Origin of the sequence: Paenibacillus tarimensis, from assembly GCF_021532315.1 — a bacterium.
Classification (GTDB): domain Bacteria; phylum Bacillota; class Bacilli; order Paenibacillales; family Paenibacillaceae; genus Paenibacillus_I; species Paenibacillus_I tarimensis.
In genome coordinates, this window is sequence record NZ_JAKGAO010000028.1 from 1 (window position 1) to 89335 (window position 89335).

Annotated in this window: 96 protein-coding genes and 6 pseudogenes; 94 read left to right on the forward strand and 8 right to left on the reverse strand. The window is 46.7% G+C overall.

Annotated features, from left to right (window positions below):
- Nucleotides 1-65: 65 nt before the first annotated feature.
- The 21 genes and pseudogenes from L1N82_RS20495 (at nt 66) to L1N82_RS20595 (ending at nt 15067) form a co-directional block, all read left to right on the forward strand.
- Nucleotides 66-575 carry a GNAT family N-acetyltransferase gene (locus tag L1N82_RS20495; RefSeq protein WP_235289330.1) on the forward strand — a complete coding sequence of 170 codons (510 nt, stop codon included), beginning with the start codon at nt 66-68 and terminating at the stop codon, nt 573-575.
- Between the two features lie 115 nt (nt 576-690).
- On the forward strand, nt 691-1560 hold the full coding sequence (locus L1N82_RS20500; protein WP_235289331.1) for a GIY-YIG nuclease family protein: 870 nt from the start codon (nt 691-693) through the stop codon (nt 1558-1560).
- Between the two features lie 73 nt (nt 1561-1633).
- Nucleotides 1634-1993 (forward strand): hypothetical protein, encoded by a 360-nt coding sequence (locus L1N82_RS20505; protein ID WP_235289332.1) that lies wholly within the window; start codon nt 1634-1636, stop codon nt 1991-1993.
- A gap of 317 nt (nt 1994-2310) precedes the next feature.
- Nucleotides 2311-2739, forward strand: a complete 429-nt coding sequence (locus L1N82_RS20510) for a GNAT family N-acetyltransferase (protein ID WP_235289333.1) — start codon at nt 2311-2313, stop codon at nt 2737-2739.
- 259 nt (nt 2740-2998) lie between these two features.
- Nucleotides 2999-3421 carry a VOC family protein gene (locus L1N82_RS20515; protein WP_235289334.1) on the forward strand — a complete coding sequence of 141 codons (423 nt, stop codon included), beginning with the start codon at nt 2999-3001 and terminating at the stop codon, nt 3419-3421.
- Nucleotides 3422-4209: 788 nt separating this feature from the next.
- Nucleotides 4210-4662 (forward strand): GNAT family N-acetyltransferase, encoded by a 453-nt coding sequence (locus L1N82_RS20520; protein WP_235289335.1) that lies wholly within the window; start codon nt 4210-4212, stop codon nt 4660-4662.
- Nucleotides 4663-4836: 174 nt separating this feature from the next.
- Nucleotides 4837-5277 carry a GNAT family N-acetyltransferase gene (locus L1N82_RS20525; RefSeq protein WP_235289336.1) on the forward strand — a complete coding sequence of 147 codons (441 nt, stop codon included), beginning with the start codon at nt 4837-4839 and terminating at the stop codon, nt 5275-5277.
- Between the two features lie 175 nt (nt 5278-5452).
- Entirely contained in the window at nt 5453-5980 is a 528-nt protein-coding gene (locus L1N82_RS20530) for a GNAT family N-acetyltransferase (RefSeq protein ID WP_235289337.1), read from the forward strand.
- Between the two features lie 227 nt (nt 5981-6207).
- Nucleotides 6208-6939, forward strand: a complete 732-nt coding sequence (locus L1N82_RS20535) for a DUF1361 domain-containing protein (protein ID WP_235289338.1) — start codon at nt 6208-6210, stop codon at nt 6937-6939.
- Between the two features lie 408 nt (nt 6940-7347).
- Complete coding sequence (locus tag L1N82_RS20540; RefSeq protein WP_235289339.1) at nt 7348-7656, forward strand: hypothetical protein; 309 nt, start codon at nt 7348-7350, stop codon at nt 7654-7656.
- 82 nt (nt 7657-7738) lie between these two features.
- Nucleotides 7739-8125, forward strand: a complete 387-nt coding sequence (locus L1N82_RS20545) for a VOC family protein (protein WP_235289340.1) — start codon at nt 7739-7741, stop codon at nt 8123-8125.
- 346 nt (nt 8126-8471) lie between these two features.
- The gene (locus tag L1N82_RS20550; RefSeq protein ID WP_235289341.1) at nt 8472-8936 is read left to right on the forward strand and encodes a GNAT family N-acetyltransferase; all 465 of its coding nucleotides are present in this window, start codon (nt 8472-8474) and stop codon (nt 8934-8936) included.
- 29 nt (nt 8937-8965) lie between these two features.
- Nucleotides 8966-9313: an HIT domain-containing protein gene (locus L1N82_RS20555; RefSeq protein WP_235289342.1), complete on the forward strand. Its 348-nt coding sequence runs from the start codon at nt 8966-8968 to the stop codon at nt 9311-9313.
- Nucleotides 9314-9496: 183 nt separating this feature from the next.
- A complete protein-coding gene (locus L1N82_RS20560; RefSeq protein WP_235289343.1) occupies nt 9497-9952 on the forward strand; it encodes a GNAT family N-acetyltransferase in 456 nt (151 codons plus the stop codon).
- Entirely contained in the window at nt 9939-10364 is a 426-nt protein-coding gene (locus tag L1N82_RS20565) for an NUDIX hydrolase (RefSeq protein ID WP_235289344.1), read from the forward strand. Before L1N82_RS20560 ends, L1N82_RS20565 begins: the two co-directional genes overlap by 14 nt.
- A 78-nt stretch (nt 10365-10442) precedes the next feature.
- Nucleotides 10443-10958, forward strand: a complete 516-nt coding sequence (locus L1N82_RS20570; RefSeq protein ID WP_235289345.1) for a GNAT family N-acetyltransferase — start codon at nt 10443-10445, stop codon at nt 10956-10958.
- A 721-nt stretch (nt 10959-11679) separates the two neighbouring features.
- Nucleotides 11680-12219, forward strand: a complete 540-nt coding sequence (locus L1N82_RS20575; protein ID WP_235289346.1) for a stalk domain-containing protein — start codon at nt 11680-11682, stop codon at nt 12217-12219.
- 274 nt (nt 12220-12493) lie between these two features.
- Complete coding sequence (locus L1N82_RS20580) at nt 12494-13090, forward strand: YdcF family protein (RefSeq protein ID WP_235289347.1); 597 nt, start codon at nt 12494-12496, stop codon at nt 13088-13090.
- A gap of 709 nt (nt 13091-13799) precedes the next feature.
- Nucleotides 13800-14357, forward strand: coding sequence for an AAA family ATPase (locus tag L1N82_RS20585; protein WP_235289348.1), 558 nt, complete (start codon nt 13800-13802; stop codon nt 14355-14357).
- 50 nt (nt 14358-14407) lie between these two features.
- Nucleotides 14408-14551: pseudogene (locus tag L1N82_RS20590) on the forward strand (serine/threonine protein kinase); the annotation flags it as partial.
- A 156-nt stretch (nt 14552-14707) separates the two neighbouring features.
- Entirely contained in the window at nt 14708-15067 is a 360-nt protein-coding gene (locus L1N82_RS20595) for a hypothetical protein (RefSeq protein ID WP_235289349.1), read from the forward strand.
- Nucleotides 15068-15144: 77 nt separating this feature from the next.
- Here L1N82_RS20595 and L1N82_RS23630 read toward each other — a convergent pair.
- The 3 genes and pseudogenes from L1N82_RS23630 to L1N82_RS20605 all read right to left on the reverse strand — a co-directional run.
- Nucleotides 15145-15455, reverse strand: a pseudogene (locus tag L1N82_RS23630) (transposase); the annotation flags it as partial.
- 116 nt (nt 15456-15571) lie between these two features.
- Nucleotides 15572-16576, reverse strand: coding sequence for a DUF3231 family protein (locus tag L1N82_RS20600; protein WP_235289350.1), 1005 nt, complete (start codon nt 16574-16576; stop codon nt 15572-15574).
- Nucleotides 16576-17679, reverse strand: coding sequence for an NAD(P)/FAD-dependent oxidoreductase (locus tag L1N82_RS20605; RefSeq protein ID WP_235289351.1), 1104 nt, complete (start codon nt 17677-17679; stop codon nt 16576-16578). The genes L1N82_RS20600 and L1N82_RS20605 overlap by 1 nt, the downstream gene beginning before the upstream one ends.
- Before the next feature lie 368 nt (nt 17680-18047).
- Between L1N82_RS20605 and L1N82_RS20610 the strand changes: the two genes are divergently transcribed.
- The 6 genes from L1N82_RS20610 to L1N82_RS20635 all read left to right on the forward strand — a co-directional run bounded on the left by L1N82_RS20610 (nt 18048) and on the right by L1N82_RS20635 (nt 23477).
- Complete coding sequence (locus tag L1N82_RS20610; RefSeq protein ID WP_235289352.1) at nt 18048-18377, forward strand: hypothetical protein; 330 nt, start codon at nt 18048-18050, stop codon at nt 18375-18377.
- 442 nt (nt 18378-18819) lie between these two features.
- A complete protein-coding gene (locus L1N82_RS20615) occupies nt 18820-19797 on the forward strand; it encodes a hypothetical protein (RefSeq protein WP_235289353.1) in 978 nt (325 codons plus the stop codon).
- A 34-nt stretch (nt 19798-19831) separates the two neighbouring features.
- The gene (locus L1N82_RS20620; protein ID WP_235289354.1) at nt 19832-20554 is read left to right on the forward strand and encodes an ABC transporter ATP-binding protein; all 723 of its coding nucleotides are present in this window, start codon (nt 19832-19834) and stop codon (nt 20552-20554) included.
- Nucleotides 20554-21276 (forward strand): ABC transporter permease, encoded by a 723-nt coding sequence (locus tag L1N82_RS20625; protein ID WP_235289355.1) that lies wholly within the window; start codon nt 20554-20556, stop codon nt 21274-21276. The genes L1N82_RS20620 and L1N82_RS20625 overlap by 1 nt, the downstream gene beginning before the upstream one ends.
- 3 nt (nt 21277-21279) lie before the next feature.
- Entirely contained in the window at nt 21280-22746 is a 1467-nt protein-coding gene (locus L1N82_RS20630) for a sensor histidine kinase (RefSeq protein ID WP_235289356.1), read from the forward strand.
- 14 nt (nt 22747-22760) lie between these two features.
- Nucleotides 22761-23477, forward strand: a complete 717-nt coding sequence (locus tag L1N82_RS20635; protein ID WP_235289357.1) for a response regulator transcription factor — start codon at nt 22761-22763, stop codon at nt 23475-23477.
- A 68-nt stretch (nt 23478-23545) separates the two neighbouring features.
- On the opposite strand, the gene L1N82_RS20640 is transcribed toward L1N82_RS20635, so the two are convergent.
- Both L1N82_RS20640 and L1N82_RS23635 read right to left on the reverse strand, forming a co-directional pair.
- Nucleotides 23546-26581: an S-layer homology domain-containing protein gene (locus L1N82_RS20640; protein ID WP_235289358.1), complete on the reverse strand. Its 3036-nt coding sequence runs from the start codon at nt 26579-26581 to the stop codon at nt 23546-23548.
- Nucleotides 26582-26859: 278 nt separating this feature from the next.
- Nucleotides 26860-27232: pseudogene (locus L1N82_RS23635) on the reverse strand (hypothetical protein); the annotation flags it as partial.
- 285 nt (nt 27233-27517) lie between these two features.
- Between L1N82_RS23635 and L1N82_RS20650 the strand changes: the two are divergent.
- On the forward strand, nt 27518-28186 hold the full coding sequence (locus L1N82_RS20650; protein WP_235289360.1) for a hypothetical protein: 669 nt from the start codon (nt 27518-27520) through the stop codon (nt 28184-28186).
- Nucleotides 28187-28190: 4 nt separating this feature from the next.
- Here the strand turns inward: L1N82_RS20650 and L1N82_RS20655 are convergent, their stop codons facing one another.
- Both L1N82_RS20655 and L1N82_RS23330 read right to left on the reverse strand, forming a co-directional pair.
- Nucleotides 28191-28901 (reverse strand): helix-turn-helix domain-containing protein, encoded by a 711-nt coding sequence (locus L1N82_RS20655; protein WP_328284509.1) that lies wholly within the window; start codon nt 28899-28901, stop codon nt 28191-28193.
- Nucleotides 28902-29075, reverse strand: coding sequence for an AraC family transcriptional regulator (locus L1N82_RS23330; protein ID WP_328284506.1), 174 nt, complete (start codon nt 29073-29075; stop codon nt 28902-28904).
- A 379-nt stretch (nt 29076-29454) separates the two neighbouring features.
- Between L1N82_RS23330 and L1N82_RS20660 the strand changes: the two genes are divergently transcribed.
- From L1N82_RS20660 to L1N82_RS20690, 7 genes are all read left to right on the forward strand, one after another.
- Complete coding sequence (locus L1N82_RS20660; protein WP_235289362.1) at nt 29455-29898, forward strand: hypothetical protein; 444 nt, start codon at nt 29455-29457, stop codon at nt 29896-29898.
- A gap of 29 nt (nt 29899-29927) precedes the next feature.
- Entirely contained in the window at nt 29928-30626 is a 699-nt protein-coding gene (locus tag L1N82_RS20665; protein WP_235289363.1) for an MOSC domain-containing protein, read from the forward strand.
- On the forward strand, nt 30627-31109 hold the full coding sequence (locus L1N82_RS20670) for a hypothetical protein (protein WP_235289364.1): 483 nt from the start codon (nt 30627-30629) through the stop codon (nt 31107-31109). It abuts the gene before it with no gap.
- Between the two features lie 34 nt (nt 31110-31143).
- Entirely contained in the window at nt 31144-31821 is a 678-nt protein-coding gene (gene rpiA, locus L1N82_RS20675) for a ribose-5-phosphate isomerase RpiA (RefSeq protein ID WP_235289365.1), read from the forward strand.
- A 519-nt stretch (nt 31822-32340) separates the two neighbouring features.
- A complete protein-coding gene (locus tag L1N82_RS23335) occupies nt 32341-38523 on the forward strand; it encodes a DUF7601 domain-containing protein (RefSeq protein ID WP_268822083.1) in 6183 nt (2060 codons plus the stop codon).
- A gap of 21 nt (nt 38524-38544) precedes the next feature.
- Nucleotides 38545-39324 carry a class B sortase gene (gene srtB, locus L1N82_RS20685; RefSeq protein WP_235289366.1) on the forward strand — a complete coding sequence of 260 codons (780 nt, stop codon included), beginning with the start codon at nt 38545-38547 and terminating at the stop codon, nt 39322-39324.
- 189 nt (nt 39325-39513) lie between these two features.
- Nucleotides 39514-40650, forward strand: coding sequence for a response regulator (locus L1N82_RS20690; protein ID WP_235289367.1), 1137 nt, complete (start codon nt 39514-39516; stop codon nt 40648-40650).
- A gap of 18 nt (nt 40651-40668) precedes the next feature.
- On the opposite strand, the gene L1N82_RS20695 is transcribed toward L1N82_RS20690, so the two are convergent.
- Entirely contained in the window at nt 40669-44112 is a 3444-nt protein-coding gene (locus L1N82_RS20695; RefSeq protein WP_235289417.1) for an ATP-binding protein, read from the reverse strand.
- On the opposite strand from L1N82_RS20695, the gene L1N82_RS20700 reads away from it, so the two are divergent.
- The 59 genes and pseudogenes from L1N82_RS20700 (at nt 44008) to L1N82_RS20995 (ending at nt 89132) form a co-directional block, all read left to right on the forward strand.
- Nucleotides 44008-46020 (forward strand): bifunctional diguanylate cyclase/phosphodiesterase, encoded by a 2013-nt coding sequence (locus L1N82_RS20700; RefSeq protein ID WP_235289368.1) that lies wholly within the window; start codon nt 44008-44010, stop codon nt 46018-46020. The genes L1N82_RS20695 and L1N82_RS20700 overlap by 105 nt on opposite strands.
- 467 nt (nt 46021-46487) lie before the next feature.
- Nucleotides 46488-47036 (forward strand): GNAT family N-acetyltransferase, encoded by a 549-nt coding sequence (locus tag L1N82_RS20705; protein ID WP_235289369.1) that lies wholly within the window; start codon nt 46488-46490, stop codon nt 47034-47036.
- Between the two features lie 218 nt (nt 47037-47254).
- The gene (locus tag L1N82_RS20710; protein ID WP_235289370.1) at nt 47255-47737 is read left to right on the forward strand and encodes a COG1361 family protein; all 483 of its coding nucleotides are present in this window, start codon (nt 47255-47257) and stop codon (nt 47735-47737) included.
- An 86-nt stretch (nt 47738-47823) separates the two neighbouring features.
- The gene (locus L1N82_RS20715; protein WP_235289371.1) at nt 47824-48252 is read left to right on the forward strand and encodes a GNAT family N-acetyltransferase; all 429 of its coding nucleotides are present in this window, start codon (nt 47824-47826) and stop codon (nt 48250-48252) included.
- 28 nt (nt 48253-48280) lie between these two features.
- Nucleotides 48281-48493, forward strand: coding sequence for a hypothetical protein (locus tag L1N82_RS20720; RefSeq protein WP_235289372.1), 213 nt, complete (start codon nt 48281-48283; stop codon nt 48491-48493).
- Between the two features lie 51 nt (nt 48494-48544).
- Nucleotides 48545-49027 carry a DinB family protein gene (locus L1N82_RS20725; protein ID WP_235289373.1) on the forward strand — a complete coding sequence of 161 codons (483 nt, stop codon included), beginning with the start codon at nt 48545-48547 and terminating at the stop codon, nt 49025-49027.
- A gap of 516 nt (nt 49028-49543) precedes the next feature.
- Nucleotides 49544-49966: a VOC family protein gene (locus L1N82_RS20730; protein WP_235289374.1), complete on the forward strand. Its 423-nt coding sequence runs from the start codon at nt 49544-49546 to the stop codon at nt 49964-49966.
- 53 nt (nt 49967-50019) lie between these two features.
- Nucleotides 50020-50592, forward strand: a complete 573-nt coding sequence (locus L1N82_RS20735) for a cytidylate kinase family protein (protein ID WP_235289375.1) — start codon at nt 50020-50022, stop codon at nt 50590-50592.
- Between the two features lie 14 nt (nt 50593-50606).
- Nucleotides 50607-51398 carry a phosphotransferase family protein gene (locus L1N82_RS20740; protein ID WP_235289376.1) on the forward strand — a complete coding sequence of 264 codons (792 nt, stop codon included), beginning with the start codon at nt 50607-50609 and terminating at the stop codon, nt 51396-51398.
- 169 nt (nt 51399-51567) lie between these two features.
- Nucleotides 51568-52026 (forward strand): VOC family protein, encoded by a 459-nt coding sequence (locus L1N82_RS20745; protein WP_235289377.1) that lies wholly within the window; start codon nt 51568-51570, stop codon nt 52024-52026.
- Between the two features lie 24 nt (nt 52027-52050).
- Entirely contained in the window at nt 52051-52578 is a 528-nt protein-coding gene (locus L1N82_RS20750) for a hypothetical protein (protein ID WP_235289378.1), read from the forward strand.
- 26 nt (nt 52579-52604) lie between these two features.
- Nucleotides 52605-53159 (forward strand): histidine phosphatase family protein, encoded by a 555-nt coding sequence (locus L1N82_RS20755; RefSeq protein ID WP_235289379.1) that lies wholly within the window; start codon nt 52605-52607, stop codon nt 53157-53159.
- 237 nt (nt 53160-53396) lie between these two features.
- Nucleotides 53397-53846 (forward strand): pentapeptide repeat-containing protein, encoded by a 450-nt coding sequence (locus L1N82_RS20760; RefSeq protein WP_235289380.1) that lies wholly within the window; start codon nt 53397-53399, stop codon nt 53844-53846.
- 226 nt (nt 53847-54072) lie between these two features.
- Nucleotides 54073-54468 carry a RidA family protein gene (locus tag L1N82_RS20765; RefSeq protein WP_235289381.1) on the forward strand — a complete coding sequence of 132 codons (396 nt, stop codon included), beginning with the start codon at nt 54073-54075 and terminating at the stop codon, nt 54466-54468.
- A 75-nt stretch (nt 54469-54543) separates the two neighbouring features.
- Complete coding sequence (locus L1N82_RS20770) at nt 54544-54981, forward strand: hypothetical protein (protein WP_235289382.1); 438 nt, start codon at nt 54544-54546, stop codon at nt 54979-54981.
- A gap of 141 nt (nt 54982-55122) precedes the next feature.
- The gene (locus tag L1N82_RS20775) at nt 55123-55428 is read left to right on the forward strand and encodes a hypothetical protein (RefSeq protein WP_235289383.1); all 306 of its coding nucleotides are present in this window, start codon (nt 55123-55125) and stop codon (nt 55426-55428) included.
- An 86-nt stretch (nt 55429-55514) separates the two neighbouring features.
- A complete protein-coding gene (locus tag L1N82_RS20780; RefSeq protein ID WP_235289418.1) occupies nt 55515-55943 on the forward strand; it encodes a YfiT family bacillithiol transferase in 429 nt (142 codons plus the stop codon).
- 120 nt (nt 55944-56063) lie between these two features.
- A complete protein-coding gene (locus L1N82_RS20785; RefSeq protein ID WP_235289384.1) occupies nt 56064-56447 on the forward strand; it encodes a nuclear transport factor 2 family protein in 384 nt (127 codons plus the stop codon).
- Between the two features lie 333 nt (nt 56448-56780).
- The gene (locus L1N82_RS20795; RefSeq protein ID WP_235289422.1) at nt 56781-57041 is read left to right on the forward strand and encodes a hypothetical protein; all 261 of its coding nucleotides are present in this window, start codon (nt 56781-56783) and stop codon (nt 57039-57041) included.
- A 100-nt stretch (nt 57042-57141) separates the two neighbouring features.
- The gene (locus tag L1N82_RS20800) at nt 57142-57906 is read left to right on the forward strand and encodes an AAA family ATPase (RefSeq protein ID WP_407946796.1); all 765 of its coding nucleotides are present in this window, start codon (nt 57142-57144) and stop codon (nt 57904-57906) included.
- Between the two features lie 23 nt (nt 57907-57929).
- On the forward strand, nt 57930-58280 hold the full coding sequence (locus L1N82_RS20805) for a hypothetical protein (protein ID WP_235289385.1): 351 nt from the start codon (nt 57930-57932) through the stop codon (nt 58278-58280).
- A gap of 18 nt (nt 58281-58298) precedes the next feature.
- Nucleotides 58299-58679 carry a VOC family protein gene (locus L1N82_RS20810; RefSeq protein ID WP_235289386.1) on the forward strand — a complete coding sequence of 127 codons (381 nt, stop codon included), beginning with the start codon at nt 58299-58301 and terminating at the stop codon, nt 58677-58679.
- Complete coding sequence (locus L1N82_RS20815; RefSeq protein WP_235289387.1) at nt 58672-59268, forward strand: DUF4269 domain-containing protein; 597 nt, start codon at nt 58672-58674, stop codon at nt 59266-59268. Before L1N82_RS20810 ends, L1N82_RS20815 begins: the two co-directional genes overlap by 8 nt.
- A gap of 65 nt (nt 59269-59333) precedes the next feature.
- Nucleotides 59334-59861, forward strand: a complete 528-nt coding sequence (locus tag L1N82_RS20820) for a DinB family protein (protein ID WP_407946797.1) — start codon at nt 59334-59336, stop codon at nt 59859-59861.
- A gap of 15 nt (nt 59862-59876) precedes the next feature.
- Entirely contained in the window at nt 59877-60494 is a 618-nt protein-coding gene (locus L1N82_RS20825) for an NUDIX hydrolase (protein WP_235289389.1), read from the forward strand.
- Nucleotides 60495-60614: 120 nt separating this feature from the next.
- Nucleotides 60615-61082, forward strand: a complete 468-nt coding sequence (locus L1N82_RS20830) for a GNAT family N-acetyltransferase (RefSeq protein ID WP_235289390.1) — start codon at nt 60615-60617, stop codon at nt 61080-61082.
- Between the two features lie 63 nt (nt 61083-61145).
- Nucleotides 61146-61967 carry a GNAT family N-acetyltransferase gene (locus tag L1N82_RS20835; RefSeq protein WP_235289391.1) on the forward strand — a complete coding sequence of 274 codons (822 nt, stop codon included), beginning with the start codon at nt 61146-61148 and terminating at the stop codon, nt 61965-61967.
- A 151-nt stretch (nt 61968-62118) separates the two neighbouring features.
- Nucleotides 62119-62343 (forward strand): annotated as a pseudogene (locus L1N82_RS20840) (helix-turn-helix domain-containing protein); the annotation flags it as partial.
- A gap of 305 nt (nt 62344-62648) precedes the next feature.
- Nucleotides 62649-62987 (forward strand): AraC family transcriptional regulator, encoded by a 339-nt coding sequence (locus tag L1N82_RS20845; RefSeq protein WP_235289392.1) that lies wholly within the window; start codon nt 62649-62651, stop codon nt 62985-62987.
- A gap of 64 nt (nt 62988-63051) precedes the next feature.
- Nucleotides 63052-63945 (forward strand): DUF2268 domain-containing protein, encoded by an 894-nt coding sequence (locus L1N82_RS20850; RefSeq protein ID WP_235289393.1) that lies wholly within the window; start codon nt 63052-63054, stop codon nt 63943-63945.
- 42 nt (nt 63946-63987) lie between these two features.
- Nucleotides 63988-64968 carry a serine hydrolase domain-containing protein gene (locus L1N82_RS20855; RefSeq protein WP_235289394.1) on the forward strand — a complete coding sequence of 327 codons (981 nt, stop codon included), beginning with the start codon at nt 63988-63990 and terminating at the stop codon, nt 64966-64968.
- Between the two features lie 24 nt (nt 64969-64992).
- Nucleotides 64993-65928 (forward strand): phosphotransferase family protein, encoded by a 936-nt coding sequence (locus L1N82_RS20860; RefSeq protein WP_235289395.1) that lies wholly within the window; start codon nt 64993-64995, stop codon nt 65926-65928.
- Between the two features lie 52 nt (nt 65929-65980).
- Nucleotides 65981-66439 carry a GNAT family N-acetyltransferase gene (locus L1N82_RS20865; RefSeq protein WP_235289396.1) on the forward strand — a complete coding sequence of 153 codons (459 nt, stop codon included), beginning with the start codon at nt 65981-65983 and terminating at the stop codon, nt 66437-66439.
- Between the two features lie 154 nt (nt 66440-66593).
- Nucleotides 66594-67037 carry a GNAT family N-acetyltransferase gene (locus L1N82_RS20870; protein ID WP_235289397.1) on the forward strand — a complete coding sequence of 148 codons (444 nt, stop codon included), beginning with the start codon at nt 66594-66596 and terminating at the stop codon, nt 67035-67037.
- 105 nt (nt 67038-67142) lie between these two features.
- A complete protein-coding gene (locus tag L1N82_RS20875) occupies nt 67143-67646 on the forward strand; it encodes an NUDIX hydrolase (protein ID WP_235289398.1) in 504 nt (167 codons plus the stop codon).
- Nucleotides 67625-67822 (forward strand): annotated as a pseudogene (locus L1N82_RS20880) (VOC family protein); the annotation flags it as partial. The gene L1N82_RS20875 and the pseudogene L1N82_RS20880, both read left to right, overlap by 22 nt.
- Nucleotides 67822-68490, forward strand: a complete 669-nt coding sequence (locus L1N82_RS20885) for a nucleotidyltransferase domain-containing protein (RefSeq protein WP_235289399.1) — start codon at nt 67822-67824, stop codon at nt 68488-68490. The pseudogene L1N82_RS20880 and the gene L1N82_RS20885, both read left to right, overlap by 1 nt.
- A 118-nt stretch (nt 68491-68608) precedes the next feature.
- Entirely contained in the window at nt 68609-68800 is a 192-nt protein-coding gene (locus tag L1N82_RS20890) for a hypothetical protein (RefSeq protein ID WP_235289400.1), read from the forward strand.
- Between the two features lie 14 nt (nt 68801-68814).
- Nucleotides 68815-69282 (forward strand): DinB family protein, encoded by a 468-nt coding sequence (locus tag L1N82_RS20895; protein WP_235289401.1) that lies wholly within the window; start codon nt 68815-68817, stop codon nt 69280-69282.
- A 23-nt stretch (nt 69283-69305) separates the two neighbouring features.
- The gene (locus tag L1N82_RS20900; RefSeq protein WP_235289402.1) at nt 69306-69494 is read left to right on the forward strand and encodes a hypothetical protein; all 189 of its coding nucleotides are present in this window, start codon (nt 69306-69308) and stop codon (nt 69492-69494) included.
- A 5-nt stretch (nt 69495-69499) separates the two neighbouring features.
- The gene (locus L1N82_RS20905; protein ID WP_328284507.1) at nt 69500-70051 is read left to right on the forward strand and encodes an SRPBCC family protein; all 552 of its coding nucleotides are present in this window, start codon (nt 69500-69502) and stop codon (nt 70049-70051) included.
- 6 nt (nt 70052-70057) lie between these two features.
- Nucleotides 70058-70528 (forward strand): hypothetical protein, encoded by a 471-nt coding sequence (locus L1N82_RS20910; RefSeq protein ID WP_235289403.1) that lies wholly within the window; start codon nt 70058-70060, stop codon nt 70526-70528.
- Nucleotides 70529-70588: 60 nt separating this feature from the next.
- Nucleotides 70589-71317: a metallophosphoesterase family protein gene (locus L1N82_RS20915; RefSeq protein WP_235289404.1), complete on the forward strand. Its 729-nt coding sequence runs from the start codon at nt 70589-70591 to the stop codon at nt 71315-71317.
- Between the two features lie 153 nt (nt 71318-71470).
- Nucleotides 71471-72169 (forward strand): hypothetical protein, encoded by a 699-nt coding sequence (locus L1N82_RS20920; RefSeq protein WP_235289405.1) that lies wholly within the window; start codon nt 71471-71473, stop codon nt 72167-72169.
- 21 nt (nt 72170-72190) lie between these two features.
- Nucleotides 72191-72502, forward strand: a complete 312-nt coding sequence (locus L1N82_RS20925) for a hypothetical protein (RefSeq protein ID WP_235289406.1) — start codon at nt 72191-72193, stop codon at nt 72500-72502.
- 115 nt (nt 72503-72617) lie between these two features.
- Nucleotides 72618-72905, forward strand: coding sequence for a TIGR04104 family putative zinc finger protein (locus tag L1N82_RS20930; RefSeq protein WP_235289407.1), 288 nt, complete (start codon nt 72618-72620; stop codon nt 72903-72905).
- Nucleotides 72906-72999: 94 nt separating this feature from the next.
- Nucleotides 73000-73683 carry a hypothetical protein gene (locus L1N82_RS20935; protein WP_235289408.1) on the forward strand — a complete coding sequence of 228 codons (684 nt, stop codon included), beginning with the start codon at nt 73000-73002 and terminating at the stop codon, nt 73681-73683.
- Entirely contained in the window at nt 73680-74216 is a 537-nt protein-coding gene (locus L1N82_RS20940) for a tubby C-terminal domain-like protein (RefSeq protein WP_235289409.1), read from the forward strand. Before L1N82_RS20935 ends, L1N82_RS20940 begins: the two co-directional genes overlap by 4 nt.
- 46 nt (nt 74217-74262) lie before the next feature.
- The gene (locus tag L1N82_RS20945; protein ID WP_235289410.1) at nt 74263-74670 is read left to right on the forward strand and encodes a DUF2500 domain-containing protein; all 408 of its coding nucleotides are present in this window, start codon (nt 74263-74265) and stop codon (nt 74668-74670) included.
- Nucleotides 74671-74703: 33 nt separating this feature from the next.
- Nucleotides 74704-76164 (forward strand): amidase family protein, encoded by a 1461-nt coding sequence (locus L1N82_RS20950; RefSeq protein WP_235289411.1) that lies wholly within the window; start codon nt 74704-74706, stop codon nt 76162-76164.
- Between the two features lie 219 nt (nt 76165-76383).
- A pseudogene (locus L1N82_RS20955) lies at nt 76384-77226 on the forward strand (extracellular solute-binding protein).
- A gap of 5 nt (nt 77227-77231) precedes the next feature.
- The gene (locus L1N82_RS20960) at nt 77232-77528 is read left to right on the forward strand and encodes a hypothetical protein (protein WP_235289412.1); all 297 of its coding nucleotides are present in this window, start codon (nt 77232-77234) and stop codon (nt 77526-77528) included.
- An 82-nt stretch (nt 77529-77610) separates the two neighbouring features.
- Nucleotides 77611-77982 (forward strand): ABC transporter permease family protein, encoded by a 372-nt coding sequence (locus L1N82_RS23510; protein ID WP_328284508.1) that lies wholly within the window; start codon nt 77611-77613, stop codon nt 77980-77982.
- Nucleotides 77983-78080: 98 nt separating this feature from the next.
- Nucleotides 78081-79010: a ribokinase gene (gene rbsK, locus L1N82_RS20970; protein ID WP_235289413.1), complete on the forward strand. Its 930-nt coding sequence runs from the start codon at nt 78081-78083 to the stop codon at nt 79008-79010.
- Between the two features lie 36 nt (nt 79011-79046).
- On the forward strand, nt 79047-82133 hold the full coding sequence (locus L1N82_RS20975; protein WP_235289420.1) for a PAS domain-containing hybrid sensor histidine kinase/response regulator: 3087 nt from the start codon (nt 79047-79049) through the stop codon (nt 82131-82133).
- 189 nt (nt 82134-82322) lie between these two features.
- A complete protein-coding gene (locus L1N82_RS20980; protein WP_235289421.1) occupies nt 82323-83771 on the forward strand; it encodes a spore germination protein in 1449 nt (482 codons plus the stop codon).
- Nucleotides 83772-83787: 16 nt separating this feature from the next.
- Nucleotides 83788-84972, forward strand: coding sequence for a Ger(x)C family spore germination protein (locus L1N82_RS20985; protein ID WP_235289414.1), 1185 nt, complete (start codon nt 83788-83790; stop codon nt 84970-84972).
- Nucleotides 84973-85184: 212 nt separating this feature from the next.
- The gene (locus tag L1N82_RS20990; protein WP_268822084.1) at nt 85185-86267 is read left to right on the forward strand and encodes a GerAB/ArcD/ProY family transporter; all 1083 of its coding nucleotides are present in this window, start codon (nt 85185-85187) and stop codon (nt 86265-86267) included.
- A 312-nt stretch (nt 86268-86579) separates the two neighbouring features.
- Nucleotides 86580-89132, forward strand: a complete 2553-nt coding sequence (locus L1N82_RS20995) for a LamG-like jellyroll fold domain-containing protein (protein ID WP_235289416.1) — start codon at nt 86580-86582, stop codon at nt 89130-89132.
- Nucleotides 89133-89335: the final 203 nt, after the last annotated feature.

Genomic DNA, 89335 nt, shown 5'->3' on the forward strand with positions numbered 1-89335 from the left:
GTGAATACATGCACGTTATCGGAAACCCTTGCAATACCATAATATTATCGAGAGGAATTTTATAGATGTTTTATATCAAAGAAATAAAACAAGAAGACGTTGAATTGTATTGGAAGTTGAGGCTGGAAGCATTAAAGACGAATCCTGAAGCATTTGGAGCAACATACGAAGATTCCGTGAAAACTCCGATATCTGAAGTTGTAAAGAGAATACAAAACGAGAGTGACAATTATATACTGATGGCTTTTACAGAGAGAGACCAAGCTGCTGGAATGGTCGGATTTAGAAGAGAACAAGGAATAAAACTTAAACATAAAGGAATGATTTGGGGAGTCTATGTCTCACCGGAATATCGGGGCAAGGGGATTGCTAAAGAACTATTAAAGGAAGTAATTAATAGAGGAAAAGAAATAGAAGGCTTGAAACAAATAAATCTAGGTGCTGTAACTACAAACCAAGCGGCAATAGATCTTTATAAGAAACTAGGGTTTGAAACATATGGAATAGAGAAAAATGCTTTAGAATATAGAGATCAAGGATATGACGAGGAATTAATGACTTATTTTTATAAGTAGACTCGAAGAAGGCAGGGCATCCGATAACACAGTGTACCAGCTTCGGGGCATTCGTCGCTCGATCTGCTCGAGGCATTTCGAGGAAGAGGATTCAGGCGGACACAAGCTTTACATTATGGGAGAGAAATATAAGAGTTTAAAAACAGCCGAGCTTAGCAATTGGACAGGTAAAGCATATATTGGCCAGAGGAAACATGTTCAAATACTTCAAAGCATTGAAGAATTGGCTTCCCCAGGAATTTACATATTGATCTCTGAAATAGAAGATTCTTATCAAAAGAAGATTTACATTGGAGAAGCGGATGAAGTAAATAAACGAATAGCAGAACAGTTTAAGCAAAAAGATTGGTGGAATGATTTTGTAGTATTTATCAGTAAAGATGCTAATTTAACAAAGGCACATGTTAGATACCTTGAAAAAGAACTTTATGAAGTAGCTCTCAAAAATAAGACAACTATAGAGACCACTAACGGAATCACGCCACCAGGTTCAAAATTGCCTGTTTCTGAATGCGATGACATGAGTGATTTTAATGAGAACATTATCTTTGTGCTTAATAACTTAGGGATCATAGATTTTACAAAGACTCAAATGGACCCTCAAAACACAGATAACAGCAAAAAAGAAAGCGACGTTTTTTATATGAGTGTTCCTGGAGGTAAAGGTGAGAATGCTAAACAAGCAAAGCTTATGATAGTAGAAGGAACATATAGGCTATTAACAGGCTCGTACATTAGAAAAGATCATGTAAGTAGCTTTGCTAGTCATAATTATGCAAAGCTACGAAGGCAACTCGAGGAAGAAGGGTTTTTCGTAGCCTCAGAGAATGAGAGCTATTTTAAATTATGTAAGGATGTTGATTTTAAATCTCCTTCTGCAGCAGCAGCTATTGTCAGAAACAGTTCGATGAATGGCAGAAAAGAATGGAAACTGAGAAATGGATTAAGCTTAGATGAATTCGAGAATAGACAAGTAGGTTCCTGATGGTTGCTTTGTCAAAGAGGCGAGAGTAGCTGAGATACCTGTTAGGATGATGAACATAAAGGAAGAAAAATATATGACATTACCAGTAATTCAATTTGATTTATCGGGTGAATGGATTATTGAACGTAATATTTTTACTGAAGTAGATCCAGATTTGTTTGATCATGATGATTATGTGCACAAATGGGAGTTCAATGAAGACATTTTACAAATTATAAATCTGAAAAGAAGTAGAATTATCGATCTGGGATGGTATCCAGGATTTAACCATGAAGGACAATATTGCTTGATATTAGTTGTATACAGCGAGGATATGAAATTACAGGTTGAATCTTGGAATGAACCAATATTTAAATATTACACTAGAAACATAAATGAAGTTAGAAGACTGACTGAAGAATTAATACATAAAGTCGATCAAGGAATTATTTAAGGACAATAAAGAGAAGTATTGGATTTCAAAAATCAGGTGCTTCAATTAATAAGCTTCAGATAATTTTTAGAGATTTAGGATATTGAATTTGAATTGAGAAGACTTAGGCACCGCATAACACCACTAACACATCGGGGCATTCGCCGCTCGGTTCGCGAGAAGCAGTTCCAAGAGCAGCCGAGTCAGCGGACAACCCTGTACTGGTTAGGTCTGCGATCCGGCGACCCGATCCTATGCGGATCGTACAACAGCTTAAGCTGTGGGAGTTGGTGAATACAAGCATTACAAGAAAGCAGTTGGAGAGAAGGAGAGATATTATGATTCGTGAAGCGGAAGTCAATGATGCAAAAAAGCTTGAAAATTTGTATAAAGAGCTATTACCTAATAATCCTATGATAAGAGTGTCGGAGGATAGAATAAATGAAGTAAAGGAAAATCCGAATAGTTTCCTCTTTGTTTACGAATTGGAGGGTGATATTGTTGGGACGGCTCATTTACATCTTTGCATGGACGCTCTAGTGGAGTCCAGATCGTTTGGTGTTGTTGAAAGAGTGATCGTTAGAAGAGAGGAACAAGGAAAAGGGTACGGTTCTGAGTTAATGAGATTTATAGAAGGCATATGTAGGGAGAAGAATTGTATTAAGATTTTTCTTACGAGCGGCGCTTCAAGAATTGAAGCACATGGCTTTTACGATAAGTTAGGATATGATGGGGAGTCTAGTAAAGCATTCAAAAAGTATCTTTAAGCGCAAAAAACAGTTGTGGCCTTTTGGAAGAAGAGGCTGACTTCATATAACACAGCACCACGCATCGGGCCTATCGGCCCTCGATCAGCAGAGGCAATTGGCTGAGAAGTGGGATTAGGGAACAATCTGGGGTTCGTACATTATGTTAACCTTTATTTCCAAAGGTGTACCAGGTGTGTTTTTGTGTGAACAGATAGCGATAAATTCATGCATACGGCATGTTGGATGAGAACGGTAAGGAAAACTCTAGTTAATAGGAGTGGCTGCTTTGCATTTTATAAATGAAGTCGTACAGATTTATCTCCCGTGTACGAATATTAGAAGATCAGTTGAATGGTATGTTGATGTATTCGGTTACAAAGTTATTTGGGAACAAGAAGACTCCGCCAATCTTAAATTGCCTCAAGGGCCATTATTATTCTTAAAGAAAAGTGAAGTGCCTCAATCACTATTTTTTATAGCTGACAACCAGGAAACACCAGTGATTAGTTTTAAGACATCTAACTTTGAAGCATTTTACGATTCATTGAGATGGAAAGGGTTAAGCGTAACGGAAATTAATGAATATGGAACAGGAGAGAATGGACCCTATAGAGATTTTTATATTAAAGATCCGGATCACAACTTAATAGAAGTCAATGAATTTCCTGATTTAAAGCTGCCTCAATACAGAGGGTATTGAGACGAAAAGCTAATGATAGCAGCTAACACTGTATTGATTTGCACGTCGCTACTACGCCCTTTGGTCTTGCGAGCAGGGTTATTGAGGCCATTTATTAATCTAGTAAGCAGTAGGCGAGGATATTCAGGATACTTCCAGGATCCAGACAGGCACATTTGGGAAATTGTTTGAAATCCACAGTGGGAGATCAATGAGTAATAAGATAACGCCTTGGGTCGCTGTCGCACCCCAGCTAAGTCAAGTTCGAGAGGAATAAAATATGCATTTACGTATAAAAACCACAGAAGACTTCTTAAAACTATCTAAACTCGGACAGGTCAGTGTGGTTTTGGGCCTAGTCGCTTTAGTATTCGTATTTATATGTTATGTCCCGTACATTGACGAGAAAATGTCCTCGCATACATACGCCATAATCATGGCCCTTTGTACCGCTATCTTTATTTTATGTGGTAATGTTGCGGCATTCGATCAAAGGATTTTACAAAGTGGAAGAGATAACAAGAGAAAAAAAGTGATTATTGGGATAACTGTTCTTAGTATAAATTTCATTATTGTGACTGCTTTTGTAATTTATTTCATATACCGGATCAATAACGCTTCATGAAATAAGGCATATTCATCACAAAATATCGAATTTACGTATCGTACTGCTACTGATTCCCTCTGTCCCCATAGACTGGGGGGGCGAGCGAGTTAACGTGTCAAGCATGCACAGATCTATACAGTCTTAATCATGGTCAGTAATCATTTATCGTAAGAGTAATTTTCTAAGAGATGAGATGCAATAGATGATAGAAGGAAGAATCAGAGAGATTCATGTGAACGATTATCATAATATTTATATGTTAAATCAAGACTTTAACTCTAGTTTGAAGCTTTTTTCTGAAGGGAGGGTAAAAGAAAAAATTGAAATCATTTGTAGCCGAACTAAAGATATTATCTTTGTGTATGAACATAACGACGAGGTATTAGGATATATTCATGGAAGTCCTTATGAATTGCTGTTTTCCGACTCGCTAATAAATATATTAGGTTTTGTTGTAAAAGAAGAATACAGAAGTATGGGTATTGGCAGCAGGTTAATGGATCGTCTTGAAGAATGGGCCAGAGATAACGGATATGCTGGAATAAAGTTGTTATCCCATCCAAGCCGTAAGAGTGCCCACAGGTTTTATGAGAATCGTGGATATAAATTTACAAAGGACCAAATGAATTTTGTGAAGAACTGGACTAAAGAATGATAGCTCGAGAAAATTCAAGCAAAGCGTTGGCTTCTGATAACGGTGTTTACACGCTGGGGAGAGGATAGTGTTAAAGCAGTTGGGGGAGTTACACTATTTCAGCTGACGTGTAAACTTCATAATCCTAATCGTTCCAAGGACAAGTTGGATAAACATGAAAGAAGGCGTTTTATTATGAATATAAGATTCTATTTAGATAAGGATATATCAGGTTGTACGGAATTGTTTATAGATGTTTTTAATCAAGAACCATGGAACGATAATTGGTTAACCGACATTGCAGAGAAGTATTTATCTGATTATACGAATACTCCTGGGTTCATCGGAGTTGTTGCCGAAGAAGGTGCAGAAATTAGGGGGTTTATTTTTGGTGTCTGTAAGAGGTGGTGGAGCGGGGATGAGTTTTTTATTAATGAAATGTGTGTTAGTAAGAGAAGCCAAGGGAATGGACTGGGAACAGAATTATTGAACTATCTTGAACTTAACTTAGTGGGTACAGGCATTAAAAGAATAACGCTGCTTACGGACAAGGGAATTCCTGCGGAATACTTCTATAAAAAGAATGGTTTTCAGGAGATTGATAGATTGATGTTCATGTGCAAAAGCATCGGATAATTGTGAGATTATAAAGAAAGCACGACCATTCTCTAACACCGCAACTACGTTGGAAACTCTAAGAAATTCGTAGATTACTTCAAAGAAGAAGCTAATCTAATCGGTGGAGATACTATGGTATTTCGCTTAATCACGGGATCTATAGAGCCTGATGAACACGGGAGTGTATTAATGAATGATTATCTTTAGAGAGCTTACTATCGGCGATGCCGAGAAGCTGGTTGAGATCGACCGGTCGGAATATATTGATTTTATCTATGAGCTGCAGTACGGAGACGTTGTTAAAGTGCCTGCAGGACATCAGTGCCCGAATTGGGACAGGGACCAAGCTAGAGAGATGATTAACAGATACAAGCTTGAACTAGAACTCGGCGGCAAAGCCTTTGGAGCCTTTGATAAGGATATTCTGGTAGGGTTTGCGGTGCTTGGCCATAAGTTTAGGGGGAAAAAGAAAGATCAGCTGCAGGTTGATCTCATGTATGTGTCCAAGACATACAGAAGGCAAGGGATAGGGACACGATTAATGAATGATATCAGTCAAGAAGCCAGAAGACGAGGAGCAGCCCGTTTATATATTTCATCAACCGAAACGGAATCGGCAGTAAGTTTTTACAGAGGTAACGGCGGTGAATTAACTGAGGAAATAGACGAAGAATTATTTAGACTGGAACCCTTAGATATACATATGATAAAGAAGCTTTGAACTAGGACACTTCGAGGTGACTTATTATGAGTAAACACTATTCAATGGAAGATCATTTTGGCTGGCCAATTAAAGAAGAGCAGGCAAAGGGATTTGTTAAAAGGGTATTTCGCTGCTATAAGCATGCGGATTGTTCCTAGCGGCATTAAGTGGATGAGATGATTTGCCGTTCTATGAAAAAGAAATATAGAGCAGCCAATATATAAGCTCCAATAAAGGAGGCTGAAATGCAGGAATTCCTTAAACTTAATTATTCTAACAAAATCAAAGGACTTATCTTGCTAGGAATTGCTACTGTGATTTGTTTAATGAATGTTCATGGTATTCAGCAATTGGGCGAAAGACCGTATTTGTTTTTATATTGGGATATCTTCTTGGCGTGGGTACCTGTATTGCTTGCCATAATTCTAGATGCTGTATACCTGGTTTCAGTTAAGCTGGTTCGTATAATGTTGGTCAGTATAGTGAGCCTGATTTGGCTGTTATTCTTCCCCAATTCCCCTTATCTTGTAACCGAATTGCTGCACATCTTCATTCATTACAGCTACGATCCGACACAACGCTTTTGGGTAGATATGGAATTCTGGCAGCACTTATTTACCTTGTTTTTTGTTGCGCTTGTTGGCCTATTGTTAACTTGGTATTCTTTGAATTCAATTCAGATGCTAATCAGAAAATCTTACGGTAAAATTATGGGTTGGATCGCTGCTATGGCTATATTGGTGCTGAGCAGTTTCGGTGTTTACATTGGCCGGTTTGTTCGCTGGAACAGCTGGGATGTCTTAACAAGACCAGAGCATATCCTGCAAGAAACTTATATGATGCTGACGGATAGTACTCAGTTTAACCCTATCTTTGTGTTCTGCAAGTTTATGTTTATGATTATGGTCTTAAGCTACGTTCCGATGTATTGGTTGGCGAACAAGGAACAAAGCAAGGAGCCTCAAAGAAGACAATAACAGCATAGGAGACGTGTTCAGCAGGGTTGAAAAATCATGGGAATGGTCATTTGACCGGAACACGAAACGATATGACCCGCAATGGATAACAATACACTTCGGTGAAGTCCCAGCGGCCGACACCAGTGACGCAGATCGCTTGTTTTCCATATATCTTAAAGTTACCGGGGCTATCCTCGGGGCTGTTATCGTTGGAATTGGTATATATCAGTTAATTGGATAGCGAGGACATCTTGAAGATGTGAAATGTTGCGGGATAACTCGCAGCAGAGCTATCGTCGTAAACGTGTTAGATGTATAATCATGGAAGAAGCTCGGACGACACTCGCCCCAGCCTAGAGATAAGAGCTCTCTAAGGGTGGGGCATTTTGGCTTCAGACGGTAGGATTATGCGAAGGAGAACAGGAGGTGAAGATGAATAAAAGATCTGCAGGCATAGCACTGCTGTGTATAGCGGCGGCCATCATTGGATCTGGTTTGACATCTTGGAATCAGGAGTTGTTTGAAACCATGTTGGACACCGTGGGTAACGGTCCGCTGGTACTGAGTTGGATAGCCTTCATCATGGGTGTGATATATTTAGCCCTTGCAGAATTTGAGTCGCTAATCAAGAGAACTGCAAGAGAGATGAAGATAACTGGAATGCGAATAATTCAAAGCCCCAGTAGTAGGAACACGAATGCAGGAGAAGTTGTGCAGAGGTACCGATGGACATAGACAAGACCGAACCCGTCTAAAATTACATAATGGAAGAAAAGAAAATGATCTTTAATAGACTTGATTTGAGGAGGCCATTGAGATGAAGAATATCGTAGGTCATATTGATAGTGTTTATTTGCCTGTAGTTGACCGGGAAGAATCCATTAAATGGTACCAGGAGAAGCTTGGCTTTCATTGGACGGGTTATAGCTTTGATTTGGGTTATGGTCCGGAGATCATGCTGGTAACTGTAAATAATCCAGAAGACGTGAAGCTCACCTACAGAACGGATCATTGGGAAGGTGAGAACTATGACATGCATATACTCACTTACAGATCAGACAACATAGAAGAAACCTATGAAACCCTGAAAGAAAGAGGGGTAAGCGTCTCGGAAATCAAGTTATATGATGGCAACCGAAAGAACTTCCGATTTTACGATTTGAACGGTAATCGCTTTGATGTATGGTCGGGTTGGCTGGCATAAGGGATCGGTCATGCATGATACACACGGGAGTGTGAAAGGACTATATACCGTAAAATTAACCGGTTAAAGGGTGATCAGCATGCTGGGTGTATGGAAATTTATTATGTTGTTCATCGTTTTGTTTATTTTGTATGGCGTATTCGAGCTTGTTACTAGTTATATAAACGAGGGAAACATTAATTTTCAAGCTATAATATTAATAGTTGGCATGGTGTTGTCACTGTTAACTGCACGGTATAGATATCATAAGCTGCAAGAGAAGAAGAAAGTATAAAGACAGAGGCAACGTATAGACCTCTTCAAGATTGAGCATGGGAGTTACGTGCTTGAAGCTAATTCCAAATGAATGGAAGTCCAGCAGACTGACGATATTGTTGTGAAAGGGATGTCAACGATGCATGAGATCAGAGAAATGGTAGCCGAAGATTATCCTTCCTTAATCGAACTATGGAATAGAACAGAGGGGTTGGCTATTAGCGAGGCTGACTCTGAAGAAGCTATTGATTATTATCTGCGGCGGAATCCAGGCATGAGCTTCGTATGTATAGATGAGAATAGAATTATCGGGACCGTTATGTGCGGACATGACGGACGCCGGGGCTATCTTTACCATGTTGCTGTGGATCAGGATTTTCGGGGAAGGAAGCTTGCTCAAGAGCTGGTCAAGCGCAGTTTATCCAGGCTGAGCGAAGAAGGCATACATAGATGCCATATCTTGGTCATTGCCGATAACGAGATTGGCAAACACTTCTGGACCAAGACTGGCTGGAACAGAAGAGATGGGATTTTATTATATTCACATGAGACCTAGAGCGAAGCTAAGTCTGAAAGGGGCAGGTTATGATAGAGAACAGTTGCGTTTTTTGTAGAATCATTGATCGGCAAGAGCCAGCTCAGATTATTTACGAGGATGACCACGTTATATCCTTTTATGGACTGCATTCTGTGACGAATGCACATGTCCTTGTTGTTCCCAAGAAGCATATCAGGAATGTGCTTGATATTAAGGAAGAAGATCAGGAATACATAATGAAAATCCATCTTGGGATACAACAGGTTGCGAAAATCTTAAACATTGATAAAACAGGATTCCGTGTCGTCACGAACACTGGAGTTCACGGACAGCAAGAAATATATCATATCCACTACCACGTCATAGGCGGACGGCAATTAATATGGGAATTTTAGTTGTCCTCGAAGAAGACCTCCATCTGTCATTAAGGAATTCAATTATTGAACTGTTGTCTTTGTGTGTGTATGGCGATGGCACTAAAGCTTAGGTTTTGCCATACATAGTCTAGGAGAGAAGTACCCGGGGGTTGAACGCTTTAGATGCGTTATTGTTAAGGGATCTGGTACAGAGGTGGATGGATGAATCAGGAAATCGTGTTCAGACGGGCAGTTAGTGAAGATGCTGAGTTTTTAATGAAGCTGAATTATGATTTTAACGGCGTCCTCATGGATGAAGAAGAAGTTCGTAAACGATTGACAGACTCAAAAGAATTGGTTGTGTTAGGTACACTGGATGGCATACCTGTTGGGTTTGCGTGTGCCCAATATTTCCAGTCCTTTTGCTATCGAAATCTAATGGGCGAAATAACTGAAATGTATGTGAGGGAGAAAGTCAGAAGAATAGGGCTGGCGTCGTTAATGATATCTTTCATCGAAAGAGAATTATCGGCCGTGGGTGTAACAAGCCTTAAATACTTACTGGGAAAGAAAACGAACCCGCGATACATACCTATATGGCAAAAGGCTATCGCAAACAGGATGAGGTTGTACTGCATAAGACCCTCAGTAAAGGAGCAGTGGAATGAGTACTCCTAAACATATACTTTCAGCAGCAGTTATTGTTGTGAATGAGAAGAATGAATTGCTGCTTATTAAAGGACCACGCAGAGGCTGGGAGATGCCAGGTGGTCAGGTGGAAGAAGGAGAATCCCTGAGCCAAGCAGCAATCAGAGAAACAAAAGAAGAATTGGGGATCGACATCGAAATCATAAAATTCTGCGGAATTTTTCAAAATGTCGGTAATTCAATTTGTAACACTTTGTTTTTAGCAAGACCAGTAGGAGGAGAATTAGTACAAACCTCTGAAAGCTTGGAGTCAGGATTCTTCCCTGTCGAAGAAGCACTTAACAAAGTAGAATGGAAGGATTTCAGACAACGGATTGAGTACTGTTTAAAGCCTGAGCTGCAGCCTTTTTTTGTGGAATTTAACGATACGAATAATATTTGAAGGTATTCTAAGACCTGGCTCAGTATAGTGTGCACTGATTAATGAATTAAGACCATAACTATTAGCTCGGAGGCTAATATGAACATTAGAACAGAGACAGTAGAGGATTACGATGAAGTGTACAAACTGAATTACGAAGCTTTCGGTAATAGGGAAGATGAATCGGAGTTAATTGAAAGAATAAGGAAATCTAAAGCGTTCGTCTCTGACTTGTCGATTGTAGCAGAAGCTGGGGAACAAATAATTGGTCACATGCTAATGAGCAGAGCGTTGGTAGAAGATCACGATAACCAGTATGATGTCATTGTATTGGCTCCAATAGCAGTTAGACCTCAATATCAAAGACAAGGAATTGGCAGGATGCTAATCGAGGAAGGCATAAGAAGGTGCAGAGCTTTGGGGTATGGCATTATTTTGTTAATAGGGCATCCAACCTATTATCCGAAGCTCGGATTCCAGCCAGCAAGAAAGTTCGGATTGGAATTAAAGCAATTTGTGGTCCCAGATGAAGTGTTTATGGTCTACGAAGTAGAGGATGGGGAACTTAACGAAATCAAAGGAGAATTAAAATACCCTGAAGCTTTTTTTAACTGAGTGGAACAGATCATTAACGTTAACGAAATCGGTCTTAGGGAGAACAACGATGAATTCAGTGATATGCCCGGGAAAACAGGAGGTAATACCTGCAAGTTTATGTTGGGAATATTGCTTCGCGGATCATGGCGGTCCGTCAGATACAGCTGCAGAATTGAAAGAATGGATACTTAAGACGAAGAAGTATAAAGATATATCAGAGTTTCATAAGGTCTGCGAGACCTGTGTGAATTGTCAATGGTCAAACATTAATTGAATCATAGGAGCATCATGACTAACGAGCTGACGAGTAAAAAATGCTTATATGTTTGAACACTTTATATTTTCACAGTCTAATGGATTCGCTGAGATAAAAAAACAATTAAAAATATAGAGGAGGCTATTATGGATTTTTATTGGGTTTCGGCCATATACCCGCTGATCCTTCTGTCGCTGGTTATATTGTTTTTTGTCGGACTATATAAGTTTGTAAACCGATTAATACAGCATACAAAAGAAACGCAAGCCGCCTTGAAGAGGATAGAAGATAAAGTAGACCAGTTGACAGAAGAGTTGAGACGTAAGTAGATACAGCATGGATATCGAGAACCCACACATAAGTGCAAAAGACACTTGTTCTGTAATAACATGGAGGAAGGTAACGACTAGATCGCTATACAACTTTGATTTCATTCACCGTTTTGAGTTTGAAAACCATTGTAGGATTAAGGAGATTTTATTGATGAAGAAAAGATATCTTGTCCCTTTGTTAATTGGTTTAATGGTGTGCTCTTTTGTCATTGGCGCTCATGCTTCAAGAGATGTTACCCTTACTATTAATGGTGTGAAATCTTTAAGTCCTGTCAAGGTTATTGAAGGAACCACATATGTGCCTCTCAGGGAAGTTGCTCAAATGTTAAATACTAACGTTACTTGGGATCAGAAGAATCAAAGGATCACGATTACAAGTAAGAATAGTGAGAAGATTCATTATATAAGAGATATTACCGAAGACCGTGATTTTATTTTTCGAAATATTAGAGTTAGAAAAGCACAATACGGATGGGATGTATTCTTTGAAATTGAGAATGCATGGAAGGAAAAAGTCCATACTGGAGCTTATGTCTTGAAATTCTATGGGAAAAACAAAAAGGAAATTAGCGAGATTTCGGGGCTGATTGTAAATTATCCTTCGGGAAAAAAAGAGACAGTTCAGCATGTTACTTTCGACGATTTAAGCAAGGTAACAGGAGTCGAAGTGCAAATGATTTATGAAAGATAACTAATCAAGTCATAATATACATTTCAGCCAGCAGCATCCAAAGAAAGAGAGAGATAAATGAAGCAAGTTCATGATGTTGAAGAGCTCAGACTCAAATTAACCCTAATGTTGTCCTGGCGGGATCTATTCCCGCTGGGATTTTTGCTGTTTAGGCAGGCCGCCAAGAATGCTGCAACTTATGATTCCCTAATCATGATTTCCAGAAAATAGATGGGATGCTATAATTGAAGGCATTGCAGCTATTAGCTTTGGAAGGTAAGGGATACATATAGACATGTCCAAGAAAACATGGATCAAGGCAGTCGTCGTCTTAATCGTTCTATTGTTAAGTGTTACAGTCTATCTGGGAATTAGCATATGGACATTCAGCTGGAACAATCAGCTCGTTAAGGCTGACGCAGCCGTGGTACTGGGCGCAGCCGCCTGGAACGATGAACCATCCCCGGTTTTAAGAGAACGGATAAACCATGCCATCTGGCTTTATGAGAATGGATACATCAATAAGATCATTTTCACCGGTGGCAAAGGAACAGGCGATAAGTATGCAGAATCAGAGGTTGCAAGGGAGTACGCCCTTAAGAACGGTGTTAGTAGGGGAGATATTCTCATTGAGACGAAATCAACCATCACGGAAGAAAATCTCCGGTACGCTCATGAGATTGCCTCAGAGTATGGTCTGAAAACATTTACGATCGTAAGTGATCCGTTACATATGAAGCGGGCCATTGTAATAGCCAACAATATGGGGATGGAAGCCTACTCATCGCCAACTCAAACATCGGCCTATCAGACACTCGGCAGCAAGGTTCCGTTCTTCTTACGCGAATTGATCTACTACGCAGGATATTTGATTAGTCAGCCATTCCGCTGAGTTTTTCAGTAGAGAAAGGATTTATAGATGACAATAGCCAGTATGGTTTCTATTTAATTGAGAACTTTATGTTTAACAACATCATGAGAAAGACGGTCGAACATTTTGAATACTCACAAGGTTGTTATCCTTAGTAATTGTGTACAGGTTAGTCTATTCGTCGAGTTCTGGTATATCGCTTTCAGCTCTCAGGAATCTTCTAAGTTATTGGATTCGACGGGTACTGTAATTTGCGGAACAGCTATAGTGGCGTACCTCATTATTCTGGATAAGTATTTAAGAAATCAAGCCAATCGAAGAGGCTATCGTTTAGTTTTATTCAGTATACTTGTTGTAAACTTTGTTGTCTCGCGATTTCACTACCACTATCCAGATTATTACACTTCAGATTCTGTGTACATTTACTTCTCAACCCTTCCGCATTTAATCTACTTGCCAGAGCTTATACGGGCATTCATTAGGTCAACTACCAGCGCAAGCCAACAGGAGATAGATTGGTTGGAAGGTGGGGGATTGATAAGCAGATTTTATTATATAGGATTATTAGCATTGGCAGCGTTGTTAGGTTACATAACCCACCAAGTGGCATGAACACCTGGAGATGAAGAGAGGAAAAAAGTCAAGACATGATTGGCTGCGGGCTAGATAGGCTGCAGTGGGACAAGGTCAGAGGAATTTTGCATGAGATCTATCGATAGGAGTGGTAGCTATGAAGTTCATCCTCATATTTGGACCGCAGGCTGTCGGTAAGATGACGGTTGGCCGTGAGCTGACGAAAATAACCGATCTGAAATTATTTCATAATCATATGTCAATTGAGTTATTCCATCCTTTCTTCGGTTTCGGGAGCGAGACCTGGAGATTAGCTAATCTGTTGAGAAGAGAGTTTTTCGAAACGTACGCCTCCAGTAACCAATACGGACTTATTTTCACCTATGTTTGGGGTTTCGATCTGCAAGAAGATTGGGAGTTTGTTAATCAGACTTGTGAGATTTTCGAGTCGAAGGGAGCAGAGGTTTATTTTGTTGAACTGGAAAGCAGTCTTGAAGAGAGGCTAAAACGCAATGTCACACCGTACAGACTTGAGCAGAAGCCTACCAAGAGAAACACGGAACAGTCTGAACAAGATCTAAGAGCCACTATGGACAAACACAGGCTGAACTCCTATGCAGGGGAAATATCGCGGAGCAATTATGTAAGAATTAATAATACGGAGATGAGTCCCGAAGAAGTCGCCAGAATGGTTAAGGAACGGTTCCTATTGTAAGTGTGCAGCGGGCAGCATTCTGCAGCTTATTACACATGTGGAGGTAGCTGATGCTGGAACAAACGGTATTGGTGACAATTGATGAGGTTACGTTTCAGCTTAAGGATCGTCATGATTTTCGGTGGCTGGAGAATTTGGGTACGGTGTTTGCCGTCTTTGACAAGCAGGACTCAGGGAATCTGTGCTTAAGCTTAAGGTTGGGTTATTGGTAGCCTGGGTTATTCCTCAGGTTTTTTGTTTTTCTTAAACTTGTGGGTACAAGGTAAACAATCTATACGAGGTGAAGTATGCAATCATCTAATAGACTCAATAGTTCTGTTATAGATACCCTTTACAAGCTGGACCGAGAATTGTCTGAGAAGACTGGAGAATCACTCTATGATTATCTGGGGATATATATTAGGAGAGAACCTGGATTTGCGTACGATTGTACTCCAGATGATGCTGTTGTATTTGGACATACAGGAGCAGATGGGGATCATTTTGCATTTTCTACCGGGGAAGGTTCTATTATCAATCTAGATGAAGCACCAATTTTGTTCATTCAACCAATGATGTTTGGCGAAGAAGTAAAGATGGTTGCAAGAAATCTCCAAGAATTCCTTTCGGCATATTTATCTCTTGGTGAGATTTATATATTGGAACGATTTGACCGGTATTTGACTAGGCATGTCTTCAAACCAAAACAAGCCAGACCAAGCTTAAGCTAGACGCCAAGGACAAAAAGGCCGCAAAGGTACAAGCCAACATCTCATAGCGAGTGGCCAAGCGACGGTAGTTTTCGCTGTCACAAGCGGTTCTTTTTAGGTGCGATCACCGATATGGCTTGTTGTTCCTGCAGCATAATACGAATCGAATTATATCCCCGATGAGCAATTACTTGCTTATCGGTTAAGTCCATATCCTGAAGCATCTCATAGCCGATCACACCATCATGTGTGTTGTCGGGGGAAAGCACGATGCGAAGAGGGCATCCTAACACATTAACTACTGCATGAATTTTGGTAGTTATGCCTCCTCGGGATCGACTAATCGCTTGCTTGGCTGGCCTCCTTTTGCGCCAGCACTATGCTGGTGTACGAGGACGATAGAGGCGTCATACCTGCTTTCTCCCAGCGTGTCGAAATCGAGTGTAAACAGATTTCATGACCCATAATATTCCGGCAGATCGCGCCATGACGCTCCACTTCGAGCAATAGGAATAACCTTAAGTTTTAAACGTCCAACAAAGCTTCCCGGTCAACCGCGCCTGGTACTTTATCCAACCATTCATTGTCAATTAGATAACTGGTAATCTTTTCAGCGAAAATCCCAACTTCTCCAATTAATGTCGTATAGAGTTTTACTAAATCATGTTTCATTGAAGAACCGAGTGAGTAACCGGCTTGGGTAATAATTGAACCAAAATATCCTGCTATGTGGCATACCATCAATCGATCAGAAAATACGTTAATTGTAGAATCCGAAATCTCCGCTTCAAAGGTTGGAGGAATGGGCAAATTGTCCTTCAACAACACTTTTGACAAGGAATGAAACTGGTCTCTGGCAATTGACCTTCCCTTCAAGAATAATTGCTTTGCGTCTTTTGCTTCCGATGTCTGAGCAAATCCCATGCATAAGCTTTCCATTAGGGCGAGCATCTCCATTGTGTCATACAGGTTTGCGAGTTCCATGCTGTTCAATGATCGAGTATCTCCAAACCATCCGTTGAGATAGCTTCGTTTTTGAATTACTTCTGGAGATTCTCCTGAAGGCAGAGACGGCGTTCGCCAAAACATTCCTTTTTGTAATAGCAACTCCTTGATCTGCTGAACGAGCTGTACTGATTTCGTGATACTTAAAGCGAAACATTCGCGAACATCGGTCCTAGCTGCTAATGCCAAGCTTTTGGAGTGAAACTCAAGGCCAAATCGTATCGCGATTTTAAGATATTGCAGCATGAAACGGTCTGTAAATAATACAGGAGCTTCAAACCTTACATCTGATGCTCCAAATCCAAGTGGAAGCGTATAGTTGTCATCGGTTAGCAACTGTTTCCTTATATCAATAAATTCGTTCGTCATTTGTAAGGCAGAAGCTAGTAACTGTTTAATCTCAACATCTGCTGCATGCTGATGAAGAACACGCAAAAACCACGATGTCATATCATTTATTGCTGTCCCCGTCCATAAATATCCGAGCTCCGAAGCGGTTAAAGAGACTGAATCGGGCGATCTCATCAGGAAGTCACTCCTTGTTTGTATTTTACATAAGGTCGCATTAAATAACTCGCTATCTTGAGAGGGTTAAGCCGTTTAGTTTGAAATAGCTTTTTCCCAAGGTATCCTTGCAGCATCCGTATAACACGGTCTACATCCTGATTTCCGATATGCTCCATGGTTCTGCGTAAAACAAGTGAATTCTCATAACTTTGGCGTAAAGGAATCGACAATTCCTCGAACTTACCAAGACCGCATATATCATAAGCAGCATAAACTCCTGTCAACAGAGCAGCATATTGACCAAAACCCATAAATGGCATCATGCTGCCAAAGCAATTTCCAACGTAAAATGTGTTGCCGATCCTAGCTGACTTACAAATGCCCATCGGGTAATTAGTGATTTGAAATTTATCCGTAATTGAGAGTGGCTGGCCCAGTTCACTTCGAACTTTTTGATGAAACGGTTCCCATCGTTCACAAAGTTCAACCCCTCGATTAGAGGGAATATCAGGGATGGCGATCACAATATTAGCTTCTTTCTCAGAAAATGGAATGAGGTACCCGTATCCATATGGTGCAATGTCATAATCGACCCATGTCATGACAGCATATCTGTCAAATTCCCCTTCGACGGTCGCTCCTTTAATCGATACGGTGAGATCTTCCCTGAAATTCCGAGTTTTCTTAGCGTAATGTCCATCTCCCGTCGCAAGTACAACATGAGTGTAATTAGCAAGTAACTGTTCGTAAGTTTCTTCTGAGTGAAAATGTATGGGCGATTTTACTTGCCGGCTTAGTTGGGTTTCAAATGAGTCTTCCTCTCTTCCGCGGATATTGGTAAAGCCCAATTGCCCTTCAATTATTGCCTTCTCATTCTTTGATATAATCGTCATTTTCTGAATATTCGAGGTCGGCTGGAGGTATATACCAAACTCCTCAGAAAGGGAAGCAATACAATCGTGAACAGGGCGAGTAAATATTGAGAGTAAAACTTCCCCATTTACAAACCGATCTCCAATCCTGCTACGTTTTTCGAATATGGTCGGTTGTATGCCATTTTTCTCAAGTGTAATAGCACAGGCTAAGCCCGATAACCCTGCTCCCATTATGGCTATTTTCATAAATAACACTCATCACCTTTATTGTATTTGTGATTATATGGTACCTCGTTTGGAAAACAATATTCATGCAATCCGGTTGGGTCCTATTCTAGACGAGTGTGCTTTGGTATTACGAGCTGCGAATTATATCCAGGATTTATTCTACATTAGCAGTTTGAATACACGCATTAACAAATTTCCAATGCAAATCGAATCCTCGAACATAGGTGAAAGAAAAGTCCGTTTTGGTTACTAGAGGCGTACGTTTCGAAAAACTCTGACCCTGTTCCGAATAGATGAGGAGATTTACATGGGACAGAAGAAGTTTGATATAACATTTACAGAGCAGGTCACACTACGTACCTGGAGATACAGGGACACCACCTCAGTTGTTTTATATTGATCCTACAGGCGATGGAAAGGAAGAAGCAGCAGTTATTATCCAGACCGGTCGGGGAACAAGTTTAAATAACTATGATATTCATGTCGTACAAATTGAGGATTTATCTGAGATTGAAGTGCAGAGCTATGAAGATATTGCTGCTAAAGAGATTGAGTCTATTGTATTTTTGAAGGATGACGGTACATTAGCGGTTACAGTGAAAGTGCATGGCAGGGAGTATGAATTTGTACATAATTTTGATTCAGCGCCAGCCTACAACCAAGATGGACATGGTTTCGGCGGTGTTGTTGTTTATTCGCTTGAGAACCACAAATAAAGCTAAACCTGGCTGGATCTGTCGGCATATCACCCTCTTATGTAGCCGATTTCGTCGTTATTTATCAATTTGATCAAGGTTAAGCAAACTGGCACCGGAGCACCGTAAATAATTTTAACGAATGTCACACACCCTATTCGCCTCGTTAAGGCCGATTCTATTCTGTAACGAAAGTGAGCGTCGCTAATGTCCTAATAATCCAAGTAATATAGCGAATATCACCCAATTAAGACTGCTCAGATTCCTTACAATTAAACAGGCTTTAAAAATGAAGGTTTAGCGTGTGTGAGTTTCGTTATCCGTGTCTGGCAAAATGCAATATCACGCAATCATGCATTTTAGAAATATTTTATGTTTGGTTTCGAGGGAGTTTAGAGTCCTCCTTTAGACTAAGGTTGTAAGCACGAGAGAAACCATACAACCTTAAAGGAGCGAGTTCGAGATGAAAAAGAAAACCAAAGTATTGATGATTGGCGCGGCGGTGGCTGCAGTGAGTATGTTTACGGTGACGGCCTTTGCTTCCACAACGAACACAGAGGGCTACAAGGCGTTCAAAGAAGTGCTGAAGGCGAATCAGATGTCAGAGCAAACGCTAGAGAGTGCGACACTGAATGGAAGCTTCACAGTTAAGGTGGATGGAGAGACGGTGCTCGAGGCTGACGGCACAGCGAAGGTGAAGGAGGCGGGAATTCAGCAAAGCGTAAGCAGTGATTTCGACTTCAACCTCATGGGTATTGAGCGCAGCGGCAGTGTGTACAGCAGCGGCGACGACAAGCTCTATCTCGTAGATGAAACACACGGTCTGCACTATCAGGTGGTCAACCTGGATGATGAGCACACTGGCAGGTACCATGAACAGCAAGAAGAGGGAGACGCCGAGCATCGCCCTATGAACAAGGCGGAAGAGGCGCTGCTCGATTACCTAGTCGGCGATCTGAAGGACGACTTCAGTGTAGTTAACCATGCGAATGGCTCGAAGACGATTACGGTTGACGTGAGCAAGGAGGAGGTTCCGCTTGCGGTGCGTTTGCTGATGGACGTCGCGTCGGCTGCCGGTAAGGATGAACACCAACATACGATTGCGGCTGAAGCTGAAGTACCGGCAGAGCTGGAGCTTATCAAGGACATTCCTTTCTTCCAGGGATTCGAGGAACTTAACCTTGAAGAGCAGCTTCCGGAGCTGACGAAGGACGCAGCAATTGAACATGTGCGGTTGCAGCTGACGGTAGATCCAGATAACAGGCTTCAAGGCGTGAAGGGCGAGCTCGAGGTGAGCGGCAAGGACGAAGAGGGAGTCACTCACCGCGTGAAGCTGGAAGGTGCAGGCGGCATCAGCAGCATCAACAAGACGACGCCTGATGCGTATGACGCTGCTGGTAAAACCGCAGTGATCATTGACGCCGAAGCGTTCCAAGATTAAAGCTGACAGCACGATTCGGGGGAGGGCCTTGCTTATGTTAGAAGTTATTGATCTTACAAAGGTCTACCCCGGCGGCCGAGGCATCCAGGGGCTCAACCTCACCGTTCATCCCGGTGAGGTTGCAGCCCTGCTGGGGCCGAACGGTGCCGGGAAGACGACAGCGCTGCAGGCGATGGCCGGCTGGATCACTGCGGACCGTGGGGAAGCACGCTGGAATGGTGTCTCTATCGCCGATCGGCCCGAGCTGACGCGGCCGCATATGGGCTTCATGATCGGAGAGCCGTCCCCGTACCTTTATCTTAAGGGCTGTGATTATCTGAGACTCTACTCCAAGCTTTATCCGGGAATTGACGAAGCGAGGATTCAGCAGACGCTTGAGCTCGTGGGAATGGCTAAGCACCAACAGCTCAAAATCCGAAAATACTCCACAGGCATGAAGCAGCGGATCGAGCTTGGCAGCGCGCTGCTTCACCGGCCTAAGCTCCTGATGCTCGATGAGCCGTTCTCTGGTATGGATATTGAGGGACGACGAGAGATGACGGCCATGCTGCGCGGCCTTGTGGCCGAGACAGGCATGAGCATCATCATCTCTTCGCACCAGGTACACGAGATCGAGGATTGGATCACGCATGCATGTATTATTTATGAGGGAAAGCATGTCGAAACCGCAAGCACTGCAAAGATCCTGGAGTCGTTCGCAAGTGTTGAGGATTATTACTTGAGCTGTACAGCCAGGGAAAGGGGCGGGGCGGCATGATGGCGCCATTCATTTATCTCATTGGTGAAGAGCTGCGCAAGCTGCTGCGCCGAGGTAAGCTGAAGGTGCTGCTGCTGCTCTCGTTCCTCATTGGTGTTCTCTTCGTCTTCATCGGTGAGCGCATCGGACTGAGCGGAAGCCTGCCGGTGACTGCACTGGAGCTGCTGCTTACGGTCATTCTTCCCTTGTTCATGGTGTCGCTCGGAAGCGACCTCATGGTCAGCGAGTTCAAGGACGGCACAATCAAGAATGGACTGAAGCTGCCACTCAGCCGGGAGTCCCTCTTTACAGGGAAAATACTCGCGGGATGGACGGCTGGCGCCTTGATCGTTCTGAGTGTGTTCGTGCCAACGTTTGTAGGAAGCATCATTTTTCAGGGGATGCCTGCCTTATCGGCGTTGGGTGTGATGCTGGCCGAGCTTGGCGGCGCGATTCTCTTTTGCGGGCTGCTGGTTGTATTGGCAAACAGCGTGTCGCTGTGGATGGGCAGCGGCAGTGTCGGGATGGTAGTCAGTGTCTTGATCTGGCTGGCGATGGGCATCACCGGGTTGTTCGAGCCGGAACTGGGCCGGCTCTTCGTAACCGGCGTTACGGGTTGGATACACCCGCTGCTGTATGCGGGCGATATCGGCGCAACTATTACGACATTGCTATTTTTGACAGCTTACTATATTATGGGCACTATAACGGGCCTATTGGCCTTCCAAAGGAAAGAATACTAAACTATGTCCATTCGGCTAAAGCTTATTTTAACGTATGTAGTCGGCATTTTGCTGACTGCCGTTATTGTCACGGTTACCGGGATAGGGATCATCACAGGGATCATCACATATTTCGCGAACAGCATAGTGAAGGAGCAAACGCCGGAGGATGCGTTTCACCGGGGCATTGATCTGTTCGTGGACCTGCGTTATGCAGAGCGGTATACGCCGGAAGAGGTAACATCCCCCGCCTTTGCGGATAAGATGGGGGATCAGCTGAAGCCGTTCGGGGGCTTCGTAGTTGTCCGGCAAGGGGAACGTTGGGAAAGCTATGGTGACTTAAGAGAAGAAGAGGCATTCCTTGAACAGCTGCAGCGGGACATAGCGAACCCGGAAGAGCAAACGGATGGGGCATTCGTGGTCAGCAAGTGGGAGGGGCGCGATCTGCTCTCCGTGCGCTATGATTTTCCGGAAATCCCAGGGTCCCTCTCCTATTATCTGATTGCTGATGTGACGGAAACGGGGAGCAAGGGCAACCGGTTCCAGATCTTCGTGTTTATAGGGATTGCAGTCCTACTCGGTATCATACTGGTTCCGCTGATCTGGATTACGACGAAGGATATTGTGCGGCCGCTGCGGCAGCTCGAGCAGGGCTCCCGCCGTATCGCTGAGGGAGATCTCAACTTCAGTCTGCATTCGAAGGTGCGCAACGAGGTTGGCAGCGTGGTCCGCTCCTATGAGAAAATGCGCAGCGAGCTGCAGCGGGCAATTAGTGCGCAGCTGATGTTGGAGGAGAGCCGCAAGCAGCTGATTTCGAATATTTCACATGATCTTAAGACACCGCTGACCTCGATTAAAGGATACGTGGAGGGGATTCGGGAAGGTATCGCGAGCGATCCGGAGAAGCTGAAGAAGTATATGGATGTAATTCATTCGAAGACGCTGGATATGGACCGGATGATTGATGATCTGTTCCTGTTCTCCAAGCTGGATCTGAAGCAGGAGAGATTCCACTTCGAGGCGGTGCAGCTTGAGGAGTTCTACCGGCAGACGATGCATGAGCTGTGCATGGAATACGAGAGTGCTGGTGTGCGTCTGACGGGTGAGTACGAGGCAGGGGACGATGCTGTCGCGGTAATGGATGCCCAGAAGATCAAGCGCGTCATTCTTAACATCGTCGGCAATTCGGTGAAGTTTATGGACAAAGAAGACCCTTATGTCCATGTTCATTTCGGCAGGCAGACGGGGGAATGGGTCATCGCGGTGACTGACAATGGTCCCGGTATGGCTCCAGATGAGCTGGATCGGATCTTTGAGCGGTTTTACCGCGGGGATGCGAACCGGAATCAGAACGTGGCAGGCTCGGGGCTCGGACTTGCGATTGCGAAGCAGATTGTTGCGCAGCATGGCGGCAGCATATACGCGAGAAGCGAGCCGGGACGCTTCATGACTGTGCTGTTTACCATTCCAATCACTCAGGATACAACGTAACGGGAGCGTGTGAGATGTCGAAGCGGAAAGTGTTAATCGTCGAGGACGATCAGGCGATCGCTGAGCTGGAGCGGGACTACCTTGAGGTTCATGGCTATGAGGTTACCCTTCGGGCTGACGGCAAAGAAGCGCTCGGGGAAGCGCTGGAGCAGGAATATGACCTTATCATCCTGGACGTCATGCTGCCAGGCATGGACGGCTTCGACATTTTGCGGCGGATCCGGGAAACGAAGTATATACCTGTGCTGATGGTATCAGCACGCAAGGAGGATATCGACAAGATTAGGGGACTTGGCCTCGGTGCGGATGATTATGTGACGAAGCCGTTCAGCCCGTCGGAGCTTGTCGCGCGGGTTCGGGCACACCTTGAACGGTATGACCGGTTGACCGGTGCCGCAGCGGGGACCGGCTCTTCGCCTGTCCGCAAATCACGTGAGCTGAACATTCACGGGCTGGTGATCCAGGTTGACGCCAGGCGGGTAACACTGCATGGGAAAGAGCTTTCACTGACGGCCAAAGAGTTTGACCTGCTGCTCTTCCTCGCGGAAAATCCGGACCGTGTATATTCCAAGGATGCGCTGCTGGATAAGGTGTGGGGGATCGAGCATTTCGGAGATTCTGCAACGGTCACTGTCCATGTGGGGAAGATTCGTGACAAGATTCAGAAAGACCCTTCGAAGCACCAGTTCATCGAGACAGTATGGGGTGCGGGGTACCGGTTTAAGATTTGAATGTGCCGAATGTATAAAATAAGCCCTTTCTGCTTCCTGTCTGGAAGCGAAAGGGCTATAGGAGTACATTAATTGGCAGTCACATTTACGTAATCAAAGTCGGGCAGCAACGCTCCCGCTGAATCGGCGAGCTGAAACTTATTATTACCGTATAGCTTTGTATACTTAATCTGTACAGCTTGTCCTTCTTGAATTCCCCGAAGAACTGCATCCTTAACATGAAGAGTGTATTTGTCATTCAAATCAATGCGTAAGGTGTTAAGGTTAGAAGCAGCTTTTTGAACAACAGATCCTCTTAAATGATATTCAGCATCTCCAACTTTGATTGTAAGACCAGCTGCAAGGCCATCATATGTGTTGAATTCATACCCCTCAGCAAACGTTAAGATAATATCACCATTATCAAGCGTGGCAGAAGGAATCCCTGGTTCAGCAATTTGTCGTGCTTCGTTAACAAAAGTCAATTCAGCCGGATAAGGATCCATAGCCCAGTTCACCATGTCGCTAGTGTTGAGTTTAATACCGATCGACCCAGCAGGTAGAGGGGTTTCGTATGTTATTGTAAACGATACTCCGTCAATTCCATAAAAGTAGTAATAGGACGAATCGATTATGTCCAACCCGTCAACGGAAACGGATATAGTAGGGTCGTCGACACCTGTTGACGTAAGCCCAGGAAACCATCCGTAATTGACTTCAGCCCTAACCGTTTTTCTGTCGGAGCTAACCGTGACGGAAGTAATCTGTTCTTCAATGGAATAGACGGGCGCTGCTGTAAATACAGGGGCTCTGTTTTTCACGTCACCTGTATCCTGCAATGCTGTACCAGTATAACTAAGGCTTAGGTTGTCTTTCTCTTCTTCCGGGATACCACTAACACTAAGGATGACATAGTTCGAATGGGAGAACCAATCCTCTCCATCGGAATGTATCGTAACTTTGTTGATCTCACCAACGTTTAAACTGTAGTCACTAACAGAAGGAACACTGGTCAGATCGAGTGCTTCGCTTGAATAATACAAATAAATAGAATCCAGCGCTTTATTAATAACGGCTTTTTCGAAGTATGGGGTGGAGGTATCATAAGCACCTGTAACTTCTTTATTAATTGCGATGCTTGTTACACTGCTTGACGTATAATTCTTGGATGCATCACGAACGACAAAGTCAATTCGAGATTTCATATCCAGTAATGGTACTCCTGTATTAAATTCGTGTACTTTGTTAGTTTCCGATGCCTCAACCTTAAAGTAAGGCCAGTCACTAACAAAGACAACATCACCATCCTTGCCGGTATGACCTCGCAATACGGAATCGACACTGGATTCAAAATGACTGCTATATGCGTTTACCACCATATACAGTTCCGCAGGTTCATTGAGCATATACCGAATCCATATATCGCCGTTCTTTACATAAGCTTGTGGGTAGTCTGGTGAGAAATATGGATCAATGAAGTCTGTCATTTCTACGCTGCTTGTACTCAGTGCTCGAACAGTAAGATCGAACGTTATTTCGCCTGTCAGGCTGCCGGACAAGACTGCTTTAAGCGTTACAAACTGATCATTCCAATTGATTCTGTTTATAGTACCTGTTTCGGAAACAACTAAGGGATTGCTGGTTTGCCATGTGATAATCAACCCCTCATAATCAGCTAGCGATGTCATTAGGTTAAGATTAGAGAATACGTTTCCGCGGTCTGTATTAGTACCCAGGTATCCTTGTTTAATCGCGGCAAATACATTATCCACCGTCAATGCTGGCGGAGCAGGGACAGAGCCGCCATTTGCAGGTGGTGTATCAGGCTGACTGCTTGGCGGCGGGTTAGTAGGTGTGCTGCCGTTTGTATTTCCAGGAGCACTTGTTACTGGAACGCCTGATGTGTTACCTGGCGGTGTACTGATAACGGGTTCACTGTTATTTACTGCTGGTACATTACTGTTTGATGACTGAATTGGTCTATTATTGATAGTAGCAGTTGCCCCTTGCTCTACGGTTAACTTCTCTACTTCTGGATTTCCATTAAGGTTAGTCGATGTTTTGGCGACAAGTTCTTTAATAGTGCCGTTCACAGTAATATCTGCTTGACTGGAATGGTTCACTACTATGTTAAAGTTTCCGTCGAATACTATCTTCTGATTTGCAGAAACATCCGCAGATATTTCGACGTTCTCAATTCCACTGCTAGTGAGGTCCTTAGTAACTAATCGAGCACCACTCTCAAGCTTTACTGCAGCAACTGAAGTGCTGCCTGCAATGAGAACACGAATTTTTCCATCGTACTTGTTAACGACGAGCGCTTCACGGACGCCAACATTATTGAGGATTACCGAATGTTCGCCGCCTCCATATACATACACAGAGCCTGAAATCTCAACATCATCAAGGGTAATCTCACCGCTTCCAACGCCTTGTGCTACATAAAGATCCCCGTCTATCTTCATATTCTTTAACAGTACATCTGGTGTGTTAACCACGAGATTACCAGTAATATGCTGTGAATAGTCCCCTGGTTTAGAGATTAGCTCTTGTATAAGTTTATTAATTATCGTTACAGCCTCAGCCCTAGTCAGCTCAGCGCGTGGCCTGAAAGTACCATCGGGAAATCCCGAAAGCGCGCCGCTGGAAACAAGAGACGATACAGAGGCTTTTGCCCACTCAGCGATTTCGATCTGATCTGTAAAAGCATTAGTTCGAACATTGTTGTGCTCCAGCTGGAAGGTGTTAGTCAGCATGACTGCTGCTTCTTGACGAGTAATGTGTTGAGTCGGAAGTGCTTTACCGCCTGTCCCCTTTAAAATACCTGCTGCATTCAATTTCAAGATGGAAGGGGCATACCACTTGGCTGTCTCCAAGTCGGAGAAAGTATTGGTTGCAGTTTCTTCATACTTCATGATGTTATCAAGCATGACTGCGAACTCAGCTCTAGTTAACGCGTTGTTCGGTCTAAACTTGCCGTCGTGTCCGTTTATTACGCCATACTGCTGCCACTGCTCAATGGCAGAACCTGCCCAGTGACCTTGGATGTCTTGCAAGGCTGCCGCTGAGACCGGTACGGTGATCGTTACCGTGAGTACGGCAGCGGCTACCGCCAGAGATAACATTCGTCTAAATAATTGAAGCAAACTGTTCACTCTCCTTGATGTTAGTACAATTGTCGTAGTGTAAGCCGGGAACAACCATGCATAGTCCTGGGTTTATAGACCTGATTATAGTTGAGTGATCGACTTTCCTAATTAAATATACCTATGATTCTTAAATAGCACAAATATTTTCTTGCTAGTATTTAGCAAGTCTTCGTATAACAATAGCAGAAAAAAAGCAGCCTCCCTGTAAAGCCTTTAAATGGCTTTAACAGGGAGGCTGTATCAGTCTGGGTCATCTACGAAGTACATTGATAATTAACATGATACCGCCCAATAGGCACCACAGAGGGAGAACCCGACACGGGGTCCTGGATCACCTTGCTGTCAAGCCCGAAGATGTCTTTGATCAGTGTGCTCGTGATGACCTTCGATGGTTTCCCTTCGGCAACAAGCTTGCCTTGGCGAAGTGCAAAGATATGATCTGCGTACCGGGCAGATAAGTTGATGTCATGGAGCACCAGCGACGGCTTTGGCATCCTTCCTCGTCCAACCGCTGAGCAGGGACTGATACGGAAATCTTCCCCATCCAACCAACCAAATCTGCTACTGATATTCCCTCGGGAACAGTAGGGACTGCGGCAGCAGACCGGGAACGCGAGCCAGCTGCTTGCCCGAAAGCTGTCATCCTGAACGCCATAGTTCGCTGCCGAGAAGCCGACAGGGACTACGCCGAGAGCGAGAGCAACATCGTGATTCGCTCACTGTATAGTAACCACACGTTCCGGCTTGCTTTCAATGACAGATTTGCCGAAGGCGTGCTAGATTACAAACGGAATTTTTTATTACAGCAAGATTGGGAAAGTCACGGAGTGCAGAGGATGATATGCTGCAATTGTCGCATAACGCAGAGCTGCGATAGGAAGCGACAATATTAGGCTAATTGGAGGAAGGAAAATGAAAATTACAGCAGTGGTTCTCATGCGTGTGGCGGGCTTATGTGCAGTATTGGCAGGAATCCTGTACATTGTCATTCAGTTTATTCACCCGTCAGACAGTCTCTCTTCCGTCAGCTCAAGCCTATGGGTGATCGTCGCATGCATGACAAGCGCCATGTCCCTCTTCAGCTTGATAGGAATTACAGGAATTTATATTAGGCAGGCGGGGGAGGCGGGATGGCTTGGATTGGCGGGGTATGTCTTGTTTAGTTCATTTTGGTTGATTTCGTTCGCGTTCAGCTTCATCGAAGCCTTTGTTCTTCCGCTGCTTACAACGGATGCTCCTGAAGTTGTAGAAGGGTTTACGGGACTTTTCAGTGGGATTGAGAGTGGAGCGGAGCTGGGGATTTTCCCGGTATTGGCACCTCTTGCAGGAGGGATGTATATTCTTGGAGGCCTCCTGTTTGGAATAGCAGTGCTTCGGGCGGGCATTCTGCCGCGGCCGGCGGCTGGACTGCTGTCCATTGCTGCGGTCATGACCGTTATGGCTTCTGTCATTCCTCATCCGTTCGACCGGACGTTAGCGGTGCCGATGGGATCGGCTTTTGTCTGGCTGGGGTTGTCCCTCTGGTCGCCACGCATTCAGGGAATTAATACCAAGGAGAATGCTGGTGCACGCATCATCTAGCAGCTTACAAGTCAATGTCAGCAGGGAGTTTCTTGATTGGAGCATAGATACTGTATTCAGAATCAAGCTCGTGGATGTTATCAAAGGCCTGAATAAATTCAATATCGGACGGCTGGGACTCCTGCTTGGAGATCTTAAGAAATCTGGCATAGTCTGACTTGAGTACATCGCCGATATCCAGCAATTCACCACGATAGTTAAATTTGGCACAGAAGAACTGCGGCACATCTACTGTAAAATGAAAAGGTTTGTCGATCTGAATGCTGCCCGGTATCCCGACCAAAACCTTGAACTGGGAGGAATCAGGCTGACACCCTGAATATATAACATAACAGGCGATCTTTGCCGCTTCATCAATATAGTTGAACAGCATTTCAGAATGAGAGCGAATCTTCTTTCTATAGTCATCGTCAGCCAAATCGACCTCAAAGGCGATGCCGCTTATTCGGGTTTCCATAAATTCTGTCAGGGTAAAATCAGTGACGATATCGCCGTTCAGGTTTTTGTGAGAACGCTGAACCACTGCAGGGATGGGACTAGGAGAAAGCGGCTTAGCACCTGTTCTTAGCGAGCTGGGAGTTACCCCGTATTGTCCTTTGAAAGCGCGAGTGAATGAGGCGTGAGTGCCAAAGCTAAGCTGATGGGCAATATCGGTTAGAGACATATCTTGATTCTGGATGAGGGTAAGCGAGGCGTTAAGCCTTCTTGCGAGTATTTATTGATTCAACGAACAGCCCATCACGGCAGTAAACAGTCTGTGAAAATAGTATTTTGACATGTTGAATGTACCAGCAACCGAATCCACAGATAAATGCTGCTGTAAATGATCTTCAATATGAAGCAATGCACGTTCTACTACCTTGTAATGGTCCATAAAAATCCCTTCCATTCATTTCCAAATTATTCTATACTTATTATAACGCTCTCGGTATAGAAAAGAATAGGGGATTGTAATGGGAACTATGAAAAGTATCGAAGATATCAGGGCACTACGTGGCGATCCAACATTTATTCCGTACCTGTAAAAGGCGGGCCGGATGGCGGAGCCTTCTCTACCGTGCATGATCTGGAGAAATTCTGGAAGGCTTCAAGTATTTTATTATGGGCAGTGATCCGGGTGTGAGCATGCAGTCTTCGGTATATCCTGGCCCAGATCTACAGGTGCATATTATCTCTAATACGAATAACGGAGCCGATTCTCTGGCCCGGACTATTGATGAATGGGCGTATGGAGAGCTATGCCAATAAGTAATGATGTGGGGAGTAAAATGAAAAAAATAATACTGGGCTGCATAGCGGTGGTGCTGCTTATCCCGGTCTTAATAGGTGTGTACGTATACCGAATTGGCTTTCTTGATGATAAGCAATCCACCACAACAATCGAAATTTCCGATATCCCTGCTGCCATGTACGTCACAGCCGAGCCGGTAATGCCTGACTGGAAGGTTAAGAAGGTTACAGCCTACAACGATGGTTTTGTGTCACCTACTTGTACCATATATTTTACGAATGATATTGAGTTATTACTTTCTACGAGCCCGGTGACTTATCCGGGCATGGATCAACTTCTAGTCAATACTAACCTTTATGAAGTCTATGTGGATGAACAGGATGCGGTATTTCAATATTTCTCCGGCGGGTATTACTACTCTTTCAAGACGAAGAGGGGGACTAATGAACAACTTGTACAGCAGTATATAATGTCACTATAATCAGATATTAATCACGGATTCAGAAGGAGATGGTAGTATTGCAGAGCGCCAAGATTATGTCCCTGAATGTCGGCACGCCGGCTCCGCTTGTTCATGGCAAGAAGGAAGTTATGAGCGGGATCGTGAAGAGGCCTGTAACAGAGCCAGTGTGGCTGTCGATGACCAATTTACAGGGCGATGAACAGGCTGATCTGGTCCACCATGGCGGAGTCGACAAAGCGGTATGCGTGTATCCCTATGAGCACTACGCTTATTGGGAGCGTGAGCTTAATAGGACATTAGAATTTGGTGCATTCGGTGAGAATCTGACTACGCAGGGAGCGGCCGAGCAGGACATAAGCATCGGGGATATCTTCCGGATTGGGGAAGCGGTTGTGCAGGTTAGCCAGCCTCGCCAGCCGTGCTTCAAGCTGTCTGCCAAATATGGCGTTCCCGAGCTTCCGGTCATGGTGCAGGATACGGGGTATACGGGGTACTATTTCCGTGTCCTTCAAGAGGGTGCGGTCAGGAGTGGTGATGAGCTTATATTGGTTAACAAACATCCAGGCAGCATTACGGTTTCCTTCGCCAACCAGATCATGCATCATGACAAGAAGAACGAGGAAGCAATAAGGGAAATTCTGAACGTTGATGCCTTGTCTGGAAGCTGGCGCGAAACCCTTATGAAGCGGCTGGGCGGGATCAGCATCGATACACAAGAGCGATTAACCGGACAGAAAGGAGATTAAATGAAAAGAGTAATGTCATTCTCGATGTGTTTGCTAATGATCTGTGTTCTCTTGCTTGCCTGCGGGAAGAAACAGGAGCTAGAGGTATCTATAGAGGCATCGGTGCTGCCGTTAACAGATGAACAATACGAAGAAGTAGGAACGAGTGGTTTGGAAAACCCCGTCAAAGAAGATTTTCGCAAAGTCACCGTACATGTTGAAGCTAACCAGATACCAGAACCGGGCATCGAGGCACCAAGTATGGAGGAATGGAAGCATTATATTAATGCTTATGACCGGACGGATAGAATGTTGTACGGGAATTTTACGAATACACCAGCTTCCCACACAAGCGAGTTTGTTATATATTCAAAGGGTTTGAGTGAAGAGGATATCAAGAAAGCATTCAGCACGCTTACTATTAAGATTCCTGCGGATAGCGAGAACGGACAGAGTGGGGTTTATTATGTTAGCGACTACTTTGTTTTTGATCATACAGATTAAATGCTGATTATTTACATCATGGAAGGATGAGAGCATGGAAGCCAAGCGGAACGCGGCCGAGAAGGCTGCTGCATATGTACAGGATAATATGGTCGTTGGGTTAGGCACAGGATCTACTGCGTATTGGGCCATTGAACAGCTTGGGAAGCGGGTTGGTGGAGGACTTCATATTAGAGCGGTTGCCACATCGGTGCAGTCGGAAGAGCAGGCAAGGAAATTGGGAATCCCTATTGTTCCATTCGCGGAGATTGATCAGATTGACATCACAATAGATGGCGCGGACGAGGTGGATCAGCAATTTAATCTGATTAAAGGCGGCGGGGGAGCTTTGCTGCGCGAGAAGATCGTTGCTGCAGCCAGCAAGCAGATGATCGTAATCGTAGATGAGTCCAAATTAGTCGATGAATTGGGAACATTCCCTCTGCCAGTCGAGATTGTAAAATTCGGATTCGAGATGACGATGCGTAAGCTTGCCGATCTTGGTTGTGAACTGCGTTTGAGGATGAAGGGAAATGATATCTACGAGACTGACAACGGGAACTATATTGCGGATTGTGATTTTGGGCGCATTGCAGATCCTGAACAGCTCCATCAGCAGATTAATCTCATCCCTGGAGTGGTAGACAACGGACTCTTTGTCAGAATGACACAGCATGTAATAGTGGGTTATAAGAGCGGAGACACGGAAGAACTGAGGAAGAAGAATACCTAGCGGTATTGTCAGGACCGCCCATTCATAAGGCCTGCTAAGGCGGCCGTGAATGATAGCTGAATATAATCTATACATAACACAAAGAAGCTGCGAAATCAGCTTCTTTTTTTTGCATTTTCATAGACGTCACCGTTAAGCTTAACCGCTCGATAACTGCCCGCCGAAGGAATGTGCTTACCAAGTGGTTTACCCGTCTGTTTGTAGAGGTATTGTACAGATTTTGTAGAGAACTCCAGTAATATAATGGTGAAATACGTCGTGTAATTTGGCGTATTATGTCATCGCTAGTATGTAAGTGGCGAAGATATTCGAAAGAGGGGGGGAGAAAGTCCTAAGCAAGATTAACGGTCTGCGCACCCGCAGCCTTACCCCTTCATCTGGAACTCCGTTAGATTACGATGATGGAAAGGGCGCCGGGACTATATCGCAAATGTCCATTGGATGGAGCGTTATATCGGGCAGACGACCTTGCTGTCGCCAAAACTTGCGGTAATTTCTGGAATGGAGGAGAATTCAGCTTTGAAACAAAAACGCACTATGGGTAAAACTGCGCTGTCTTTTTGCCTGGCAGTTTTACTACTCTTACAGACGGTGTCGTTCGCTGCTGCTGCAGCTGTTAACAGTCCTGAATCGCAAGGCTCGAATGAGCCGAAGTCGGTATCTGAGGCGGTGTATGCTGCACCGGATGAATCATCGTCCGTACCTGAATCGGTATACGCAATGCAGGCCAATTCCTTAGCAATGGAGGCAGGCCCGTCAGACAAAACGGCTGTCCTAATGGGTGTTAATTCACCCTTTCCGCTGGAAGTAAAGCAGGGCGGGGTTGTCATCCAGACAGGTGATGCCATTCATGGCAGGAAGCCCTTCACCCTGAGGTCGGGGGATATCAAGGTCCCGGTAAAAGGGGACGCTGCTGACCCGAACACGGTCGATGGCGGAACGGTCATTTTGCATGGCGACTGGATCATGCTGGACAGGGCGACCTATTTTCCGGAAGTGATTATACCGAATGCCACCATGACACTGAAGGGAAAATCCGGCTACACAATCGGCACCGCCTTTTTCTCTGAAGAAGGCATCCGGGTGGTGTTTGACGGAGAGGAACGCTTTTTCAACGGTCAGGGCAAGAATATAACCTTCGGCTTTGAATCAACCGCTAAAGCGGATGTGTCGGCCATGAACTATGGCGACCAGAAGCCGATTGATATTCTGGGATCGAGCTACATACTCGAAAACCCCCCGGTCACGCCTGCATACAGCATCACCATGAAGTCCAACAGCAACGCTTCGGAGAACAACTGGATCTATACGGCGGATTTAGTGGAAGGAGCAATCGAGTGGCAGGCGGAAATTTCTGCTGCGGATATGTTTGATCCCGCAATCCCCCAGCCGCTGGACGGGCTGAAGTTTTATTCTGCACTAGATCCGGCACATGTCGGCACCTATGTGGAAGGGACCCTCAAGGTTAACGGCATTGAGGTGACTCCGGACGGAGGCACCACGAATGCGCTGGCCTATACTTTCCCTGAGGACTTCGGCGACAAGGCGATTGTTACCTTTAAGACATGGATTCCTAAGGCGAAGTATTACTATGAGTATAACAGCGCCAGCGGGCAGCAGACCGTCACGAATAGAGCGGAGCTGAGGAACGGGTCAGACAGCACACTGATCTCTGCGAATTCATGGCGAGTCAATCTTAGGCCCGATTGGATTCAGAAGAGCGGTACACTAGACAAGCGGGCAAGTTCCGCAGATCCTCGTACCATTACATGGACTATTGACGTTAATAAGAACTACAGCAAGCAGGGTTTGAAGGATCTCACCATCACGGATGAACTGCCGGCAGGACTGATCTGGAAGTCGGCCGCATGGCAGCTATGGGACAGCGCCACTGGCAACTGGTCGGCGGTAAGAACACCAATTACCCCGAATAACAGTGTCTACAGCTTCGGGGATGTAAACGGCCCAGTCAGGCTTATCATCGTATCCGAGGTTACGGACGGTACAACCAGCTTTAATAACAGGGCAACAGCCCAGTGGAAGCTTGATGTGAATACCGTGCAGGATAATGATCAGGCTACGGTGCTGGACAATGCCGTTGTTACGATTGGCGCCCATACCCTGACGAAGGAGAAGGGTTCCGGTGATGTCCTCGGTTTGGGCATATTGCCATGGAAGGTTACCCTTACACCTCAGGAGCCCCTGCCGGACGGAGCGGTGTACGACCTTCTGGTGTATGGGGATGAAAGCTCAATCGACTATACAAGGGTAACCGCCAGCCCGGCGTTAGATCCTGAAATTCTGAACCAGTTAAAGGTGAACAACGGGCCAAGATACTTCCAACGGTTTCGGGAAGGCTCTTTTCGGTCAAGCAGCGGTTTAACGCATCAGGTATTTACACTTTCACAGGATGGGAAGCCTGTCGCAGACCTGCTTCGTGTCACTGGATATAATACCGATGCACCCGCTACCTTTACATTTGATTCCCTCATGACAAGGTGGGAGCATTTTGCGGGCAATACCAACTCGAATTATTATAATCAAGCATCTCTGTTTGAGGGTACGGAGCGAAAACGTGATTCAAACCGGCCTTTTCACGCGATCAACAGCGGCATGCTGGCCAGTGAGATGCTTTTTGCCTCAAGACCGAAGGGGACATCCATTAACCCCGATACAGTCAACCACTATATTCGAAACGATGCTAACGAAGCATACACATTGGCCGCCTATGATCAGGTGAACAAGACGGTAACTTTCCGGTTATCAGTCAATATGAACGGCCTGAAGACCGAGGAGATGGCAAAGCATGGCGGTAATCATGTAGCCAGAGATATTAAGCTGATTGATACCCTGCCCGAAGGCTGGGAATTTGTTCCTTACTCGGAAGGACAGGATTTTGCAATCTACAAGGGAAGCCGGGCGGATTATGGAGCCACTGTCAGCGCTTCGACACTTATTACTAACCCGGACGATCTCGTGAGCTTCTCTGCCTTGGAAAACATAGGTACGTTCGCCTTTTCCAAGCTGGAAGGCCCCTATGTCATTCTGGTCAAAGCAAGACCCGCTGAGGCGACTCTTCGCCAATACTTTGAAACGGGTTCAGCAAAGCATGAATTGACGAATCGCTCCGAATTAAAAATCACATGGGGGAATGAGCCTTCAACGGTCTCAGCTACCCGCAAGGTCATCGTCCCGATGCAGACGCTGGGCAAAACGGTGACGAAGCCTAACCCCGGTGTTCTGGAGTGGACGGTGAATTACACACCGCCTTTCGAGGTGAGTGAGGGCGTATATTTACAGGATACTCTCGGCGAAGGACTAATGCTGCGTAAGGACGAAACAGGGAACCTCTCACTGCGGCGTCCTGATATGGCAGTTTACCGTGCCAAGCTGACCCCAAGCGGCGAGCTGCAGAGAGATGGCGAGGCTCTGAATCTGTACGATCCGAATAGCGAGGTGAAGGTGGAATCCGCCGTCACGGAAGGCGGCGCAACTCAGCTGAGCTTCCGGCTTTCGAATCCGAATCAGATGTACCAAATCGTGTATCAGACAGAAGTCACCAAAGTACCCAGCGGCGGGAAAGCGGGCAACGAAATCAAGCTGATGGGTGATGATACCCTGAAGAGTGTTAGTGTCCAAAGTGAACACGCGGTCGACAGCAGTGACGTGGGAGGCAGCGCGGAAACCCAGGGTAAGCTGGATCTGTTCAAGGTTGACCCGCAAGGCAAGCCGCTCGGCGGTGTTGTGTTTACCCTGTATGAGCCTGACGGTGAGACAGAGGTTACCAGCGGCACTACTGGCTCGAACGGCAAGCTCAGCCTGTTTGCCAAAGCAGGACTATATGTGCTGAAGCAAACCTATATTGACCCAAACACTTACCTGCCTACGACTAAAGTTTACCAAGTTCGTGTGGCGTCTACGCCTTGGAACCCCATATGGGTGGACGGGGTGGAGGTAACCAGTGACAAGCCTCTGGTAGTGCCGACTCCGGTGTGGGAGACAGGCCATCTGAATCTGGCAACGGCAGTCGATGGGAAAGGTGCGGACCCGGGTAAGGAATTTGAGTATACTGTTACCTTCAGCAATGGCAAATCCTATGGCTATACGGGTGCAATAAGCGGCACAATAGCCAGCGGTGGAACCGTTAAGCTGAAGGGAGGACAGTCCATTACAATCAAGGATGTTCCGGATGGCATTACCTATACCGTGGTCCAAAAGGATTACACGGCCGAGGGCTATTCTGTGAGTCCGGATAATTTGACTATTACCGGCAGCATAGTGGCGAAGGAAACGGTCGAAGCGAAGTTCGTTAACGCCAAGCATCTTCCTGGCAAACTGACGATCGCGCATACGGTAACAGGTAATGGCGCAGATAAGAACAAGACGTTCGCGTTCACGATCACCTTCGGCGGCGCGGGAGCGAGCGGAGAGTATGCTTACACCAAGCCGGATGGGTCGACGGGAACGATCAAGTCTGGCGATACGATCACCCTCAAGCATGGAGATACCGCCGTCATAGACGGGATTCCCAAGGATACGGTATACACGGTAACCGAGACTAATTATTCGGACGCTGGCTATACGACCAATTGGCCGGACTGGCGCGCGAGCGGTATTATTACCGACGGGGGCGATCACAACGAACAAGTCGTGAATACCCGGATGGTATACGGCGGTCTGCTGATCGGCGAAACGGTCATCGGGAGCGGAGCGGACAAGAATCAGAATTTTGAGTTTACCGTTCACTTCCCGGATGCTATTGAGGATGAAGCGTACCCTTATACAAAGTCAGACGGTATGCGGGGTACCATCCAATCCGGCGAGACGATCTCCATTAAGCATGGAGAGACCTTCGCCATAGAAGGCATCCCGAGCGGGGACCGGTATGTCGTGACTCAGTCCGATTATTCGGATGAGGGATATACAAGCGAGCCGGCAAACCGGACTTATAGCGGCACGATCGAGGAGAACCGGATTGCTGAGGCCCGATTCTTCAATGCGAGGTATCTGCCGGGGAAACTGACACTGACCGCGGACCCCGAAGCCGTTCCAGGCAACGGTGTGACGCCTTCACAGTTGACGGCTGTCTTGACAGATTATGAAGGCAAGCCGGTCATGAATCAGGAAGTCACCTTCGTTCTGCCGGACCAAACAGAAGTCACGGTTGTAACGAACGAGGAAGGTAGAGCGGTCATCCCTTATACTCCGCCGAAGCTGGACGAAACAACGCCTGAGGAACACAAGATCACGGCAAAAGTGGACAGCTTGACGGAAGGGAAGTTGGCCGCCAGCGCGACAGTAACCGCCGTACCGGCGGCAATCACCGGAGTGCTGCGTGACAACACAACGGGAGCAGTGATACCTGATGCGGCCGTTGTTGTCACTAACGAGACAACAGGCGAGAAGCAGACGATCATGACCGATGCTGATGGTGTGTATTTCCAGCCTGTAGCGTATGGCGGCGACTACACGATCAGCTTTTCGAGAGTGGTCAAAATAAATGGTAAAGACGAAACCATTACGTTTACCCAAAAGGCGGAAGTTGACAGTAAGGTGAAGGGCGGCGAAGTGGTTCCGGCGAAAATCACCGCTGTAGGTGTCGTACTCCTGGAGCAGCCTGATGGGATGTTGTCGCTGCTGAACAGTGAGCTCGCCGGTAAGACGCATATCTATTTACAAGATGCGAACGGCCACTATGTTACAGATCAGAACGGCGCCCCGAAAGCATTCAGCCTGCAACCTAACGGAGTATTCTCCGTAGAAGGTCTGACTTCGGAAAGTTACAAGATGGAAGTTCGTTATGAAGTTGCGCCGGGCAAAGAACTGACACTTATTCGGGATGCGGAGCTTGACGTCAAGGCAAATGGGGAATTGAATATTTCTCAGGAGCTCGTTGACCCGTATGGCATTATCTCAGACATAACGAAAGGCACCGCAATTGAGGGTGCCGAGGTGACGCTGTATTATGCTGATACGTCAAAGAACAGGGAGAATAATATTGAGCCGGACACGAAAGTGACGCTGCCCATCATTCCTGGTTTTGCCCCGAACGATAACGCCAGCCCTAGCCAGTACAGTGACGTATATGGCGCTTATGCGTACATGGTGTACCCGGACACTGACTATTATCTCATCGTAACGAAACCCGGGTATGAGACGTATACAAGCCCAACCATTTCGGTTGGAAAGGACATTGTACGCCACGATATACAGCTAACGCCGGTAAATTCCGGCGGAAGCCCTGGTCCGGCGCCAGTAAACCCTGGACCAGCGCCAGTGGAGCCTGGTCCGGCGCCAGTAAACCCTGGACCAGCGCCAGTGAACCCTGGACCAGCGCCAGTAAACCCTGGACCAGCGCCAGTGAACCCTGAGCCAGCGCCAGTAAACCCTGGGCCAGCGCCAGTGAACCCTGGGCCAGCGCCAGTGAACCCTGAGCCAGCGCCAGTGAAGCCTGAGCCGACGCCAGTGAACCCTGAGCCAGCGCCAGTGAACCCTGAGCCAGCGCCAGTAAAGCCTGTCAAGCCTGACAGCGAAGCCGTTATTGTCGACAATGGAACCGGCAGCAGCGACAGCGAGCTGGACGATGTTCCGAAAACTGGGGATGACAGCACATCGCCGTTCTTCTATATGGCGTTGGCACTGATGTCCTTGATTACAATCGGACTCTGTCTGCTGGGCAGCAAGAAAAAGAATAATATTTAGTAATGGAGGGGCGGTAAGAAAATGGGTAAAGTCAAAAAAATTCTTATCGCCGCTTCCCTCCTGACTTTCGTGTGTTCTCTTGCTGCTCTTGCAAGAATACTCCTGCAGGATTATACCGAGCAGCAGAGAATGAAAGAGCTGGCGCAAGTTTGGGAGAATGAATCGGACAAAGGCCAAGCGGTGATACACTCATCCCCTCTGGCTGCTGAGAAGGATGAACCGGTCATGCTTCCTGAATTTCGGGCGCTCTATAAGCGGAATCCGGATATTATCGGTTGGCTGAAGATTAATGATACCCGAATCAATTACCCGGTTATGCAGAATCCGCAGGATGCGCAGTTCTATCTCAATCATGATTATGATAAAAAGATAAACAAAAGCGGACTCCCTTTTTTGGACGGGCACAGCCGGATTAATGATTCGAATATACTTCTGATTCATGGACATCAGATGAAAAACGGCTGGATGTTTGCCGATTTGCTGAAGTACAAGGAAGAGAGCTTTTATAAGGAGCAGGCTGCATTCCAATTTAGTACGCTCTACGAAAAGGAAGAGTACGAGATTGTTGCTGTAATTTTATCAAAAGTTTACCGGAAATCGGACGACGTATTTAAATACTACCAGATTGATAGGGTTCGTACGGCTGCCGATTTTAATGCCTATGTTCAAAACATCCAAAAACTTGCTCTTTACGACACGGGCGTAACAGCCCGGTACGGCGACAAGCTTATAGTTCTCTCTACGTGCGAATATTCGACCGAAGACGGCCGGTTGGCGGTTATCGCCCGAAAGCGTACATGAGGATGTGAAGACACAGAGTTCAGATGCTTGCTATATTGCACGTTCTCCCCTTGCTGGAGGACGTGTTTTTTGTACAGTCAAGCAGCATAGGGGGAGCTCCGTATGGCTCTACTTACGCCATCGTGCTTTGCTGGTAATCATGGTATAGTATTCAACATGGACCTATTTCTACAACTATAAGGAGCAACAATGAAAGCTATAATCGTAGATGATGAGAATTTGGCAATCGTTTATCTGGAGCATCAGTTAAAGCAGATCGGCGGGATTGAACTGGCCGGAAAGTTTACTAACCCGCTCGATGTGATCCCGTTTATACAAAAAGAAGAAGTTGATGTAGTCTTTTTGGATATTCAGTTTGCAGGGGTTAACGGAATGGAATTGGCAGAACAAATAGTAGGGCTCAAGAAGGGAATACAGATTGTTTTTGTAACCGCCTATGCTGAATATGCCATTAAGGCATTTGAACTCCATGCGATTGACTACGTGATAAAACCGGTCGGACTGGACCGCTTGTCGAAGACTCTGCAGAGAATTCAGGAACGATTAGGAGCACTCTCCTACAATGAGCAGCCGGAAGCGCATGAACAAATGCATGTGAAATTGTTCTCGCATTTTCATTTGGAGACAGATAAGAGAATTATGGCTCCATTTCGCTGGCGGACTACTAAGGCACAGGAACTGTTTTTGTTCTTTCTGCAGCACAGGTCAAAGCAAATCAGCAAGGCTTCCTTAATCGAAATGCTGTGGCCAGAGCTGGATTCTACAAAAGCATATGCACAGTTATATACGGCTGTCTACCATATACGCAAAACTCTGGCGCCATGTGAAAAGTATTTTCAGCTGGTTAATACAAGCAATGGCTACATGCTCACGGTAGAACATGTTCAAATAGATACAGAGGTTTGGGAGACATTTATCATGATGGGATTGCCAGTCTCTCATCAGACAATAAGGGATTATGAAAGACATATGGAGCTGTATACCGGTGAATATCTGCAAGAGATGGAATATCTATGGCTGGAGAGTGATCGTCAACGGCTAAGGGCGCTTTGGATTCGCACTGCCATTCAGATGGCGGAGTGGTATGCCAGCAGCAATCAATACGACCGGTCTGTCGAGATGTATACCAGAATATGCAGTCTCTACCCTCATGCAGAGGAAGCCCATTTTGCCTTGATGAAATTATATGCCTCGAAGGGCCGCCCCTCGGCCGTCAGCCGGCAGTACCTGATGCTCAGAGAAGCCTTGATAAAGGAATTGAACGAAGAGCCAAGCCCATACATTACCGAATGGTATCGCATATGGAAGCAAGAAAATAAGGAATGAGCGGCGGGCGCCCATTCCTTATACGGGGATTTGAAACGTAACGATTGTTCCTTTATCCGGTTGGCTTTCTATATGCAGACCTTGTCCGTAAAGCTGTTTAAGACGTCGGTTCGTGTTGCGAATCCCCACACCGCTCCGGTTGTCCGGTCGGGACAATACCCCATGCAAAGTCTCCTCATCCATGCCTACCCCGTTATCACGAATGGACACTTCAATATGATCAGCTCGCCTTCTGATTGTGATCTGGAGCTGGCCGCCTTGCAGACGCTGCAGAATGCCATGGTGGATGGCATTTTCGACCAGCGTTTGAATGGACAGGGGAGGGAGTGAAAACTCTAAGCTCGGGTCAATATCCCACTCAATATGAACCCGTTCTCCGAATCGTTCTTGCTCTATATATAAGTAGTTCTGTACGAGTTTAAGCTCATGTTCGATGGGAACCTCTTTATCAGAATTGTGAAAATCAAAGCTGCCCTGAAGGTAACTGATAAATTGCTCAAATAGTCTTTGCATTCTTGGAATATCCACCGTGCTGAGCGCGGCGATGGTGTTTAGTGTGTTAAATATAAAGTGCGGTTGAATTTGTGCTTGCAGCCAGGCTGCTTCAAGCTGTAACTGCTCTTCAATAGAAAGCTTCAGCCTGGTTAATGCCCGGACACGCGATTTCAACTCCCAGGTTTCTGCAGGCTTGACTACATAGTCATTTGCTCCAGCCTGGAAGCCTGTAATAACATCCTCTGGACGGCTTCTGGCCGTAAGCAAGAGAATGGGCAGCTCAGATACGGAATAACGTTCACGAATGATGCGGGTTAGTTCGTAACCGGTAGTGTGAGGCATCATCACGTCCAGAATAAGCAGGTCATATGTATTCCTGCTCACTTGATCTAGCGCATCTGCAGCACTTGCGGCTGTCGTGACCTGATACTCAGCCCCTAGCATATCCCTCAGTATTGTTAGGTTCATATTGTCATCGTCTACAACCAGGACACTTGGTTTATTGACAGCTCTGGCGTATTGGGCTGTCTCCGTTTGGGTATCTTCATAAGCAGCGGCAATGTCCTGTTGATACGGGAATTCATGTCCATACTGCAGCTCGTGGCCGCCGGTGAGGCTGCCAGAACGTACCGGATCTTCTTGCTGAGGCTCTTCGGAACCTTTATATAGAGGGAGTGTGAATGAAAAAATAGAACCTTGGCCCGGTGAAGATTCGACTTGGAGCCCTCCTCCATGCAGCTCGACCAGCCGTTTGCAAATACTAAGCCCCAGGCCAAAACCTCCGTAGGTGAGCGCCATGGTGGTTTCTCCTTGTTCATAAGGCTGGAAAATTCTGCGCTGTGTCTCTACATCCATACCAATACCCGTATCCTTGACTTCGATTCTGGCGAAATCATCAGATTGGCTGGCAACTACTTGAATCTCGCCTTCATCCGTAAATTTCACCGCATTATGCAGCAGATTGAACAAAATTTGAACCAGTCTATTCTCGTCTGCCTCTACTGCAGGGAACCCCTCACTGATGCTGACGTGAAACCGGATTGGCTTACCATTGAGCATGTAGCTTATTAATTCAACACTTCCAGCTATAACAGACTGGAGGTGAACAGGAGCGGTCTGCAATCTGACGTCTTGTTCTTTCAGGCGCGCCATATCCAGCAAATCATTAAGTAGCAGAGACATCCTCCTGGCAACCGCTACCTGCATTTCTAACCTGACCCGATGAGCCGCGGGTGCGGGCTGGGTTTTATCATCCAGCACACTCTGGGCAATGTTCATAATACCGTGCAGCGGATTTCGCAGCTCATGGGAGGTGTTAACCAGAAAATCATCCTTATGCTGATTTATGCTGTAAAGCTTCTCGGCGAGCTCTTTGGTCTCGTTAACCGATCTGAAGAAGCGTTTGAACCAGAATGCCGTAAAAGCAAAGACTGTGAACATCAAGTCAAAGGGATAGTGCATCATTTCCATGGAAGCTCTGCTGTAAAAAACCGTCCAACCGATATTCACACCCAGACTGGCACAGCTGATCAGGATGTAAATGGCGTCCTCCTGGTGCCGAATGGCCTTCTGGAGAATATACGCCGAAATGATCAAACCCAACAACAGAACGGAAAGCAGGAATGTGCGAATGGTAGGAAGGCTGTAAGCCGTTGGGGCTGCCAGTACGAACAGCGAGTAGGCCGCACAGTAATAGGCAAACCAGCGAACGACCTTAGTGCTACCATACGCAGGAAACATATTTTTAAGCAGTGGGGGCATGAATGCTATCACGCCTATGTAGGCCAATAGAGAGATCTTGATTGCAATCTCGTAGGGCATCGGGATCCACGCCAGCAGCAGCTTATCGTCCGAAACCAGGACACTTGCAATCGCGCAAAAAATCATCAGCGTAAAATAAAGCAGTCCTTTGTTTAAACCGCCGATGAAATATAACATGATAGCGTAAAAGGCGTGAAGAAAAAGGACAATAGCCAAAAAGCTCTGTAAACCAATGGATAGCTGTGTCTCCCGGTCGATTGCCTCAAGTGTTCCGAAGCGAATGGACTTAGCTATGCCACCCTCCCCGGCATGATTCCCCACTTGTATAAGAAGATCAATGGTACCGTTGTGAGCAGGCACCAGAATGGAGCCAGGAACATCATGAGCCTTGTAAGCAGAGGTATCTTCAGCAGGAATACCCGCCCTGGCAGCCAGCTGGCCATTGATATAGACGACAGCTGCATTATTGATTTCTTTGGTCCGCAGTTTAAAAATATCGTTAACCGAGTCATCGAGCTTAATCCTTAACCGGTAGGTACCGTACCTGTAATGATTCATACTCTCATCTGCAAAATTATGCTCCCATGACCCTGGTACCTGTATGGCAGTCGAGTTGAGGGTAGATGACGAGGCATTGGAAATTTGCTCGGGTGTTAACAAGCGGCTCGGGAAGAAATCCCACTCCCCATTAAGAGCAATTGTTTGATGCTGGGGGATGGGGAAGCTTCGCAGATCGAGGGTGCCGTTTACGGCATATGGCTGGGCAATTGGCTGCTGGAAGCTGAAGAACACTAACCGCAATCCAATAATTGCCAATATATATATCGGTAATATGATGAACAGCTTTTTCTTTGATGGCATTTCTGTAACCTCACACATTTGTTTATGCTTCATCATACCATAAGTTTCCGTTTCATAGTCTAAGACTTGCAAGATGGGGGAGCGGCAGAGTGCCTCAGAACGATTGGATTTATTTGTAGAATCATAAGTTATTTTGTCGAGAAGCTGTAGAGCTAGGTATGAGAAAATACTCTGGTTCCGAACAATCGGGAGGTAATTATGCGTCAGAATGGGATAGGCATACGTTAGGAGTTGAATAAGATGATTATAGGGGGCAGTTATAACTACTACATTGTTGCTCTGTCGGTAGTTATTGCCATTTTGGCGTCGTACTCGGCACTTACAATTACAGCTAAAATCTCTCATGCAAGCGGGAAAAGCAAATACTTCTGGCTGCTGGCCGGTGCATTCGTCATGGGTGAGGGGATCTGGTCCATGCATTTTGTCGGTATGCTGGCGTTCCACCTGCACACTGAGGTGAGATATGATCTGTGGCTCACTTGTCTTTCAATGCTGGCAAGTATCGTCTCTTCGTTTATTGCGTTTTATATAACCATGCCGAAAAATATTGTCTGGTACAAAATTGGTATCGGTGGTTTGTTTATGGGCAGCGGAATTGTAATCATGCACTATATCGGCATGGAAGCCATGATGATGCAGGTCCATATCCGGTATGATCTTAAACTGTGGATTTTGTCGGCGGTTATAGCCTTTGCAGCCTCGTTTGCAGCCTTGTTCCTGTTCCGGCAATTTCGTAAGCAGTCATCCTATAACTGGCTCAAATGGTTATCTGCAATCATAATGGGCGCCGCTATCTGCGGTATGCACTATACGGGTATGAAAGCCGCCCGGTATGAGACGCACAGCAGTATGGCAATAGAGCATGTCCCTTCGGTTGATATTTTTCTGTTATATGGTGTTACGGTAGCTATCTTTGCGATCTTGTTTATTTCTTGGGGAGCATTGTTTTTTGACCGGCATGTGCTGGAGAGGATGGCTTATAAGGATTCTATTACAGGTTTGCCGAACCGTAATGAAATGAACCGCTTTTTCGATACTTATGAGGGCTGTGACAGCATTGCGGTCTTGTTCCTGGATCTGGACCGGTTTAAAGCCATCAATGATACGCTTGGACATAATATCGGAGATTTACTGGTACAGCAGGTTGGCCTTCGACTGCAGCAATTCATTCGGAGGGACCAGATGGCCTTCCGGATCGGTGGTGATGAGTTTCTATTTATAGTGAAGTGCGGGGATCTAGCACAGATAGAAGCTTTGGCAAAGGATATATTACAAACCGTTAAAAAGGTGTACCATATCGATGGTAATGAATTATATGTTACCGGAAGCATCGGGATCAGTATCGGATCGATTCAAGAAAATGACCGTTCCATCCTGCTTAAGACAGCGGATACGGCTATGTACAAGGCGAAAGGGCTGGGTAAGAACCAGTACTGTGTATACAGCGATGATATGGAGACACGTGAAGTACGCAGAATGGAGCTGGAAAAGGATCTACAGATGGCGCTCGAACAGAAGCAGTTCTATATCGTCTATCAGCCCAAATGGAATGTGAGAACCAATCAATTGTATGGCTTCGAAGCGTTGACCCGTTGGACGCATCCGCGTCTGGGACAAGTGTCGCCAAGTGAGTTTATCCCGATCGCGGAGGAAACCGGCCTCATTATCCCAATGACCAGATGGATGGTAGAAGAAGCCTGCCGGCAGAATAAGATCTGGCAATCTAGGGGAGTGTTTAAGCCGGTCTCCGTTAATCTATCAACCCGCCTCTTCCATACGGACAGTTTAACCGAAATGCTTCAGGACATATTGACAAGCGTTGAGCTTGCGCCACAATTCCTGGAGCTTGAGATAACAGAATCGATGGTGCTTCATAATATAGATGATATTATCCGGCAGCTTGAAGATATCCGTAAGCTTGGGGTGCGCGTCTCCATGGATGATTTTGGTACAGGGTATTCCTCTATTGGTCTCATTGACAGGCTCCCGATTGATGCACTAAAGCTTGACCGGCTGTTTACGAATGACTTAGACACTCCGAGCAAGCGGGCAGTTATTCACGCCATTATTTTGATGGCGGAGAACCTGCGCCTGGATGTCATCGCAGAAGGAGTGGAGCATCAGGAGCATATCGACTTTCTGTCTCAACTGGGTTGTTATGTTATGCAAGGGTATTTTTACGGCCGGCCTATGTCAAATGAAACCGTCGAGCAGTGGCTGAAGGATCATTCGGGAAGCCAGAGCCTAGCATAACAGAATAGAGAGACATCGGTATGTTGGCCAAATTAGTAGTGATTGTCATATACTAAGGGGAGAAGTGGTTAGTCTGGACAACGGAGGGATTATCATGACAAGCGTGTTCAGGTTTATCCTCAAATTTTGCCTAGGGCTAATTCCCAGTGTATTATTAATCGCTTGGCTGCTCCATCAGTTCCCGGACACGGGGTTAGGCAGGATTATCGGAGTTCCAATGGCCATCTTGATGAATGTCATATTTGTGGCCCTTGGAGTGGTACTGTCATCAAGGATTGATAAGAGGCAGCCCCAATATTTGCTGTGGACCGTTATCATTTTGCTTACCTTTGCAGCGACTCTCTTCTTTTACCCGCAGGATTATGGTCCTCATATAACCGTAAAGATATGGCAGTATTTCTTCGGATATCCGAGTGACCTAAGGGAAGGCATTTGACCAAGTACGAAGAATCGAGGATGGGATATCGATGATATTGTTCCAATCGCACAGACTAATTGTCCGCAAACTGGAAGTCCTAGATGCTGATTTGCTTGTTCGCTGGTTAACGAATCCCGAGGTGCTCCAATATTATGAAGGGCGCGACAGGCCCCACAATCATGCCATGGTTAGAGAAAGCTTTCTCGCAGATGATGGAGAAATGAGATGTATAGTAGAATACGAGGAAGCGCCTATAGGATATATACAGTATTATGAGCTAGATCAGGAATCAAGACGGGAATACGGATACGAAGGTGTGAGCGGTAAAATATATGGCATGGATCAATTTATCGGTGAACCTGATTATTGGAATAAGGGGATTGGAAAACAGCTGGTAACCAATATGATTCGTTATCTGATTGATGAAGAGAACGCTGATAAAATCGTTATGGATCCTCAGACATGGAACACAAGAGCACTCGCGTGCTATGCACAATGCGGCTTTGTCAAGGTAAAGCTTCTTCCGGCACATGAGCTGCATGAAGGGCAGTTGAGAGATTGCTGGCTGCTGGAATACCCTAAGGCTTGTTATAACTAGAGGGAGCAAAGCTATGATACTTCGCGGAGAGGGAGCATAATTTGCTGGCCTGTCAGGACAATAAGTGATGGAACGTACAAATAATAACCCTTTTATTAGAGGATTCAAAGTCTTTAAAGGCTTTGTGATCCTTTTTTTGGGTTTCCAGAATTTAGATAGGAAGTTATAATGGAAGGATATTGAAGCGCATTTGAATGGTTGGAAGAAGGAGCTGCATGATGAGGATCGTACATTTGATATCGGTATTATTCATTATACTGCTTGCAGCAGGGTGTTCCGGTGACTTGAATTCGAATAAAGTCCAATTCGATGATCGTAACATGAAGTTCACGCTCGTTGCCTCGAGGCAGGATGCAGACTCAATGAGCTACACGCTGCAGATTAAGAATGAAGGACAGTTTACTGTGCGTCATCTAAGGATGTATCTAGAGTACCCCATTCTTACCGAATTAGGCAGTAAGCAGAACCCTTTTAAGATGGAGGGCAAAGCGGAGGGGACGGGGCCTTATCATCTTGAACCGGGTGAAGAGATTACCTATAGATTTATTGCACCCGTACAAGAAGTGTTTGGGACATATCAGCGGTTGGACTATGATAACCCGGCGATTGAATTAAAGGGAGTCGTAATGGATGGTGATTTAGAGGTGCCTTTTACAATTGGGGGCGGAATGGCGATGTTGACACAGACCGATCAGTTTTGAAGAGAAGACCGAGCAGTCTGTAACGATTGTTAACGTAACATAGGGATCAGATTTATATGAAACGGGACAGAGGAGTTTTACCAGGGATGATAATTCGTAACTATAACTCAAATGACCTCGAAGCATTAACAGCGCTGATGGCTGATTTGGGATATCCGACAAATACGGCAAGTATGGAACACCGGATGAAGCTAATCCAGTCGAACCCTACGAACGTCACTTTCGTTGCAGAGGTTCAGGGAAACGTAGTGGGGATGATAGGTGTCCGCGAGGTTTACTACTATGAGGAGGATGGAACAGCTGCCCAGATATCCGCATTAGTAACGAAGCAGGAGCACCAAGGGAAGGGAATTGGTAAAGCGTTGGTGCGCTATGTGGAAAGCTGGGCTTTGGAGAAAGGAATACAGGTTCTCACTCTAACAAGCGGTATTAAGGAAGAGCGTGTAAAAGCCCATGAATTTTATAAAGCAATCGGGTTCGAAATAACAGGCTACCGGTTCGTTAAGAAGTTATAGCACGCTAGAGGTCACTCAGGAGGCAGCAATGAATATTGAAGCATTAAGCACTATGTTAGTAATCGGACTCCTTGGGGCCGTTAGTATTCTAATATTAATTCTTGTTATAAGATATGCCGTTGATTCGTCCAATACTTCGAAAAAGGTTGCTAGATTGTCAGATGAAGTGAAGATGCTGCGAAGTGAGCTGCGGGAAGCAAAGAAAAGCATGAAAACAAACATTATTGATGAACGAGTGTAGCCGTCCCAAAGAAGGAATATTTACCAATATTTCTTAGAAGGAGTGATAGTGATGAATGAACAGCTTTCATTGCTGTATGATTACAATATTTGGGCGAATGACAGGGTTATAAATCATCTCAAGTCACTGCCAAGTGAAGTGTTCTACAGGGAAGTTAGCTTAGGCTTCTCATCTTTGGCCGAGGTCATTAGTCATATCGCTTCAGCTGATGGGGTATGGCATGCGAGGCTAAAAGGCGATACTCCCCCCCCTGCTGTAATCTTTAGGGATATCGAGGAAGCCAGCAGTCATATTAAACAGTTACAAGCGCAGATTCGAGAGTACTTGTTATCGGTTAGGGATGCAGACCAGCAAGTAACTTATAAAAGCTTAAAAGGACATGAGTATACGAATACCGTCTCGGAAATCATCCATCAGATCGTGAACCATGGCACCTATCATAGAGGCAACATTTCAACGATACTGAGGTCTATCGGTTACGAAGGCATCTTAACGGATTACATCGCCTATTTATGGACAGAGAGGGGAAGTTGAAGCAGTGGAGCTTATAATCCTTGTTCTGCTTGCCCTAATCTTGTATCTCTTGTTTGACATAAGAAGCCGTTTACCTGTTAAGGATCATGTGCAAGAAGCACTCCATCGGGATAAGAAGCTAAGAGAAGCTGAAGAACGGAATACGTGATGCTCCTATCCAAGATAATTGATAATAGCGGTACTAAGATTCATTACCTGGATTCCACACATGCTTCTGATCCGGCACTCACCCCATTAGTAATAAGCCCGGGGCTCTCGGAGACGGCTGAAGAGTATATGGACCTGCTGGAATTTATGCTGCCTCGACGAAGTGTTGTTTTGTCTTACCGCGGCAGAGGGAAGAGCGATACTCCAGATACTGGATATAACCTTTCTGAGCATATCACGGACCTTGCAGCAGTAATTAGGGACACAGGGCTTACGAAACATCACATAATGGGATACTCACGTTGGTAAGGGTGGAATGTATGCAACCGGTATAAATATTACCATTAAGGTTAAGACAGGTGATTGATCGTGATACATCATGTTGAAATCAATGTTTCGAATCTTGAGTCATCAATAGAATTCTGGGAATGGCTGCTTACAGAGCTTGGATACAGCGAATATCAAAGATGGCCCAAAGGTGTCAGCTGGAAATTTGGCGAGGCGTACATTGTATTTGTTCAAGCAGATCAAAGTTATTTGGACGTTCCTTATCACCGAAAACGTGTTGGTCTAAATCATATAGCGTTTCATGCTTCAACGAGGGACCAACTGGATAAGCTTTACACGAATTTAGTTTCCAGAGGAGTGCGTATTTTATACAAAGACAAACATCCATATGCTGGCGGGCCTGATTATTATGCATTATATTTTGAAGATCCAGATCGTATTAAAGTAGAAATTGTAGCTCCACTGCAAGAAAAGAGTGGAGGGGTTATTGAATGGCTTCTATAAGTGGAGGAGATTTACAGTAAGAACATCCTACTGCCTCTAAGGAGGAACACCCCTTGATCATTACAATCAGTGGCAAGAGCTGTACGGGAAAAACCTTGATGGCCCAGACATTACTAGAAAGATATAAGATTCCTTATCTCTCGATTGATCACTTAAAGATGGGCTTGTATCGTGCGGACAATAATTGCGAATTTACGCCACTGGATAGCGATTACTTCATTGGTGAGAAGCTGTGGCCCATCCTTAAAGGCATCATACAAACCAATATTGAAAATAATCAGCATCTCATCATTGAAGGCTGCTTTATACTTCCGCATCATATTCAAGATTTTGAACCAGCCTATGCGAACAAGATTATACCGGTATTTCTGGGTTTCTCGGCAAACTATATTAAAGAGAACTTCCATGCTTCTATTGTTAAACATCGAAATGTCATCGAATCAAGAATCTCCCCGGAAGAAAGAACGATTGCTATGGTCCTTGGCGAGCACGATGCCTTTAGGGAGGAATGCTGGTCGCTTGCTGTCCCGTATTTTGAGATCAAGCAAGATTATGAAGTCGAAATCAGGCACGTATACGAGTATATAGAGACAGAGAAGCGCAGGATGGAATTAACCAGCATCTAAATAAGGAGTATTATATGAAGCTTGGTGAATTGCTCGGGGTAGGCAAGACTGCAAGTGTGTACCGGTGGGGAACCTCAGAAGCGATTAAGATCTTCCACGATTCTATGGATGATGAATTTGAGGCATGTAAGGAAGCGCTGAGGGCAGAATTTGTTGACTCCCTAAGCATTAGAGCGCCCCGATTTTCGGGCTGCATCATGTATGAGGGGAAAACATGCCTGATCTATGAGGCAGTTGAAGGTCCGACGATGCTAAGCCAGATCAAGGCTTCGATCCCGAGTGTGTCTTATTATGCACAGCTTATGGCCGATTTGCAGTCTGAATTACATCGGGTTAGAGTTGAAGAAGCGGGTAATTTGAAGCTGGAGCTGTCCACCAGAATTAATTGCATTAAGGAAATTGCCGAGGCTGATAAACACAGGATTAACGGTATACTTGCTTCGCTGCCAGAGGGCAGCGCTATCTGCCATTATGATTTTCACCCTGGTAACATCATCCTGTCTCCACACGGTCCTGTTATCATTGATTGGATGAATGTATTAATCGGTTGTGCAGCAGCGGATGCGGCGAGAACCTCGATGATGATTCAGTCCCACAGCATGCCGCCTCAAGCTCCCAGCTGGCTGACCAATAGAGAAATGCGAGAGTTATTTCATAAGGTATACATAACCACATACAAGGAACGGTCTGGATTCAATCAGGATGACTTGGAAGAATGGATGCTTCCTACATTAGCTGCTCGAATTAATGAATTAGACGGCGCCGAACGCGCGGAGATTATTAATAAGCTAATTGGCAAATTATAGTAAGTATTCAGGCTCTTTAAGCAGGCTGCACAGCCAGGAGTGAGTAGATAGGAATCAAGGATAACATATGAGCTTGTTACGAAGAAGGAATGGATAGCGGGGATCATCAACTAGCCGCGGGAAACAGAGCCTGCCAGCACTGAATTCATGAATAAGGGAGTGTTCTCGTATGAAAGGAAAGCTGCTTTTTTCCCAAATTGGTTATGTTTATGTGCCAACATCCAATATTGATGAGTCCATTGATTGGTATACCAGAAACTTGAATTTGCAGCTGCAAAACAAGTTTGAGGACCGTGGTTCTTACATTGCTGTGATGCATCATCCCCATAAACATTCTATCGCCTTACTGCTAATTGAGACTGAAGATACACACAGGCTGGAGATAGCACGTAACGGCAAGCCGTATCCAATTATGGCTATCAACTGCCCGGACATCGAACACACTCACAGCTTTCTGAAGCAAAACGGTATACAAGCAGAGGACATTCAGACGTTAGGCGCAGGAGAAGCGAAGTATTTTTACTTCCGTGACAATCAAGGCAATCTGCTTGAAGCTGCGTGGTCGATATGGGATATGCAGGATGTGATTAAGGATGGTTATCTGCCAGCTGATGATTCGCAGCACTGAATTATGCTTCGGAGAGGGAGTGCGATGAGAAAACTGCTGGTCGTAATGTCGGGGGTGTTAGTGTTATCTAATGCCATTTGGGGGTATCTTTATTGGTCTCGGACGGTTTCAGAACAGACGATTCCGATTGCAGAAGACGAATTGTCGTTATATACAATGAGCGGAAGCGGTCATTTGTGGGAGATTACAGGCCATAAGATTCTGATTTCATCCGATAAGATCATGAGAGGTAGGGGTAAGCTGACATACAAGGGTGAACCGTACGATTTGGAGAATAGCCGTTATATAGAAATAACCTTCCGGGAAAGTACACCTGATGGCAGAATGGAAACGGTTTCTTCTAATGAGTACCGATCGCTTGACGGTCCGGTCTCTATATTAGCTAATGTCGAGCAGCTAGGGTCTATGACCAGTCCGTATTCATCTGGGGAGTTCAACAAAACAAAGATGGATTACGAGAATACGGTAATGGAAGTGACTTGGGAAGATGATCGGGGTCAAATGCAAACTGAGATTGTTGAGCTTGATATAGAGGGTGAGATTATCTTGTAATCTCGTTCATTGTGTTGAGGTGATTTATGAAAGAAATCTATTTAATACGACACTGCAAGGCAGCGGGACAGGAACCCAAGACTGTATTAACCGAGGAAGGGGCTTTGCAGGCAGAGCAGCTAGTGGAGTTCTTTGGCAGCCTCTCCATTGACTATATCGTATCCAGTCCCTTTACTAGGGCAATAGCTTCCATAGAGCCTCTAGCGAATATTCGGCAATTAAAGATTCACTTGGATGAACGCTTAACTGAAAGAGTGCTGTCGTCGGAGAATTTGAACGATTGGTTGGAGCAGTTGAAGACGACCTACGAAGATTATGATAAAAGATTGATTGGCGGAGAAACGTCCAGGGAAGCGAGGCAGCGGGGAGTCTCAGTCATAGATGAGGTCATTAGTATGCCAATACGGAGAGCAATAGTGGTCACACACGGAAATCTGATGTCTCTTATATTACAACATTATACAGGGAATTTCGGATTTGAGGACTGGCTTGCACTGTCTAACCCGGACATCTTTAAACTAACCTATGAAGAGGCCTCGGGAACTTTGTCCGCAAGCAGAGAGGCAATAGCCGGTCAATAAATCAGCATAAGTAACGCTTGTAAACCAAGGTAAAATTTTGTTAAAAAATATGTTGCGGACTGCTGACAGATTCGCATGACCAGTTGTATAATCATGGAAGATATCGACAAGCACACGACCTGGCATAAGATTAACGTATCTTCAGCCGGGTCGTGTGCGTTTACTCACCGGCTCTAACCTAGCAGCATACATCCTTGAAGAGACATCGATAAATGAAACGATAGAGGAGATGTGAAGATGAGCTTGGAAGCAGCGAAGATGGATCTAAAGATGAAGGACATTACGGGTTCCAGTATTAAAGAGGTCAATGCCGAGGGTCTGGAGATAGATAATGTCAACATGGCCAAATCCACAATTAATAACACCAATATGAGCGGCATGACAATTAATGATGTCAATGGCGGAGAGATGAAGCTCAGCAACATTAATTTATCAGGAACCTCTATCCAGCATGCTAATATGAGTCATATGAGTATCGATCATGTACACCTCTTCGGTACCGAATTCAAGAACATCGTCCTGCCTCAGGAAGGCGACGGTAACTATAACCCCGAGGGAAATTACAAGCCGATTGTGTTCAGTAATTGCAACCTGAGCAATATGGAGATCAATAACTGTGATATTACGGGCTTAAAGATTAACGGTATCTTAATAGAAGAACTGCTGAATAAACAAATAGTTAAGTAAGGCGTAACCGCTTGCCGGTTGTTCCAGGGAGCTCAGATAGCTGGCTATCGACGACTCCCTGGATTTATTTTATTTGGAGGAGCGGTAATGAAGAAGGCGGAAGGGAACAAAAGTCATTTCTTGTTATTATTTTCAGGAGAAGTCTGGGGAAATATAGCAAGCGTCTGCTGCAGACGAAGAATTTTATGAAAGAGATTAAAGAATCGCACTAGGAGAGTGAATGTAATTGAACGAAAAACAAGAACGGGTAGAAATTTCCTCGGGTTCTCCTTGGGAACCAATAGTAGGATACTGCAGAGCTGTCAGAGTAGGGAACATTGTTGAGGTAGCGGGAACAACTGCTATGCGTGACGGAAAAGTGGTTGGAGCGGGAGATCCCTATCAGCAGACGGTCCATATTCTCAAGGTGATACAAGATGCTCTGCAGCAGGCGGGGGCCTCCATGGAACAGGTAGTCAGAACCAGGATGTATGTGACTGACATCTCCCAGTGGGAGGAGATCGGGAGAGCGCACGGTGAGTTCTTCCGGAATACCCGCCCGGTATCCACTATGGTAGAAGTCAAGGCGTTGATAGATCCGGAGCTCCTTGTTGAGATAGAAGCACAAGCCATTATTAATTAGCACAGGTTGGAATTATTATTGGAACTCTATATAAGGAAATCGTAATGACGGATGATAAGTCGTGGAGTGAGTATAATGACATTCTTAAGCAAATTAACTAATAAAAGCATTGCACCGCTCGTGACTGCACTGCTGTCTTACGCCTTTCTAGGTATTCTCGTATCACCTCTGAGTACCGCAGCAATTTCGCTAATATATCTGGCTATGCTCACAGTTAGCTGTTTGGCTTTTACCTACACAAGCAATGGCAGATGGTACAGTGTTATGTCCGGCACGCTCATCACAATTGTGTTCCTGGTTCTCCTGTTAATCTTGCGGAGCGTGCTCCCTTCTGGATCTGGTGTGGAAGAGGAGAACTATTTGATAGGATTCATGTTATTGACAGTCGGTTTGCCTGCTGTCTGCATGATGATTATAGTCAGCAATGTGCTGGGAACAGGATTCGCTTTCATCTTCAGGAGGCGGCTCAGAGTGATGAAGCGCAGCGTATACAGGCTCCTCACTAGCGGCTAAACTGGCATGACGACCACCTGAGAGGGAGGATTAGTTTATGCAACAGCTGACAAGGTGAAGAGGTTGGATGAGTAGATTGTTACAGCAGCTAATGGAAGACAATATTATTAGTGAAACAACGTTAGAAAGCGAGCAAAGCGCATGAGTTTTGTAATTGAACTGCTGGTCGAATTTATAGCTGAGATGTTCTCGTATAAGAGTGCAGGCCGGGTGGATCGGTATCGCCTCAGAAGAAGAATCAAGAAGCTCGCAAAGGAATACGAATGGTTTGACCGATTGAACCAAAATCCGGAGAACAATAAGGTATTTCTAGAAAACGTTGCGATCCAAGCATTGATTCTGGATACGAATTATATGAGGAGTATTGACCTTAACCTCTCGGAGCGGGCAAAGTTTGAGCACAAGGTGGAAGATAGAGCGAATAGCAAAATGGAGGAGGACATGTAGATGAGCGAAATCCATTCAAATCCAATAGGGCCTTTCAAGCTTATGAGAATCCTCCACTGGACGTCATACATACGTGGATTAGTGAGATTGAGAAGACGCCAGTCATGCTGAGAAATTTCGTAGAACAGCTGAATGATGATGAGCTGGATACCCCGTATCGTGCGGGAGGCTGGACCGTTAGACAGGTTGTTCACCATATCGCAGATAACAATATGAACGCGTATTTCAGATTTAAGCGGGCACTGACAGAGGATTGTCCTCTCGTTCCTTCGTACCAACAGGATAAGTGGGCAGATCTAGCGGATTATATGATGCCTGCAAATTGTTCATTGTCGTTGATCGATGCCATCTATTCCCGGTTTGTCACCCTCTTGAAATCTCTAAATCATGAAGATTTCCATCGAACGATGAATAGTGAAGCCTTCGGGATGTTGCGGCTGGACACCGCAGTCCAGCGATTCTTAAGGCATGACAGGCATCATCTGGAACAGATACGGGGTGTCAAGCAGATATAATAATCTGCAGTTAACAGCCTCTTGTTAATAAGCAGGTTTTGTAAAGTTGAGGAAATCCTGACCAAAGCTCATCATCAATGAGGTGTTTTGAGCATGACTAGAATCTATGGGAGGTTCTTTATGGATAACATGCAGAAGGAAGTACTGATTCGGCAGTATATCAACGCCTATAATAACTTCGATGTAGAAGGTATGCTCAACGTGTTACATCAGGATATTGTCTTTCGTAATTACTCGAACAACGTCATGGAAATAGAGACCACAGGTATCGAGCAGTTCCGCCAGTTGGCCGAACAAGGAGCGAAGCTGTTTGCAGAGCGACGTCAGACGATTGATGAGATTCAGACGGTAGAGAACAACATGAAAGTGACCGTGGATTTCGAAGGCGTGCTGGCTGCCGATATGCCAAGCGGACTCAAAGCCGGTTCAAGAATAAATCTGAAGGGACTATCCCTCTTTGAGTTTATAGATGGCCGGATTTCCCGAATAGAGGATTATAGTTGAGAAGGTTACCATGACAACGATTATATATTTCGTGAGGCATGCAGAATCCCCCTATGTTGAAGGCAAGGATCGGACCAGAGGGCTGTCAGAGCAGGGCTGCAGTTAAGCAAAATCTGTTACAACAGTATGCAGGCAGGAAAATCGTAAACGGCACACATGGCGATATTATGACCTTGATGATGAATTTCTTTGACCCGCGTGTCGGATCGGCGTTCTGGCAGTCCACTACCATGCCGGGCATCTACTGGTTAACGTTGAGCGAATGCCGTTTGAAGAGTATCCGATATAGAGAAATCACCAATTCATTCATAGGGTTACAAAGGGGTGAATGCTGTGCGGATCTTAGCACTGCTCTTAAGTTTCATGTTCATTGGAACGTCTGCATGCTTGGCTGATTGGGCTTATAACTTTGTCGTATATGACGGAAACAGTTATCAGGTTACAGACGATGTTATGGATGAGGCTGATATAGCCAAACGGGTGGGTGAGGTTACCCGGTATTCGGATGAAGAGGGAACTTACAGCGGTAATTTCTCGAATGCATTCCCAGTTGGGACACAATATTACGCCATTCAAGGAATTGCAGCCGATTAGGCCATTGCTGTTCAAACCGGTCAGCACACCTACTTGCGGGCAGGGTATATTGGGAAATAACCTGTGCGAAGAAGAGACGGCAACGATAGGAGGTGAGGGGATGATGAGCGAAAATGGTGTATTTCTGCAATGGATCGAGCTTGACAGGAAGCGCTATCCTTCCGCGAATAAGTATCCGTTCAACCTCCCGGCAATCCGTCAGCTGGACAAGCTCAGATTTCATCCCAAGGTAACCTATATAGCTGGCGAGAATGGCATGGGCAAATCAACCTTGATGGAGTCTATCGCCGTAGCCTGGGGTTTTAATCCGGAGGGAGGAACCAAGAATTATAACTTCTCCACACGGATGACCCATTCCCCCTTGCATGAGTACGTTCGACCGGTTCGTGGTGTGAGATCACCAAGAGACGGATTTTTCTTCCGTGCGGAAAGCTACTACAATCTGGCATCGAATATAGATGATATGGATCAGGAACCTTCGTTCGGTCCGCCCATTAGAGACTCTTATGGAGGAAAATCACTTCACGAACAGTCGCATGGCGAGTCTTTCTTCGCTGCTTTTATCCACCGGTTTGGCGGGCAGGGACTCTATATATTGGATGAGCCGGAAGCTGCACTGTCTCCGGTCCGCCAGATGGCCATGCTGTCCCGTATACATGAACTCGTTTTGCAGGACAGCCAGTTTATTATCTCCACCCATTCCCCAATCGTTATGGCTTATCCCGATTCCCTGATCTATTATCTGACACCAGATGGAATTGAGGTAAGAACCTTAGAAGAGACTGACCACTATATTGTCATGAAGGAATTCGTTAATCGCAAGGATAAGATGCTTCGCGAACTGTTAGATAACGTTCAAGATTGACTGGAGGAGAAGACGTACACAACATGAGACAGCTAGCAAAAGTTTCCTGCGGCATATTATTGTTTACAGCAGCGTTTCTTACACTATGGATTTTCTTTTACATTTGCGCGGATAATTATACGTTTCATCTCAGTGTCACCAATATCAATCTGGCATCGGTTGAGGCCGTTCAGACAATGTTCCGGATCAGTGTTATAGCATCTCTATTTTTGGCCTTGCTAATAAGTGTGATCACGATCATAACTTACTTCCGGTTAGTCAGACGATTTTATCTGTTTAACGTATTAATGGTTGTTATCCTAATTGCTGCGGCGGTTTATATCATGCAGACGGATAACTATATCCCTTTTGTGAGAGACATTGATTCTTACTAAGCTAGGGAGGTGTTCGAGTTGAAGGTCGAGTCGCTGGATCATATTGTGCTGACGGTAGCGAATATTGAGAAGAGCATAGCGTTCTATACCGGGCTGCTTGGGATGAAGGAGGTTACCTTTGGCGGCGGCCGCAAGGCTTTGGCATTTGGGGATCAGAAGATCAATCTCCATGAACATGGCAAGGAATTCGAGCCCAAGGCATTGAGTCCCCGGCCAGGATCGGCTGATTTATGTTTCGTTACGGGAACTCCGGTCGAGCAGTATGCTGATTTCTTGAGCAGCCATGGTGTTGTCATTGAAGAAGGACCGGTTAGCAGAACGGGGGCGAAGGGGAGTATACGGTCTATCTACCTCCGAGACCCTGACGGCAACCTGCTCGAACTGTCCAACTATGAATAACTCTAAGAACAGGCACGGCATAGATTACACCTCGCTTGAGTATCTCAAGAACGGGAGCCATGAGCAGGCAGAAGTATATGAACTTCTGGTACAGCTTAATATCTTCGAGCAGCTGCGTGACTATAATCCCATACTAGCCGGGACTGTCCCGATTGGCATTAATCTTTCCTCCAGTGATCTAGATATCATATGTGAGGTATATGAGCCTGAAACGTTCGCTAAAGTTGTGAGTCAACTATATGGTGAAGAGGAAGGATTTAGTGTTCGAAGCAGGACGGTTGATGGAGTGCACCGGGTTGTTAGCAGTTTTGTCTGCAGGAATTGGACAATCGAGCTGTTCGGCCAGCCTATTCCAACTACACAGCAAAACGCTTACCGGCATATGATCGTAGAAGCGAGAGTCCTCTCCATATGGGGAGACAAAGCCAGGGATAGGATTATTGAGCTGAAACGAAGCGGATTAAAGACTGAACCAGCTTTTGCCCGAATGCTCGGAATTAGCGGTGATCCCTATCAGGCCCTGCTTGATATGTATGATTGGGATAATGAAAGGTTGAGAGATTATATACATAGACACAATCTGGTGTGATATTACCGTATCCTTCCTGTAGAAACGTTATTTAATGCAAGCCTGAGGGCAGAAAGAGAGCGAATATGGATAATCAGGAACTTTATCTAATTACAAGTTTGGATGGGTATACCCCCAATATCGGTCGGCTTGTGAGTATGATGAATTACGTCCGTTACACAACGGTCAAGAGCGTTGAAGGGTTAACTATTGATCAATTGGATTATTTAATAGACGATACCTCTAACTCCATTGGAGCTTTGCTTCACCATATAGCGGCAGTCGATTATTACTACCGGATAGTAACTATGGAAGGCAGGGAACCGTCTAAGGAAGAACTCGCCTTCTGGGATCCGGCGCTGGATCTCGGTGACGCGGCCAGAGAGAAAATCAAAGGTCACCCGCTCAGTTATTACCTCAATCTGCTACAACAGGAGCGTTCCCTCACACTACTCGGCATGAAATCGAGAGATGACAGCTGGCTGGAAATCCAAAAGCCCTTTGACGGGAAGCCGTCCAATATCCAATTCAGCTGGTTTCATGTCATGGAGGATGAAATAAATCACCGGGGACAGAACAGATGGATGGCGAAACGGATCAAACGCATGGAATAGAGGGGGGCACCAATTATGCAGCTAAAATGGCTGGAATGGGCCAAGCAGATTCAGGCGATTAGTCAGGCGGGGCTGGAATATTCCAGGGATGTCTATGATCTCGAGAGGTTTGAGCAGCTGCGTTCCTTGAGCATAACCATTATGCAAGAGTACGTAGGGGTTGAGACTGAGCAAATTCGGGAGCTGTTTGCGAGTGAGACAGGCTACGCGACCCCCAAGGTAGACATTCGGGCTGTCGTGTTCAAGGAAGATCAGATATTACTAGTTCGGGAGCGTGTTGACGGTGCTTGGGCGCTGCCCGGCGGCTGGGCGGATATTGGCCTGTCACCGATGGAAGTAGCGGTCAAAGAAGTGAAGGAAGAGTCGGGCTATGATGTTGTACCGGTCCGGTTACTAGGTGTCCATGACAAGAAGTTTCACGATCATCCGCCGTCACCTTATCATGTCTATAAATTCTTTATACTCTGCAGGCTTGTAGGCGGGGAAGCTCAGGAAAGCAGTGAGACGATGGGCGCTGCATTTTACAGAGAAGACAATCTGCCTGAGCTCTCAATTGAACGCAATACGGAGCGGCAGATCCGGGGGCTGTTCGAATTCCTGCGTGACCCGTCCCGTGAGGTTTTTTGTGACTAAAAGTTTTACGCCGGCAATGTTGGCGCCGATACAGGAAAGGAGAAGTTAAGGAGCATACTCTTCAATATGATGGCAAGCTGCTTGAAGACGAAGAGCTTAACGCTTCTTAGGAGAGTAAGTATGGACGTTAAGATAATGGAGATTAGTGATGGACAAACGCGTGAACAGATCGCTGCCCTGAGTGGTGAAATTATGGTCTCCAGAGGCCGAGTTCATCGTTTGCGGAGCCTGCCAGGATATGTTGTAAGACATGAACAAGAACTGGCTGGCTGTATTTTGTACTATATGGCTAACTCGGAGTGCGAGATTGTGTCGCTCGACAGTCAGGTAGAAAATAGGGGAATTGGCACCAAGCTGATCCAATCGGTAATTGAACGCGCAAAGCGGGAGAACTGCAAGCGAATTTGGCTTATTACATCCAATGATAATATCCGGGCGATACGGTTTTATCAGAAACGCGGATTCGATATGGCAGCGGTTCACCGGAATGCAATAACAGAAGCAAGAATTATTAAACCCACTATTCCGCTTCTAGGTTACGATGATATTCCGGTTAAACATGAAGTAGAGTTTGAGCTGCTGCTGTAATGCAATTTAGACCGGCAAAACTGCTGCCATTACAGGGATACATAATCGTATTGAGGTGAATAAATGTCGCAGATTCTACCATCCGAATCAATCGTTAGAGCCATTACAGCTTCGGAATCGGATTACATGCTCGACCGCATGACGGCGATCCAGGCCCGGTCGGGTAATCCGGAAGGAGTGGAAATCGGGCAATTCGGCAGCGCCTTGTGTTTGTACAGCGCAGCGATGCCATGGCCTTCTTTCAATACGGTAAAAGGATTTACCTCTGATGATCTGCCATTCCTGGATGATATTCTAGCGTTCTATACATCCAAGGCTCGCAATGCCCAGTTCGAGATAGTTCCGGGATTGATGGATGGACCATCGCTGCAGGCGCTGGCTGAACGGGGCTTTCATCAATCGGGCTGCCATACTTCATTATATAGAGAGCCAAGTCCAGACCTAACGATAGACAATAGAGAGATTGTTGTAAAAGAACTAGAAGAGGGCGAATTCGAGCTGTACGCCACGCTGCACTGCCGGGGTACAGGCTTGCCGGATAACGGGATACCTCATGTGGCTGCTAATAACAAGGTTCTCTATCATCGTCCGGGCTGGAAATTTCTGATCGCATATCTGAACGGCACTCCCGCAGCTACAGCAGTGATGTACCAGAATAATGGCGCTGCCTCCCTGACCTTCGCGGCGACTCTGCCGGAGCACCGGGGACGAGGCCTGCAAGCCGCTCTCATACAGAGAAGGATTGTTGCAGCAGCTGAAGCTAACAGCAAGATCGTAGTCGGCCAGTGTTCCTTCCTGTCGCAGAGCCATCGAAACATGGAGCGCGCGGGCATGAGAATCGGCTACATTCGCACAACATGGACAGCAGGACAGGGCCGCAGCTAGCCGGCTGCCTATCAACAATCTTGTAATTGACGCTGTACTTCGTCGAAGTCGGCACGATCATAGGGCGGCGAATTAGTTGATGGCTGCTGCATTTTAAAGGAGAACAAGTATGAACCGATATACCCGCCGTATCGATCAGGTCATCCGGTATATGGAGGACAACCTGTCACAGAAAATCTCGCTGGACCAGCTGGCGGAGATTTCGCTATTTTCCAAGTATCACTTCTCTCGGATCTTCAGTTCGGTCACCGGTTCAACGCCGCTCGCTTACTTAACTGTGATACGGCTTAACCGCGCAGCGCGCCATCTGATCGAAACTGATATGAGTATCCTGGACATTTCCGTCCAATGCGGGTTTGATTCCTTGTCTAATTTCAACGCAGCTTTCAAGAAACACTTCCACAAGACACCAAGCCAGCTGAGAAAAGAATATCTCCAGAACCGCAATATACCGTCAGTAGACGGCAATAAGCAGGGAGAACCAGCCAACCCTCCGCGCTATGATGAAGATGTTCATCATTCACTGATCAGGAGGGTTTGGCAAATGAACATAACGATTACCGAACTGAAGGACATGGAAGTCGCTTATGTAAGGCACGTTGGAAGTTATCTGGATACCTATCAGGCTTGGGGAATAATAGTTCATGGGCTGCAGGCAGAGACTTCTTCCCGCCGTCACATATGTACATTGGCATCTCGCTTGATGATCCAAGCGTTACAGAGGAGTACGCCTGCAGGTATGATGCCTGTGTCACCATTCCGCCGGATGCAAGGGAAGAGGGAGGCTCGGAGGTGGAATTCCGCACACTGCCCGGAGGTCTGTACGGCCTGTATTCCTTCTATGATACAATTGACAAACTGGCCATCGCCTACCAAAGCATATATGGCCAGTGGCTTCCTAACAGCATCTATGAACCGGATGACAGGCACTGCCTGGAGTTCTGCATGAACAATCCTGCCGAGGACCCGGAGGGCAAGGCAAAGATTGATCTGTATATTCCACTCGTGCCAAGAGAATAAGGCCTTGCCCTTGACCCTTACGCTGCGTGATCCATTAGAGTAGGGTCGAGGGAGCGTGATAGATATGGAGCTTGTTTTAGCAAATACACTTGAACATTATGAACATTTATATGCGATGAATGAAGGCAGAGAGGATTATTTTCGCTATCAGATGATGAAGCCCTTCGAGAAGATGTGGAGCGCCATTCAAGTACCGCTGCAGGCCAAGCAGCCGGGCGGCTATGACGTGGTGATGGCAGCCGGTATGCTTGGTTACTTGCCTCTGTCAGAGACGGCAATGGGAAGGACTGCCGTGAAGATGCTAAGGGAGCGGCATGCCATGGAGACAGCGCAGGATACCTTGAGGCATTGTCTTGCCTACGCAGAGAAGCACAACCTGAACTGCCGTGCGGATCGGCTGGTGTTTGGGCTGTATGTTGCCGATCCGGTCAAGCTGGAGCTGCAGCATGGTTATACGGGTTTTGGAGGGATTCCAGGCTTCATACAGATTATGATTTACCCCAATGCCTATAATCTGCCGCGGCTGCCCGCAGTTATAGCACATGAGTTTCATCATAATATCCGGTTCTCTTACTTTGACTGGGATCATGGTAATGTAACTGTCGGTGATTATCTGGTCATTGAAGGCCTGGCAGAATCATTCGCACAGGAGCTGTATGGAGAAGCATTACTGGGGCCCTGGGTGACTTCGATGAACCAAGAGGACCTGGCCTATTCTCTGGAAGTTATGAAGGATGCATTAACTATCAAAGGCTTCGGAGAGGTCAGCAGCTATATGTTTGGAGACACATTCGCACGTGAGCAGGGGTACCAGCCGGTCGGGTTATCTTCTTTTGCCGGATATTCGGTAGGCTATCATGTTGTGCAATCTTTCCTGAAAAAGAATCAGATTGGAATAGAAGAGGCCACATTGCTCAGTACTGAAGAGATTATTCGTGAGAGCGGGCTGTTTGGATGAGTTATCTTGACCGCGTATTAACAGGAGGGAACGGAGCGTACTGTGTCTTTTAACAGAATAACGGAACATATTGAGAAAACACGGCAGGCGGTGAGGGCCTCGGCCGCTGCGGCTTATATCATCCACAAGGGAAATGTGGTTCACGAGTGGTACACCGGTACGCACAGCCATAATCAGCACAGCCGCCGGGTTGATGCAAGATCTCAGTTCCATGCAGCATCCGTGAGAAAAACGTATCTGGGACTTGCTGTTAGCCTGGCAGTAAGTGAATGTAAGATCAGCAGCATTGATGAGCCTGCTGCCCGCTATCTGAATGCGGCTGAACAAGCTGATCTTGATAGTAGGGACGTGACGATCCGGCATCTGCTCACCCATACGCATGGACTGATGGACACAGGCACATGTCAGTTTGAGCCGGGCACAAGGTGGGCCTATAACAATGCAGGCGTAGACCTGCTTATTCGAATTATTCGGAATGTATATGACAAACCGCTGGCCAGTTTGCTGAAGGAGCGTGTTTTTGATCCTTGTGAATTGCATGATACGGGCTGGCGCAGCAGAGAAGATGAATTGCTGGTCTGGCAGGGAGGACCATATTGTTCAGAAGACGGCAGCGAGGCAAACCTCTTCGTCAGTGCAAGGGAGCTGGCGATCTGGGGACAGCTTCATCTGGCGAAGGGTATGGTTCAGGGGAAGCAAATCCTTCCATCCGCTGTAATTGAACAAGCCACAACGACGATAACGCCTGACTGGCTGGCGGACTCTTCGCCAAGGAATGGCTTTTTATGGTATTATCAAGACAGACCACGAGAGCTATCCGAGATAGGACCAAGCGTTCCAGCGGGTTCCTATCAAGCGCTGGGGATGTCGGGCTGCACTTGCCTGGTAATACCGGAATGCCAGCTGGTGTGTGTTCGCATGCTGAACCAGTCGGGACCTAATCCGCCTGGATATGACTATCTGAGGGATATCAGAGATTATGGCGATCTGGTCTACCAATGCGTATCCCAATCGATAATGTGAAGGTAGAGAGGAACCCTAACGTTCATGAACAAGGAAGACATCATCAAGCTGATCGGGGAGCGCTCCCTCTTCTCAGCAGAGGCTGATATACAGCCTGTCTACAGAGGGATGTCCGGTGACGGAAAATTTCTCGTTACAGAATGTGCCGGTAAAGATCTTGCTAACCGTTATCTCTTACGGACCTTTCCTACGGACCTTGAAGAACGTAAGCAGATAGAATTCGACCTCATGGCCAAGCTGCACAGCAGCGGTATCCGGTGTGCCAAGCCGCTGGCTACCGGCCGGTTGACCTCTGAGCTGGGTTACACGATTGTCTCTTACATAGAAGGCCAGGAAGCAGCGGAGGTCATCACCGGATTAACACAGCGGGAGCAGTATCAAATCGGGCTGGACGCCGGAACAGAACTGGGGAAAATTCACGATTTTGCCGCCCCTGCATTAGCAGAATCCTGGTGTGAACGCAAAACCGCCAAGCATAGAAGATACATAGAGGCCTATACGAAGCAGAGTGTCCGGATACCCCATGATGATAAAGTAATGTCATTCATCGAACAGAACCTGCCGCTCATGCAGGGCAGGCCCGATTGTCTGCAGCATGATGATTACCATCTCGCCAACCTAGTGATAAGGGACGGGAAGCTGGCCGGCGTTATCGATTTTGAGAGATATGACTGGGGCGACCCGGTCCATGATTTTCTGAAGCTTGGAATGTTCTGTACGGAGCTCAGCATGCCATATTCGATCGGCCAGATCGATGGCTACCATAGGCAGCAGCCGCCCACGGAGCTGTTCTGGAGACTGTATGCTTTATACATTGCCATGTGCCTGTTTTCTTCTGTTGTATGGACGCTTCAGGTTCAGCCAGACAACATGAATGCCATGATGCTGAAGATTAACCGAGTGCTGGATGATCATGATAATTTTGAACGGATTAAGCCAGCATGGTATCCATCGACATAATAGGATCGGAGTGGTTGCATTGATCAGAGCGTGCAAGGCTAATGACTTAGGCATGATTCATACAATTATTAATGATGCGGCGCAAGCCTACCGGGGAATTATACCGGCTGACCGCTACCATAAGCCTTACATGCCGGAAAACGAGCTGCAGCGGGAAATACAGGATGGCGTAGAGTTCTGGGGGTACGAGGAGGATGGCGAGCTGATCGGTGTGATGGGCATTCAGGATAAGGGAGATGTCACGTTAATCAGGCACGCTTATGTGCGGACAACAAGCAGAAGCAAAGGAATTGGTACCCGGCTGCTCCGCCACCTTACCGGGAGATCCGATAAGCCTGTGCTTATTGGCACTTGGGCAGCTGCCGATTGGGCCATCCGATTTTACCGCAACAATGGGTTTGAGCTAGTATCGCAAGAGGAGAAGAACATCCTGCTGAAGCAGTATTGGCAAATACCGGAGCGGCAGGTGGAAACATCGGTTGTTCTGACGAGCCGGAGAAGTGCTGTATAGATTTCCCTAAATCTTGAAAGGAGTGATGCAGTATGAGAACGAACATTCAACAGCTGTTAACGGTTATAGCGGAGGAGAAGCAAGGCAGGTTATAACGGTAGAGGAGCCAGGTGTCTGGATTCCTCTGCCGCAATAAGAGGAGGAATTCTGGTAGATGATCACATTACGAAGCATTGATAAGACAAATTGGCAGGCCTGCATCGAGCTTAAGCCGAAGGAGGGGCAGGAAGGGTTTGTCGCATCTAACCTGTACTCATTAGCAGAGTCGCATTTTCATGGGTATGTCTGTAAGAGTATTTATAAGGACGAAGATATGATCGGGTTTGTCATGTACGGCATCGACGCTGACGATGGTAATTACTGGATTGGAAGATTCATGATTGAGGGCGACCGCCAGGGTCATGGCTACGGCTCAGAGGCCCTTCAGTTGGTCATGGAAGAGATACGCCAGATGAAGGACCGCTCAGCAGTACTGAAGCTTGGCTATAATCCGGAAAATCATGCGGCTGGCAAGCTGTATGCTAGAGCCGGTTTTGTTGAGGAAGGAATCGCGCCTTGGGGCGAAATGGTTGCAAGCTATTCGTTTGACGATCAATAGGTAAGAGGATTTCTAGTAAACAAGGGGCGTGTTAAGACATGTGCCCCTTGTTTTTATCCATTTTATAGGCATTCAACAGATGGTGACAAGGAGTTGAACACATAGATGGGGTATATAAATGAGCTCAGATCGCTGGTAGGAACAAGGCCGTTGATTATGGCAGGGGCCTGTGTAATCGTATTGAATTCGCAAGGGCACATTCTGCTGCAGAAACGGTCCGACAGCCTGGACTGGGGGACGATTGGCGGCGCCATGGAGCTCGGGGAATCGTTCGAGGAGACCGCTGCGCGAGAGCTGTATGAAGAAGCAGGCCTGACAGCTAGCTCGTATACATTCGTTGCTCTCCTGTCGGGCAAGGATATGTATTACCGTTATCCTCATGGCGATGAAATTTACAATGCGTTGGCTGTATTTGAAGCGCATGGGGTGGAGGGGAAACCCGTCATTCAAGATGACGAGGGGCTGGAGCTTGCTTATTTTCCGCTTGATCGCCCAATCCCAGACCTCAATCCATTCTCGGAATTGATTCTAAGAAGAACCGGTTACATTCCATATACAGATGCAGCGGAGGAACGAAGGAGTGAACCGATCATATTGCGTTCTATATAGAGGAGAAGGATTTCGAAGAAGCGGTCCAGGTGTTAAGAGGGCATGATGTGCCGATTGTGCGCGGACCAGTTAAGCGCGGAGCTGGCTGGACCATTAATTTTTTGGATCCGGATGGAACCGAATTGGAGCTGCACACGTCTACATTACAGGAACGAATGAAAGGTTGGACTTCGTGATGGGAGATAACAAGCACCACATGGTGGATGGACGGTTGGCATCGAATCTGGAGGCTTACTTTGGGGAGCAGTATCACTGTCATACCGTTATCTTGTACGGCTCGTATGCAACCGGAGATGAAACTCCCGAAAGTGATATCGATGTGGTTGCCTTTACGGACGAGGTTTTAGTATCACACGATAATAAGATGTTAGAAGGAAAACCGCTGGATGCCTGGTTTTATCCAACCTCAGCTATGGCTAATACGGCTGATTTTTTACGCATAAAAGACGGCGAAGCGCTCATCGATCAGAGAGGCTTGGGGCGCGGTTTATTGGCTGCTGTGCAAGAACGGTTTGCGGCTGGACCTGAGAGAGTTGATCGAGAAGAGCTTATCTTTCTATGTGATTGGCTTCTCAAAATGGTTAAGCGGTCCCTTAAGGGAGATGCCGAAGGGAACTACCGTTATCATTGGCTGCTGACAGACTCGCTCGAAATCTACGGTAAAGCCTCTAACCAGTGGTACATGGGGCCTAAGCAAACGCTTAAATGGCTTGAACGCCACGATAAGGCTGCGTACGATTTGTTCTGCAATGCCCTGAGAAGAGACGCCGCTGATTCTGATATCTATCGATTAATCAAGCATGTAAGGGGAGCTGCCGGACTACAAACATCTTTTGGTGCTTAAGAAGGGATAGGTAGCAGGTTTGCACAAAATTAATAAACGCATCGCCGTGGAATCGCTTCTGTTTCCTCTAGTTGTCTATCTTGTATATGCGACCTATCAAGTTATAGGTGGATTTCTGATGACCATTTACTACGTCCCTGATATTGTAAATGAATATGAATCAGTGGATTATCTGCAGCATAAGGTCAGCTTTGGGGTAGTCTATCGATTGGAGTGGGGCGGTTTGGCGGGCGGCTTATTAGCTTGGTTAAGCTTATCATGGGTCTATTATATTGTCCGATACTGGTGGAAGTTTAAAAGGCAGCGCTGATTGGAGAGAAGCAGATGATACCTTTCTTTGCATACAACTGGCAGGTTCGAGACGAGTGGTTTGACCGGCTGCAGCCTGTTTCGCATGAAGAACTAATTCGTGATCGTACAGGCGGGGTAGGCTCGATCTTAGAGACAATATTTCATATTGTTCATGTGGAATACAGCTGGATTCAAGCAGCTGCAGGAGTGACGGTTGCCGACCCGGATTACAATGAGTACAATCAACTTCAATTAATCAGACAGCTGTCTGATGGTTACAGACCTTTCATACAACGATTCCTAGAGAACAGATCCGCTGAACATGACCTTCGTCTAGTTACTGTTCCGTGGTCGACTGAAACACTGTATGAGGGTGAAATCCTTCGTCATGTCATCGCTCACGAGATCCATCATATGGGGCAGCTGTCTGTCTGGGCCAAAGAACTGGACATTAAGCCGGTCTCGGCAAATCTAATTAACCGGGGGTTATTTGTTCAGTAGGGTAAAAAGCTAGGAGGGATAGTATGAACACTGAACAGGAGCTGCGGGAGATCAAAGAGACATTGAAGTCGATCGATGAACGTCTTGCCGTTTTGGAAAATAGTGATGGCGACGCGCGGCCCTTTTGGCTGAACTTCTTGATTGCCTTTGTGGTTGTGTTTGTTGGGATCTTACTCATAGTTGGTATTAGCGTATTTATTGGAAAGGGATAGGGACTTTGGCTTACGTACGCAAGGAAATATTCGTGAAGGCTCCAATTGAAGCTTGTTTTGATGCGGCCCGTAATATTGAGATTCATTCGAAGACAGTGTGGAGGCATACGCGTGAACGGGCTGTTGGAGGGGTTACTGCAGGATTAATCGGCGACGGGGAGACGGTTACCTTTGAAGCGAGACATTTTGGCATCCGGCAGCAGCTGCAGGCTAAGGTTACGGAGTACAACAGGCCCTATATGTTTGCAGACACAATGCTAAAGGGGGCCTTCAAGCATATGACGCACACGCATCTGTTCAAGGAAACAGATGGCGGAACAATAATGACGGATATTCTGGACTTTTCTTCACCGTTTGGCATCGTAGGCAGACTATTCGACAGGCTGGTTCTGGAGCGGTATATGACCTCATTTATCACCTATCGGCAGGTTAAGCTGAAGGAGCTTCTGGAGCAGTCAAGAGAAGTGGTAGAAGTTCGCCTGATGAATGAACATGCGCAGGATGAGCCTGTCTTCGGGAAAGGGTTCCTGTGGGCGAGCTTATGGCGCAGAAAGTGAGTGGTTATGAAGAAAGCCACCATTATCATTAGTTCGCTTGTCCTGATTGCTGTAGTTCTCTTCCTCTACACGACGTTTAAGCCGTCAGCGGTTGATAAAGAAATTACCAGTGTGATCTACTCCACCGAGGAAGGTGTCGAGAAGCAGTCGGTTGTCCAGCTGGTTGGAAGCGTGCAGCGTCATTCCTTCAGCAGCCGTGTTTTCCAAGGCAGGCTGACTGTCGATCACGATCTGGCCTATGATGTAAAGCTATCTGAATCGGGCAGCGGGTTCTTCGGCACGATTGTATTCTCTGACAGTTACATTGATATTCAAACGAAGGGTACTGTATATGCGTCCAAGGAGCTGGATCGGATATGGATCTGGCTCGATGAGCTCGATAAGCGGTATGACATGGAGAATGGATACATAGCTGGTCCTGCCAGCACGCAGGCTGAAGCCAATGACATTGCCCGCTCGTTAATAGAAGGGCAGTAACATAACCGGCCATGTCCAGGACAACTAACATTAATAAGGCATGTACGGAAAGGGGAAAGCATGGATCAGATCGCAATCATATCCGATATACATGGCAATATGCCTGCTTTGGAAGCGGTGCTGAAGGACATCGAGGAACGAGGCGTCCAGACTATCTTCTGTCTCGGTGACTTAATCGGCAAGGGACCTAGCTCGGATGCTGTGGTTGATCTTATTCGCCACAGATGTGAGCAGGTCATACAGGGCAATTGGGATGATTTTATAACCAGACCCTGCGAGAGTGAGACCTTGAAATGGCATCAGCGGCTGCTTGGGGAGGAACGTCTGGCCTATCTGGCTGCGCTTCCCTTCTCTATAGAATTCATGATGAGCGGCAAGCTCGTGAGATTGTACCATGCATCTCCAAGAAGCTTGTACGAGCGTACGCAGCCCTGGGATTCGCTCGATCAGCGTCTATCGCTGTTCGAAGGGTCCGAGCTGTGCCCGAGCCACTCGGCGGCAGAGCTGGCCGGTTACGGCGATATTCATAATGCCTATCTGCAGCATCTGAACGGCAAAACCTTGTTCAACGTTGGCAGTGTCGGCAATCCGCTGGATATCACCCAGGCCTCCTATGTTATTTTGCAGGGCAAGTTAAACAGCTTAGAACAGGAAGCGATTCAGCTGCAGTTTGTCAGAGTGCCCTATGATATCGAGCAATCCATCAGCGATGCGATCGAAGCAGAGATGCCGGATTTGGAAGCTTATAGTAAAGAATTGCGGACCGGTATTTATAGGGGAATTAGTTAATCCTCCCTGTTATTTTTAGCGAAACTTTATAGAGTTTTTCAGGATATGATGTATAATTATGGAAATGACACACGCATTATTACATACCCGATCTTTAATAAGAGCTATCTGGGTCGGGTTTTGTCCCAAATTACCGAGATAAGGGGGGTTCTTATGAATCAGGCGCGAAAATCGGAGCAGTTATTATTTGATCACGGTTCCCGAACACCTGTTAAAGAGATTTTCCAATCCGTATGTGACCGTCTTGGGAAGCATTATGAAGCAAAAGGGTTTAAATATTTCCGTTCCAGGCCCAAATTGGTGTATAAAGAGACGGATCTCAGGCTGGAAATACATATGTGGTCGAACAACAATACGCCTGGCGATCAGGTGACACTAGAAATCCTGCCTTATTTTTTTTCCCAGCGGGTTCTGCTTAACAAGAAAGCCAAGGGGATCCGGCAGGAGGCTAATGATGGCATGATCCTCGGGTACCCGGCTATATTCATTCAAACTCTGAGCGATGAGCCTCCCGGTACTGTAAGAGTTAAGCATATCTATGGGGAAGAAATGCACCGCAGGGATGAAGCTTCTCATGAGGCTGTGGAAATTTTCGGTCATACCTGTAATGTTTATAAGATAACGGACGAGAAATTCAATCAAATCATACAGTTTATTGACCAGCGGGTCCTGCCTTATCTAGATGTATTGAAAGACAGTGATAAATTAAACGCATTTCTTGCCGGTTCATGCAAGCGGAGATTAACCTATGCTAAGCGCAGTGACTTCTACGACTATATCTCTCTCTCATTTCCGGAGGAACAGGAACGGATGCTCTCCTTGCTTCAGCAGTCTTCACTGCCGCAGGATTAACACTCACAGGAAGGGAGAACTATGCTCAAAAATCGTATAAGCCCAAAAAGTATCGTACTCGTCGTATACTTGGCCATTATAATACTGGAAGGGGTTGTATTCATACCCGCTGCTGAGGTTTGGGGACCGGACGATTCGATTCATGGCTACACTTACACATTCCTGTTTAACTTGGTGAAGGACAGCACCGAAGTTAACGGTTTTAATGTGGCGTATAAGATCGACATAATTCGTCTGCTGTATACGATTGGTATCACTACGCTAATCGCTGCGGTGGTGTGGGCACTGCTGTCACTGTGGGAGAAAGAAGATTCCACTGGCGGCAGCAGGTAAGGTCTGGTGATCAACAGGCTTTTCCTATATGATAAGGGTTATCTTGTTTGGAGGCATTAATTAAATTTGTCGCCTGAATGAGAGATCATCACGTTCATTAGGAAGGGTGGGCACTATGCCTAAATGTAATAATTGCGGCCGCCGTTTCGGCTACTCCCATGTACTGAAAACGGTCTCCGCACTATCCGGGTACCGCTCTATGGTTTGTCCGGCATGCCAGCACGCTCATACGATTACACTAGCCTCCCGCTTTGCCGTCTCATTACTTGTTGTTGTTTTCCCGCTTCTTATCCGAATGATGTTCTTCCCTGAACAGCCGCTGCCGGAGACACTTGCTCTCGTATTGTTAATTGCAGTCTGTGCGCTATTCTTCACCCCATTACTCGTAAAAGTGGAAAAATAACCGGAGGAACTCTAAGAGAGTTCCTTTTTTAATCTCTCAACCAAACCATATATGGTATAATAAGTAAGTCGTAAATAGAGAGTGGGGATAAATTGTGAGAAAACAACTCGTACTGGCTCTGCTGCTGGCGCTCAGCTCCGTATCGCTTGGCGGGTGCCGGGATAATAACATGAATACGATTGCAATCAAGCACGAGGAGACGAACCCTGTACAGAATGCGAAAGAGCCGGTGATAGCGGATATGGGGAAAATTACGCATCTTGCAGGCGACAATGCCGAATATGCCATCCTAAAGGCTGGAGGCGTAGACACTGCCATGGTATATGATCTGCAGCTGGGCAGCCATAAGTTCTCAGAGGTTGAAGCGTGGATTGACAGGTATGACAATGGTGAATTCACGAATAAGACAGGGCCGTTCACGTTCGGAATTCAAGGTGCGGAGGATTCTGATTCACAAGCGAGGTATGATTACAAGCTCTATTATACCTTCTCAACAATTGAGGACAGCGAACAGGAGCAGGTAACTTTAGCGCTAAGGAAGAACGGGAGTGTGGCAAAGGCTGAGGCGACGCAATCACGGAAGAAGCTTCCCAGTGGTATTACAAACATGTGGTCAGTCGAAGAGATTATTCCCGGGGAAACTCATGATCTTGCGCTAATAGCCTGGAATAAAGGGAACGGCATGACGACTAGCGATGTGGAAGAGACGATTAAGAATAACGAACTGGTCTACGTGCTTCGCTGCAGGTTCACTGCTGCGGAAGGCAGTCAGTCGTGAAGACATTTCACTATACGCTGCCCGTACTCAAGCTCTCTTCAGCATGGATCACGATATACGCAGGAGGAGAGAACGGTGAGCCGGCGGGGAGCATCAGACGTTATTACAGGAATAGACTATCCCAGCTGATCTGCTGGGTAATGGATTCCTATGATATGAATATAGAAGGACAAGACACGAATCACGCACAAGCTGTACAGCTCATAGACCGGCATATCTGGATAGGCAGGAACAAGTGGAATGCAGCTATCCTGAAGGAAGGGCGGGAGAACTCCGCTGAGGTGAATGACATCACGAAGATCAAGCTGAGTCCAAGGTTTGAAATTATATGGGGAGACCGGACATTGGAGCTGACCAGAGAACTTCTGAACAGACGCACTGTGGTTACGGATCGGGAGAGCGGGCTGGAACTCGCTGTAATTAAATTCGGGGCAGGACTGGATTACCGGAAACGGTCTATCACCATCTATGAGGAGGGGGTGTGCCCTCTTCTGACAGCCTGCCTAGACTATCTAATGGTCAAGGTATATTGAGTAGTGTACAGGTTCATTACATAATGAGACAAAGGAAGATCTGGGGATGAGAGCAAGCGCACCGTTATCAGGCTTTGTCGATATGCTCCTGGGGCTGCCATGGTATTATCATATATTGTTCATTTTCGTTATGTCACTTACCGGTGGGATATGTTTATTTCTTGTTATCCGTTGGCTTCTGAACGTGCTTCACGACCGTATGAGAGCAGAGCGGGTGATGGTTTGCTCTGTTGTCGCCAAGAGAACGTCGGCTGAACGCGGCATAACAGGCAGGAAGGTAAAGCATTACATAACATTCGAATTCAGGGACAAGACACGCAAAGAGCTATGCGTTGACCAGGGTCAGTTTGGTGAGGTCATTGAGGGAGACAAAGGAAAGCTGACTTATCAGGGTTCAAGATATAAAGCTTTTACAAGGGTTATAAACCTGTCGCAGGGTGGGCAGAATGGTTGAAATTGCATACCGTTTGGGATAGGTGATTGCACTGTGGCAGATTGGTCGTCATTCGTGGTGGAAGCGGATATTACAGGATTGCAGGAAGGAATGAGCAATAGAAGTTACTCGTCTAAAGAGCTGACGCTTGCCTACATGGACAGGATTGCGGCTTATGACAAGTCGGGACCATGCATTAATTCAATCGCGGAGCTTAACCCGGATGCTATTCTCATTGCTGAAGCAAGGGATCACGAACGTTCAGCCGGCGTAAGCCGCGGGCTTCTTCATGGCATCCCGGTACTGCTGAAGGATAATATAGACAGCGCTGATTGTATGCAGACAACCGCTGGAAGCCTGGCGCTCAGAGGCCATTATGCAGCTGAGGATGCCTGTATTGTCCGGCTGCTTCGGCAAGCGGGAGCGGTGCTGTTAGGCAAGACGAATATGTCCGAAATGGCCAAATTCCTCACGCAAGACATCCCGAACGGATACAGTTCACGAGGCGGATGTGTGCGTAACCCATACGCACCAGGGCGGCTTGATGTGGGAGGCTCAAGCTGTGGCTCGGGCGCTGCTGTTGCAGCAAGCTTGGCTGCTGCTGCTATAGGTACGGAAACACTGGGCTCCATTATTAATCCGGCTGTGGAGAATGCGATTGTAGGACTCAACCCTTCTATCGGGCTGGTAAGCCGAAGGGGGATCATTCCCCTGGCACCGACCCACGATACGGCAGGTCCTATGGCACGTTCCGTGAAGGATGCAGCGATCATGCTTACGGTGCTTGCTGCATATGATCCGGAAGACGATTCAACCCATATGGCGATGAACAAGAGTTTCCCGGACTACACCATATTTCTTCAGGAGAATGGCTTTCAGGGAGTCAGAATCGGGATACCCGTGGATGCCCGGTTTCCGAAGCTTCCTCCGGAGCATCAGCAGGTGGTTGAGCGGGAAATAGAGGTCATGCGGCAGCTGGGCGCCAATATGGTTGAGGTGGAGTCCATTGCGAACCTGGAGCGACAAGAGTGGGATATGCAGGCTCTGGTCTACGAATTCAAACCGGCTATTAACCGCTATCTGGCAAAGCTGAGTCCGCATCTCCCGGTTCACAGCCTGAGAGATATGATTGAATATAACTTCCGTCATAACCGCGAGCTAATCGAAGCCTACGGGCAGGACCTGCTGATTGCTTCCGAACGGACGAGCGGAACATTAACGGAACCCAAGTACATACAGGCCAAATTGAGGGATTTGCGAATTTCCAGAGCAAATGGTATTGACGCTATATTGTCAAATCACAAGCTGGATGCGCTGTTATCGCCCGGGCACGATGGGGTAGCTGCACCTGCCAAAGCCGGCTATCCCTCGATCACCATACCCGCTGGCTTTACAGCATCTGGAGAACCCTCAGGAATAACGTTCATCGGCGGGCAGTTCAGTGAATCCTTATTAATCCGCCTGGCCTACAGCTACGAGCAGGCAACCCGGCATCGCAAGGCTCCGGCTCTCTAAAAACATGAAGAAAGCGGTATTCGAGCATATCTGTGCTCGAATACCGCTTTTTTACTGACCGATTTTGCATTAATGCGGGAGATTACAAGGCAGACATGCTGGGTAAATAGGTATGTGATGCAAAACCGCTTATTTGCGCGGAAATTTTGGGGTCTTATATTCTGTGATTTGTGAGGAAGACGAAGCATGAGAGAGAGAAGAACAACCACATGGTCGAGAATGGGTGTCTTACTTGTGGCGGCCAGTCTCGTACTATCGGCTTGCGGTGGCCGATTTGGAGAGGGGAGCGACAGCAGCTCAACTGCTGAGGCCGGTACGAGACCGAATACCGCAGGCAGCGAAGCTGTTGAAAAGGTAGAGCTCGATTTTTGGACCTTCTGGGGTTCTGAAACACTGCGCCCAATAATTGAGAAGATAATTGAGGACTTCAACCAGTCACAGGACCGGATTGTCGTTAAGCATACATACCTGCCTTGGGGGGATATCTTGACCAAAAATCTGGCAGCTATTGCAGCAGGAAATCCTCCTGATGTCATTGTTAACGATATTGCTACTGTTGCCCAGCGGGCAGAGAATAAGCAGGCTGCTGACTTGAGCTCCTATATCGAGCAAGAGCCGGTGGAGGATCGCTTCTTCCCGGAGCTTTGGCGGGCTGTCGTTCATGAATGACGCACTTATGCACATCCGTTCAATACAGATACCCGTTTTCTCTATTACAACAAGGAAGCCTTCCGCGAAGCTGGCCTGGACCCGGAGAAGCCGCCGGGTACCTGGGCGGAGCTGGAGGAATATTCCAAAAAGCTGGACAAGAAGAACGGTGACCGGTATGAACGGATTGGCTTTTATCCGACATGGGGCAACTGGGGCTGGGACAGCTGGATGATTAATGCGGACAATGGACGCGGGTTCGTCGATCAGGAAGGTAACGTGACGATTAACACGCCGAGGAAGATAGAGGCACTGGAGTGGATTAACAACTGGACGGACCGGCTGGGTTCATCAACGGTGAATGCTTATAAAGCAGAATTCGGCGAGCAGCATGGGAATTTATCAAGTATTTGACTGATGTGGATGCACAGGAATATTGGGCGGTGAAGAACTTCGACAACGTTGCAAAAATAGAAGCGTCACGTCAGGCAGCGGATAGCGATGAGCTTAACGAGACGGGTAAAATGGTATATGCAGAAGCCGTGCGTAATCTGGACATGACCAAGATGTTCCCGATCCCCGCTTTCGCGCCTGATTACCGCAGCTTGTTGAATCCTCAGGCAGATGCGGCACTGCTCGGAGATAAGACACCAGAGGAGGCCCTCCAGCAGGCACAAGAGGATGTAGAAGCGCTCGTTGCAAGGAATAAACAATAAGGTCAATCAGAACGGCGGCAGCGACAAAGCCGCCGTTCTGTGCTTTTTTATCATAGTGAGTGAAGTAGGGAGAGAGCACGCGATGAAAACAAAGTCAGGTCGCTCAGCCTTGCGGTCACCTGCAATATCAAGAGATGTGTATGCGGGGCGGGCGGCGGCCAAGAAAAGATGGCTGACCATAGAGAGGAAGGAAACGATGCAGGGGCTGATGTTTGTGTCGCCCTGGCTGATCGGTTTTCTCTGCTTTGCGCTTGGTCCGCTGCTTTATGTGAATGACGAAGCGCTTTATACGCTGCAGATCGGCTTACAGACCTTTAAGGGAACGAATGACACGCAGTGGCATTACCTGATGGCTGCTTCGCTGCTCGTTCTTCTGCCAGTCATTTTGCTGTTCTTCTTCTTTCAGCGTTATTTTATTGAAGGGATGGATTTGACAGCGGGAACGAAGGGATAGGGAATGGATATTTGCAGCAGCAACCCATATAATGAGGGCTAAGGAATTGAATTCAACAGCTGTAATGCAGCAGCTTGCTGTGCAGAGGAGTGGCAGGGATGAATAGGCCTAAGGTAGTCGTGATAGGCAGTATTAATATGGATATAGTAGTAGAAACCGGGCGTTACCCTCAGGTGGGTGAGACGCTTCTTGGTGATAAAGTCAGTTTTATTCCAGGCGGAAAAGGAGCAAACCAGGCTGTGGCAGCCTCTCGGCTTGGAGCAAAAACATCGATTATTGGTGCGGTGGGTGATGATTCCTTCGGCCGGCAGATGGTGGATAGTCTTGTGCATAATGGCGTAAATGTGTCTGGTGTCAAGGAAACCTCACAGGCGGCAACAGGAATCGCCTCCATCTATGTTTCGCAAGGCGATAACAGCATCGTTGTGGTGCCTGGCGCTAATTATACCCTGACGCCCGGCGATATTGACCGGCATGAGCGTTTATTGGCGGAGTCGGATATTGTTCTTATACAGCTGGAAATTCCGGTTCCTGTTGTCCAGCATGCCGCCCGCAGGGCGAAGGAACTGGGGAAAACCGTAGTGCTCAACCCGGCCCCTGCTCAGCCGCTGCCTGATGAAATGTTTGATTGTATTGATTATTTCACACCTAACCGCACCGAATTGGCCAGTTATTCCGGATTGGGGACAGAGGCAGACCTTACAGAAGCGATGCTCATTATGAAGCATAAGGGTGCCCGGCATGTGATAACCACATTAAGCAGCGAAGGCTCCGCGTTCCTGAATTCTTCCGGCAAGATACAGCTGGTCCCTGGCCACTCTGTATCTGTTGTTGATACGACCGGAGCAGGAGACTGCTATAATGCTGCGCTTGCGGTTGCTATAGCGGGTGGAGCCCGAACCGAGGAAGCTATCCGTTATGCATCATTGGCATCCGCATTGGCGGTAACAAAGTTTGGTGCTCAAGAAGGTATGCCGACATCCGAAGAGGTTGATTCCTTCAAGAGGCATCTGGGAAAATTCGTATAAGCAGCCGTATAGGCTCTAGGGGGAAACTTGAGAATCATGCAAAGTGCAGTGGGCAAAGGCAGTCCGGGTTGGAACGGGCTGTGGCTGCGTCATACACAGGAGCTTGTCACCTTCTATGATGTGAACGATATTATTGTATATATATCTCCATCCTGCCGTTCTATACTCGGCTACACTGAAGCTGAGATGATTGGGCGGCATCGGTCCGATTATGAGTGCACAGATGATGACCAATTGGCAGCCTCTCTAGATTTGCCGGTTAATGAATCCTTGCGCATTAGTAAGATGCGTCATAAGGACGGACACTTCTTGTGGGTCGAATCCTCTGAGCAGCTTATTCCGGCCGAGTCAGCGTCCGGATCTTCTGCATATCTCATGTCTGTTGGCCGCGATATCACAGTGCGCCGCAGGAATGAAATTCTGCAGGCCTTCTCCCAATGCTTGATTGAGTATGGGGCATGGGAATGGGACATTAACAGTGAACGTTTATATTACACGAAGGAACTGCGTAATATTTTTGCTAATGTACTGCAAGCTGAGGAATCCTCGCCTGAGTCTTTCTTATCTCTGATTCACCCGGAAGACCTGCCAAGAGTAAGAGATAACTTGACCCGGGCCGTTGCAGAGGGCGCTTCCGGTGATATAAGCTTTCGGCTTCTGCTCCCGGACGGGCGTGAGCGTATGCTTCATGGGGTCTGGGAGGTGCTTACCGATCAGGCGGGAAAGCCTGTACGGATCATAGGAGTTAATCAAGACAAGACCAGGCAGCATGAATTGGAGGAACAGCTTCGAACCAATGAGCGGAAGCACCGGTTGATTGCGGAAGCATCGGTGGATTGGATCACCAGGCATAAGCCGGACCACCAGGCAACTGTGACCTATGCTTCTCCTGTATGCAGAACGCTGCTCGGCTATGAACCTGAAGAATTAATCGGAGCATCGGCTTTTAACTTTATTCACCCCGAGGATCAGGACAGTATCAAGCAGTTTCTGATCCAAAATCAGCAGGAGCAGCAGGAAAAAGTTATCTGCAGGGTACGCCGTAAGGACGGGACATATGTCTGGCTGGAGACGACCAGCCGCTCTATCAAGAATGAGGCGGGAGACATTGAGGAGATTATATCGATCTCCCGTGACATAACCGAGCGCCGGAAGGCGGACAAGCTGCTTCAGGAGAGCAGGCAGCGATACAAATCACTATTTGATCACAATCCATCAGCTGTCTATTCAATGAGGCTTAATGGAGATTATGAAACGGCGAACCCTAATTTGGAGAAGCTGACCGGATACACGCTCGATGAATTAATCGGCATGTACTGGGGACCGATTGTTGACCCTAAAGACCTTCCCAAGACGCAGTATCATTTTGGACTCGCCGCTAAAGGACAGCCGCAGAGCTATGACCTTACGATTATTCATAAGGATGGTCATCCGGTGGAGATTAACTCGACGAATATACCGATTGTGGTAGACGGAGAAGTAGTGGGCGTGTTCGGGATATCGCAAGACATTACGGAGCGTAAACGGTATATTGCCCAGATTGAAAAGCTGAGCAATGAGTATAACTTAATCCTAAGTGCTGTATCGGAAGGGATAATCGGGTTTAATGCTGATGGACAGCCCACCTTTATGAACCCCGCTGCTGCCGGTATGCTTGGATATTCTGATAAGCTTTCAGGGCTTTCTTATTCAGACATTCTTAGGCAGATTGCGCCGGGCAGTTCGCTGCTTGAGGCTGAAGAATCCCAGATTCTAAGTGCAATTGTTAACGGATATACCTTCCGTCAGAGTGAAGCCGTCTTCTGGAGACGGGACGGATCGAGCTTCCTGGTTGATTACCAGGTCACGCCCATCATTGACAAGAATGAAGTAAGAGGTGCGGTGGTCGTCTTCCGGGACATAACCAGTGAGAAGGAAATTCTCCATGCCAAGGAATCAGCAGAACGCGCAGATCAGGCTAAGTCCGAATTTTTGGCTATTATGAGCCATGAAATTCGCACGCCAATGAATGGAATTATGGGTATGGCGGATTTAATGGCGGATACGGAGCTGACAGAAGAGCAAAGCAGCTATATGGAAATTATTCTCGCAAGCTGCGCCTCGCTGCTTCGGATCCTGAATGAAATATTGGACTTTAGCAAACTGGAAGCCGGCATGATGGAACTCAGCTATGAACCGGTTGACATACGTAGGGTGATGGCAGGAATAATGGAGCTTTTCTCTCCTCGGGCTTCCGAACGGGGTATCGAGCTTACTTGTCACGTAGATGATAACCTTCCGCAGCTGATCACCGCAGATGAAGGAAGATTGCGGCAAGTATTGGTGAATCTTGTTGGAAATGCGATCAAGTTCACAGAGCAAGGCAGAGTATCTATCACTGCTTCCCCGAATACCGGTGAAGGACAAGTTGTAGCAAGCTTCAGTGTCTATGTGGAGGATACAGGGATCGGTATTCCAGCGGGTAAGCAAGAACTGCTGTTTCAGTCCTTCTCCCAGCTCCATCCCTCTCTTAACCGCAAGTATGGCGGGACAGGACTGGGCTTGGCCATCTGCAAGAAGCTGGTCGAGCTGATGGGAGGGGCGATCGGAGTAAATAGCCGGGAGGGAGTGGGTTCTGTATTCTATTTCACCCTTCCCTTAATACTTCCGGTTAATGAGGGCCATATGACGAACGCTGCCGGTCTAACGAAGTCAGATAGAATAGGCGGGACTGTGGTGCAGAGCCATGCCAACGAAACAGCGAATATACACGCTCTAAGTTCCCCGCGTATTCTTATCGCAGAAGATAATGCGGTTAACCGAACCCTAATGCTCAAGCTTCTGCAGAAGTCCGGTTTACAGGCTGACTATGCGGTCAATGGACGGGAAGCTGTGGAAGCTGCACTGCGGAAGACGTATGATTTGATATTCATGGATCTGCAGATGCCCGAATTTAGCGGATATGAAGCTGCATCAGCCATCTTATCGAGGGACCTGGCCAAGCAGCCGGTTATTGTAGCTGTCACGGCCTTTGCCCGGGAAGAGGACCGGCAAGCATGCTTGCGCTCGGGAATGAAAGATTACATTAGTAAACCGGTTCTTGCTTCAGAGGTTAAGCGGGTCTTGGATCGTTGGCTCGGTTAAGGCCAAGGTTTATTAAGGAATTAGTTATATAGGAAGCTTACACCGGGACGTCTGCTGAGGCAGGCGTCCTTCTTTTTGCCTCAGGAAGCTAATACATAAATTTCCGGTAAGGAGGGGAAATTAAGTTAGGCAAAGGAGGCGACCAGCGTGACCGACCACAGGAATTCGGGTGTGGATGCTAAGGAAGGTATGCAAGCGCCACTAGTGCGTGATTTAGCCCGGAATATTGATAATGTGCGCGGTATCTTCAATAAATGCACCGACTTTGTCTTGCGCATGATTCCTAGTGCTGGAGGATACGAGGCAGCTGTTGTCTACCTGGATGGGCTGATCAAGACAGAAGAGCTTCAGGATCATACCCTCCAGCCTCTGCTGTCCCGGCACTTGAATTCAGAGGCAGAGCTGGAGAACAGCCAGATTTCGACGGCTTCAACAGTAGGCGAAGTAGCGGATGCGGTTCTTAACGGCGAAGCCGCTTTGCTAATAGGCAACCAGCCGTATGCAGTTATCATTAATGTCAGAGGCGGCAGCAGAAGGGCCGTTGAAGAGCCGCCGACAGAGACGACAATCAGGGGGCCAAGAGAAGGATTTACCGAGAACCTTCAGACCAATACTGCCTTGATCCGGTTTCGGCTGAAAACAACCAAGCTAAAGATGGTATCCTTCACGATCGGGGAAGAGACGAAGACAACCGTTATCTTAGCTTATCATGACAAGCTGGCAGATCCGGAAGTCATTCAGGAAGTGACCAGAAGGCTGAAGTCAATCAAGATCGATGGCGTTATGGAAAGCGGGTATATTGAAGAGCTGATCGAAGACAATCCGTACTCTCCATATCCTCAGCTGCACTATACCGAACGGCCAGATACGGCTGTTGCCCATATGTTAGAGGGAAAATTCTGTATTCTCGTGGACAACACGCCGGTTGTACTTGTCGGCCCCACTACCTTCTGGCTGCTTATGCAGGCCAGTGAGGATTATTATGAGCGTTTTTACATCTCCAACTTATTGCGCTGGCTGCGTTATGTATTCATGTTTATCGCACTGTATCTGCCGTCTATCTATATTGCTGTCCTGACCTATCACCACGACATGCTGCCAACCAACCTGCTGTATAGTGTAGCTTCTGCTCGTGAAGCCATACCGTTCCCGGCGCTTGTAGAGGCGTTGATTATGGAGGTTTCCTTTGAGGCGCTGCGTGAGGCAGGCATCCGGCTTCCCAAAACCATCGGCCAAGCCGTCGGTATTCTTGGCGCGCTTGTCATCGGTCAAGCCGCAGTGCAGGCCGGCATTGTTTCGGCCCCGATGGTCATTATTGTAGCCCTTACGGGCATCGCTTCTTTCACAATCCCGAGATTTAATCTTGCCATAACGGTTCGTATGCTGCGTTTTCCTCTTATGATTGCCGCCAGTGTTCTCGGTGTGTTTGGCGTCATGATTGGTACGTATATCATCGCCTCCCATTTGTGTCAGCTGCGATCCTTCGGGGTTCCATATATGTCGGGTTATGCCCCGCTCAGACGGAAGGAATTGAAGGATATCTTTGTTAGGGCGCCATGGAGGAAGATGAAGACTAAGCCTCTAACATACAGCGGAACGGCTGGGGGCAGAAGGTTCAGAAGACAGGATGAAACTTGAGTGTATGAGGTGCATGATGAGGCTTGGGAGAGGACTTCTCATTTTCGCGATGCTGCTCACGATTATGATACTTAGCGGATGCTGGGACCGAAGAGAAATTAATGACGTTGCCTTTGTTGCGGCTTCTGCCGCGGACAAGGAAGGAGAAGGGTACAGGGTGGGCGTTCAAATCCCTTTGCCTGGCCAGATGGGCGGTCCTGAAGGAGGGGGAGGCGGGACAAGCGGGGATAAGAGCTGGTATTTAGATTCTGAGAAGGATAAGACGCTCCGCGGTGCACTGGAAAAGCTGCAGCAGCGTCTGTCCAGAGTGTTAAATTTCTCCCATCGCCGGGTAGTTGTTTTTGGTGAAGAGCTGTCGAAGGAAGGTCTTGTTCCCGTCATTGATATTTTAATCCGTGCGCCGCAAAATCGTTTGACGGTATTCCCCATCATTGCCGAGGGGAAGGCACTTGATTTGCTGAATGCCAAAACGCCTGTTGAACAGCTGCCATCCGAGATGATTCGTGAACTGGCTTCATTAAGCTTCAGTAAACTGCTGCTGCTGAATGTCTTTATGAAAGACTTGCTGAAGGAGGGAGAAGACCCGATTCTGCCGGTCATGAAAATGGTGGAAACAAAGCCAGGGGCTCAGGGGCAGAAGGAGGAGGCTATTCAGATGGCTGGGGTAGGCGTTATGAAGAGGGACCGCTTGGTCAGCATATTTCGTGGAGAAGATGCCAAAAATCTGCTGTGGCTCAATAAGATGAACCGGCTGCCAACGGTTACGCTCGATTATCCGGAGGAGAGGGGATATATCATACTCCAGTTTCAACAAAGTCAAGTGGATGTACGTCCGGTTATTCAGGGAGATGAGGTTTCCTTCCAGGTTAAAATCAAGGCAAAGGGCTCTGTCATGGAGGATACGCTTACGAAGAACATTGTCAACGGCCGAGCTGTAAGGCAGCTGGAACAAGACGCAGAAGAGAAGGTGGAGGAGGCAATGAAACAGGTAATCAGCCAGTTGAAAGAGCTGAAAGCAGATCCGCTCGGATTTGGAAGCAGGGTTCGTGACCAGGACTTTTCGTTTTGGAGAAAGCATAAGAACGATTGGTTAGACATCTACGGCCGGAGTGATGTCTTCTTTGAGATTGAATTTAACATCGAACATACAGGCACGGTCTCCAACAGTATAATTCGCAAACATATAGAGGTGAAGTCTTGATATGCTGGGCCCTATTTTTGAGATGGTTATTATCACGGGTCTGTACGTGATTATAGACTTACCTGTCCTTAGGAAAGGCACTAGGAGAAGCAGGTATTGGTATGCTGCAATGCTGGGAGCCGCAGGCGTGGGCTGGGTGATCATCCGGATCAATCACAAGCTGCCGCATATAGGCAATTGGCTGGAGAAGCTAACGATCTAAAGAGAGAGTGATGGGTGTGCAGAAGGTTTCAGGAATGCAGGTTGTCATGCTTAGTGCCTTGATTATTCTTGTTGTAGGGCTGAAGCATCCGCCTTTGGTCATGATGGAAGCGGCAGGGGAAGGGGCCTGGGTAGGATATATCGCGGGTATTCTGATCACTGCTCCGATCGTCTGGCTGCTGTACCGGCTGTCGAAACGGTTTCCGAACGAGGATTTGTTCCGGGTACTGGTTAACCGGGCACCGCTTGTTGGGAGAGTCGTTGTCTTGATGTATCTGGTTTTGTTCCTATTCTTACTGGCTCATGACATCCGGTTTATGATTGGCGTTATCAATATCCTGCTGCTGCCATCGACCCCAATAGAAGTGACGGGACTTGTGGTTGCTGTCGCGGCTTATTATGCTGCGCGAGATGGCGTGGAAGCAGTAGCTAGGCTGGCTCAGCTGTTTTTTCCAGTCTTAACACTGCTTGTACTTGCGCTTCCTCTGCTTCTTGGAGCCCAGGCAGATATACGCAACATAGATCCATTGGTGTGGAACATGACCGGTCATATAAAATCAGCTCTATATGCCTTCGGAGGCCTCTCCGAAATTATTGTGCTGCCGTTTATTGCACCGTACCCTGCTTTCCGTCCAAGAAGCATTTACATAGGATTGTCATTGGGAACGCTGCTGCTCGGTATACTATTGACGGAGGAATTGCTCGTATTCGGTCCAGAACTGGCCTCCTTGTTCATTGATCCGCCCTATATGCTGATCCGACAGATTCGGATAACCGATTTTCTGGACAGGCTTGACCTCCCGATCCTAGCGGTATGGATGGTTACCGTCTTTGTGAAAATCAGCATATATATACAAGTGCTAAGCCTGGCCGTACACCGGCTGGTTCATGGAGTTAGCGCGCGGCTGGCCAGTGGCCCAGTCAGTCTATTGGGTCTTGTGTGTTCTTACTGGTTCTTTGAGAGCAGCAACCAGCTTGTGGAGCTGGCAAGATTCAGACCCTATCTGATGTTTGTATATGCAGTACTGCTGCCCTTGTTCCTGTTTCTGTGGCTCCGGACGAAGCGCAAATCCATCCTCATTCCTCCTCGTTAAGGCGGATTGCTGGCATTTCTTTAGCAGCTGATAGGATACACAATGTATCACTTGAATGATTATGAAAAATATAGTATCATTCACTTGTTGATAAATCCGTTAACATATTTATTATTGGAAGCGGTTTATCGGAATGAAGAACGATCATCTTACAGACAGGGGGATGATATTTCGGAAATGTTCACATTGCCCGAAGCAGTCAGCGTGTGCTGCAGCTAGACATGACACCTAGAAACAGATGCCCGGTAGCCCAACCCAGCTTCAAAATTGGTTGCGTTTACATTCAGTTTGGCGAGAGAGGAGATTGTCTGAATGAGCAAAAGAACAGTTAAAAACTTGACAGCTGTATTATTAATACTCACCTTAATATTCCCTTCGGCAGTAATGGGGGAGGAACATGACCGAAATATCAATCAGGGGAACCGTCCTGGTCAAGTACAAGCTGGGGAAGCGCCGGATTTTAAGAATGTGTCCGTCCATGACCCTTCCATCATTAAGGTTAACGATACTTATTATGTCTTTGGCTCTCATATTGAGGCTGCCAAATCCAAGGATCTGGTGACGTGGACAACGTTTACCAACGGCTACACAACGCCGAACAATGTTCTGTACGGTGATTTGTCTGCAAATCTGGCGGAATCCTTTGAATGGGCCGGAGAGGACGATTCAGACAGCAAGGGCGGATTCGCCGTATGGGCACCAGATGTCATCTGGAATCCTGAGTATGTCAACGAGGATGGCACGAAGGGCGCTTATTTGATGTACTACAGCGCATCGTCCACTTATATCCGGTCAGCGATTGGCTTAGCAGTATCCAAGACAATTGAAGGCCCGTACAAGTATGCAGATACGCTGATCTACTCGGGCTTCACGAGAGATGAAGCTTATGACGCGAACAGCGATGTAAACAAGCAGTGGGAGAATACGAACATTAAGCAGCTGCTTGATACCGGCAAGATTGAAGGCGTAAGAGCTGGCTGGTTCAACAGCAATGGTTCCTATAATAATGCTCTGTTCCCGAACGCCATCGATGCGAACCTCTTCTATGACGAGAACGGTAAGCTGTGGATGACATATGGTTCATGGTCGGGAGGTATCTTTATTCTGGAAATAGACCCGGCTACTGGTAAAGCGATCTATCCTGGCAAGGATGGAACAACGGAAGACGGCCGTATGATTGACCGCTATTTCGGTACGAAGATTTCCGGCGGCTATTATAAGTCAGGTGAGGGTCCTTATGTGAAGTACGATGAGTCTACAGGATACTATCATCTGTACGTTACGTATGGCTGGCTGGGTGCGGACGGCGGCTACAATATGCGGTTCTTCCGCTCTGAGAGCCCAACAGGTCCTTATGTAGATTCACAAGGCCAGAACGCCGTGCTCCCCGGTGATACGGATAATGCGCCGTACGGCAATAAGCTGATCAGCAACTACCTCTTTGACCGTAAAGTGGGAGATCCCGGAACAGGAATCGGCACCGGATATGTTTCTCCGGGTCATAACTCGGTGTATTATGATGAAGAAACCGGGCAGAAGTTCCTTATCTTCCACAGCCGTTTCCCGCAAACCGGCGAAATGCATGAACTGCGGGTTCACGAAATTTTCATGACTGAAGATGGATGGCCGGTCGTTGCGCCTTACCGATATACCGGTGAAACAGCATTGAAAGTCAATAAGCAGGATCTTGAAGGCGACTACAAGTTCATCAACCATGGCAACGCCAATTCGGCAGAAATCATCTATTCGGACTATATCCGCCTGAACAAGAACAACACGGTAACAGGCACCGTTCAAGGCACTTGGAAGAAGACAGGACACTATCAGGCGGAGCTGACGCTGGATGGCGTAACCTACAATGGTGTATTTGTCCGCGGCTGGGATCCTACCTCCAAGCAGTATGTAATGACGTTTGCAGCTGTGTCGAAGGATGGCGTATCCATCTGGGGAAGCAGACAGCAGGAACGGACTGACCAGGAGGTTGTAAACGCCATCCATGAAGAGCTTAGTCTGGGTGATACATCGAATGTAATTACCAATCTGAAGCTGCCGACTGTCGGTGCGTTGAATGCACAAATCAGCTGGACGACCTCTGATGCAAGCGTGGTTACAGATCAAGGTGTAGTCAATCGTCCTGAGCCTGGCAGCGGCAAGGCATCGGCAGTACTGACAGCTACAATCACGAAAGGTGATGTAACAGCATCCAAAGCATTCTCCATCACCGTGCTGCCTATTAAGGAGGCAGAGCTTGCCGCCCAGTATTCCTTCGAGGACAACCTGAGCGAGAAGACGGGCAGCTTTACAGAAGGAACGGTTACCGGGAACCGGATCGATAACACGGGCGGAACCATTACGTTTGCAGAAGGCAAGAGCGGCAAAGCAGCAGTGTTCAACGGTGAATCTGGCGTTCGCCTGCCGAACGGCCTGATTGAAGGAAGCTCTTATTCCGTCTCCCTCTGGCTGAAGCCGGATCAGCTGACTGCATTCACGACAACATTCTTCGGTGCAAGGGATGCCAATAACTGGATAAGCCTTGTGCCAAGCGGGCCTGCAAGCAATAACACAATGGTCTGGTCAGGCAGCGGAAGATGGTACGACGCTCCGGCTGGACTTACCATCAAAGCAGGCGAGTGGAGCCATGTTGCTTTCTCTGTAAACAACGGCGTTATAACACTCTATGTGAATGGTGAAGCGAAATTCGAAGGAACGAACTTCCCGGACATCTTCACAACGGACAACGGAACCTTCGGCCTTGGCGTAAACTGGTGGGATACACCGTTCAAGGGTCAAATGGATGAACTTCTTATTTTCAAAGGCGCATTGACTCAGGATCAAGTGAACAAGCTCGCAACGCTTAGCAAGTAATACATGGCTTCATTTCAAGAAGGGGGTGTCCCATAAGTCATCCAAGATGACATGGGGCACCCCCTGTTATTAATTCGGGTTAAACAAAAGCAACTGCGCATTTCGAATATTCTTCCGACCGCTGTTGCTCGTGGATTCCTTTAACAATTAAGCAAGGATGGAATCCCCGAGCAAAGGCGGACGCTATCGCTTCTCCAGAAACA

Coding starts and splice junctions, on each gene's coding strand:
- rpiA (WP_235289365.1), top strand. CDS start 31,144: ATGGAAGCCAAGCGGAACGCGGCCGAGAAGGCTGCTGCATATGTACAG.
- L1N82_RS20895 (WP_235289401.1), top strand. CDS start 68,815: ATGATACCTTTCTTTGCATACAACTGGCAGGTTCGAGACGAGTGGTTT.
- L1N82_RS20705 (WP_235289369.1), top strand. CDS start 46,488: ATGATATTGTTCCAATCGCACAGACTAATTGTCCGCAAACTGGAAGTC.
- L1N82_RS20870 (WP_235289397.1), top strand. CDS start 66,594: ATGATCACATTACGAAGCATTGATAAGACAAATTGGCAGGCCTGCATC.
- srtB (WP_235289366.1), top strand. CDS start 38,545: ATGGGTAAAGTCAAAAAAATTCTTATCGCCGCTTCCCTCCTGACTTTC.
- L1N82_RS20760 (WP_235289380.1), top strand. CDS start 53,397: ATGAGCTTGGAAGCAGCGAAGATGGATCTAAAGATGAAGGACATTACG.
- L1N82_RS20865 (WP_235289396.1), top strand. CDS start 65,981: ATGATTCATACAATTATTAATGATGCGGCGCAAGCCTACCGGGGAATT.
- L1N82_RS20900 (WP_235289402.1), top strand. CDS start 69,306: ATGAACACTGAACAGGAGCTGCGGGAGATCAAAGAGACATTGAAGTCG.
- L1N82_RS20710 (WP_235289370.1), top strand. CDS start 47,255: ATGAGGATCGTACATTTGATATCGGTATTATTCATTATACTGCTTGCA.
- L1N82_RS20545 (WP_235289340.1), top strand. CDS start 7,739: ATGAAGAATATCGTAGGTCATATTGATAGTGTTTATTTGCCTGTAGTT.
- L1N82_RS20825 (WP_235289389.1), top strand. CDS start 59,877: ATGCAGCTAAAATGGCTGGAATGGGCCAAGCAGATTCAGGCGATTAGT.
- L1N82_RS20555 (WP_235289342.1), top strand. CDS start 8,966: ATGATAGAGAACAGTTGCGTTTTTTGTAGAATCATTGATCGGCAAGAG.
- L1N82_RS20915 (WP_235289404.1), top strand. CDS start 70,589: ATGGATCAGATCGCAATCATATCCGATATACATGGCAATATGCCTGCT.
- L1N82_RS20875 (WP_235289398.1), top strand. CDS start 67,143: ATGGGGTATATAAATGAGCTCAGATCGCTGGTAGGAACAAGGCCGTTG.
- L1N82_RS20525 (WP_235289336.1), top strand. CDS start 4,837: ATGAATATAAGATTCTATTTAGATAAGGATATATCAGGTTGTACGGAA.
- L1N82_RS20505 (WP_235289332.1), top strand. CDS start 1,634: ATGACATTACCAGTAATTCAATTTGATTTATCGGGTGAATGGATTATT.
- L1N82_RS20575 (WP_235289346.1), top strand. CDS start 11,680: ATGAAGAAAAGATATCTTGTCCCTTTGTTAATTGGTTTAATGGTGTGC.
- L1N82_RS20580 (WP_235289347.1), top strand. CDS start 12,494: ATGTCCAAGAAAACATGGATCAAGGCAGTCGTCGTCTTAATCGTTCTA.
- rbsK (WP_235289413.1), top strand. CDS start 78,081: ATGAATAGGCCTAAGGTAGTCGTGATAGGCAGTATTAATATGGATATA.
- L1N82_RS20600 (WP_235289350.1), bottom strand. CDS start 16,576: ATGAGATCGCCCGATTCAGTCTCTTTAACCGCTTCGGAGCTCGGATAT.
- L1N82_RS20700 (WP_235289368.1), top strand. CDS start 44,008: ATGATTATAGGGGGCAGTTATAACTACTACATTGTTGCTCTGTCGGTA.
- L1N82_RS20920 (WP_235289405.1), top strand. CDS start 71,471: ATGAATCAGGCGCGAAAATCGGAGCAGTTATTATTTGATCACGGTTCC.
- L1N82_RS20995 (WP_235289416.1), top strand. CDS start 86,580: ATGAGCAAAAGAACAGTTAAAAACTTGACAGCTGTATTATTAATACTC.
- L1N82_RS20845 (WP_235289392.1), top strand. CDS start 62,649: ATGTACATTGGCATCTCGCTTGATGATCCAAGCGTTACAGAGGAGTAC.
- L1N82_RS20800 (WP_407946796.1), top strand. CDS start 57,142: ATGATGAGCGAAAATGGTGTATTTCTGCAATGGATCGAGCTTGACAGG.
- L1N82_RS20820 (WP_407946797.1), top strand. CDS start 59,334: ATGGATAATCAGGAACTTTATCTAATTACAAGTTTGGATGGGTATACC.
- L1N82_RS23330 (WP_328284506.1), bottom strand. CDS start 29,075: ATGGAAGGGATTTTTATGGACCATTACAAGGTAGTAGAACGTGCATTG.
- L1N82_RS20630 (WP_235289356.1), top strand. CDS start 21,280: ATGTCCATTCGGCTAAAGCTTATTTTAACGTATGTAGTCGGCATTTTG.
- L1N82_RS20805 (WP_235289385.1), top strand. CDS start 57,930: ATGAGACAGCTAGCAAAAGTTTCCTGCGGCATATTATTGTTTACAGCA.
- L1N82_RS20925 (WP_235289406.1), top strand. CDS start 72,191: ATGCTCAAAAATCGTATAAGCCCAAAAAGTATCGTACTCGTCGTATAC.
- L1N82_RS20510 (WP_235289333.1), top strand. CDS start 2,311: ATGATTCGTGAAGCGGAAGTCAATGATGCAAAAAAGCTTGAAAATTTG.
- L1N82_RS20720 (WP_235289372.1), top strand. CDS start 48,281: ATGAATATTGAAGCATTAAGCACTATGTTAGTAATCGGACTCCTTGGG.
- L1N82_RS20910 (WP_235289403.1), top strand. CDS start 70,058: ATGAAGAAAGCCACCATTATCATTAGTTCGCTTGTCCTGATTGCTGTA.
- L1N82_RS20620 (WP_235289354.1), top strand. CDS start 19,832: ATGTTAGAAGTTATTGATCTTACAAAGGTCTACCCCGGCGGCCGAGGC.
- L1N82_RS20560 (WP_235289343.1), top strand. CDS start 9,497: ATGAATCAGGAAATCGTGTTCAGACGGGCAGTTAGTGAAGATGCTGAG.
- L1N82_RS20740 (WP_235289376.1), top strand. CDS start 50,607: ATGAAGCTTGGTGAATTGCTCGGGGTAGGCAAGACTGCAAGTGTGTAC.
- L1N82_RS20835 (WP_235289391.1), top strand. CDS start 61,146: ATGTCGCAGATTCTACCATCCGAATCAATCGTTAGAGCCATTACAGCT.
- L1N82_RS20830 (WP_235289390.1), top strand. CDS start 60,615: ATGGACGTTAAGATAATGGAGATTAGTGATGGACAAACGCGTGAACAG.
- L1N82_RS20775 (WP_235289383.1), top strand. CDS start 55,123: ATGAGTTTTGTAATTGAACTGCTGGTCGAATTTATAGCTGAGATGTTC.
- L1N82_RS20715 (WP_235289371.1), top strand. CDS start 47,824: ATGATAATTCGTAACTATAACTCAAATGACCTCGAAGCATTAACAGCG.
- L1N82_RS20990 (WP_268822084.1), top strand. CDS start 85,185: ATGGGTGTGCAGAAGGTTTCAGGAATGCAGGTTGTCATGCTTAGTGCC.
- L1N82_RS20745 (WP_235289377.1), top strand. CDS start 51,568: ATGAAAGGAAAGCTGCTTTTTTCCCAAATTGGTTATGTTTATGTGCCA.
- L1N82_RS20985 (WP_235289414.1), top strand. CDS start 83,788: ATGAGGCTTGGGAGAGGACTTCTCATTTTCGCGATGCTGCTCACGATT.
- L1N82_RS20660 (WP_235289362.1), top strand. CDS start 29,455: ATGAAAAAAATAATACTGGGCTGCATAGCGGTGGTGCTGCTTATCCCG.
- L1N82_RS20550 (WP_235289341.1), top strand. CDS start 8,472: ATGGAAGTCCAGCAGACTGACGATATTGTTGTGAAAGGGATGTCAACG.
- L1N82_RS20625 (WP_235289355.1), top strand. CDS start 20,554: ATGGCGCCATTCATTTATCTCATTGGTGAAGAGCTGCGCAAGCTGCTG.
- L1N82_RS20785 (WP_235289384.1), top strand. CDS start 56,064: ATGGATAACATGCAGAAGGAAGTACTGATTCGGCAGTATATCAACGCC.
- L1N82_RS20570 (WP_235289345.1), top strand. CDS start 10,443: ATGAACATTAGAACAGAGACAGTAGAGGATTACGATGAAGTGTACAAA.
- L1N82_RS20860 (WP_235289395.1), top strand. CDS start 64,993: ATGAACAAGGAAGACATCATCAAGCTGATCGGGGAGCGCTCCCTCTTC.
- L1N82_RS20885 (WP_235289399.1), top strand. CDS start 67,822: ATGGGAGATAACAAGCACCACATGGTGGATGGACGGTTGGCATCGAAT.
- L1N82_RS20640 (WP_235289358.1), bottom strand. CDS start 26,581: ATGTTATCTCTGGCGGTAGCCGCTGCCGTACTCACGGTAACGATCACC.
- L1N82_RS20585 (WP_235289348.1), top strand. CDS start 13,800: ATGAAGTTCATCCTCATATTTGGACCGCAGGCTGTCGGTAAGATGACG.
- L1N82_RS20850 (WP_235289393.1), top strand. CDS start 63,052: ATGGAGCTTGTTTTAGCAAATACACTTGAACATTATGAACATTTATAT.
- L1N82_RS20695 (WP_235289417.1), bottom strand. CDS start 44,112: ATGAGAGATTTTAGCTGTAATTGTAAGTGCCGAGTACGACGCCAAAAT.
- L1N82_RS20725 (WP_235289373.1), top strand. CDS start 48,545: ATGAATGAACAGCTTTCATTGCTGTATGATTACAATATTTGGGCGAAT.
- L1N82_RS20755 (WP_235289379.1), top strand. CDS start 52,605: ATGAAAGAAATCTATTTAATACGACACTGCAAGGCAGCGGGACAGGAA.
- L1N82_RS20535 (WP_235289338.1), top strand. CDS start 6,208: ATGCAGGAATTCCTTAAACTTAATTATTCTAACAAAATCAAAGGACTT.
- L1N82_RS20815 (WP_235289387.1), top strand. CDS start 58,672: ATGAATAACTCTAAGAACAGGCACGGCATAGATTACACCTCGCTTGAG.
- L1N82_RS20945 (WP_235289410.1), top strand. CDS start 74,263: ATGAGAGCAAGCGCACCGTTATCAGGCTTTGTCGATATGCTCCTGGGG.
- L1N82_RS20530 (WP_235289337.1), top strand. CDS start 5,453: ATGATTATCTTTAGAGAGCTTACTATCGGCGATGCCGAGAAGCTGGTT.
- L1N82_RS20520 (WP_235289335.1), top strand. CDS start 4,210: ATGATAGAAGGAAGAATCAGAGAGATTCATGTGAACGATTATCATAAT.
- L1N82_RS20565 (WP_235289344.1), top strand. CDS start 9,939: ATGAGTACTCCTAAACATATACTTTCAGCAGCAGTTATTGTTGTGAAT.
- L1N82_RS20650 (WP_235289360.1), top strand. CDS start 27,518: ATGAAAATTACAGCAGTGGTTCTCATGCGTGTGGCGGGCTTATGTGCA.
- L1N82_RS20750 (WP_235289378.1), top strand. CDS start 52,051: ATGAGAAAACTGCTGGTCGTAATGTCGGGGGTGTTAGTGTTATCTAAT.
- L1N82_RS20770 (WP_235289382.1), top strand. CDS start 54,544: ATGACATTCTTAAGCAAATTAACTAATAAAAGCATTGCACCGCTCGTG.
- L1N82_RS20615 (WP_235289353.1), top strand. CDS start 18,820: ATGAAAAAGAAAACCAAAGTATTGATGATTGGCGCGGCGGTGGCTGCA.
- L1N82_RS20495 (WP_235289330.1), top strand. CDS start 66: ATGTTTTATATCAAAGAAATAAAACAAGAAGACGTTGAATTGTATTGG.
- L1N82_RS20500 (WP_235289331.1), top strand. CDS start 691: ATGGGAGAGAAATATAAGAGTTTAAAAACAGCCGAGCTTAGCAATTGG.
- L1N82_RS20670 (WP_235289364.1), top strand. CDS start 30,627: ATGAAAAGAGTAATGTCATTCTCGATGTGTTTGCTAATGATCTGTGTT.
- L1N82_RS20690 (WP_235289367.1), top strand. CDS start 39,514: ATGAAAGCTATAATCGTAGATGATGAGAATTTGGCAATCGTTTATCTG.
- L1N82_RS20890 (WP_235289400.1), top strand. CDS start 68,609: ATGACCATTTACTACGTCCCTGATATTGTAAATGAATATGAATCAGTG.
- L1N82_RS20605 (WP_235289351.1), bottom strand. CDS start 17,679: ATGAAAATAGCCATAATGGGAGCAGGGTTATCGGGCTTAGCCTGTGCT.
- L1N82_RS20980 (WP_235289421.1), top strand. CDS start 82,323: ATGCAAGCGCCACTAGTGCGTGATTTAGCCCGGAATATTGATAATGTG.
- L1N82_RS20930 (WP_235289407.1), top strand. CDS start 72,618: ATGCCTAAATGTAATAATTGCGGCCGCCGTTTCGGCTACTCCCATGTA.
- L1N82_RS20975 (WP_235289420.1), top strand. CDS start 79,047: ATGCAAAGTGCAGTGGGCAAAGGCAGTCCGGGTTGGAACGGGCTGTGG.
- L1N82_RS23510 (WP_328284508.1), top strand. CDS start 77,611: ATGAAAACAAAGTCAGGTCGCTCAGCCTTGCGGTCACCTGCAATATCA.
- L1N82_RS20635 (WP_235289357.1), top strand. CDS start 22,761: ATGTCGAAGCGGAAAGTGTTAATCGTCGAGGACGATCAGGCGATCGCT.
- L1N82_RS20665 (WP_235289363.1), top strand. CDS start 29,928: ATGGTAGTATTGCAGAGCGCCAAGATTATGTCCCTGAATGTCGGCACG.